This window comes from Halomarina pelagica, assembly GCF_024228315.1.
Lineage (GTDB): Archaea > Halobacteriota > Halobacteria > Halobacteriales > Haloarculaceae > Halomarina > Halomarina pelagica.
In genome coordinates, this window is sequence record NZ_CP100454.1 from 2,539,286 (window position 1) to 2,647,966 (window position 108,681).

Consider the following 108,681-nt stretch of genomic DNA (forward strand, 5'->3'; position numbering starts at 1 on the left):
AACAGGCTGGACGCCATCGACGACCCGGAGGAACGCGCACGTCGCGAGGCGGAACTGCGCGAGGAGTACCGACAGGACATCGACGTCCACCGGATGGCGAGCGAGACGGTCATCGACGAGATAATACCGCCCAGCGCGCTCCGTAAAGAACTGGCTAACCGGTTCGCGTTCTACGAAACGGTCAGGAAGGATCTCCCTGACAAGAAACACGGAACCGTCCTCTAGGCGGCGACGACGGGGCGACGTCGGGTCGCCGTCGGACGGCCCGGCCGCCGTTCGTTCGAACCGCGCTACACAGTTCTTTACGCCGACGCGTTCGGGGGTAGGTCACTGGTAACAATGGCGAAACGGGTGTTCTCCAGAGGTACGATCACGGTGGCGTCCCGGACGCCGCCCCTCTGGCCAAACCACCCCATGTCTTCCATCGAACTCGCCGCGTACGTGCGCCACGGTTGGAACGACCGCTCGCCGCTCTCGGTCGCAGCGCGACACGAGCGTGCGTTCTGGGGGCTCGCCGCGACGGCGATGCTCCTCGACGTCGCCCTGACGCATTACGGTCTCCGACTCGGACTCGTCGAAATGAACCCCATCGCGTCGCAGGTCATCGCCCAGTACGGCCTGCCCGGGATGGTCGGGATGAAGTCGTTCGGGTTCGGGGTCGCCCTGTTCGGTCGGCAGGTCGTCCACCGCCGGTACGCGGCGCTGGTGCCGCTCGCGCTCGCGCTCCCGTGGCTGGTCGCGGTGTGCATCAACGTCGTGATGATCGCGTCGATCGTCTGATCGGCCGCTGCGCTCTCCTCCCGTTATTCACGGCCGCTTCAACGACAGCGCGGTCCGATCGAACGCACAGACCAGGTCGTCGTTCTGATTGAACGCCTCGACGTGCATGGTGACGACGCCGCGCTCGCCGTCGCTCGTCTCTCGCTTGTCGGTCACCGTCGTCCGCGCGCGGAGGGTGTCGCCGTGGAAGACCGGGTGGGGGTGCTCCACGTCGTCGTAGGAGAGGTTGGCGACGATGGTCCCGTCGGTGGTGTCGGGAATCGACAGGCCGACCGCCAGCGACATCGTGTAGAGGCCGTTTACGAGCCGTCTCCCGAACTCCGTCTCCGCGGCGAACTCCCGGTCGAGGTGTAGCGGCTGCTGGTTCATCGTCATGTCGCAGAAGCGCTGGTTGTCGCTCTCGCTCACCGTGCGGCGCTTCTCGTGCTCGATGGTCCGGCCGACCTCGAACTCCTCGTAGTACAGTCCGGGCATGAGCGATGGTCGACCCGGCGGGATAAAAGCGTGGGCGGGTTCGACTCGCTACGCCGATCGATGCCGACCAACGGCGACCGACGGCGATCGACGCCGTAACGCTCGCCCTTCACCCGTCCCGGCGCGCGGGATCGCCCCCGAGCGCCCCCGGGGACGGGCGAGTCGGCCGTGCGCGCGGAACCGCCTCCTCTCTCTTGCTCCACTCGTCCACTCGATCCCGCGTGAAACGTTCACCTACTCGGATAGGTCGGGCCGAGGGGCGGCGGTCGACCGCCTCGATTCAATACCCCTCGGGCACACTCTCTCCCCATGCCGCGACGAACCCTGCTCTTCTCGCCCGGTGACAAGCCAGCGATGATGCGGAAGGCCCCCGGGAGCGGTGCCGACGTCGTCGTCTTCGACCTCGAGGACGCCGTCGCGCCGGAACGCAAGGACGCGGGCCGCGAGGCCGTCCGCGAGGTGCTCACCGATCCCGACTTCGACCCCGACTGCGAGGTGTGCGTGCGGGTCTCCGGTCACGCGACCGGCGACGACCTCGACGAGGTGCTCGCGGGGAGGCCGCGTCTCGACGCCGTGATGCTTCCGAAGGCGGAATCGGCCGACGACGTGGACGCGCTGGCGGCGGAACTGGCCGTTCGTGGGGTCGAACTCCCCGTCTTCGCGCTCTGCGAGACGGCGGCGGGCGTCCTGCACGCCGAGTCGATCGCGAGCGCGGACGCGACGGCGGCCGTCGCCTTCGGCGCGGAGGACCTCTCGGCCGACATCGGCGCGAGCCGCACCGAGGCGGGGACTGAGGTGCTCTACGCCCGCGAGCACGTCGTCCTCGCGGCGAGCGCGGCGGGCGTCGACGCGATCGACACCGTCTTCACCGACATCGAGGGGACGGACCGTCTCGCCGAGGAGAGCGCCTTCGCGCGCGACCTCGGCTACGACGGGAAGATGGCGATCCATCCCGCGCAGGTGCCCGTCATCAACGAGGCGTTCACGCCCAGCGACGAGCAGGTCGCGTGGGCGCGGCGCGTCCTCGCCGCGCGCGACGAGCACGACGGCGAGGGCGTCCTCCGCGTCGACGGGGAGATGATCGACGCCCCGCTCATCGCCCGCGCGGAGACCGTCGTCGAACGGGTCGAGGGCGGTCGGTGACTCGACTGTAAAGCCCGTCTTACGCCGGTAGGTAGGTGTTACTCGGCCGGCGGTGCGGGGGGCGACGTGCCCGCCGAAACCGCCCCCGACACGTTTAACAGCGCCCCTTCCGAGGGTCGGGTATGTCTCACGCGGCGAATCCCTTCGAGAGTTTGCAGGAGCAGATCGACGACGCCGCCGAGTATCTCGACGTTCGCCCGGACCTCCTCGAACGACTCAAGCATCCCGAACGAATCCTGGAGACGAACCTCACCGTCGAACTGGACGGCGGCGACCTCGGCGTCTTCAAGGCGTTCCGGTCGCAGTTCAACGGCGACCGCGGCCCCTACAAGGGCGGCATCCGCTATCACCCGAACGTCACCCGCGACGAGGTGAAGGCGCTCTCGGGGTGGATGGTCTACAAGACCGCCGTCGTCGACATCCCCTACGGCGGCGGGAAGGGCGGGATCGCCATCGATCCCCGCGAGCACTCCGACGAGGAGATGGAGCGGGTCACTCGGTCGTTCGCGAAGGAACTCCGGCCGTTCATCGGCCCGGACAAGGACATCCCCGCCCCCGACGTGAACACGGGACAGCGGGAGATGAACTGGATCAAGGACACCTACGAGACGCTGGAGAACACGACCGCGCCGGGCGTCATCACCGGGAAGGCCCCCGACAGCGGCGGGAGCGCGGGGCGCGTCGAGGCGACCGGTCGATCGGTCATGCTCACCGCGCGCGAGGCGTTCGAGTACCTCGGCAAGGGGATCGAGGACGCGACGGTCGCCGTCCAGGGCTACGGCAACGCCGGGTCGGTCGCCGCGAAGCTCATCGAGTCCGACCTCGGGGGGAAGATCGTCGCGGTCTCCGACTCCAGCGGCGCGGTCTACAACCCGGAGGGCCTCGACGCGCGGGCGGTCAAGGACTTCAAGGACGAGACCGGGTCGGTGGCCGGGTACGAGGGCGCGAGCGAGGAACTCACCAACGAGGAGTTGCTGACGCTCGACGTGGACCTGCTCGTCCCCGCCGCGCTGGAGAACGCGATCGACGCCGACGTCGCGCGGGACGTCGGGGCCGACGTGATCGTCGAGGCGGCCAACGGCCCCGTCACGCCCGACGCGGACGAGATCCTCACCGAGCGCGACGTCGAGGTGCTCCCCGACATCCTCGCCAACGCGGGCGGCGTCACCGTGAGCTACTTCGAGTGGGTGCAGAACCGCCAGCGCTTCTACTGGACCGAGGAGCGCGTCAACGACGAACTCGAGCGGGTCATCACCGAGGCGTTCGACGCGCTCGTCGAGGCCTACGAGGGGAAGGGAACGCCCAACTTCCGGACCGCCGCCTACGTCGTCGCCATCGAGCGGGTCGTGACGGCGTACGAACAGGGCGGCACGTGGCCGTAGGATCCGCTCGAGTGAGTCGTCCGGCTCCGGTCAGCGGGATCGACGCGTCGGTTCGAACGTCTCGGGCGTCCCCCGATCGACGAACTCCCGACTGATTCCCGTCGGGTAAAAGCACTTATACGGTGGCGATAATATCATACTGGAGTGCATGTCTGGCGCGTGACACGGGGATTCGCGCGTCCGACGCCGGGACGGAGGAGGTCGAGCGTGGAGACGGCCGCGGAGTCGCGTCCCGACGCCCGGGATCGACTCACGATTGTCGGGAGGACGTGACGCCGACCTGTCGGTTCGACGGGTGAGCGGGACGGTCGCCGTCTCGGATCCCGTGAACCCGAACAGAATCCCCGGCCGGAACACACCATGACCGAAATCACTGACACGCTGACTGACAAATCCCCGCCGCTGACGCGGGTATCGACCGGGATCGACGGCCTCGACGAGGTTCTCGACGGGGGGTATCTGGCTCGCCGGAACTACCTCGTTCGCGGCAGTCCTGGCGTCGGCAAGACGCTCGTCGGGTTCCACTTTCTCGCGGCCGGCGCGGACGCGGGCGACCAGTCGCTCTTCATCAACCTCGGCGAGGCGGAAGAGGACGTCCGCCGCGACGTCGAACGGTTCGGGTTGGGGAGCGAGTTCGAGTCGGTACCGATCGTCGACCTGAGCCCGTCGTCGGGATACTTCACCGACGCCGGCGACATCTTCCCGCCGGACGAGACCGAGGGCAGGTCCGTCACGCAGGAGATCGTCGACGAGGTTCGGGCGTACGACCCCGACCGCGTCGTCGTCGATCCGCTCTCGCAGTTCCGGTACCTCTCGACCGACGAGGCACACTTCCGCAAACAGGTCCTGTCGTTCCTGAAGTTCCTCAAGGAGTCCGAGGCGACGGTGGTGTTCACCGCCGAGAGCACCGCGGCCACCCCCGACGACGACCTCCAGTTCATGAGCGACGGCGTCGTCACCCTCGACTACCCGTCGCCGTCGCGGACGCTCGAGGTCAGCAAGTTCCGAGGGTCCGAGTTCCAGGGTGGAACTCACGCCGTCCGCATCACCGGGGAGGGGATGACGGTCTTTCCCCAGCTCCTCCCCGGGGAGTATCAGGCCGAGTTCTCACCGGATCCGATCCCCTCCGGCGTCCCGGAGATGGATCGACTCCTGCACGGCGGGCTGGAACGTGGGACCGTCACGCTCATGAGTGGGCCGACTGGCGTCGGGAAGACCACTACCGGGACCCAGTTCATGAAGGAGGCGGCCGGACGGGGTGATCGATCGGTCATCTACCTGTTCGAGGAGTCGAAGGCGACCTTCATGCACCGTCTGGAGGCGATCAACATGCCCGTTCGGGACATGATCGACCGCGGCTCGCTGGCGGTGAAGGAGATCGAGGCGCTCCAGCTCTCGTCGGCGGAGTTCGCCCGCGACGTCCGGCGCGAGGTGGAGGAGGAGAACACCGGGATCGTGATGATCGACGGGATCGACGGGTATCGGCTCTCCATCCGGGGCGACAGCGACCGGGGCATCACCGAACTTCACGCGCTCGGCAGCTACCTCCAGAACGTGGGGGTCACGACGATCCTGATCGGCGAGGTGGAGACCGTCACCGGGGACTTCCGGGTCACGAAAGACGAGATCAGCTACCTGGCCGACAACGTCCTGTTCCTCCGCTATCTGGAACTCGACGGTCAGCTCCGGAAGGCGGTCGGCGTGTTGAAGATGCGGGCGAGCGACTTCGAACGGACGTTGCGGGGGTTCGAGATCACCGAGTACGGAATCGCCGTCGGCGACCCGCTCACCGGACTCCGGGGCGTCCTGCGGGGCGAACCCAGGTGGATCGAAGATCCCAATACGAGCGCCGGATCGGACGGCTGAACGGGTCGCGGTCGAAACCGCGACCTCACGAACCGGGACGCGTCATCGCGCGGACCCGAACCGCTTAAGCGGGTATCGGGCCGCGGGGTTGGTATGAAAGCGACCGCGCGGGCCCACCCGATCCAGGGGCTCGTGAAGTACCACGGGATGCGCGACGCCGACCTGCGCCTGCCGTACCACGACAGCATCAGCGTCTGCACCGCGCCGAGCAACACGACGACGACGGTCGAGTTCGACCCCGACCTCGACGCCGACGACCTCACCATCGACGGGGAGGCGGTGACGGGGCGGGCCGCCGAGCGGGTCGCGCACGTCGTGGACCACGTCCGCTCGCTCGCGGGCATCGACCATCGGGTGCGGTTCGAGAGCGAGTCGTCGTTCCCGACGAACATCGGCTTCGGCTCCTCCTCATCGGGGTTCGCCGCCGCCGCGACGGCGCTCTGTGCGGCGGCCGACCTCGACATGACCCGCCCGGAGATCTCGACGGTCGCCCGCCGCGGGTCGTCCTCGGCCGCCCGCGCCGTCACGGGCGCGTTCTCCCACCTCCGGACGGGGTTGAACGACGAGGACTGCCGCTCCGAGCGCATCGAGACGGACCTGGAGGACGACCTGCGGATCGTCGCCGCCGAGGTGCCCGCCTACAAGGAGACCGAGGAGGCCCACGCCGAGGCCGCCGAGAGCCACATGTTCGAGGCGCGGATGGCCCACATCCACGGCCAGATCGCGGAGATGCGCGACGCGCTCTACCGCGCCGACTTCGACGCCGCCTTCGAACTCGCGGAGCACGACTCGCTCTCGCTCGCCGCGACGACGATGACCGGCCCCGCGGGGTGGGTCTACTGGCAGCCGACGACCCTCCGCGTGTTCGACACGGTCCGGGATCTCCGCGACGACGGCGTCCCCGTCTACTTCTCGACGGACACCGGCGCGAGCGTCTACGTCAACACCACCCGCGAGCACGTAGAGCGCGTCGAGAGGGCGGTGAGCGAGCACGCCCCCACCCGCGTCTGGGAGGTGGGCGGCCCCGCGCGGGTGCTAGAACCGGACGAAGCGCTGTTCTGAGCGGTCGGCTGCTCGACCGACGTACGCGTACTACCGCTCCAGCCCGCACTCGTTGCAGGTCATCTCGAATCCGCCGTCGGCGAGCGCGACGCCGTGGCCCGTCTCCTCCTCGCACTCCGGACAGTAGACGATCGACTCGATCTCGTCCCACTCGTGGCTCGCGCCCGGCGCGCCGATCGCGAGGCCGACGACGCGCTCCTCGCCCCTGTTGATACCCTGCTGGAACTCCCCCGGCTCGAACCGGACGGCCGCGTCGGGACCGACCTCGACCTCCTCGGTCTCGTCGTCGATCTCCCCGCGGACCTCGAACGTGGCCGTCCCCTCCTGCACGTAGAACACCTCCTCCTGGTCGTGGTGGGTGTGGAGCCCGCCGGAGAACGACTCGCCGGTGCCGAGTTCGAAGTAGTTCATCGCGAAGTCGGCGGTGCCGAGCACCTTCGAGACGGGCTTTCTGACCTCGTGGACCTGCAGCGGGTTCGGCTCGTTTCGGATCTCGTCCAGGGCGACCTTCTTCATGGCGTGTACGTGCTGGGAGGCGGAACACATAGCTGTACGGCCTCGGTTCGGGTTGGCTATCGCCGTTCGGCTACCCCATCGCCCGTTCGATCGCCCGCTCCAGGTCCGCCCGGAGGTCCTCGACGTGCTCGACGCCCACGGAGACGCGGATCAGGCCGTCGGTGAGGCCGGCGGCGAGGCGCTCCTCACGCGGGACCGCGGCGTGGGTCATCGCCGCGGGTTGCTCGATCAGGCTCTCGACGCCGCCCAGCGACTCGGCCAGCGCGAACACCTCGGTCCCCGTGACGACGGCGCTCGCCTGCTCCAGCGTGCCGTCGAGTTCGAAGCTCAGCATCCCGCCGAAGTCGTCCATCTGCTCGCGGGCCACCTCGTGCTGGGGGTGCGAGTCGAGGCCGGGGTAGTGGACGGCGGCCACGTCGGGGTGGTCGTCCAGCCACGCGGCCAGCGCGCGGGCGTTCTCGCAGTGGCGGTCCATCCGCACGGGGAGCGTCTTCGTCCCCCGGAGGACGAGGAAGCAGCCGAAGGGATCGGGCGTCGCGCCGACGGCGTTCTGGTAGTAGCCGATGCGCTCGTCGAGGTCGGGGTCGTCCGTGATCAGCGCCCCGCCGACCACGTCCGAGTGGCCGCCGAGGTACTTCGTCAGCGAGTGGGAGACGACGTCCGCGCCGAGATCGAGCGGCCGCTGGAGGTACGGCGTGGCGAAGGTGTTGTCCACGGCGCAGAGCGCGCCGTGCTCGTGTGCGATCGCCGCGACGCGCTCTACGTCCACGACCCGCATCAGGGGGTTCGTCGGCGTCTCGACCCAGACGAGCGCGGTCTCGGGGCGCATCGCCGCCTCGATCGCCGCCGGGTCGGTCGTGTCGACGAAGTCGAACTCGAGGTCGTAGGACTCGTAGACGCCCGTGAACAGGCGGTGGGTCCCGCCGTAGACGTCGTCGCCCGTCACGACGTGATCGCCGGCCTCGAGGAGGTTCATCACGGTGTTGATCGACCCCATCCCGGAGGAGAAGGCGCGGCCGTGCGCGCCCCCCTCCAGGCTCGCGAGGTTCGCCTCCAGGGCGGTCCGAGTCGGGTTGCCCGTCCGGGAGTACTCGTAGCCCCGGTGGTCGCCCGGGCCGTCCTGGGCGTACGTCGAGTTGGCGAAGATGGGCGTCATCAGCGCGCCCGTCTCGGGGTCGGGGTCCTGTCCGGCGTGGATCGCGCGCGTCTCGATGCGGTGGGCGGGATCGTCCATGGGGAGACCAGCGTCGCCTCCGGTGTGTCTCTTGCCCTTCGCGCGAGCGTGTGGTAGCGGTCGGAATCGGGAACGCTCCCGAAGCCCTCGCGTGCTACGCTCGCGCGAACCACACTGCGCTCCTCGTTCGCTTCGCTCACTCCGGTGCTCGTGAGTTCGTGCTTCGCTTACCCCGCTCGCCCTTCGAGTCCACCAGGCGAGCCTGCCCTCTCCCGGGTCGCGCGACGAGACGCGCTCCCGGCCGGGGAACCTGCGGCCGGGCGCGTTCCTGCGCGCCCGACGGATCGGGTGGGACACCGAACACGGCCCGTTCCCCGGCGGACTGAACGGGGAGGGGGTAGCGATCCCGGAGGCCGCACGCACCGCAGGTGAGCGAGTGTAACGAGCGAACCCGAGGACGCGACGCGACCGAGTTGGGCGCACAGCGTGTCTCCGGGAGCGAAGCCCGCGAGGGCTTTCGAGGTCACGTTCACCGCGGAAGACCCACAGAACAGGGTGCGGACGACGTACTACCCCTGCCACTCCTCGAAGCTCCCGTAGATGCCCTTCGAGAGGTAGCGCTCGCTGGAGTCGGGGAAGACGGTGACGACGCTGTCGAAGGGGGCGTCGATCGCCCCCTCGTCGATTCCCTCGGCCACCTGCCGCGCGGCGACGCTCGCCGCGCCCGAACTGGAGGCGACGAGGTGCCCCTCCTCGCGCGCGAGGCGCTTCAGTTCGTCCTGCGCGTCGCGGTCGGGGACCGCGATCACGTCGTCGACCAGATCGGGGTCGAACAGCTCGTTCGTCGCCACGTCGCTCGTCCCGATCCCCTCCGTCTTGTACTCGTGGTGGCGGGGGTGGCGGCCGACCGCGCGACCGTAGACCGACCCCTCGGGCTCGACCGCCGCGACGTGAGTGCTCGGGTGGCGCTCTCGGGCGTAGCGGGCCACCCCCATCAGCGTGCCGGCGGTCCCGACCCCGGCGACGACCGCGCCGACCCGCCCGTCGAGCGCCTCGTAGATCTCCGGGGCGGTCGTGGCGAAGTGGGCCTCGGCGTTGAGCGGGTTCGAGAACTGCTGGGGGACGACGCCGTCGCGCGCCGCGGCCAGTTCGCGGGCGCGCTCGATCGCCCCGGCCATCCCGTCCTCGGTGGGGGTGTTCACGACCTCCGCGCCGAGCGCGCGCATGAGCTGTTGCTTCTCGACGCTGAACCGCTCGGGGACGACGAACACCGCGTCCACGTCGAGCTGGCCCGCCGCGATAGCGAACCCGATGCCCGTGTTGCCCGCCGTCGGCTCGACGACCGTGCCGCCGGGTTCGAGGGTCCCCTCCTCCAGCATCCGTTCGAGCATGTACCGCCCGATGCGGTCCTTCACGCTCGCGCCGGGGTTGAACGACTCCAGCTTGGCGTAGATCGGGACCGACTCGGGACCGGCGTGGACGCGGACGAGCGGCGTCTCGCCGATCGTCTCGAGCACCGACGGGAGGGGGTCGCGGCGTGTCGTCATCTATCGGCAAATCTTGCTCGTCGGCGCATTAATGTAGTGGGTTCGCGTGCGGAGGTCGCCCGTGCGTGGCGGGACGACGCGGCGCGCGGGACGCGGAAGGGTGCGAGGGGCGGAACGCGGACGAGCGCGGCCGCTACCGCCCCGCCGCCTCGACCAGCGCCCGGACGCGCCCCTCGTCCACCGGGTCGGCCGCGTCGCCCGCCTTGAGCGCGCTCCCGACGACGACGCCGTCGGCGACCGCGAGGAGGTCCGCGACGGTGTCGGCGGTCGCCCCGCTCCCGACGAACGCCGGCACGCCGTGCTCCTCTGCGACGGCGGCCACCGTCCGCAGGCGCTCGTCGTCGACGGGTCGGCCGGTTCCGCCGCCCGAGGCGATCACGCCGTCGGCGAGGCCGCGCTCGACGGCGTCGCGGGTCTCCGCCGCGAGGTCCTCCGGGGCGAGCGGGGCGCTGTGTTTCACCGCCACGTCCGCGAGGATCGCGACGTCCCGGTCGAGGCGCTCGCGCAGGCGGAGCGTCTCGTGGGCCCGCCCCTCGACGATCCCCTGATCGGTGAGGCGCGCCCCCGAGTGGACGTTCACCCGGATCGCGTCCGCGCCGGTCGCGGCGGCGACCGACAGCGCCGCCGCGGCGTCGTTGCGGAGGACGTTGACGCAGACGGGGAGGTCGATCGCCCCGCGGACCGCGCCGACGTGGGCCGTCATCTCGGCGACGACGTGTTTCGGCACGTCCGCCGGGTGGAACGGCGCGTCGCCGAAGTTCTCGACCATCACGGCGTCGACGCCGCCCGATTCCAGCGCGCGGGCGTCGGCCAGCGCGCGCTCCCGGACCGCCCGCCGGTCGCCGCCGTACCGCGGCGCGCCGGGGAGCGCCGGCAGGTGAACCATCCCGACGATCGGCCCGTCGTGGAGCCACTCGTGCATGCGTTCGCCGACGGACGGGCGGGTGAAAGCTGTGCCGTCGGGCGTACCGCGTTTCGCGGTGTTCACGGGGTGTCGAGCGTCGGGCGTCGAACGCGGCGTAGCTTTTTCCCCTCCCCCGTCGGTCATCGCGCATGGTCGTACGCAGCTTCGACGGGACGGAACCGACGATCCACGAGACCGCTCGCGTGGACGAGACCGCGGTGGTCATCGGCGAGGTGACGATCGAGGCCGACGCGAGCGTCTGGCCGAACGTCACGCTCCGGGGCGACTCGGGCGGCATCGTCGTGCGGGAGGGTGCGAACGTGCAGGACAACGCCGTCTGCCACGAGGGGACCGAGATCGGCCCGTCCGCGACGATCGGCCACACCGCCATCGTCCACGCCGCGACCGTCGGGGAGCGCGCGATGGTCGGCATGGGCGCGATCGTCCTCGACGGCGCGACGGTCGGCGACCGGGCGCTGGTCGCCGCGGGCGCGGTCGTCACCGAGGACACGGAGGTGCCGCCGGACACGCTCGTCGCGGGGACGCCCGCGGAGGTGATAAAGGAGGTCGAGGACTCCCCGTGGGCGCACGCCGGCGATCACTACGTCGAGCTGGCGACGCGCCACGCCGAGACGAGCGAGCGCCTCGAGTGATCGCGACCGTCGGTTACGGCGATCCGCCGCGGCGAGCGCTCACGACGATCGGCTCCCGCACTCGACGACGGCGGGATCCGTCGCGGCGGCCATCGAGATCGCGTCCGTCTCGGAGACGTCGCTACCGACCGCGACGTTGATCCCGTAGGCCTCCGAGGGGTACGAGTCGGCGGTCAGGTCGAGGGACGTCCACTCGTCGTCGCCCGCGTGCCGCGCGCGGACGACGTGGTGGCCCGCCTCGTTCGACCACGCGCACTCGACGTCCCGCTCCCCCGGCTCGCCCGATTTCCGCGCGGCGGGAACGTCGTACGCCCGCTCGTGTACCACCCCGCCGTCGCGCAGTACCCGCACCTCGATCCGCCGCGCTCGGTCGGTGAAGTTGGAGATCCACACCCGTCCGAGGGCGGGAGCGGCCGGCTCCCCGGTCAGCCCGGGAGACGAACAGCCGCCGAGGGTCGCCAGCGCCGCGAGGCTGCTCGCGCCGCTGACGAGGAACCGGCGGCGGGATCGGGTGCTCATCTCTCGGTGTACTTCTCGCCCGACTGAAAAACCTGTCGTCCGTTCGGTCGCACCGTCCGCCGTGCGTCGTGCGTCTCGACGCCCGTCCCTCGACCCCCGTCTCCGGCCTCGGACGCCCTCGACTCAGGTCGGTTCGGGCGTTCTTTCGAGAGGGCGAAGGCAGAGGCGGCCGTCAGCGTGCACCACGACGCGGTATCCGTCGTAGACGAACGCGACGTGCCCGTCGGTTCGCGGGACGCCGCAGAGCGACTCGAACAGTCGGTCGAGGGCGTCGAAGTCGAGGTGATCGGAGAGGGGGACGATCTCCGTCAGCCCTCGGCCGGTGACCGCGGCGAGCGCCAGCACCACGGAGGTGCTGACGGGATCGTTCGATTTCCAGTCGTGGACGGCGCAGTACCACCCCGTCTCGGGGTCGTATGCGACCGTCTCGCTTCCACCGTGGTGGAATCCGTCGGTAGGTTCGTCGTTCATGGGGACACTGCCGAGGACGGACCGAGCGGTACTCCGCCCGTCCTCGTCCGTCCCAACGACCCTGATGCCGGTGGAACCGGCGGTTCTCGGCAGAAGGGGTTTATAAGTGATTCCTCGGGGGAGCGCCCTATCGGTCGGCCGCCAGCGTGTTCCCGACCAACCGGTACAGCCCGCGCTGGATCCGCTGGGAGACCGCCCGCTGGCTCACTCCGAAGTGGTCGGCCAGTTCCTGCTGCGTAGTTCGGCGGGGGTCGTCGAAGTAGCCCCGTTCGTACGCGGCCACGATCGTCGTGCGTTGTTCCTCGGTCAGGTCGTACCGCTCCCCGGCGCGCATTTGCGTCACGCCGTATAGCCGCCGCAGTCGCAGAGGGATCTCGTTCTCGACGGTGTATCGTCGGAACTCCCGAAGTACGTCGCGGTCCGGAAAGCGAAGTTCGAACCGCCAGCCGTCAGCCGTCCCCCGAGCTTCGAGGATCGACGCCCCCGCCTCGGTAATGCCCGCGACGAGCCCGGCGACGGCGTGATTCCACCGCGCTCGGTACAGGACGCCGGTCCCGACGCGATCGACGGCGGTCAGCGACTCGACGGCTCGCTTCTCCCGCACTCGACGCTCGAACTCGTCGAAGTCACCGCTGTCCCACGCCCAGAAGAACGGCAGCACCCCCTCCTCGGCCGGTACGATGCGCTCCAGTTCGATCCGTATCTCCGACTCGGCCGTGAGCGCGTCACCGAGCGGAAACGCCCCGACCGGAAGCGTGAACTCCGCGATCGTCGCCATACCGACCCCTTGTCGCCCGGCCGTCAAAGGTACCGAGGCCGCTCGAAAGCCGTGTACGTGTCCGGGACGTACCCGTCCGCGTTCGAGGGCGTCCGTAGAGTGAGGTGACTCCGCGCCCTACGACGCGCGATGACTTCGTTCGAGACCGGCGACCTGCTCGGCCGGTTCCCGTACGTCCGGGTCGGGTCCGAATCAGAGCGGCTCGTCGTCTTCCCCGGCGTGGGCGACGCGATGTTCGACGGGGACTATCCGCCGCCGAGCGGATGGGCGCTCAGGACCTACTTCCGTCGGTTCGTCGACGACTACGCCGTCTACGTCGTGAGCCGCCCGCGAGGACTGCCGGCGGGACAGCGCATCGAGGACATGGCGGCCGACTACGCGGACGCCCTGGAGCGGGAACTCGGCCCCGCCGACGTGCTCGGTATCTCGATGGGCGGGATGATCGCCCAGGCGTTCGCCGCCGATCACCCGGATCTCGTCGACGAACTCGTGCTCGTCAACACCGGGTGTCGCGTGGCCGACGGTGCCCGGGACGCCGTCCGTCGGCTTCGGCGGTACGCGCGGACGCACGACTGGGCGCGAATCCGCGCCGAACTCGCGGTCGCGATGTTCACCGACTGGCGGGCGGTATCGTACCCGACGCTCGCGCTGACCGTCGGTCGGTTCGTCATGCCCAGGCCGGCCGTCGCGAGCGACGTCGGCGTCTCGCTCGACGCCGTCCTGTCGTTCGACGGGCGCGACCGACTCGACGACATCGCCGCCCGGACGCTCGTGGTCGGCGGCACCGACGACCCGTACTTCCCAAGGTCGATACTCGAGGAGACGGCCGCCGAGATCCCCGACGCGACGCTCTGTGCGTTCCGCGGGGCGAAGCACGGCGCGTTCCACGAACGGAAACCGGCCTTCGACTCCCGCGTCGAGGCGTTTCTGGGGCAGTAGCGGTCGCGTCGGGCGGCCGTGTCGGGTCCTTCCGTCGGGTGCTCCCGTCGTCCCGGTGCGCGAAACCGAGCGACGAGAGCCCGGTCCGATCGCCGAGTCTGCAAGTGCAACGACTACCGAACCGCGCGACGAAGCCCTCGTATGGCCGACGACACGGTCCTCATTACGGGGTGCGGGTCCGGGATCGGGCGCGAGACGGCGCTCGCGTTCCGCGAGCGGGGATGGAACGTCTGCGCCACTGACCCCGACCCGGACGCGATGGCCGACCTCGCGGAGCGCGGCTGTCTGACTCTCGAACTCGACGTGACCGAGGACGGCGACGCGACGGCTGTCGTCGAGCGCGTCGCTGGCGAGTTCGGCGGGATCGACTGCCTGTTCAACAACGCGGGATACGGGCAGATCGGCCCCCTGGAGGAACTTCCGACCGACCGGCTCCGAGAGCAGTTCGAGGTGAACGTCTTCGGCCAGCACCGCCTCCTGCGCGCGGTCCTGCCGGTGATGCGACGGCGGGACGGCGGGACGGTCGTCAACATGGCGAGCGTCTACGGACGGACCGTCTTCCCCGGCCAGGGGGCCTACTGCGCATCCAAATGGGCGGTCGAGGCGGTGACCGACACGCTCAGGACCGAGGTCGCGGATCACGGTATCGACGTTGTGACGATCGAACCTGGGCCGGTCGAGACGCGGTTCGGGGAGCGGGCGCTCGCGCGGAAGGAGGACCTCGAACCGACGGGGGCGTACGGCTGGTTCTACAGGCTCTACGACCCGGAACTGTACGACCGCCGGTTCATCGATCGCGGAGTCGGGTACGTCCAGCCCCGACGGGTAGCGGCGGTGGTCGTGGACGCCGCGACCGACGACGACCCCGACCGGCGTTACGTCGTCGGTCCGTGGAAGTACCCCCTGCTGCTCGGGGTCGTCGTGCCCGACGCGGCGCGCGACCTGCTCTATGGGCTCCTGAAGCGGTTCGCGTAGCGTCCTCGACGAACCGCGACGTCCCCGAGCAGAAGTCACTCACTCCCAGCCGTCCTACCCTTCACACGGGTGGCGTAGCGCCCGGGCGACGAGCGAGGACCGAGAGAAGCGATCGGGCGATTACTACGTGGTAGCGCCGCGACGAATCGAGTCGGAGTGGCGACCCGGACGGCAGGCGCAACCGTTACCCCCCGACCCCGGGGCGTCAGAGCACCACGCCGTGCATCAGAAATCCGACGGTGAGCCAGCCGCCGACGAGCACCCCGACGGCGACGGCGAGCGCGAGCAATCGGGGCGAGACGCCCGCGGTTCGTCCGTCGGCGTCCGCCGCCGCGCCGCAGCGGACGCACGTCCGGCGAGCGTGCTCCCCCGGCTGATCGATCCAGTCGTGGCCGTCGCGCCGACAGACGACGGGACCGAACAGCGGCGCGGCGGGCGACGGCGGTTCGTCGGTCATGATCGGTGGGTACTGTCCGCCTCGGCGGGATCCCCGATCGGGCGGCGTACAGCGTACGGGCGTTGAGTGCGCCACTGCGCCTAAATACTTGCCGGGTCGGTCGCGTGCGTCGGGCGGACGCCCGGCCACGATCCTCTCTACTCCCGAGTCGACCGATCGTACCGCCGGACGACCGACGCCACCCAGCCGAGTTTCAGCCCCGTCGACAGCGCGATGCCGACCGCCGCCCGGATCGGCTTTCGCGCGTAGGCGGCGTACAGCGCGTACCCGAACAGGGGGACGTTCAGCGCGTTGAGGACGTTCGGCCAGCCGAGACCGAACGCGCCGTTGCCCTCGTCGAGCCACCAGCGCTCCGCGCGCACCGCCCGGGTCATCCAGCCGTCGGCGTCCGGGTCCGGCCGACCGAACGCGATCGGATTGAGGACGGTCGCGAGGACGACCAGCGCGAACAGCCGCCGATCCCGCCGGTAGAGCGCGACCACCAGCAACGGACCCAGCAGCGTGCGCGACCAGCCGCTCTTCGGGTTCGAGTGACGCTCCCAGAACGCGTCTTCGAGTCGACCGCGCGTCGAACGCTCCGCTTCCCGCTCCATGCGTCCGGTACGCCGGTCGTCGACAAAAGCGTAGAGCCGCGCCGATCGAGTCGGAGGATCGCTCTATCCGACCCACCCGACACTCCCCGTCGCCGCTCCGTCCCCGTTCTCGACCGATCTATCAGAATATGGTAATAGTTATCCGCGGGTATCACCTCCCGAACTTCGTGGTTCGAGGGGAACGGCGGAAACTGGCGGTATGTACCGCGTGCGGAAGCTCGCGGGTGGTGCTGATCCAGTTAGACGGGGATCTCCACCCGATGAACCGCGACGGCACGTGTGAATGCGGTTCGGACAAGTTCGAACTGGTGAGCTGGGAGGACGTGGAACGACCGGTAGAGGAGGAGTGAGAGGAGTGGAGCGGTTCTATTCTCCTGGCTGCCTGCCGAAACAGAAAGGTAGACGAGCTTCGACGGACGTAGAACACCGCTCTCGAGGGGGTGGTTGACGTCACTCGCCTGCTTTTACGATGATTATTCCGACGAGTACGAGCGTCAGTTCCGTCTTGCAGTGGGGGAGATTGCGGAGGCCATCCATCCCGCCTGTACAACGTATCGTGAGATAGCTTCCGATCAAGAACACTACCAGTCCGACGAGGATCACGACTTCGGCTTGGCCCCTCGTGTCCGATGACTGGCGGTCGGTCATCGGACTCGTTATCGGAAGAGGCCGAAGCCTCCGCCGAGTGCACTCCCCCCGCGATCGGACTGTTTGGCGTACTTCTGGAACTCCTGTTCCGCGCCTTTGAAGTTTCGGACCTCTATCGTTCTCGTCATCACGTCCATCCCGACCTCGTCTATCATCCCCGTCGGTTCGTATTCGTCCGTGATGACGCGAGCCTTGAGGTCGCCCCGTCGCTTAATCTCGTACACGCCGTTCTGCACCTTTTCGAGGGTCCACTTACCGTCCCTTCGAACAACTGCCATACGTGAATTTCACCTTCTCGTACTTATCTGTTCACTTGGTACTTAAGCTTTGACCGGCTGATGGTTCCACCGTCAGCTTTTCGATGACAGTTCGGACAGAGTACGATCAGGTTGCCCGGGGCGTTGGAGCCTCCTTCCGATCGCGGTTCGATGTGATGGACATCGGGGGAGTCAACGCGCTCGTTACACCACTCACATCGCCGATCAGCACGCTCGAAGTCGAGTTCGTTTTTGAGGCTCTCGGGAGCCGGCGGGGTCTTTTCTGTGTTTGTGCGTGTCCGTTCGGAAGCTCCCGAGACTCCACCTCCGGACCCGCTGAACAGCCAGTTGACGGCTCTGTGAAGCCCCGACCGTTGGCGAACTCCTCTGAACCCCACGATGATATAGAGCAGACCCAACGCCGAGAGACCGACGATGACCCACCGCAGAAAGGCGGTTCGCGCCGAGAATGGTTCGTTTACTAACATGTACCCTCCGAAGATGAGCGAAACGATGAGGATACCGATTGGAGAGGGACTACCACTTCCAATACTATCTTGATCTAATGACATACATAATTCACTACATCAACGGAACATAAATATGTGCACTTCGACACGCGCTCTTTATCGGCGGGCGAGCGTATCGGGCACGAAATCGAATGGCAAAGACGACCCGGACGTAGAGGGGTTCGTTATCGCCCCAGCCAGTCGACCATCGCGTCTTCGTTTTCCACGATGGCGGAGACATGTCCGAGATCGGGGTAGAAGTGCGCCTCCGCAGTGGGAATCGCGTCCCACAGGGACAGTCCCATTTCGATCGGGGTGATCCGATCGGCCCGTCCGTGCCAGATTCCGACGGGCACGTCGATGGTCTCGAGGGGGAACCCCCAGTCGCCCGCGAACAGCCGTAGATCCCTGACGAACGTCGCGTTGCCGTGATGCTGGCTGGCGGCCGGTACTGAAGCGACCAGGAGCTTCCCGACCTCGCTTCTCCAGATCTCCTCGTCCCTCGGCGCGGCGGCTTCGATCCGCCGTTCGAGCGTCCACTCGGGCGCGTACAGCGCCGAGAGTTCCTCCGCTCGCAAGAACGTTCGGATCACCCACGGTACGTACGAAGCGCCGAGAGGGAGGAGCCGGGGTTTGAGACCGACCGATTCGATCGGGCCGAACCCGCAACAGACGGCGACCCGTGGAAATCGTTCGGGGGCTAACGCAGCGCACGCGACGGCGTACGGCCCGCCGGCAGAAATACCGAGCACGGGGGCCGCGTCGACGTCGAGGGCGTCCAACACCCCGGCAGCGTCGGCCGGCCAGTCGGCTATCTCCCGATCGGGGTCCGGGTCGGAGACGCCGACGCCCGGGCGCTCGGGGGCGACGATCCGAACCCCTCGCTCTCGACCGACGCGGTCGAACAGGGCGGCCCCCAGCCTGCCACTGGGCACGCCGTGAACGGCCAGAACCGGATCGCCGTCCGGATCACCCGTCTCTGCATACCCGAGCTTTCGGCCGTCCGGGAGCGTCACCGTATCCGGGTTTTCGAACAGGTCACGCGCGATAGCGAGCACTCCCCCGGCATCCTCCCCGAGGAATGGCGGCGTGGCGTTCCGCCCCCACCAGCGCCGGAACGGGACGTCGACGAGACTATGCATCGTCCGTATACCGGTGGCCGTCTAAGTAAGGGTTGACGTCGACGGGCGCTACCAGCCGCTCTCCACCTCGATGCCGGATTTATTCGAACCCTCTGCGCCGGTTCGCTCGTCACGTCTCGCAGGATCATGAGGGCTGCAGGATTTGAACCACGGTCGTTCCGCTCGCTCACGCTCGCTTCACTCCCTGATTCAAATCCTTCGGAGCCGTTTTCACGGCTCACTTCGTTCGCCGGAAAACGGGCGCTGCAGGATTTGAACCCGCGGCAACTTGGTCCGAAGCCAAGCACTCTGTCCAGACTGAGCTAAGCGCCCTCACTTCCATCGAACAGAGTCTGCGATTTAACTCTGTCCATCGGTTTCGCGGGCTTTATCCCACGCGTCGGAAATCGGGACGTATGCGCGAGGCGCTCCGCGGACTGATCGAACTCACCCGTCCGGTGAACGCGATCGCCGCGGGCGTCCTCACCCTCATCGGCGCGTACGTCGCGGAGGGGATCGCCGGACACCCCGTCGCCGCGGCGGCCGCCGCGACCGCGACCGTCTTCGCCGTGGGGGCCGGGAACGCCATCAACGACTACTTCGACGCGGACATCGATCGCATCAACGCGCCCGGGCGACCCATCCCGCGCGGCGCGGTCGGGGAGCGCGCGGCGCTCGCGTTCGCCGTCGCCCTGTTCGCCGTCGCCGTCGCGCTGGCGCTCACCCTGCCGCTACTCGCCGTCGCGATCGCCGCGTTCAACCTGCTCGCGCTGGTCGCCTACACGGAGTTCTTCAAGGGCCTGCCGGGCGTCGGCAACGCCGTCGTCGCCTACCTCGGCGGGAGCACGTTCCTCTTCGGCGGCGCGGCGGTCGAGGGCGAACTCGCGCCCGTCGTCGCGCTGTTCGCGCTCGCCGCCCTCTCGACGTTCACCCGCGAGGTGATCAAGGACGTGGAAGACCTCGCCGGCGACCGCGAGGAAGGGCTCAACACGCTCCCGATCGCCGTCGGCGAGCGTCGCGCGCTCCTGCTCGGGACCGCCTGCCTGGTCGTCGCGGTGCTCGCGAGTCCGCTTCCGTACCTCACCGGGACCCTCGGGTTCGCCTACCTCGCGCTCGTGATCCCGGCGGACCTCGTCATGCTCGCGGCCGCGGCGGAGAGCTTCTCCGATCCGACCGGGGGCCAGACGCACATCAAGTACGGGATGTTCCTCGCGGCGGCGGCGTTCGTCGTCGGGCGGGCGGTCGCGCTGTGACCGTCGCGTCCGGAGCGATCGGAGGCCCCGAGCGATCTCGAGGCCCCGAACCCCGGAGGCGACCCGAGCGACGAGGGGTCCCGAACGACCCGGAGCGACGCCACGCTTTTGGACGCGGCGGGGGTAGTCGAGGGTATGCCCGTCGAATCAGACGAGGAACTCAGGGACGTCCTGGGACAGGAGACGATCGCCGTGGTCGGGTGCTCGGCGACACCCGGCAAGGACGCCCACGAGATCCCGAAGTACATGCGGGAGCACGGCTACGAGGTCGTCCCGGTCAACCCCTACGCCGACGAGATCTTCGGACGCGAGCCGTACGACTCGCTGACCGAGGTGGAAGAGGAGATCGACGTGGTCGACGTGTTCCGTCCGAGCGAGGAGGTGTCCGGGATCGTAGACCAGGTGCTCTCCCGCGACGACGTGGACACCGTCTGGCTGCAGCTCGGCATCCGCGACGACGAGGCGGGCGAGCGCGTCGAGGAGTCCGGCCGGCGGTTCGTTCAGGACCACTGCCTGAAGGTCGAACACGGCCGACTGATGGGCTGACTCAGTCGTCGAGCGGCGGGTTCGACTCGTCCGACCCCGACCCGTCGCTCGCGCCGCCGTCGGTGGTCGTACTCGCGTCGGCGCTCGCACCCGCGTCGCTGCCCACGTTCGCGCCGGCGTCGTCCGTACGCTCGGCCTCCTCGATCGACGCCTCGGCGAGGACGGCGTCCACGTCGATTCCCTGCTCGTTCGCGATCGCTTCGAGCAGCGCGCGGTTGTCCTCGGCGGTTCTATCGACGCGCTCGACCGTCTCGCGCACCTCGACCAGCTGCTGACGCAGGTCGTTGAGCTTCTCGTAGACGTCCTCTGCCATCGCGGCGACCTTCTGGAGCTTCGATGCGGTTCCTCCGAGTCCCATAGGCGTGTACGTGAGCCGAAGCCACCTGTGCCTTGCGAACCGGTTCGGGGAGACGCGAAGTCTCTCGCTCGGACGTGTCGCGGGTCGTGGCGGTTAAGCCCCTGGCGGTCGCTCCTCCGGTATGGACGACGCCCGCCTCGCCCCCGCAGTCGGAATCACCGCGTGTCTCGCCGTCGTGGTCGTCCTCGCTCTGCCCTACCTCCTCGTCGACAGCGCCCGCGCCGTCGGGGCGTACTACGCCGAGGGCGTGCTCGACCCACAGTTCGCCGGGCTGTTCGCCCTCGTCTGCGTCATCGTCTTCGCCGCGGGCAGGCAGGACCGCTCCGACCCGGCACTCGCGGCGGGTGCGGCGCTCGTCTTCGGTCTGTTCATCCTCCTGTTCTGCCTGCTGTGGGCGCTCACGGTCCCGACCGACCTCGTCCTCTCGCTGACCCGGGACACGACGATCCAGTATCACCGTTACCTGCTCGTCGTCGTCGCGGCGCTCGTCCCGGCGAGCGCGCTCTGGTACGCCCGCACGCTCCGACTGATCTGACCGACGAACTGGACGAACACTGGGCGAACGATGGGGGATCGACGAACCGGTGACGAACTAGTGACGAACCGGCGACGAACCGAACGCGAACGGCGAAATCGACGTACCGAAAGGCGTTTATGCCGCAACCGGCTACGATGTTACTGGACTAGGTCGGGCAGTTAGGCCCTGCTCACAACCCGCACTACGGTCTTCAGCGGGGGCCGAACCCCGGGCGCGTCCGGTCAGACCGGTACGGGCCCCGCAAGCCGACGCAGAAGCCTCGTCCGTCGGGGGCAGCGGTCCACGGCGGAGCGCCTGCAGGGGCGCTTCGTCGTGGTTAACCGTGGACAGCCCGCCAGGCGCGGAAGCGAGCAGCGGACCCGCGGACACCTGTCGCTCGACGGGTCGCGGGGTGGAGAAGGTGCGCGGGATTCCCCGTACCGGAACGCCGGGCAACCCCGGGCGTCCGTCCATTCATCGACACCCACCTTTTACTGCGGTCGCCTCGGGAGCGACCGCGAAGCGTGTCGCTCCGGGTACCCTGGTAAAAGCTGCACTGCGAGACGCGAAGCGTCTCGCAGGCTTCCAGAACCGCCCGCGGGTCTGGGAGGAGCAAAACCCCCCTCACCCTCTCAGTCGCTTCGCTCCTTCGAGGGTTCGTCACCGGAACGCACCGCGTTCCGGTTGGCTCACGAGGGTGTAACTCCCGTGAACGTCGGCCCGCTCGTTCGGGCCTCCCGGCCCTCACTCACGGCCGGTAGAGCCGGTCGTTCGTGTGGGCCGCGGGATTCGGAGCGCCCCGCGCTCCTCGCGGGTGGAGCGCCGGCGTTCGGTCGATCGGTCGGTCGGCTCGGTTTCTCGGCCCGTACCTTTATAACGGAGAGCGGGACCAGCGTCCGTGTGACGTAACGTTCGTCGCGGGGTGCTCGCGGTTGCGCGACGCCACGCCCCGCGAAGTCGTCCCCGCCGCGGCGTCGCCTGTCCGCCACCGGCGTCTACTCCACTCGCTCGTAGTGTCACCGCTCGACGGGTTCGATCGGAGGCGGGGAGAGGTCCGTAGGAGTTGGGAGGGCGTTCACGCTCGGTTCGACTCGAGCCACTCGACCGCGAAGTCCACGAGCGACCGCTGGGGTAAGAGCTTCGCGTCGGCGACACCGACGCCGCCCGTCTCGAAGGCGTCCGGATACGCCCGCTCGTACGCGGCACCGCAATCCGGAAAGTCTCCGTCGTCGAAATCGAGTTCCTCCCATCGCACCCACGCTCGTTCTCCGTCGACAAGCACCGCGCCCGCGCGGGTCTCCGTGCCGAGGTCGAGGTCGGCCCGGTACTCGGCCAGGTGGAGGGAGGTATTTGTGGCATGTGACGTCCCGAGGAACGACACGTCCCCGTCGAGATCGTAGACGCGGGCCAGCGGCGACTCCTCGCCGAACGAGTAGTCGTACGAGTGGTTCTCGACGACGAATCCGGCGTCAGCGCCCCACGCGGCGAACGAATGCTGGGGGTGGGCGCTCCGACGTACGCTCGGACACGAGCGGAAACGCTCGAAATCGCCCGAATTATCCACCGAGGTACGACTCGCGGATGTGCTCGTCGCCGCGGAGGGTGTCGGGCGTCCCCTCGCGGACCACCTCGCCGTTCTCGAGCAGGTAGATCCGGTCGGCGTGTTTCAGCGCGAACGTCACGTTCTGCTCGCAGAGGAGGACCGTGACGCCCTCCTCGCGGATGCGCTCGATGCCGTCGCTGATGTCCTGGAGGATGACGGGGGCGAGCCCGAGCGTCGGTTCGTCGAGCACGAGGAGGTCGGGGTCGCCCATCAGCGCCCGGCCGATGGCGAGCATCTGCTGTTCGCCCCCGCTCATCGTGTTCGCCTCTTGTTCGGTGCGCTCTGCCAGCGCGGGAAAGAGGTCGTAGACGAACGCGAGGCGCTCGTCTGCGTCCTCGCCGTGGCGGTACGCGCCGAGTTCGAGGTTGTCCTCGACGCTCATGAAGCCGAACAGGTCGCGCTTCTCCGTGCAGTGGATGAGGCCGTCCTGCACGAGGTCGCGGGGTCGGCTGTCGCGCACCTCCCGCCCGGCGTAGGCGACCGACCCCTCGTAGGGGAGAAAGCCCGACACCGTGTTGGCGAGCGTGGACTTCCCGGCCCCGTTGGGGCCGATGACCGCGACGAACTCGCCGCGGTCGACCCGGAGGTCGACGTCCCGCAGCGCGCTCACCTTCCCGTAGGAGACCGAGCAGTCGGCCACCGAGAGCAGCGCCTCCCCGGTCCCGACCGGGGGGGACGCGTCGCCCGACGCGTCCCCCGATGCGTCGTCCGTGCCGTCCGCCGCCGAGGCGAGCAGCCCCGGCAGTCGAGTCGGGAACGTCATACCTCACCTCCGAGGTAGGCCCGCTGGACCGTCGGATCGTTCGTGATCTCCTCCGGGGTGCCCTCCGCGAGCTTCGAGCCGAAGCGGATGACGACCGCACGGTCGATGAGCGAGAGCAGCCCGCGCATGTTGTGGTCGACGACCACGAGCGTCAGCCCCTCCTCCCGCAGTTCGCGCAGGAGCCGTGAGATGCTCTCGACCTCCGACCCGGCGAGGCCGGCGAACGGTTCGTCCACCAGCAGGAGGCTGGGGTCGGTCGCGAGCGCCCGGGCGAGTTCCAGCCGGAGGAGTCCGGCGTGCGGGAGTTCGTCCGGCATCTGGTGGAGGCGGTCGCCGAGGCCGACCCGCTCGCACAGCTGCGCGGCTCGCTCGCGGGTCCCGCCGCGCAGCCCCGACAGCGAGAACAGCCGGTCGGGGACGAGCGCGAGCGCGACGTTGTCGACCACCGGACGGTCGTGCAGCGGCCGGAACGACTGGAACGTCCGCGCCAGCCCCCGCTTGACCATCTCGTAGGCCGGCTCGCCGGTCACGTCCTCGCCCCGGTACCAGACGGTGCCGGACGTGGGCGGGAACGTGCCGGTGACGCAGTTGAACGTGGTGGACTTACCCGCCCCGTTCGGCCCGATGAACCCGAGGATCTCCCGCTCCTCGACGGCGAACGAGAACTCGTCGACCGCGGTGAGCCCGCCGAAGCGCTTCGTGAGGTCCCGCACGACGAGGATCCCGTCGTCCGGGCCGTACGTCTCCGGCGGCGATTCGGCCCCTGCGCCCCCGGCGGCTCCGGAATCAGTGCTCATCGTCCTCACCCCGGAGTTCGTCCGCGAACGTTCGGTACGCCCGCCGTTCGGGTGCGTCGATCCCACCGTCCGTGGCGACGGTCTCGTCCCGGTCGGAGCGCCGTCTGAGCACCCGTCGGCCCCACCGGACGCCCGCGCGGACGATGCCGCCCGGGAGCGCGAGCAGGAGGACGAGCGTGATGACGGCGAACAGGAGGAAGTCGATCTGGTGGACGGGGACGGGGAGCGAGAACACGAGCGACAGGTCGGTGAGGGGGATGGGGACGGCGACGGTGTCGCCGATGTTGCTCAGCGCGTCCTGCAACAGGGAGAGGAAGATCCCGCCGACGGCCGCGCCGACGATGGTCCCCATCCCGCCGAGGATGGCGGCGATGATGACCTCGACGTTGATCATGACGCTCATCAGCTCCGAGGGGCGCGGACCGCCGACCGGCGAGTGGACGAACATCGCGCCCGCGAGACCGCCGACGGCGGCGCTCAGCACGAACGCGAAGATCTTGAACTTCGCCGGGTTCAGACCGGCGGCGGCGACGGCATCCTCGTCCTCGCGGATGGCGGTGAACACCTTCCCGGCGTCGGAGCGCGTCACCACGAACAGCACCGCGAAGATGAACACGAACAGCGCGAGCGCGACGTAGTACGGCATCGTCGCGTCGGCACCGCTGAAGCCGAGGAAGTTGTCCTGCCCGATGAGGCCGCGCTCGCCGCCGAAGACGTCGCTCCGCCAGATGAAGATCTGGAGCAGGATGAGCGGCGCGACGAGCGTCACGAGCGAGAGGTACGGCCCGCGCAGGCGCAGCGCCGGGACGCCGATGACGATCCCCGCGATCGCCGACAGCAGGACGCCGACGGGGATCGACAGCAGCGGGTCGATCCCGAACTCGATGTTCAACAGCGCGGACGTGTAGCCGCCGACGGCGAAGAACACGCCGTGACCGAACGAGATCTGTCCGGTGTAGCCGGAGACGGCGTCCCAGCTCATCGCGAACATCCCGAAGTAGAGCGCCGCCATGATCTTGAGCAGGAGCAGGTTGTCGACGACCAGGACGAAGAGACCCGGAACGCCGATCCCGAGTTCCAGTTCGGACAGGAGCGGCAGTACTGCGAGGAAGACGAGCCCGAGCAGCCCGATGACGTAGCGCAGCGAGAGGCCCGACGAGTTGAGCCGCTCGAACAGCCCGCCCGAGACGGTGTCGCCGCTCATCTTCCCCCCTCCGGATCGACGGCGTGTGCGTTCGGGATCACGCTTCCACCAGTTCCCGGCCGAACAGGCCCTCCGGTTTCGCGAGCAGTACCAGCACCAGCACGATCAGCGGCGTCAGCCCGGTGAGGCTCGCGTCGATGAACTCGACGGTCGCCACCTCGAGGAAGCCGATGAGGTACGCCCCGAGCACGCTTCCCTTGATCGACCCGATGCCGCCGAGCACGACGATGGTGAACGACAGCACCAGCGGCGTCTGCCCCATGGTCGGGTAGGCCGTCTGGAACGACCCGAGGAACACGCCCGCGACGCCGGCGATGCCCCCCGCGAGCACCCAGGTCACGAGGTTGATGCGGTCCGCCTCGATGCCGACGAGCGCCGCGCCCTTGTGGGTCATGCTCGTCGCGAGCAGCGCCTTGCCCGGCTTCGTGTAGTTGACGAACGCGAACAGCCCGCCGATGACGAGCCACGACAGGACGAACACGACGACCATGTTCAACTGGACGTTGACGCCGGCGACGCCGACGTTCCCGGCCAGGAGCGACGGGATCGTCTTCGGCTGCGTGCCGAAGACGACGAGGAACACCTGCTCGATGGCGACGGCGGTGACGAGGGTGGTGATCATCACCATGATCGGTTCGTCCTGGATCCGTTTGACCAGCCCGAGGTAGAGGACCGCGCCGAACAGGCTCGCGACGGCGAGCGCCGCGAGGATCCCGAGCCAGATGTCGAGCCCGTAGACGCGGGTCACGTAGTAGGCCGTGTACGCGCCGATCGCGATGCTCGCGCCGTGGGCCAGGTTGAGCACGCCGCCGACGCCGAAGATGAGGGTGAAGCCGATGGCCACCAGCGCGTACAGCGCGCTGATGGTGGTGGCTCCGACCACGACCTCTGCGAGTGCGGACATGGGTCAGATCCACGACGGTTTCTTGTACTCGGCCGTCGCCAGGCCGTCGGGGAAGATGACCTCCTGCTTGCCGTCCTGCCACTGCTGGTAGACGGGATAGACCTTCTCCTCGTCGTAGATCACGTCGTGGGCGAACTCGTTGTCCTTTGGGTAGTACGAGATGGTGCCCGCCGTGCCGAGGTAGGAACTCCCCTCCAGCCCCGAGACGACCGCGTCGGACGCGACGCTGCCGGCCTCCTTGACGACCTGCGCGTACTGCTTGACCGCGTCGAAGGTGATGTAGCCGGTGTAGACCGGGTAGCTCCCGAACGCCTCGTTGTACGCGTTCGAGAACGGGACCGTCTTCTCCGTCACCTCGCTCTGAGGGGTCGCGGAGTTCTGCGTGACGCCGTAGTTGCACGCCCCGCTGACCGCCTCGTAGTAGGAGGGGAGCTGCATCGGGACGTGGATGCCGCCGAACTCGAACGGGCGCTGCTGTTTCGCCCACTGGACGACCGCCGGCGTGCCCGTGTGGGCCATCGCGATGAACGCCGCGTCCGCGCCGGAACTCTCCACGTCGTCGTAGATCGGCGAGAAGTTCTTCGTCCCCGCGGCGTAGCGCTGTTTCATCACGATCTCGACGCCCGTCTCGGCGAGCTTCTTGTCGAGGGCGTCCTGGACGGGACCCGTCCACTCGTAGTCCTCGACCAGCACCGCGACCGACTCCCAGCCCAGGTCGCTCTTCTTCGCCCCGAGGAAGTCGACCATGTTGACGCCCAGCTGGTAGGCGTTGAGCGGACCCGTCCGGAAGTGGTACTTGTAGTTCTCGTAGTCCTCGTGAACTCGCTTGCTCGCCTCGGGCGTCGCCGCGCCGGTCGTCATGTGGACGGTCCCCTGGCTGGCGATGTCGTCGAGGATGGCGAGCAGCACCTCGCTCGTGAACACGCCGGTGGTCACGTGCACGCCCTCCCCCTGCGTCAGCTCGCGGTACTTCGTGCGCCCGGTCCCGGGGTTCTCCTTCGTGTCCTCGACGACGACCTCGAACGTCGTCCCCTCGATGAAGCCCTCCTCGTTCAGCTGCGTCGCCGCCAGCTTCGCCGCGTTGGCGATCGAGCCGCCGATCGGGTTCTTCGCCGGTTCGGGAGCCAGGACGCCGATCTTGATCGTCTCGGGGAGGTCACCGCCGCCGCCACCGCCGGAACCGTTGCCACCGGAACCGTTGCCGCCGCCGTCTCCCCCCTCGTCGCTATCGTTGCTCACGCTCACACAGCCGGCGAAGCCGACCGCGACGGTCCCCGCGCCGGCCGCCCGAAGGAACTGTCGCCTCCCGACTCGACTACCATCGGTCGGTACTGTCAGTGATTTCTTACCATTGTTCGGCGAGTCGCCGGAACGGTTTCCATCCGTAACCATGCGTCATCATGGGTTGCTATACCACGGCCTTAAATCTAGAGGGTCGTTGCCGCGAGTATGGTCCCGGTACCCGACTCAACGGGCCGTCCACCCGCCGTCGACGGCAAGAATTGCCCCGGTGACGTAGCTCGCGGCGTCGCTCGCGAGGAAGACCGCGGGGCCCGCGATCTCCTCGGGGTCGGCGAAGCGGTCGAGCGGCGTGCGCTCGACGATCGACGCGCGCAGGTCCTCGTTCGCCCGCAGTTCGTCCGTGAGGTCGGTCGCGACGTACCCCGGCGCGATGCAGTTGACGCGGACGTCGGGGGCCCAGTCGAGCGCGAGGCTCTTCGTCAGGCCGACGAGTCCGTGCTTCGAGGCGACGTACGGATGCTGGCGGGGGAGCCCGACGAGGCCGCCGACGCTCGCCACGTTGATCACCGACCCGCCCCGCTCGTGCAGGTGCTCGGCGGCCGCGCGGGCGCAGAGGAACGCCCCCCGGAGGTTCACGTCCGTGACGAGGTCGAACCCCTCGGCGTCCACCCGCTCGGGCGTCCCGAGCGCCGCGGCGGGGTTGACGCCCGCGTTGTTCACCACGACGTCCGCGCCGCCGAACGCCTCCCCGACGCGCTCGAACAGCGCGTCGACGCTGTCGGGGTCGGTCACGTCGGTCGAGACGGCGAGGGCGTCCCCGCCCTCGGCTTCGATGCCCTCGACGACCGCGGCGAGGTCGTCCTCGCTGCGCGCGGTCGGGACGACCGTCGCGCCCGCCGACGCCAGTCCCTCCGCGATGGCCCGCCCGATGCCCCTGCTCCCGCCGGTCACGACCGCGGTCCGCCCCGTGAGGTCGAACTGTCCGTGCATGTCCCTGCCTGCCACGTACGCCGGGATAAGTGACGTGGTCCGGTCGCCGTCGCTCGGATCGGGTCCGCGGTACGCGACGCTACCCGCCGCGACGCTGACGTCCGCGAGCCGCGACCCCGACCTATACGGCGGTTCGATCCCTCTCTCGGCACATGTTGCTGCACTGGCACCGGCGCGACCTGCGGGCGACCGACAACGTCGCGCTCGCCCGGGCCGCCGCGGACGCCGTCCTCCCGGTCTTCGTCTTCGACGACGGCGTGCTCGCTCACGCCTCGCCGCCGCGCGTCGCGTTCATGCTCGACGCGCTCGACGAGCTGCGGCGGTGGTATCGCGATCGCGGCGGGGAACTCCTCGTCGCGCGCGGCGATCCGGCGGACGCGCTCGTCGAGATGGCCGAGGCGCACGACGCCGACGGCGTCCACTGGAACCGCGACTACTCGGGGCTCGCACAGCGCCGCGACGAGCGGGTCGCCGGGGCGCTCGACGCGGCGGGCCTAATCCACGACCGGTTTCACGACGCCGTTCTCCACGAACCGGGGAGCATCACGACGAACGACGGCGATCCCTACTCGGTGTACTCCTACTTCTGGAAGAAGTGGCGCGACCGGGAGAAGGAGGCCCCGTACGACGCTCCCGACGGGGACGCGCTCGTCGTCGCTCGCGGCGACCCGTTGCCGTCGCTCGCCGACCTCGGGTTCGACGATCCGGAGGCGGACGTCGAACCCGCCGGGACGGACGCCGCCCGCGAGCGCCTCGACGCGTTCTGCGACGGCCCCATCTACGAGTACGCCGAGCGCCGGGACTACCCCGCCGACGGGTGCACCTCGCGGCTGTCGGCGCACCTGAAGTGGGGGACGATCGGGATCCGCTCGGCGTACGCCGCGACCGAGGACGCGATGGATCGCGCGGAGAGCGACGCGGAGCGCGAGAGCGTCGAGGCGTTCCGGGGACAGCTCGCCTGGCGGGAGTTCTACGCGCACGTCCTCTACTTCGCCCCCGACGTGGTGACCGAGAACTACCGCGACTACGAGAGCGAGATCGAGTGGCGTGACGACGAGGAGGAACGCCGCGCGTGGAAGGACGGTCGGACGGGCTACCCCATCGTCGACGCCGGGATGCGCCAACTGCGCGAGGAGGGGTACGTGCACAACCGCGTTCGGATGATCGTCGCCTCCTTCCTCACGAAGGACCTGCTCGCCGACTGGCGTGAGGGCTACGACTGGTTCCGCGAGCGCCTGGTCGACCACGACACCGCCAACGACAACGGCGGGTGGCAGTGGGCCGCGTCGACCGGCACGGACGCCCAGCCGTACTTCCGGATCTTCAACCCCTGGACGCAGGGGGAGCGCTACGACCCGGACGCCGAGTACGTCCGCGAGTATGTCCCGGAACTGGCGGACGCCGATCCCGAGGAGATCCACTCGTGGGCCGAAATCGACGCCGACGAGCGGGCGTCGATCGCCCCGGACTACCCCGCGCCGATCGTCGACCACGGGGAGCGCCGCGAGCGGGCCCTGGCGATGTTCGAGCGGGCGCGAGGCGAGGACGGGTGACGGGCCGAACCATAAGATTTCGATACCATACCGACCGGCCGACAACGGGCGGGCGTATCAGAACCTGTTAACGTTGCTAAATGTTTAACCCGCCGGGCGTCGACCGGCTAGTGGGGTTACTCATGGCCGTGTACGAACTTCCCGACCTGCCGTACGACTACGACGCGCTCGAACCGAGTATCGACCAGCGGATCATGGAACTGCACCACGACAAGCACCACCAGAGCTACGTCGACGGTGCCAACAGCGCGCTCGAGAAGCTACAGTCGATGCGCGAGAACGACGAGTGGGGCGACGTGAAGGGTGTAAAGCGCAACCTCGCGTTCAACCTCTCCGGGCACGTCAACCACTCCGTGTTCTGGGAGAACATGTCCCCCGACGGCGGCGGCGAACCGGGCGGCGACCTCGCGGACGCCATCGAGGCGGACTTCGGCTCCTTCGACGGGTTCAAGGGCGACTTCTCGGCGACCGCCAAGGGCGTCGAGGGGTCCGGGTGGGGGATGCTGCTCTACGACCACGTCGGCGACCGGATGATCGTCTCGATGGCCGAGAACCACCAGAACCAGACCCCACAGGGGACGACGCCGCTGCTCGTCCTCGACGTCTGGGAACACGCCTACTACCTCCAGTACGAGAACGACCGCGGCGAGTACGTCGACAACTTCTGGGACGTCGTCGACTGGGACGACGTGGCCCAGCGCTACGACGCCGCGTCCTCGATGTAGGCCGTACCCTCGAACATCGCCGTTTTCTTCGCGACGACCCCGTGCGATCCCCGACGATCCCCTGCGACCCGCGCCGTATCGGCACGTGCTAACGTAGGTATCCTCAACGTTTAACAGTCCCGCGACCAATACACTCACGAGGTGGAATCTCATGCCTGAACACTCCAATCCCGAACTGCCGCCGCTCCCGTACGACTACGACGCGCTCGAACCGAGCATCTCCGAGCAGGTGCTCACGTGGCACCACGACACGCACCACCAGGGCTACGTAAACGGCCTCGAGAGCGCGGAGCAGACGCTGGCGGAGAACCGCGAGAGCGGCGACTTCGGCTCCTCCGGGGGCGCGATGCGCTCCGTGACCCACAACGGCTGTGGACACTACCTCCACACGCTGTTCTGGGAGAACATGTCCCCGAACGGCGGCGGCGAGCCGTCCGGCGACCTCGCCGACCGCATCGAGGCGGACTTCGGCTCCTACGAGGGCTGGAAGGGCGAGTTCGAGGCCGCCGCGTCCGCCGCGGGCGGCTGGGCGCTGCTGGTCTACGACCCCGTCGCGAAGCAGCTTCGCAACCTCGTCGTCGACAAGCACGACCAGGGCGCGCTCTGGGGCAGTCACCCGATCCTGGCGCTCGACGTCTGGGAGCACTCGTACTACTACGACTACGGTCCGTCGCGCGGCGACTTCGTCTCCGCGTTCTTCGACGTCGTCGACTGGGACAACGTCGCCGAGAACTACCAGGAAGTCGTCTCGACGTACGAGTGAGCCGACCCGGTCGGTAGACCTTCCTCCGTTTTTCGCGCCGAACAGTGGCGACGCTCGTCGGCCGCACTGTCCGCCGGGCGTCGTCGGAGATGGGACGACTTACGGGTACGGTCCGCGTACCGCCGTCCATGCCGCGACCGAAGGACGACTTCGACCGACTCCGACCGCTCGAGTTTCGGACGCCCGACGAGGTGCTGGACGCGAACGAGATGTACACGATCTACGAGATCGCGCGGCTCCTCCAGGGACTCGACGCCGATCGCGAACTCGACGCGGAGACCGAGGACGTGCTGCTCGACTGGGCCATCCCGTGGGTGATCGTCAACGCCGACGCGTTCGTCTTTGGCGAACCGGAGGCCGACGACGAACCGGGATACTACGGCCTCGCATGAGGCTGCTGGTGGTCGGGGCCGCCGGAGTGGACGCGGGAAAGACCACGTTCTCGACCGGCCTCGCGGCGTCCCTCGACGCGGCGGGGTTCAAGCCCCGCGCGGGCAACGACTACTGGTTCGACCACGACGACTACCGCCGCGCCGTCGCCGAGCGACGCCTCTACGGGAAGGACGCCCGACGGCTCGCGGCCGTCGGCGACGAGATCGAGGAGCGGATCAACCCAGTCCATCGCCTCTGGCGACCCTCGCCGGGGCCGTCGACGGGGTTGCTGGGACGCGAGCGACGGGAGTTCGTCTGCGACCGGGTGACGATCGACGGGACCGACGCGTTCGTCGTCAACGGGACGGCGGACGTTCCGGCGTCTGTCCGCGAATCGCTGCCGCTCGAGGAGGCGACGGTCGTCGAGTCGCTCCCCGCGTTCGACGACGTGATGGCCGACCTGCACCGCCGGGCGCTCGACGCGCTCGCCGAGCGCGTGGCCGCCGCTGACCGGGCGGTCGTCGAGTCGTACGCCGACATCGCGCTCCCCCTCCGGGAGTTCGTCCCGGACGCCGTCGCCGTCGTCGAACCCGGACGGGCGCGGGTCTACGACGGCGATCGGTACGCGAAGGCCTGCGCCGTCGTGAGCGGGAGCGCCTACGAGGGGCGGCTGGAGACCCGCGTCGGGAACGTCGTCGACCTCCTCGATCCGCGGGCGCAGACGTATCTCCCCGCGCTGGCGAGCGAGGCGCGGGGGGATCCTGCGTCGGTGGCGGACGCCTACGAACCTGCGTACGAGGCGCTGATGGCGGCCGCTCGGGAGTGAGGACGATCGCACACTGCGGGACGGTCACGGCCTGCGTTCGGACCGCGTGATGGCGAACAGGCGACGCGCGGGTGATCGCCGACGGGTGCGTCGCGCTCCCGCGAGGCCGTCGGCGGCGGCTCTCAGGTCACGGGAGTGCTGGTCCCGTCTTCCGTGATAAATCTGCGGGCGTCGGCGTTCGGGAGCGACGTTCAGAACCGGGCGGCCTGGCTCGCCAGCTCGAGGTCGTGGGCGGGGGTCGTCGTGACGCTCGGGCCGTGGCCGGTGTGCATCTCGGCGAGGTCGTCGCCGACGGTCTCGCGCAGCCGGTCGATGCTCTCGATGAGCGTCCGCCGGTCGCCCTCCGCGAGGTCGGTGCGCCCGAAGCTACCGTTGGCGAAGACGAGATCCCCCGCGAAGAGGATCCCCGGGTCGCGGGCGTAGAAGCAGAGGTGGTCGTCCTTGTGACCGGGCGTGTGGAGCGCGAGGTAGTCGTGATCGCCCATGCGCACGGTCTCGCCGTCCTCGATCGCGCGGTCGATCCCCGGTTGACTCGCGTCGAACCCCCACGCCTCGACGCCGAACGCCTCCTTCACGGCGTCGAGGTTGCCGACGTGGTCGGGGTGTGTGTGCGTGACGATCACCGCGTCGAGGTCGTCGACGCGCTCGCGGACGGCGGCGACGGCGTCGAAGTCGTTGCCCGGATCGACGACGACGGTCCGGTCACCGTCGATCAAGAAGGCGTTACTCGTGAACACGCGCTGGCCCTGCGCGAGGTTCGTGATCATGGCGCGGGCTACGGCGGCCCGTCGCTTGTGCGTGTCGTTCGGTTCCTTCACGCGCGCGTTCGACGCTATCGGTCCGGCGGCGGCTCAGACGTGCTCGCGGGGGAGGAGTTCGTCGGGTTCGCGCGCCGCGAGCCACTGGCAGAGTTCGATCAGCTGCTCCGTCGCGGCCTCGAACAGACGCCGTCCCTTCTCCGCGGTGGCGTCGGTCTGGTCGCCGAACGCGCCGTTGTCGGCGTTCTCGATACAGTCGTAGAAGGTTCGCGCGCCGTTGACGCAGGCGGCGTCGTACGTGAAGTCCACCCAGCCGCCGTCGCGCGCGGCTTCCAGCCGATCCTCCCGGACGAGGTCGGGGCGGAGGTGCATGATCATCGCCGTCTCCTTCGGCCCCGCGTGCGGGCCGTTGTACGCGAAGAGGTCGCTCACGAGGTCGGGGATGGACTCGTCCCACATCCACTCGAGGCAGTAGGCGTCGCCCGACTCGTGGAGGCGCTGTCCCACCTCGCGGAGGTGCTGGACGTTGCCGCCGTGGGCGTTCACGTAGACGACCCGGTCGATCCCGTGGTAGGCGAGGTTGCGCGTGAACGACGCCACGTAGTCGCGGAAGGCGGGCGGATCGACCCACATCGTGCCGTGGAACTGCCGGTGGTGGGAGCTGACGCCGACGTTCACCGTCGGGGTGCAGAGGTAGCCGGTCCGCTCGGCGGCCTCGCGCGCCAGCGCCTCCGCGATGAGGTGGTCGGTCGCCTCCGGGAGGTGGGGACCGTGCTGCTCGGTGCTGCCGAGGGGAACGAGCGCCAGCGACTCGCGCTCGAAGTAGTCGCCCAGTTCCTCCCACGTGCGGTCGGCGAGGTACATACCGTCGCCTCGGGCGGGCGGCGTGAAAGAACTATGCTGTCGGGAGGTGCTCAGGGAGCGCCGACGAGGACGAGCCGGGCGCGCTCGTCGCCCCGGTTGACGATCTGTCGAGTCTGATCGGGCGACAGCCGAATCGCCTCGTTCCGTCCGAGGGTCACCGTCTCGCCGTCGCAGTCCACGTCGACCGTCCCCTCGACGACGACGTACACCTCCTCGTGGTCGTCGCCCGCGTGATCGTGTTCCTTCCCCTTCCCGCCGGGGGCGAGTTCCAACAGCGTCACGCCGACCGCCTCGCAGCCGAGCGCGTCGCGCAGGAACCACATGCCGCCCCACTCCTCGTCGATGACCGAGTCCACGTCGTCGGTGCTCGCGGTCCGGTAGCTCATCTCACTGGCGACGACGCGCGCGGTGCACATCAGTGCACGGTCTGTCGATCCCCGGAAAGACAGTCCTTATACCGTCCACCCCCTCACCACGGACAGCGATCGCGCCCCATGAGACAGTACCTCGACCTCGTCGAACGGGTCCTCCGAACGGGGACCCACAAGCCGAACCGGACCGGCGTGGACACGATCTCGTCGTTCAGCCAGCACTACCGCGTGGACCTCGGGGAGGGCTTCCCGCTCCTGACGACGAAGAAGCTCGACGGCTTCCGCTGGGACTCGATGGTTCACGAGCTACTCTGGTACCTCTCGGGCGAGGAGCACGTTCGGAATCTCCGCGAGCACACGGGCATCTGGGACGCCTGGGCCGACGAGGAGGGGCGGCTCGACACCGCCTACGGGCGGTTCTGGCGGCGCTACCCGCTCCCCGAGTCGGGCCTCGACGGCGAGTCGTGGCCCGACGACGCCCACCGCTGGGTGAACGAGGACGAGCGCACCTTCGATCAGCTCCGGTACGTCCTCGACACGCTCCGGGAGAACCCCAACTCCCGGCGCATCGTCGTGAACGCGTGGCACCCCGGGAACGCGACCGTGAGCACCCTCCCGCCGTGTCACTACACCTTCGTCTTCAACGTCCAGGGCGACCGGCTGAACCTCCACCTCACCCAGCGCTCGGGCGACGTCGCGCTCGGGATCCCGTTCAACCTCGCCGCCTACTCGCTGCTGGCGCAGGCGATCGCACAGCGGACGGGCTTCGAGGTGGGCGAGTTCGCCCACACGATCGTCGACGCCCACGTCTACTGCGGCGCGGACGCCCGCGGCGAGTGGTACGCCGAGCACCTCGCGGACCTCCGGGCGCGCCTCGGGAGCGTCGAGACGCGCGAGGACTACCTCGACGTGCGCGAGTGGCTGGAGGGAGCCGCCCCCGACGAGGACGGCGGCGAGGAGGGATACGATCACGTGCCGGGGCTACTCGAACAGCTCTCCCGCGAGCCGCGCGACCGGCCGCGCGTCGAGATCGCCGACAAGCCCCTCGACGAACTCACCTACGACGACGTCCGGCTCCGGAACTACGACTCGGCACCGGGCATCCGGTTCGCGGTCGCCGAATGAGCGACCGATCCGACGGAAGCGATCGGGGCGATCGGAGCGACCGGGGCGATCGAGGCGATCGGAGTGATCGGGACGACCGGAGCGGTGGGGAGCGTCGCGAGGACGAGCGCGACCGCGGCGAGGGAACGGATCGAGCGAGCGAGCGCCCCGAGATCGCGCTCGTGGCCGCGGTCGCCGCGAACGGCGTCATCGGCGCGGACGGCGACATGCCGTGGCACTACCCCGAGGACCTGCGCCGGTTCAAGCGGCTCACGACCGGCCACCCCGTCGTGATGGGACGGCGGACCTACGAGAGCATCGCGGCCCGGCTCGGCGGGCCGCTCCCCGATCGGACGAACGTGGTGTTGAGCACGCGCGACCTCGCCCTGCCCGAGGGGGCGGTCCGCGCCGGATCGGTCGAGGAGGCGCTCGACGCGGCGCAGGAGGTCGCCGCCGGCACGGGCGGCGTCGAGGACGGCGGCGGTGGGGACGGTGCGGTCGACGCGGTGTTCGTCGTCGGCGGGGCGACGGTGTACGAGCAGTTCCTCCCGCGCGCGGACCGCATGTACCTCACCGAGATCCGCGCGGCGTACGAGGGCGACACGCGCTATCCCGAGTGGGATCGGGACGCCTGGACCGAGGTCGACCGCGACGACCGGGGCGAGTTCGCGTTCGTCGAGTACGAGCGGCGATCCTGACGGGCCTCCAGGGGGTGTTCGTCGCTCCGGGAACGACGGTACCGTCGCCCACAGGAGTTATACCCCGCGTCGGACTGCTACGGACATGGAGGAGCCGATCGACTACGGCGCGCTCGACGCCGGGCGCGACTGCAACTACTGGGAACTCGACCGGACGCTGCAGCGGGCGGCGGAGCGGGCGTACCCCGACGAGTCGTTCGCGTGGGCGAGCGACCGGCTCCGCGAGTTCGGCGAGGTGGTGGGGACGACCGTCGTGGAGAACTCCGAGGCCGTCGAGGCCCACGGGCCGGAACTGCACACCTACGACCGCCACGGCGAGGTGCAGAACCGCGTGGAGTACCACCCCGCGCTGGAGGAGACCGAGCGCATCGCCTACAGCGACTTCGGCCTCTCCCACGACGCGTTCCACGCGCCGCCGGGCGCGGACGCGCCGATGGGGTTCGTCCACGCGCTGACGCTCCAGACGCTGTTGTCGTACGCCGATCCCGGCTTCGTCTGTCCGGCGTCGATGACCGTCGGGGCGGCGCTCGTGCTCGACCGGTTCGCGGACGACGATCGCCTGGAGGAGTACTTCCAGCGTCTGACGACCCGCGACGCCGAGGACTACATCGAGGGGGCGATGTTCCTCACCGAGAAGCAGGGCGGGAGCGACGTCGGCGCGATCGAGACGACGGCCGTCGAGACCGACGAGGAGGGCGTCTACCGCCTCACCGGCGAGAAGTGGTTCTGCTCGAACGTCGACGCCGAGGGGACGCTCGCGCTCGCCCGCCGCGAGGGCGCGCCCGAGGGGACCGAGGGGCTCTCGCTGTTTCTCGTCCCGCACACGAAGGCCGACGGGGAGCTGAACGACCAGCTCTACCGACGCCTGAAGGACAAGCTCGGAACGATCTCCGTGCCGACCGGGGAGGTGGAGTTCCGCGGCGCGGAGGGGTACCTCGTGGGCGAACCCGAGCGCGGGTTCCGCTACATGACGGAGATGCTCAACTACGAGCGGCTCTCGAACGCCGCCGCCAGCGTCGGCGTCGTGGGGCGCTGTCTCCTCGAGTCGAAGGTCCACGCGGCGAACCGCGAGGCGTTCGGTCGGACCATCGACCAGTACCCGCTCATGCGTCGGGACCTCGTGGAGATGAGCGTCGACTACGAGGCCGCGGTCGCCTTCACCTTCGCTGCCGTGCGGCTGTTCGACCGCTACCACCGCGAGGACGACGAGGAGGCCTACCGCCTGATGCGCCTGCTCGTCCCGGTCGCGAAGTACCGCACGGCGCGGGAGGCCGTCGACGCGGCGTCCTACGCCTGCGAGGTGCTCGGCGGCAACGGCTACGTCTCGGGGTTCACCACCGAGCGGATGCTCCGGGACGCCCAGGTGCTTCCGATCTGGGAGGGGACCTCGAACGTCCTCTCGCTCGACGTGCTCCGCGTCCTCGCGCGCGAGGGGGCCCGTGAGGAGTTCGCCGACGCCGTCCAGGAGCGCCTCGACGCGGTCGAGCACGAGTCGCTGTCGGACGTGCGCGATACGGTCGCGGCGGAGTTCGCCGATCTACGGGCCGCGTTCGCCACGCTCGCGGCCGCCGCCGCCGACTACGCCCAGCTCCAGGCGAAGGAACTCGCGGACTACGTCTACGACGTGTTCGCGGCCGCCGAACTCCTCGCCGTCGCGGGGGAGGAAATCGAGAACGGCGACGGTCGCGCGGCGCTCGTGGCGCGGGAGTTCGCGACCGCCCGCTTCGGCCGACGGACCGCCCGCGGCATCACCGACGGCGACCGTCGGGCGCTCGACGCGTTCGACGCGCTCGTCCGCCACGCCGGCGTCGAACCGACGGTCGCGGAACCCGAAGTGGCCGACGACTGAGTCGCGGCTGACGACCGCCCGTCGGCGAGCGTCCCCGTACCGCGACCGGCCCGCCGCGACCCTTCCGCCGGCCCGTACCATGGTGTCCGTGACCGTCCCCCACTGGCTAGCCGTGGGGATTTTATAGTACGATTGGTTTGGGTACGATAGATGTCGCGTGCGCTAGTAGTCGTTCTCTTCGCCGTGATTCTTGTCGGTTCTTCGACGGCTACTGGCGTCGCCACCGCCGACGTGGCGGCACAAACGCAGGACTTCGACCAGACGGTGTTCAGCGTCGAGGTCTACGAGAACGGATCGGCCCGGTGGACGTTCGTCTACAAGCGAGCGCTCGACACGAACAACGACACCGAGCGTCGACAGTTCGAAACGTTCGCCGAGGAGTTCAACGGGGGCGAGACGCCGCTCTATCGCGACTTCAAGAACCGCTCGAAGCGGTTGACCACGGCCGGTTCGGACGTGACCGGGCGGGAGATGTCGGCTACCGACTTCCGCAAGCGGGCGTACGTCACCCCGCTCGGGAACCAGGGCGTCGTCGAGATGTCGTTCCTCTGGGACGGGTTCGCGTTCGTCGACGGCAAACGCGTCGTCGTCGGGGACGTCTTCGAGGGGGGCCTGTACCTCGGTCCCGACCAGCGGTTCGTCGTCTCCTGGGGCGGCGACCTCTCGCTCGTCTCCGCCGCCCCTCAGCCCAAGCAACAGGACAACGACACCGTCGTCTGGGTCGGCGGCGAGGAGGGGCGACAGTTCCTCGACGGCAACCCGCAGGTCGTGCTCGCACCGCCGGAGAGCGCGAACGGAACTGCCGATCCCGGCGGCGACGGCGAGGCCGGCGAGTTCGGCGCTGGCGTCCCGCTCTGGTCGGCCGGCGTCGTGCTCGCGGTCGCGCTCCTCGCGGTCGGTACCTTCCTCGCCTATCGGTTCGACGTTTTCGACCGCTTCGACGGGTTCGGTGGCGACGGCGCTGCCGACGGCCCGGGAGCCCCGGGACGACCGGGGCCGCCGGGGGCCGCGAACGAGCGGCGGGGCGACCGAACGACGACGACCGAGCCGTCGATCTCGGACGAGGCGCTCCTGACGGACGAGGATCGAGTGATGAACCTCCTCGCCGAGAACGGCGGCCGGATGAAGCAGGTCAACATCGTCGAGGAGACGGACTGGTCGAAGTCCAAGGTGAGCATGCTCCTCTCGGACATGGAGGAGGAGGGGTACATCAGCAAGCTCCGCGTCGGCCGCGAGAACATCATCAGCCGGGCGGGCGACGAGCCGCGGGCGGCGCGCTCGCCGTTCGATGATGACGAGTGACAAAGGACCGCCGAAGCGGAACCGTTAAGCGTCATTCCCCGGTACTCGTGAACGCAGACGCACGACGCGTCGGGCGCTCCGTTAGTGTAGTCCGGCCAATCATATTGCCCTCTCGAGGCAATGACCGGGGTTCAAATCCCCGACGGAGCACTACAGCGAACGAGTTTTTACGAGTGAGCGAAGTGCGGGGGGTTCTTCATCGAGGAATTACTTGAGCAGAACAGACCAAACGAGAGAACCCCGCACCCGATCCGCTGTAGATCGCTCCGCCTCGGTCTCCTGCCACGAATTCGCGTGATCCCGGGATAGCGTTCCGACGCCGTCTCGATGAATTGCCGGAGTTACAACGATATCAGATCTCCTGACGAATTCAACGCTTTCGTGATCGTACTTCAGAGTATCGTATGGCGTACTCATAGCTCGACGACGGGGTACTTCGATCAGACACCTGCGTCGACATTTCTCGATGCCGGGAACCGAGGAGGGTTCGTCCCCGGTCGCTCGCCGCGTCTCGACACTGCCACGTCGCGTACCGCTCGAACGAGGTCGTCTCGTACCCGGGATCGCCGCGACCGTCGGCGACCGGGAGGACGACGGTCTGGTTCGACGCGTGGCACCGCGCGTCCCCGAACGTCGGGGAACCCTGGCCGCGATACGATCGTCGACCGCGCCAGCACCGACGCCGCCCCCGAGCGCCGAGAGGATCTCGGGGTTCCTCGCGAATTCGGCGTCGCTCTCGCCGACCTCACGGACGTGAAAGCACCGACACATTCATTCGCCTGCATCTACCATTCATTCTATCAGGTTATTCACAGAAAACGATATATTTGTGCGCGTACTCGTTCGGCGTACGATCATGCCCCGGTTGTACGAGCGGCGGGCGACGGCCGACGGTGAGCGGTGGGTCGTCCATCCCGACGACGGGCCACCGGACGCGTCCGAGCGAACGGTGCAGGTGACCCCGCGCGGCCAGCGCATCCTCGCTGACGCCGGCTTCGGGGCGGACGACTACCTCGACGGCGGCCTCGTCGCTGCGCTCTCGGCGCTCGACGTCCTCTACACCGTCGACGGGACCGACCCGCTGGAGACGGTCCCCGCGACCGGGGACCGGCGGGCGAGCGAGCGCCACGTCTCCGTCGCCTGCGAACTCCTCGAGTCGTTTCCGCCGAGCGCGTTCGTCGACGACGATCTCGTGGCGTTTCTCCGCTCGCTCGGTGCGCTCGATGCGGACGCCCTCCGCCCGTTCGTCGAGGTCTGTTGCCGGGAGACGCCGTTCGATCCGGGGACGGTGCTCGCGGTCGACGAGGCCGTAGAGCGGTTCGCCCGCGGCGATCCCGACGGCGGGCCGTACGACCCGGCGCTGTTCGCGCTGCTCGTTCATCTCGGCTGGGAGACCGCCTACTCGAAGACGGTCCTCTACCTCGACGTCGCCGCCGGACCGACGACCGCCCGCCTCTGTCGGATCGACGGGTTCGACTACTTCGTCGGCGACGACCGCCTCTGGGAGGACGGTCTCTCCCACCCGCTTCGCGAGGCGTTCCCGGACAGCCCGGTGCTCGCGGCCGCCGCTCGCGCGGCCGACGGGGACGTTCGAACCTTCTTCGGTCGCGAGTTCGCCGCGCTGGCGAAGGCGCAGGCGATCCGGACGCTCGACCGGCTCGGCGACCCGCGCGCCGCGCTGTTCGCCGACGGACTCGTCGCGGCGACCCTCGACGTGGTGGCCCTCCCAGGCCCGACGGGCGCGTCCGGCCCGACGTACGTCTGGACGTCACCCTGACCCGAATCGCACTCGCTCTCCGGGCGACCGACCCGCCACGACGCGGCGACCCCCTGCACGGCAGAGTACGTTCACCGAACTGGTTAATTAGAACAATAATCGATAAGAATGAGAAGAACGTCTCGGTTCGTATGCCCTCCGATCGTGCTCGGGAGTCGTCGACCCGGAGCGAGCGACAGTCGAGCGTCTTCGGAGAGGTCGGCGACCTGGCGATCGTCGCGGTCAGCGCCGTCGTGGTCCTGGCCGGGGTCGCCACGCTCGTCGTCTGGGGCGTCCCGAGCCTGATCGACGCCGGTGCCGACGCGCCGCCCGCGGGAGCGAGCGCCGGAAACGGGACCGACGCCCCCGATCCCCGCACGGAATCGACGGCCGCCGGTGCGCCGACCGGGAACGACTCGGGTGGGACGGGGGCGGGGATGTCGGCTTCGGAGCGAACCGCGACGTCGGATCGGACGCCGACGCCAACGCCGAGTCCGACACCCACTCCGACACCGACGGCCGAGCGGTCGAACGAGACGCCGGCTCCCTCTCCCGGTACCGACGCCAACGCGTCCGGGAAGGTCTGGCACGACCTCCGCCTCGTGGGGGAGAGCGGGCAGATGGAGCCCTACGCGATCACCGTCTCCGGCGAACTCCGACAGACCGGGCCTCCCGATCCGAACGACGACCAGGACGCGATCGGCGCGAGCGGGAGGCGGGTGACCGGCGAAGTCGGCGGGGGGGCCGACACCTACGAGTTCACCGGGTCGGTGACCCGAATCCAGGCGGGCGGGAACACGACCGTCTACGTGGACGGTCGCCCCGTCGCCGGAACCGCCGGCGGTGGAGCGAGTTAGTCGTCGGTGTCGCTCGCGTTCGCACCCGGCGTTGGACGACGCGACGATACGTCCCGGCGACACGTCCCGGCGACACGTCCCGGCGACACGTCCCGGCGACACGTCCCGGCGATACATGCCGGCGACACGTCGCGACGATGTGACGGTACGAGCACCGTAGAGGGGGTGACGGGAGCGGTCGGTACGGATCGAATCGGAGCGGACCGGAGGATGGTTCGGACGCCGGGATCTGATGGCAGCACGGCACGGAGGCCGAACTGATCCCCGCGTCGTCGAGCGTCGGTGTCACGCACTTGGCGACGTCGACAGTCGTTGGTCCGGGTGTACGTGTATGAGTTTTGTGGCCAACGGGCGCTCGATTCGAGTCGATGGGCACACCGTCGAGGGGGAGACGCCAGTGGAAGATAGGAACGCTTTCGCCCTCCCGATCCCGCCTTCGAATCGTGACTCGACGGTATCGGAACGCGGCGCTGTTCGTCGCGCTGGCCGCCATCTGGGGGTCTGCGTTCGTCGTGACCAAGGTCGGACTGCGGCACCTGCCGCCGACGCTCTTCGCGGCGCTACGGTTCGACCTCGCGGCGGTCCTCCTGTTCGGCTACGTCGCCGCGACGAAGGCCGAGTGGCGGCCGCGCACGGGAGACGACTGGCTCTATCCGCTCGCTGGCGGCCTGTTCGCCATCGCCGGCCACCACGCCTTCCTCTTCGCCGGCCAGCAGTACGTCTCGTCGGGCGTCGCCGCGGTCCTCCTCGGACTCGTCCCCATCGTCACGCCCGCGTTCACCCGCGTCTTCTCGACCGGCGAACGGCTCTCGCCGACCGGCGCGGCCGGCCTGGGCCTCGGCTTTCTGGGCGTCGTCGTCATCGCGAGCCCCGACCCCTCCGACCTCCTGTCGTCGGACCTCCTCGGCGTCGCGCTCGTCCTCGTCTCGGCGGTCGTGTTCGCCTTCGGGGCAGTCTTCACCCACAGCCGCGCGCCCGACCTGTCGCTCGTCGCGACCCAGGCGTGGATGATGGCCGTCGGCGCGGTCGCCCTGCACGTCGCGAGCGTCCTCCTGCCGACGGAGTCGGTCGCCGCCGCCGCGTGGACGCCCGAGGCGCTCGGAGCCGTCGCCTACCTCGGCGCGGTCGCGGGGGCGCTCGGCTTCACCCTCTACTTCTCCCTGCTGGACCGCATCGGGCCGATCGAGGCGAGCCTCATCGAGTACGTCATCCCGCTGTTCGCCGCCCTCGCCGGGTGGCTCGCGCTCGGCGAGCGCGTGACGGCGACCACCGTCGCGGGGTTCGTCGTGATCCTCTCCGGGTTCCTCCTGATGAAGCGACGCGCCATCGCGGAGGACGTCCTCGGGCGTCGCGGCCGTCGCGCCGAGCGGCCGAGCGCGGACGACTGACAGTCCTCACGACGAGGAACGACACGCAATCGGGAAATTGTCTGACGTAGACTTATAAGCGAAGCGGCGAGTACGTGGAGGTGATGACTCGCGCCGACAACCTCGAAGCGCGGATCGAGGACCTGCAGGTGCGGTTCGCGGGACTCCTCGACGAGTATCTCGTCGTCCGGGAACGACTCCGGACGCTGGAGGCGGCGACGGGTGACGGACCGCGCGACGACGCGGCGACCGGCGAGGAGGTGAGGACGCGGACGCCGGGGGACGGTCCCGACGAGCGCGTCGCCTGGCCGGAGTGGCGATCGCGGAGCGGTCGGGGCGGCGTCGGTCCGGCGACGCAGGCGGAGGTGGAGGCGGCGATCGAACGCGTCGAGGCGACGATCGAAGACGAGGTGGGGACCGGGGGAGGGTTCGACGGCGGAACCGACGGAACCGGCGGAGCGGGCGGAACCGACGGAACCGACGGAGCGAGCCGCGGCGATCGCGGCGAAGGGAGCGGGACCGGCGGCGACGGCCGCGAGCGTCCCGCCGACGACGTCGTCGTCGGTTGACTCTCACCCCCGCGCGGTCACGTAGATGCCGAGGAGGACGACGCCGCCCCCGAGCGCCGTGAGGGGCCCGGGGACCTCCGCGAGCAGGGCGAGCGCGAGGAGCGTGCTCCCGACGGGTTCCGCGAGCAGCGAGACGCTCACGACGCTCGATTCGACGTGCGCCAGCGCCCAGTTGATCACCGTGTGGCCGAAGATCCCCGGTCCGGCGGCCATCGCGAGGAAGAGCGCCCACTCGCGCGGCGGATACGGCCAGAGCGGGTACCCCCGGGCGGCGACGAACGCGAACAGGGCGATCGCGCACGTCGCGTAGACGACGGTGACGTAGGGGAGGAGCGCGATGCGACGCCGGAGCGACCGCCCGGCGAGCACGTAGACGGCGGTCATGAGCGCCGCGAAGACCGCGAGCGCGTTCCCGTAGAGCGGCCGCGCGCCGACCGACGACCCGCCGAGGAGATCGGCCGACGCCATGAGCGCCATCCCGACCAGCGCGACGAGGATGCCGGCGACGGTCCGCCCCGTCACCCGCTCGTCGAGCAGGAGGAACGCGCCGATCGCGACGAACACCGGCTGGGCCTGGACGAGCGTGACGCTGGCGGCGACGCTCGTCCACTCCAGGCTCTCGAACCACGCGCCGAAGTGGACGGCGAGCGCCGCGCCCGCGACGCCCGCGCCGAGGAGGTCGCGCCGCGAGAGCGCGCCGAAGTCGGCGCGCGCGTCGGCGTGCCAGAGCGCGAACGGCGCGACCATCGCGAGCGTGAACAGCACCCGGTAGAAGGCCTTCACCGCGCTCGGCGCGTCGCTCCAGCGGATCAGGATGGCGCTCGTGCTCACCGCGAGGATGGCGACGCCGAGCGCGAGCGCGGGGGAGACGGGGACGGACGCCGAGTCGCGGGCCACGCCCCCGATCCGCGGACGACCGTCTTACCGGTTTTCGTTTCGATCCGCCGCCTCTCCGTTACTCGAACAGCGTCCGCGTCCGGTGGTGGCGGTAGCGGAACATCGGCCCGAACCCGAGGTCGCCGAACGCGGCGGCGACCGCCCCGAGCCGACCGCACGGCAACTCGTACTCGACGCGGTCGCGGACGATCGTCCCGTCGCCGTCGCGCTCGAACCGGTGAGTGTGCCGCCAGCGGGGGAACGGCCCGCCCTCCATCTCGTCGACGAAGCGCGCCGCGTCCTCGCCCGCCTCGCGCTCGACGATGACCGACACCCACCGCCGACGCGGGCCGACGCCGAAGGGGCGTATCGACGCGTACACGCGGGTCCCCGCCGCGAGCACCTCGGGGTTCCGCTCGTCGTCGGGCCCGACCACGCGCTCGATCTCGAGGTTCAGAAAGCCCGGCGTGAGCGCCTCCAGCCCCTGGATCCGGGAGTGGAAGCGCCAGACGTTCTCGAAGGGGGCGTCGACGCGCGTCTCGCGTTCGAATACGACCATGCGCCGGACTTCGACCGGGACTGCCTAATGGCCACCGACGGCGATCACGTCGCAGTACGTCACTTGAGCCGCTCCTGCAGGAACGAGGGGTGGGCGGCCGTGACGCCGTCGATCGAGAGGATCTCCTCGCTGATGAACTCCCCCAGGGCGTTGCCGTCGGCCCCGCGGATCTCCGCCATGAGCATGTGGTCGCCCGACGAGGAGTAGAGCGCCTCGACCTCGTCTAAGGCCTTCAGCGCGCGCGTGGCTTCGACGTAGCGTTCGCTCGCCACGTCGATGCCGACCATCGCGATCGACTTGCTGGACAGTTTCTTGGGGTCGACGTCGGCGGAGTAACCGACGATGACGCCGTCCGTCTCGAGTTTGTTGATGTACTTCCGAACCGTCGGTTTCGACACCCCCGCTCGCTCCGCGATCTCCGCATAGGAGGCCTGCGCATCCTCTTCCAGCACCGACAGGATGCGGTCCTCGGTGGTGTCAGCACTCATTGACGTTATTTTTGCGTCCAGTAAAAAATACCTTGCGAATGTGTAAACGGTCTGCGGTCGACCGCGGCGGAACTTCGCGGGTCGCTAGCGGTGGCGCTCCATCAGGTCGTAGCTGCGCTCCCACTCGTAGGAGTCGTCGAAGTAGCGCTCGGCCAGCGGCGTCTCGGGCATCTCGCCCGTCGCGCGCTTCTCCTGTCCGTAGGAGGGCCGGTCGCTCTTGAAGAACCGCCCCGTGAGCACCTCGCCCTCGTAGAGGCGCGACTCGGCCTCGTACATCGCCTCGCCGGCCTGCCGGCGGTCCTCGACGTCGAAGTCGAACTCGTCGTCCTGCTGGATGTCCGTGTAGGGGACGTACTGTCGCGCGTCCTTGTTCCACGTCGGACACTGCGTCAGGAAGTCGATGTGGGCGAAGCCGTCGTGTTCGACGGCCTCCTTGATGATCTCCTTGGCCTGGTTCGGGTTCACCGCCGCGGTGCGGGCGATGTAGGACGCACCGGCCGAGAGCGACATCGACAGCGGCCGCACGGGGTCCTTCGCGCTCCCGTGGGGCTGGGTCTTCGACTTGTGGCCCTTCGGGCTGGTCGGGGAGGTCTGTCCCTTGGTCAGCCCGAAGATCTCGTTGTTGAACACGATGTAGACCATGTCGTGGTTCTCCCGGGCGGTGTGCATGAAGTGGTTCCCGCCGATGCCGTAGCCGTCGCCGTCGCCGCCGGCCGCGATCACTTCGAGGTCGGGGTTGGCGAGTTTCGCGGCGCGGGCCACGGGTAGCGACCGCCCGTGGATGGAGTGGAACCCGTAGCTGTTGAAGTACGACGAGAGCTTGCCCGAGCAGCCGATGCCCGTGACGAGCAGCACCTCGTCGGGGTTCTTCCCGAGTTCGGCCATCGCGCCCTTCAGCGCCTTGAGGACGCCGAAGTCGCCACAGCCCGGACACCACGTCGCCTGCGGCTCGATGCCGGGGGTGAACTCGTTCTGGTCGATCTCTCGCTCCTCTCCGATCGCGCTGAATGAACTACTCATGATCAGTCACCTGCCGCGGGGACGTACTTCGTGGTCTCTCCCGGAAGGTCCCCGCCGTTGATGCTCGCTTCGAAGCCCTCGACGATCTCCGCGGGCTCGAAGGGGTTGCCGTTGTACTTCAGCAGGCTCGACAGCTTCTCGCCGAACCGACCGAGTTCCTTCTGCGTCAGCCCGCGGAACTGTGCCGTCGCGTTCATCTCGACGACGAGGCACTCGTCGACCGACTCCAGGAACGCCGTGACCTCGTCCTTCGGGTAGGGCATCAGGTCGCTCACGCCCATCGACTTCACCGAGTGGCCGCCCTCGTTGAGTCGGTCGACGGCCTCCTCGACGGTCCCCTGGTGGCTACCCCAGGTGAGGATACCGTACTCGGCGTCGCCCGAGGGATCGTGGAGGGTCTGGTTGGACTCCTCGGCGTCGTCGAGTTCCGCGCGGATGGACTCGAGCTTCCGCATGCGGCGGTCCATCTGGAAGACGCGGTTCTCGGGGTCCTCGCTGATGTGCCCCTGGGGGTTGTGCTCGTTGCCCGACGCCAGGAAGCGGCCGTCCCGCTGACCGGGGAGCGACCGGGGGCTGACGCCGTTCTCGGGGTCGTAGGTGTAGCGGTTGAACTTCCCCGAGGCGTGGTGGGCCGCCTCCGCGATCTCCTCCTCGGTGAGCGTCGCCCCGAGCGAGGGGTTCGGCTCGCGGTCGAAGAACGACTCGGGGACGTTCCGCAGTTCGCCCGAGAGCTTCTGGTCGTAGACGACGATCGAGGGGATCTGGTAGTCGTAGGCGATCTGGAAGGCCGTCCGCGTCTGCTCGTAGGCCTCCCGCACGTCCCCGGGCGCGAAGACGACGCGGTTGGAGTCGCCCTGGCTCGTGTAGAGGACGTGCTCCAGGTCGCCCTGCTCGGGCTTCGTCGGCATCCCGGTGGAGGGACCGGCGCGCATCGACTCGACGAGCACGACCGGCGTCTCGGTGATCTCGGCGAGGCCGAGCGGTTCGGACATGAGCGCGAACCCGCCGCCCGAGGAGCCGGACATGGCCTTCGCGCCCGCGTGGCTCGCGCCGAGGGCGAGCGCGGCGGCCGCGATCTCGTCCTCGACCTGCTCGGAGATGCCGCCCACGTCGGGCAGGTTCTGGGACATGATCGTGAACACGTCCGTCCACGGCGTCATGGGATAGCCGGCGATGAACCGACAGCCCTCGTCGAGCGCGCCGTAGGCGATCGACGTGCTGCCCGAGACGAGCACCTGCGTCTCGTCGTGCTCGCCCTCGGGGATCCGCAGGTCGTGGGAGTGGTCCATCTCCGCGACCTGCTCGTAGGCCATCTCGAGGATCTCGACGTTCTGCTCCAGGATGTCGCCGCCCATGCGCTCCTCCATGAGCTGTTCGAACGGGCCGGTGTCCATCCCGAGGAGGGCGGCGGTCGCGCCGACGCCCGCCGTGTTGCGCATGACCTCGCGGCCGTGCTCGCGGGCCATGCCGCGGAGGTCGAGCGGGTAGACGTGCCAGTCGTTCTCCTCGGCGCGCTCCTCGAAGTCCTCGATCTCGCTCGCGTCGAGCAGCCCCTCGTCGTAGACGATGATGCCGCCCTCGCGAAGCTCGTCCAGGTTCTCCGACAGCGGCTTCACCTCCTCGTTCCCGTAGTACGCCTCCTGCTGTGGGTTGCGCGCGAAGCTGTCGCCCAGCGCGAGCAGGAAGTTGTACCCGTCGCCGCGGGATTTAACTTCGTCCGCCGCGGCGCGTACCTCGACGTACGTGTGACCGCCGCGGATCCGCGACGGGTAGTGCCGATGCGTAAATACCGAGAGGCCCGAGCGCATCAACGCCTTCGCGAAGTTCTGGCTGGTGGAGTCGATCCCGTCACCAGAACCGCCGGCGATGCGCCAGACCAGTTCGTTGTCAGTCATGTGAAATCAACGGCCCGAAGGTCCGTACCCGGGAAAACGGAGTGTGCGAACTAAAGCGTTTACCATACGTTAGCACACATTGATTATGATAGATTGGTAAATATGAGCACGGTCGTTCGTGAACGACCGACTGTCGGGTCGGTCGACAGGTCGGGAAGTCGACGGGGGAAAATCGCGTGACACGACCGAGTAAAGGTCTATAAGTGGCGGTGGCGTGTGGGTGGACACGGAGGTATGTCACTCACCGAACTGATCGCCGGCGTCGAGGCCCACGAGAAGACCCTCACGGTCTTCAACGCCGACGCGGGCGTGACCGAGGCGTTGCGCGAGCACTTCGCCGACCGCAACGTCGTCGTCGAGCGGGGGGAGGCCGCGGGGGGCCCCCGGGAGTACGTCGTCCTGAGCAAGGACGAGCAGTTCCTTACGGCCGCGAGCGTCGAGGACGTCGTCAACCCGCGCCGCGCGACCGATCCGCACTTCGACCGGAAGGCCCGCAAGCCCATCCTCGATCACCTCGACGAGACGATGTTCACCTCGTACGATACCGGGCAGATGATCGCCGCCTCGCGCGAGATCGAGGACCGGGCCTGGCGCGTCGGGAGCGGCGAACTCCACGCCGGCTTTCAGCGGCTCTCGGTGCTCGAGACCCAGCTCGACGTCTACGAGCAACTGGGCGGTCGGGCGAACCTCGACGTGCACACCTACGCCGTCCCGGACGCCCCCGTCCCGTCGCACGAGTCGTTCACCGTCCACGTCGAGCGCTCGAGGGAGGTCGCCGACTCCTGGTTCGTCGTCTACGACGGCGCGGGCGTCGAGGCGAACAAGTGCGCGCTGCTGGCCGAGGAGCGCGAACCCCGCAGGTTCTACGGCTTCTGGACGTACGACCCCGACACGGTCGACTGGATCGTCGACCACCTGCGGACCGCCTACGGTCTCGTCGAAACGGACGGCGGTGCCCCGGTCGAGTGACGGGGCCGTCCACCGTCGACGTCCGGGGTGACAGGCTCGCCCGCCGTCGCCGTCCGCGGTCATCGGGCGCGTCGCCGCGCCCGAACCCTTTCGAGGCGCTTATCAATCGGCCGGCCTGTCTGTAGGACAATGACAACAGCGGTTGGCTGCGAGCGACGGCGGTGGTCCTGAGTGCGACGCCCCCTCCTGATCGTGACCCTCCTGCTCGTCTCGACTGCGGTCGTCGGTCTCGCGCCGACGGGCGCGTTCGGACAGGAGTCCCCGGAGAACGCGTCGAACGTCTCGAACCGAACCGCTCAGGTCGGGACGGGGAACGCGACGACGCCCGGCGCGGGCGGCGGACCGGCGCAGGGACCCCGGACGGGCACGCCCGCGCAACCGGCGACGCCGTCCGGGCCGCAGGCGGCCCCGGCCGACCTGGAGGTCGTGGACGCGAACACGTCCGCGGGCGTCGGCGGGAGCGGCATGGTCGAGGTCGTCGTCGAGAACACGGGCGAGGAGGACCTCTCAGACGTGGCGATCACGTTCGGGAGTTCGAACGCGGCGCTCACGTTCGGCGGCGCGACCACGGCGCGCACCTACGTCGGCGACCTCGACGCGGGCGAGGAGGCGACGATCGCCACGGAAGCCTCGTTCGCGCCGACCGCCGAGAACCGCTCGTACGCGATCGACCTCACCGTCGACTACACCGACGAGGACGGAAATCGGGGGCGCGTCGGGCCGTACGCCGCGGGCGTGACGCCCGACGCGCGCCAGGCGTTCGCCGTCGAGGACGTGAACGCCTCGCTCCGCGTCGGCACCGACGGCACCCTCGCCGGGACCGTCGTCAACGAGGGGCCGAACGACGTCGAGGACGCCGTGCTCGTCCTCCGCGAGCGCGGCGGGACGATCGCCGCGAGCGAGACCGAGTACGCCCTCGGCGACCTCGCCGCCGGCGACGGCGCGCGCTTCGCGTACGACCTCGCCGTGAGCGACGCCGCGAGCGCCGGCCCCCGGCAGTTCGACTTCGTCGTCCGATACCCGACCGACGACGGGGGCGTGACCGAGAGCGCGCCGCTGTACGTCACCTCGAACGTGAGCGCGGCCAGCGACGTCTTCGCGGTCGAGCCGGTGCGGACGAACGTCACGGCCGGCGGCGGCGGGGAGGTGCGCCTGCGCGTGACGAACGTCGGGGACGAGCGGGTGACCGACGTCTCCGCGAAGCTGTTCGGCGACGAACCCGTGTCGGTGGACGACAGCGAGGCGTACGTCCGGGCGCTCGACCCCGGCGAGTCCGCCACCCTCACGTTCAAGGTGAGCGTCGCCGGGAGCGCGCTGGCGAAGGACTACCCGGTCTCGCTCGACTTCCAGTACGAGGACGCGGACGGCGACACGAAGCTCTCGACCACCTACCGCGTCCCCGTCGAGGTCGGACGGAGCGAGGGCGGCGGCCTGCTCTGGCAGCGGTGGCTCCCCGGCCTGGGCGGCGGCCTCGGCGTGCTCGCGCTCGGCTACCTCCTCGTCGGTCGGCGCTGACCGACGATGGACGCAGCGCGCCTCGTCGACCGGATCGACGCTCTCGTCGTCGGGCGGACGAAGACCGTCGTGCTCGCCTTCCTGCTCGTGACGGGCGTGTTCGCCGTCGGCCTCGGGAACATCTCGACGGAGACCGGCACGGACCAGTTCACGACCGACGTGCCCGCCCAGGCGGCGTTCGAGGACGTGAACCGCGAGTTCACGCCGCCGTTCGCGCCGGGCACCGCGAGCACGTCGCTCATCCAGCGCGAGGGGAACGTCCTCTCGAAGCCCGCGCTGTTGCGGATGCTCGAGACCCAGGAGGCGCTCTCGGAACGGGAGGGCCTCCGGGTCGTCGGGACGAGCAGCGCCGCCCAGGGCGTCGCCCGACAGCTCGATCCGACCGCGACCACGCTCGACGCGCAGATCCGCGCCGTCGAGCGGGCGACGCCCGGCGAGATCGACGCCGCCGTCGAGCGCGCCGCCGAGCGCCCGGGCTTCGCCGCCGCTCTCTCGACGGACTTCAACCCCGAGGCGGCGACCGCCTCCGCGTCGATCGGCTCCGTCTCTCACTCGATCCCCGGCTACTCGGCGACCGCCGGCGGACCGAGCGGCGGTTCCGACCCGCTGACGAGCATCCAGCTCCGGTCGGAGCGGGTCGTCGCGGCGACGGCCCCGAGCATCGAGGTGTTCGGCTCCGGCATCGTCAACGACGAGTTCTCGCGGGTTATCTTCGACTCGCTGATCGTCGTCGTCCCCGCGGCGGCGCTGTTCATCGTCCTCTTCCTCGTCGTCGCCTACCGCGACCCGCTCGACCTCCTGCTGGGGCTGGTCGCGCTCGCCATGACGCTCGTCTGGACGTTCGGCTTCACCGGCCTCGCCGGGATTCCGTTCTCCCAGCTGCTCATCGCGGTGCCGCCGCTGCTGCTCGCGGTCGGCATCGACTTCGGCATCCACGCGATCAACCGCTACCGCGAGGAGCGCCTGACGGAAGCGCGCGGCGAGTCGATGCGCGTCACCCTGAGACAGCTCCTGGTCGCCTTCTTCATCGTCACCGGGACGACCGTCATCGGCTTCGCCGCCAACGGGACGAGTTCGCTCGGCCCGATCCGACAGTTCGGCCTCGTCGCCGCCGTCGGCATCACGTTCACCTTCCTCATCTTCGGCGTGTTCCTCCCCGCGGCGAAGCTCCTGCTCGACCGACTCGCCGCCCGCACTCGTATCCCGCAGTTCAGCCAGCAACCGCTCGGCCGCGAGGGAACCGTCCTCGGGCGCGCCCTCTCGGCGGGCGTCGTCCTCGCGCGCCGCGCACCCGTCGCCGTCCTGCTCGTCGTCGCCGTCCTCACCGTCGCCTCGGGGGGCTACGCGACGGGCGTCGACACGAGCTTCCAGCAGGAGGACTTCCTCCCGCCGGAGGAGGTCCCGGCCTACCTCGACGCGCTCCCCGAGCCGTTCGCGCCGGGGGAGTACACCGTCACGAGCACGCTCAACTACCTCGAGTCGAACTTCGCCTCCGGTAACCAGCAGTCGGTGACCGTGTACGTCGAGGGACCGATGGAGCGCGACACCGCCCTCGAGACCATGTACCGCGCGTCGGCGGATCCCCCCGCCGTCCTGGTCAGCGAGGACCGCCGCGCGCGCTCACAGAGCATCGTCACCGTCATCCGGGCGCAGGCGGCCGCCGATCCCGAGTTCGCCGCGCTCGTCGCCCGGAACGACCTGGACGGCAACGGCGTCCCGGACGACGACCTGGAGGAGGTGTACGCGGCGCTCGAATCGTCGCCCGCGGGCGAGCGGGCGGAGCGATACCTCGCCTCCGACCACCGGAGCGCGCAGGTCGTCTACACCGCGGAGGGCGACGCCGGGCAGGACGCCGTCGCCGACGCGGGTCGACGGATGGCAGACCGCTACCGCGCCGACGCGACCGCCACCGGCCAGACGGTCGTCTTCGCCGCCGTCTCCGGGGTCATCTTCGCCTCCGCGTTCCGCAGCCTGGCGCTCGCGCTCGCGCTCACCGCCGTCTTCCTCGTGATCGTCTACCGCGCCGTCACGGGCTACTGGTCGCTCGGGCTCGCCAACCTCGTCCCGATCCTCGTCACGCTCGGCCTCATCGGCGGGTCGATGCGCGCGCTCGGCATCCCCTTCAACGCCCTCACGGCGACGATCCTCTCGATCACGATCGGCCTCGGCATCGACTACTCGGTCCACGTCGTCCACCGCTTCGCCGACGAGTACGAGGAGCGCGACCTCGGGCCGGCTCTGACCCGGACCGTCCAGGGGACCGGCGGGGCGCTCACGGGGAGCATGCTCACCACGGTCTTCGGCATCGGCGTGCTCGTGCTCGCCATCACGCCCATCCTCGGGCAGTTCGGCGTCCTCACCGGCCTCTCGATCCTCTACGCCTACCTCACCGCGCTGCTCGTCACGCCCGCGGCGCTCGTCGTCTGGGCGCGGCTGGAGGGGCTGGTGAACGGGGTAGCGTAGGAGGGACGAACAGCTGCGAGGACGCACGTCGCCGTTATCGGTTTGAACACCTCACCACCGTAATTTCACGAAGAGAAATCCCAGAGGAAGAGCGAACGAAAAGCCGAGGATCAACGCGATGAGTGGCGTAAGAGATGATTCAAATAGAAACACGAGGCCGATGAAGACACTCGCCGCAACGATGATGAGTGTGACAGTTAGGGGGTCGCGTAAAGCCCGACGTCCCGACGTATCGTCGTTTATCGCGGTTCTATAGGAGATAGCGATCGATGCCACGCCGACCAAAGCGCCCACGATCGAGACTGTGACCAGGATACTCGTTGGATAGCCCTCCAAGCTTCGCTCAGACAGTACGAGAAGCGAATAGATGACCCCCACGATACCGAGAACGCTCTCTCTGAGTACCCAGGTGAACGGGACTTTTCTCTCTTGTCCCACCATCGTAAGCGAAACGTACCTCGAGTGGCAGATATGTTTCGTACGAACCGTCCGTGATGCTCGTGGTCGTAGTCGCCGAACCCGCCGCGAGTATACGGTGAGTTCGCCACCCACGTCCTCACTCTCCGACCTGATTGACGGTCCACGTCCTGCCGGATACTATCGACGCTCCCGACCAGGTTCGGATATTGCTCCGCCGAGATTCTACCGATAGATCATCTACAGCACCGACCGCATCTCCTCGAACCGCTCCGGGTCGTGCCCGAGGACGACGTAGGCGTCGGTCCGGCGCTCGATCTCCCGCGCGCGGGCGAGCGTCTCTCGCCACGCGGCGTTGTTCCAGAGCAGGCTCGTCGCCATCGGCCGCCCCTCCTCGTAGTTCGCCGCCACGTACGCCTCGTCGCCGACGACGAGCACCGGACGGTCGTCCCCCCGGCGGATCAGCGCGCCCAGCAACCCGGGCGTGTGCCCGGGCAGGTGGAGCAGTTCGACGCCCTCGAAGGGCGTCGCGCGCTCCCCGTAGACCACCCGCCAGTTCAGGTCGTGGTCGAAGTCAGAGGCGAGGTAGGCGATCGAGCCCTCCGTCGTCTTGGCGCTGAAGTAGGCGTAGGGCAGCTCCTCGGCGTGGACGTAGATCGGCACGTCCGTCCCGGCGAAGTGTTCGAGGCCACCCGCGTGATCGAGGTGGAGGTGGCTCGTCACCACGGCGTCGACGTCGGCCAGGTCGTAGCCCGCCGCGTCGAGGTCGTCGGGGAGGGGGTGGTCCGCGGCGTCGACGTGCGCGAACGCGTCGTACAGCGGTTCGGGCCAGTAGCCGTCGCCCGCCTCCGGGTGCGACCCGGTGTCCCAGAGCACCGTCGCCTCCGGCGTCTCGATCACCAGGTTCCACACCGCGAACTCGGCGTAGTCGTGTTCGGGCTCCGGGTTCGACGCCGTGGCGACGGCGGAGCCGTCGACGACGAAGTTCGTATCGGCGCGGACGCGCCCCCGGTCGAGCACGGTGAGATCGACGTCTGCCATGTCGCACACGTCGTCCGCTCGACGCATAAAGCCGCGAGTCGAAGCGCCGGGTCCGCCGTCGAACGGCTCGACGGCGTTACTATCATTCAAGACTACTTTATTTCGTACGTCACTGTTGCCACAGGTGCTAAGCCGCGTGAGTGCGAAGCCGTGGCATGGACCCGCCACCGACCGAGGAGTGGCCCGACGCTCCGCTGACGGAGCGCGAGGCGCGCGACCTGCTCGGCGGCGACGTCGTCGCGGTGTGGGTGATGGACCACGACGAGGCCACCCGCGCCGTCCTCGCGGACGACGGCGCGAAGGGGGGCGGCGTCATCGACGTCGTGCTCGAAACCGCCGACGCCTTCCACCCGTACAGTTACACCCGCTACGGCGACGGGACGCGATGGGTCACCTACGGAGCGAAGCGGAAGGGCTCCGACGGAGCGGCGGAGGCGCGGGAGCCTCCCGAGGGCTACCGCCTCCTCGCCGACGACCGAGACCGCTAGGCGACGCCCTCATCCGCGCCCGCGTCCTACCCGTCTCGATGGACGGCGGACGGCGTCGGACGCGCCGGCCTCCATCGGGTGAACCATGATCGACATCACGGCCGAAGTCGAGACCTGGCCCGGCGTCTCGACGGCACCCCACCGCTTCGCTGGACGGGAGTTCAGCGTCGGGGGACGCGAGATCGGCCACCTCCACGGGCAGTGGCAGGTCGACGTACCGCTCACGAGGCGACTCAGGGACGCGCTGGTCGATGAGGGCGTCGCGTCGCCGCACCACATCTACCCCGAGTCGGGGTGGGTGACCTACTACCTCGACAGCGAGGCGGGCGCGAGGGGGGCGGTACGGCTCCTCAGACTGTCGTACCTCAGGCACGTGCGGGCGCTCGGCCGCCGGGACGACGCGCCGCCCGAGATCGGGACGGTCGACGTGGACGCGGAACTCGACCGCCTGGATCCGAGCGACGCCGTCCGCGAGGCGTTCGGCGTCGGCACGGTCGCGTAGCCGCACCGATTCGGAACGCCGTGCGGTAGCGCGTGACGCTCTCGGGGTGCGTTTAAGCCGCCGCGCGCGCACCATCGGGCATGACGGACGCCGAGTACGACTACCGCCCCGTCCCCGACGACGACGTCGAGGCGTTCCGCCGCCTCGTCACCTACGCCTTCCGCCCGACCGAGCGCCCCGATCCGCTCGACGATCCCGACGACCTCCCCGCCCCGGCGCGGATCGGCGCGCGCCGGGGGATCTACGACGGCGACGAGCTGTGCTGCACCGGCCGGCACTACTGGTTCACCCACCGTATCAGGGGGGAGCGACACGCCGTCGGCGGTCTCTCGGCGGTCTCGACGCCGCCGAAGCACCGCCGGCGCGGCCTCGTCCGCCGGCTGCTCGCCGAGTCCCTCGCCGAGTACCGCGAGCGCGAACACCACTTCGCCTCGCTGTGGCCCTTCGAGTACGCTTTCTACCGGCAGTTCGGCTGGGAGACCGCCTCGCGGTACGCCGTCGCGACGTTCGAACCGGACGCGATCGACTTCCTCGACCGCGTCGATCCGCCCGAGTGCGGCCGGTTCGTCGACCTCGACGCCGACCGCTGGGCGGACTGCGAGGCCGTCTACCGCGCCGAAAACGACCGCGCGCTCGCCATGTACCGGACCGAGGAGTGGTGGCGGAAGCGCGTCTTCGCCGGCTGGGACGACGACCCCTACGTCGCGGGCTGGGAGCGCGACGGCGAACTCCGCGGGTACCTCGTCTACGACATCGAGGACGGCGACGATTCGGAGGGCCGCCGGATGAGAGTCTACGAGACGGGAGCCGTCGACTTCGAGGCGCACCTCGAAGTCCTCCGGTTCTGCCGCTATCACGACTCGCAGGTGGCGAAGGTGACGCTGCACGGTCCCGTCGATTCGAGCCTCCACGACCTCGTCGAGGACCCCCGCGCCGTCGAGATCGAGATCGAACCGGGGGCGATGATCCGCGTCGTCGACGTCGAGCGCGCGCTCTCGGGACTGGCCTCCCCCGCCGACGGCGCGACGACGATCGCGGTCGAGGATCCGCTGGTCGAGCGGAACCGCGGGACGTTCCGCCTGGAGGCGAGCGGCGGGCGGGCCACCTGCGAGCGGACCGACGGCGCGGCGGACGCCGAAGTGTCGATCGGGACGCTCTCGCAACTCGCCGTCGGCTACCTCTCGGTCGAGGAGGCGGCGCGGTTCGGTCGCCTCGACGCGAGCGCCGAGGCGCGTGAGACGCTGGCGGCGCTGTTCCCGCCGGATGAGACGTTCCTCCGCGAGGGGTTCTAACCCCTATCGGAGGTAGAGCACGATCCCCACGAGGAGGAGGGCCAGTCCGAGGAGCGTCGTCGCGGGTTCGGGGAACACGACGAGACCGATGCCGGCGAGCAGGAGCAACGTTGCGCGGCGCATACGTCCACGACGGGGTGAGGCGACGAAAACGTTGGGGCCCGATCAGAACGTCGACTGGCTGTAGATGAGGTTGCGCTGGATCTCGTTCGCCCCCTCGTAGATGACCGGGATGCGGACGTCGCGGTAGACCCGCGAGACGCGCCGGTCCCGGAGGATCGAGCGCCCGCCGTGGAGTTGCATCGCGCGCTCGGCGCAGTCGTTCGCCGTCTCGGTCGCCTTCGTCTTCGCCATCGCGGCCCACAGCCCGGCGTTGTCCTGATCCGCGACCCTGTCGGCGGCCCGCCAGGTGAGCGCTCGTGCCGACTCGAACTCCATGCGCATGTCGGCGAGGATGTGCTGGACGGCCTGGAACTCGCTCACGTCGCGGCCGAACGCCTGCCGGCCGTGGACGAACTCCCACGCCTCCTCGATGGCGGCGGCGGCCAGCCCCAGGCCGTGGCCGCCCACGACCACGCGACCGTGGTTGAAGAACTCCGCGAGCATGTAGAAGCCCGCGCCCTCGACGCCGATCAGGTTCTCCTCCGGGATCCGGCAGTCGTCGAGCACGACGTGCCCCTGCTTGGAGGCGCGCATGCCGATCTTCTCGGGGATGTGCTCGGCCTCGTACCCCGGCGCGTCCGTCGGGACGATGAACAGCGAGTAGTTCGAGTAGCGGTCGTCGGAGTCGCCCGTCTTCGCGTAGAGGGTGACCCAGTCGCCCTCGACGGCGTTGCCGATCCAGTACTTCTCGCCGTCGAGCACCCACTCGTCGCCCCGGCGCTCGGCGCTCGTGGTCATCCCGGCGAGGTCGCTGCCCGTCTCCGGTTCGGAGGCGGCGAGCCCCGTGACCACCTCGTTCTCGGCCACCGGGCGCAGGTACTCCTCCTTCTGCTCCTCGCTGCCGAACTCCTCGACGATCTCAGCGCCGAAGGAGGCGAGCATCATCGTCAGGCCGATGCCCGCGTCCGCGCGGAAGAACTCCTCCGCGACGGCGAGCATCTCGTGGAGGTCGAGGCCGCGCCCGCCGTACTCCTCGCCGACGTCCTGGGCGACGAGCCCCGCGTCCATCCCCGCCTCGAGGATCTCCCACGGGTACTCCCCGGAGTTGTGGTACTCCTGAGCCGCGGGGGCGATGTGCTCCGCGGCGAACTCGCGGGCCTCCCGCTTGACGCCCCGCGCGTGCTCCGGAACGACGCCCTCGTCTAACAGTTCCATGGTCACCGGGTACGGTTTCGAGCGTAATGTAGCTCCTGAAACCCGGAACGCCGGAACGACAGTTCAACGGGACGGTTCGAAAACGAGTCGCTTCGAGACTCAGTCGTCGTCGGGGGCCGCCTCCTCGGGAGCCTGCCCCTCGAACATGGACGCGTCGCTGTACTGATCGCGGAGGTCCTTCTTCGAGAACTTCCCGGTGGCGGTCTTCGGGACGTCGTCGATGAACACCACGTCGTCGGGGAGCCACCACTTCGGGTACTCCGCCGCGAGCATGTCCATCACCTCGGACTCGACGGTCGCCTCGTCGGCCCCCTCCGCGGCCACGATGAACGCGATGGGCCGCTCCTGCCACTTCTCGTGGGGGACGCCGATGACGGTCGCCTCGGCCACGCCGTCGTGGGCCATGATGGCGTTCTCCAGTTCGACGCTGGAGATCCACTCGCCGCCGGACTTGATCACGTCCTTCGCGCGGTCGACGATCTTGATGTAGCCCTCCTCGTCGACGGTGACGACGTCGCCGGTCTTCAGCCAGTTGCCCTCGAAGTCCTCCTCGTTCGCGTCGGGGCGCTCGAAGTACTCCGTCGTCACCCACGGACCGCGCACCCAGAGTTCGCCGAAGTCCTCGCCGTTCCACGGCACCTCCTCGCCGTCGTCGTCGACGACGCGGAACTCGAGGCCGGGCACCATGAGGCCCTGCTTGGCGCGCTTGTCCACCTGCGTCTCGTAGTCGGCGTCCGCGAGGTTCGACTTGAGGTGCGAGATGGAGCCGATCGGCGACATCTCGGTCATGCCCCAGGCGTGGAGCACCTCGACGTCCCGGTCGTCGAACCAGCGGATCATGGACTTCGGCGCGGCCGACCCGCCGACGATGACGTGCTCGAGCGACGAGAGGTCCACCTCGTGCTCCTTGCAGTAGTCCATCAGCCCGAGCCACACGGTGGGGACGCCGGCCGTGAAGGTGACTCCCTCCTCCTCGATGAGGCCGGCGAGGTCCTCGGGGGTCGGCGAGGGGCCGGGGTAGACGTGCTTCGCGCCGCCGGCGGTGGTGCTGAACGGCATCCCCCACGCGTTGACGTGGAACATCGGCACGACGGGCATCACCACGTCGTCGGAGGCGATTCCGAGCCCCTGGGGCGTGATCGTCGCCATCGTGTGCGCCCAGAGCATCTTCTGGGTGTACTCGACGCCCTTCGGGTTCCCGGTCGTGCCGGAGGTGTAGCACATCCCCGCCGGCTGGTCCTCGCTCACGTCCGGCCAGTCGTACTCCGTCGGGCGATCGCCGATGAACTCCTCGTAGGAGACGACGGGGTCGAGGGAGGTCTCGGGGACCTCCTCGCCCATCACGACGTACCGCTCCACCGCGTCGAACTCCGGCGACTGGACGGCGGATTCGAGCGCCCCGATCAGCGACGGATCGACGAACAGTACCCGGTCCTCGGCGTTGCCGACGATGTAGCGGACGTGCTCGGCCGGGAGCAGCGGGTTGATCGTGTGTAACTGCGCGCCGACGGAGGGCGTGGCGAAGTACGCCTCGAAGTGCCGGTGGTGGTTCCAGCAGAACGTCGCCACGCGGTCGCCCGCCTCGACGCCGAGGTCGTCGAGGGCGTTCGCGAGCTGGCGGACGCGGTCGCCGTACTCGCGGTAGGTGTAGCGCGTGATGCCCTCCGCCGTCCGGGAGACGATCTCCGTGTCCGGGTAGAGCCGTTCGGCTCGCCACAGAAACGGTCGAAGCGTCATGTCAGTGCCGCCTGGCATGTACGGACGGTGGGACCGTGGACTACTAACTTTTGTCATGGAACTGAGCCTCGTCTGGCGATCAGCGCGTCGCTACCCGGTGCGGTAGCTCACCGCGATCCCCTCCCCGACGGGGATCAGCGCCGTCTCGAACGCCGGGTCGTCGCGGACGGTCGTCAGGTACTCGTGGACGCCGCGGGTGTGCTCGTCGGTCTCGACCGACTCGCCCGCCATCAGCGCGACCAGCGCGTCGAAGTCGATCGGACCGGCGGTGATCGCGTTGTCGGCGACGACCACGCCGCCGGGGGCGACCTTCTCCCGGACGGCGCGGAACGCCTCCGCGTAGCGATGCTTCTCGTTGTCGATCAGCACCGCGTCGAACGGGCCGTCGTAGCGCTCGACGACCTCGATCGCGTCGCCCTCCTCGAAGACGGCGCGGTCGAGGTAGCCGCCGCGCTCCAGGTACGCGCGGGCGCGGTCGAGGTCGTCCGGGTCGCGGTCGGTGAGGACGACCTCGCCGGACCCGGGGAGTGCCCCGGCGAACCAGTACGCCGAGTAACCGAAGCCCGACCCGAACTCGAAGATCCGTTCGGCGTCCACCATCGTCGCGAGCAGGCGCAGCCACCCCCCGACGGCGGGACCGACCGTCGGGAAGCCCCGCTCCTCGGCGTAGGCGTCCATCTCCGCGACGACCTCGTCGGCGGCGGGACCGACGAGGCGGGCGAACCGTTCGACGCGCTCGGGAACGACGTCGTTCATACCATCGGCTCGCGCGGCGAGGGCAAAAGCCTCGGGGCGAACGGGCGACTCCGCGGACGATGCTCGCGAGGCACGGTGTCGCGCTACCGTGAACGAGGCCGGAGGCCGAACGGAGGCTGACCCAGCCGTTCGAACGGACTCGGCGCGGACCGAAGGGAGCACCGAGGTTTTGGTCCAGATTTTGCCAGGGAGCGGCCGGAGGCCGCTCCCGCAGCGAAAGGTGGGCGAACAGGCGACGCGGGGGGCCGGCGGGAGCCGCCCGAGGGTCGGCGGCCGGCCAGGGAGCGTGCGGCGGTGCGTCGCGCAACCGCGGGACGCCACACGGCGACTCTCAGCTCACGGGGTCGCTGGCCTCCCTCTGGTATGTAAACCTTCTCACACTCGGATCGCGTGACGACGCCTTTATCCGGTCGGTCGCCGATCCTCGGGTAATTTGCATGGGTCGCGAGGTGGACGACGTGAGTGAGGACGGATCGCGGAGCGAGGAGGAATCGTCGCTGGTCGAGTACGGCATCGAGGACAGGCCGCCGATGGGGACCTCGGTAGTCCTCGGCGTCCAGCACTACCTCACGATGGTGGGGGCGAACATCGCGGTGCCGCTGATCCTGGCCGGCCTGATGGGGATGCCGGAGGACGTGACGGCGAAGTTCGTCGGGACGTTCTTCGTCGTCTCCGGGGTCGCGACGCTGGCCCAGACGACGATCGGAAACCGGTACCCGATCGTCCAGGGTGCGCCGTTCTCGATGCTCGCGCCGGGCATCGCCATCGTCACGGCGGCCCCGGTCGTCGCCGGGTTGCCCGACTGGCAGTCGAAGCTCCTCTACCTCCAGGGGGCGATCGTCGTCGCGGCGCTGGCGGAGGTCGCCATCGGCTACCTCGGCGTCGTCGGCCGCCTTCGCTCGTACATCTCGCCGGTCGTCGTCGCCCCCGTGGTGGCGCTCATCGGCCTGTCGCTCTTCTCCGCCCCGCAGATCGTCGACGTGAACCCGGGCGTCGCGGGCGCACAGCAGAACTGGTGGCTCGTGCTCCTCACCCTCGGGCTCATCGTCCTGTTCTCCCAGTACCTCGACGGTCGGAACCGGGCGTTCAGCCTCTTCCCCGTCATCCTCGGGATCGCGGGGGCGTGGCTCGTCGCGGCCGTCCTCTCGGTCGCCGGGGTCTACGCGCCGGGGTCGATCGGGTACGTCGACCTGGACTCGGTCGCGTCGGCGGAACCGATCTACGCCATCTACCCGCTCATGTGGGGGGTGCCGAAGGTCCAGGCGTCGTTCGTCGTCGGGATGTTCGCCGGCGTCCTCGCGTCGATCATCGAGAGCTTCGCGGACTACCACGCCGTCGCGCGCCTCTCCGGCGTCGGCGCGCCGAGCCGGAAGCGCATCGACCACGGCATCGGCATGGAGGGGCTGATGAACGTCTTCGCGGGGATGATGGGCACGGGCGGGTCCACCTCGTACTCGGAGAACATCGGCGCGATCGGGCTGACGGGGGTCGCCTCGCGCTACGTGGTCCAGATCGGCGCGGCGGTGATGCTCCTCGTCGGCTTCGTCGGCTACTTCGGGACGCTCATCGCGACCATCCCGGATCCCATCGTCGGGGGGCTCTACCTCGCCATGTTCGGGCAGATCGTCGCCGTCGGGCTGTCGAACCTCAAGTACGTCGACCTCGATTCCTCACGGAACATCTTCACGATCGGCCTCGCGGTCTTCGCGGGGATGGCCGTCCCCTCGTACATGGGCGCGGTGGGCGGCACGGCGGCGTTCCAGCAGGGACTCGCGACGGTGCCCGTCGTCGGGTCGATCCTCGCGACGAGCGCCGTCGGCGGGACGCTCTACATCCTCGGGACGACGAACATGGCCGTCGGCGGCATCGTCGCGTTCGTCCTCGACAACACCGTCGAGGGGACGCCCGAGGAGCGCGGCCTCGCCGACTGGGCCCGCATCGCCGAGAGCGACGAGGACTTCCAGTCGGCCTACGACCGCTTCTTCCGCGACGAGGGAACGACCGCGGAGAGCGCCGACTGACCGGCCGGAGGGGTCGGTCGCCCCGCCCGTCTCAGGCGTTCGGCGTGATGACCGCCCGCCCCTCGATCTCGCCGTGTTCGAGGCGCTCGGCCACGTCGTTGATCTCCTCCAGTCCGTAGCGCGAGGTGCGGAGTTCGACGTCGCCCTGAGCGACGAGGGCCATCAGCTCCTGGAGTTCGGTGTACTTGCCGACGAGCGTGCCGACGTAGGAGAACTCGCCGTTGACGAGCGACTGCGCCGGTTCGTGGACGTGCCCGCCGTACCCGACGACGTGGTGCTCGCCCGTGCCGGCGACGATCTCCGGCGCGAGCGCGAGCGTCGGATCCCGCCCCACGAAGTCGACCACCTGCTTCGCCAGCTGGCCGTCCGTGATGGACTCGATCTCGGCGGGCACGTCGTCGTCCTGCGGGTCGAGCGTGTAGTCCGCGCCGAGTTCCTCGGCCAGGTCGCGGGCCTCCGGCTTCACGTCCAGGGCGACGATCCGCGCGGCGCTCATCGCCTCCAGGCACTGGAGCCCGATGTGGCCGAGCCCGCCCACGCCCACGACGACGGCGTAGTCGCCGGGGACGAGCCGCGAGACGGCCTTCTTCACGGCGTGGTAGGCGGTGATCCCCGCGTCCGCGTGGGGCGCGATGTCGATCGGGTCGACGCCGTCGGGGAGCGCCACCACCGACCGTTCGGAGGTGAGCAGCGCCTCCGCGAACCCCCCGTCGGTCGTGAGCCCCGGGAACGAGAGGTTCACGCAGTGCATGTCCTCGCCGAGGCGACAGGGCCGACACTTCCCGCAGGGGAGGACCGGGTGGCAGATGACCCGGTCGCCCTCCGAGACGGTCGTCACCTCCTCCCCGGTCTCGACGACGGTCCCGGCGTTCTCGTGGCCCAGCGTCAACGGGAGGTCCTGCTCGACGTAGTCGGTCCACATCCCCTCGATGATGTGGTTGTCCGTCTGGCACCAGCCCGCGCCCTCGACCTCCACGACCACGTGGTCAGAGCGCGTCGGTTCGGGTCGGTCCACGTCGTCGATCGAGAGCGCCTCGCTCATCTCGTCGGTGTACTCGTGCAGTCGGGCGGCTCGCATGGTATCCCACCGCACGACCGGCGACGAGTAAAAGGTATGTCCACGGTCTCCTGACTCTCTGGTGTGTGTTAACCAGTCATAAGTAATTTGTTATCATGCCTCGATGTAGGATCGGTATGTACCACCACGAAGGGGAGGACGTGTTCGTCCTCGACTCGCACGTCCACATGTGGGACGCGAGCGAGGAGAACATCGTCCACGAGGGGGGAGAGCAGTTCATCCAGTGCTTCTACGACTACCACACCGGGTTCACGCCCGAGGAGCACCAGTGGGACCTCTCCACGTACCGCAAGTACGGACCCGATCGGCTGCTCCGCGACCTGTTTCGCGACGGCCACGTGGACATGGCGATCTTCCAGCCGACGTACCTCACGGAGTTCTACGAGGAGGGGTTCAACACGACCGAGCAGAACGCCGAACTGGCGGAGGAGCACCCCGAGCGGTTCGTCCTCAACGGGCGGTTCGACCCGCGCGACGGCGAGGAGGGCCTGGAGCAACTCGAACGCGACCACGAGCGGTACGACCTCCAGGGCGTGAAGGTCTACACCGCCGAGTGGAAGGGCGACTCGAAGGGCTGGCGGCTCGACTCGGAGGAGGCCTTCGAGTACCTGGAGAAGTGCGCCGAACTCGGCATCGAGAACGTCCACCCGCACAAGGGACCGACCATCCGGCCGCTCAACCGCGACGCATTCGACGTGGCGGACGTGGACGACGCGGCGACGTCGTTCCCGGAGTTGAATTTCGTCGTCGAGCACGTCGGGCTGCCGCGGCTGGACGACTTCTGCTGGATCGCCGCCCAGGAGCCGAACGTGTACGGCGGGCTGGCCGTCGCCGCCCCGCTCGCGCTGTCGCGCCCGCGGAAGTTCGGCGAGATCCTGGGCGAACTCCTGTTCTGGCTGGGCGAGGACAGGGTGCTGTTCGGCAGTGACTACGCCATCTGGGAACCCGACTGGCTCGTCGAGGCGGTCATGGAGTTCGAACTCGCGCCCGATCAGGAGGCCGAATACGGCGTGGAGTTCGACCTCGACGTGAAGCGGAAGGTGATGGGCGAGAACGCCGCGCGGCTCTACGACATCGACCTCTCGCGGCGGGAGCGCGACCTCCGGGGCGACGAGATCAGCGAGCGGTTCGACCTCGCCGATCAGTACGACCGGGGGCCGGCGACGGCCGACGACTGATGAGCGGACGCACACCCACCCCCACGCGCGCCGCCGTCCTCGACCGGCTGGATCGGGTCACCGACCCGGAACTCGACCGCTCGATCGTCGAACTCGAGTACGTAGAGCGCGTCGAGGTCGACCCCCCGCGCGTCTCCGTCCGGATCGCGCTCCCGACGGCGTGGTGCTCGCCCGCCTTCGCGTGGATGATGGCGAGCGACGCCCGCGAGGAGACCCTCGCGCTCGACGGCGTGGAGGCGGTCCGGGTCGAACTGGTCGATCACATGCACGAACGGGAGATCAACGAGGGGGTCAACGGAGGGCTCGACTTCGAGACCGTCTTCGAGGACGCGACCGAAGGCGTGGAGGCCATCCGGGCCGTCCTCGACGACAAGGCCAGACTGGCCCGCCAGCACGGAGCGGTCGAGGCCCTGCTCGACGCGGGCGTACGCCCCGAACAGATCGCCCGCCTCCGCCGGGGGGACGTGACCCTCGACGCCGAACCCGACCGCGCCGCGATCTCGCTCGACGGGGACGCGCTCGTCGTCTTCGTCCCCCGCGAACCGCTCGCGCGCTACGTCGAGAAGGCGACCGACGTGGGGATCGTCGAGGAGCCGGACGACCGCCTGTTCGCCACCCCCGAGGGCGACCCCCTCACCGCCGAGTCGTTCGACCTGGTCCACCGCCGCGCGCGCCTCGCCCGGACGAACATGACGGGGCAGGGGACGGTCTGCGACGGCCTCCGCCGGGCGCGGTACGGCGGGGCGCGCGAGGCGACGGAGACGTCCGACTGACGGCCCCGCCCGGTGCGGGGAGCGGGAACTGAACGGCGTCGTCGCCGGAGGGGTCCGACGAGTCGGCGACGCGGGTCGCCCCCACTGCTGTCAGGTCGCGGAAACCTTTTCCGTCGCAGGTCGCTATCGACGACCATGGCACGTGGAGGCACGGTAACGGAGGAGGTCCTCGTGGGTTCCGCGACCGGCGAGGTCGGCTTCGGCCTGTCGGGCGGCGAGGAGACGCCCCCCGAGTCCGTCGTCGAGGAGGTCAGGCGGCGGAGCGAGGAGCGGTACGATCTCTCGGCGATGTCGCCCGGGACCGTCCTCGGCTTCGTCGACTACGACGACGAGACCGGCGAGGTGATCGACCTCCGGTGGGAGGAGCCGGCGACCCGGTCGTCGTCGGGGGAGTGACCGACCGTTCGGTCCGACTCGCCGCCCCTCGGTCGGGCGGGGCACCTGCTACCGCTACGGACGCGCCAGCAGTCTACGGGTCGGCGCGTCGGGAGACTGCCGGCACGTCTAGTCAGACGGACGGTCGCCCGCGTCGTTCTCCCGGCACGTCCACTTCCTTCCCTCACTTCGTTCGGCCAGTCGTGGACGTGCCGACGTCACACTCGCTCCCGCTCGCGTGACTCCCGCGGATCTCGCCACGGCGGATCGACGGACGATCGGAAGACGTATGCCCGAACGAACGTCACTCCCGGTGATACATGCCCTCCACCACGCGTCGATCGCTCCTCGGAGCGATCGGAACGGTCACCGTTGGGAGCCTCGCCGGCTGCTCGACGCCGCGACTCGGACGTGACGGACCACCCTCGGGAAGCCTCGGTTTCGCGAATCTGGATCGACTTCCGCACACGCTCGGCGTCCACGTCATCGACGCCCCCGAGACGTACACCGTGGACGGCGACCTCCGAGGGGTCCCGCCCGCCCAGCGGTCACTTCGCTCGTCAGTTTCGCTGAGACCGGACGAGACGCTGCTCGTTCCCGAAGCGTTCACCGAGGCCGTGCAGTACCACGTCGGGTTCACCGTCGACGGGCGGCCTCCCGAACACGCGGAGGAGGTCTCATTCAATCCGTACCGGGACGGCGGGACCTATCTCTATCTCCGGGTGGACGAGGGCGGGGACGCGACGTGGGTCATCAGCGCGGCGGGGACCTCCGGCCCGTTCTGACGGGGATCGGCGTCCGACGATTCAGGCCTCCCTCCACTTGATCGAACAGCCCCGCGAGGGCATGAACTCCAGGTCGACGTCCTCGCCCGCGAGGACGGCGTCGATCGCCTCGCGGACGTAGAACTCCGTGGGGTCCGCGTCCGGGTCGAGCGCGTCGTCGAGGCGGCCGTGGTACGCGAGGCGGAACTCGGCTCGCGGCTCGTCGCCGCTCGCGCTCTCCGAGGCGCGTCGGGCCTCGCTGCCCTCGCGCCGGGCGAACAGGAACGGATCGGGCGTGCAGACCGCGCCGTATGCGCGGGCGACCTCCTGACTCTCGTCGCGGAGGTAGGCGTCGTAGCGGATCGTCCCGTCGTCGACGAGTTCGACCATCCGGTCGAAGGAGTCCTCCGGGTACTCCTCGGCGTCGTTGGGGTTGATCCCGACGACGGCAACCTCGTCGTACTCCTCGGCGAGGTCGTTGAGCAGGTCGAACTTCGCCCGCGCGTAGGGGCAGTGATTGCAGGTGAACACCAGCAGCAGCGCCTCGCGGTCGGCGAAGTCGGCGAGGGAACGCTCCTCGCCGTCCGTGTCGGGGAGCGCGAAGTTCGGTGCGGCGTCGCCGCGTTCGAGCGATCGTTCGGATTCTTCGAGTACCATGGCGGGACGTAGGGACCGGGGGAGAAAGGGCGTTGTCCTCGCGCTGCCGGAATCAGCGAACGGCGAGGGGCGTGGCGACCGCCGCGGGCTCCTCGGTTCCCTGTCTGACCTCGACGCCGCGGGCCCGGAGGCTCTCGGCCATCCGACCCGGGGTCACTCCCGCGTAGCTCGCGGCCTGTTCGAGGGTGATGTCGCCCGTCTCGTAGAGCGCGATCGCCGTCCCGACAGCGTGGGTGCGCATGTGAACAACGATGTGGTTAACCCCTATAAGTATATCGTGAGATAATATATCTATAAGGTTCGTTCCCCCTCCCTTTCAGGCGCGTTCGAATGTGGTGGAGGGCTAGAGGGACCGAACCGCGCGCGGAAGCGGTCGGGCGACCGGCCCGCGTATCCGGCGGCCTGTTCGAGCGGGAGCGCTCCGGCCCGGTACAGCGTAGCGGCGAAGGCAACGGCGTGTCGACGCATGAGTACGCACCACGGTAGTTCGACCGGAGATGTAAACGTATCTCCGGTATCTGCTAGTGGTCCTAGTACTATTCTGGACTATTTCGACACGTCCGAGGAGGAATTTTCGAACTCACTCGTCGTTCTCGATCTTTCGAGGGGTCGAGTCACCGAGCGCCGTGGGCCGAACGGCGTTGCCCGAGGAGAAAGCCTCTTTAGCGCCGTCGCCCCGACACGTGGCATGGACACGCAGCGCGACGTCCTCGACCTGCTGTGCGAGAACGCCCGGTACGACACCGCCGACATCGCGCGCCAGCTGGGCGCGCCGGAGGAGGAGGTAGCGGCGGCCATCGACGCGCTCGAGTCCGACGGGGCGATCCGCGGCTACCAGGCGGTCGTCGACTGGGAGTCCGTCGCCGAGGAGCGCGTGCGCGCCTTCGTCGAGTGCAACGTGACGCTCGACCGCGAGACGGGCTACGACGACATCGCCGCCCGCCTCGTCAAGTTCGACGAGGTGCGCACCCTCCGGCTGGTCAGCGGCGACTACGACTTCGCGCTGACGGTCGAGGCCGACTCGATGAGCGAACTCTCCCGGTTCGTCAGCGAGCAGATCGCGCCCGTCCCCGAGGTCACCCAGACGGTGACGCACTTCATCATGGAGAGCTACAAGGAGGCGGGCATCGAGTTCGGCGACGGCCACGACGACGATCGGCTGTCGGTGACGCCATGAACGAGGGGACCGACCGGGGCGGTCCGATCCAGCTTGCAGAGCGGGTACGGCGGGTGCCACCCTCGGGCATCCGTCGCTTCTTCGAACTCGCGGAGGAGATGGACGACGTCATCTCGCTCGGCGTGGGCGAACCGGACTTCACCGCCCCGTGGCGCGCCCGACAGGCGGCCATCGAGTCGCTCGAACGCGGGCGCACCTCCTACACCGCCAACCGCGGGACCCGCGAACTGCGCGAGGCCGTCGCGGCCGACTGCCGCGAGCGCTACGGCCTCGACTACGACCCCCACGAGGAGGTGCTCGTGACGGCGGGCGCGAGCGAGGGCATCGACCTCGCGTTCCGGGCGCTCGTGGACCCCGGCGACACCGTCGCCGTCGCCCAGCCCTCCTACGTCTCCTACGTGCCGGGGGTCGTCTTCGCGGGCGGGGAGGTGCTCCCCGTCCCGACGCGCGTCGAGGACGACTTCGCGCTCACCCCCGAGGTGCTCGCCGAGGCGGGCGCGGAGGAGGCGGACGCGCTCGTCATGTGCTACCCGAACAACCCCACGGGCGCGACCTTGACGCGCGAACAGGTGGCCGCAGTCGCCGACTTCGCCCGCGAGCACGACCTCGCGGTACTCGCGGACGAGATCTACTCGGAACTCACCTACGAGGGCGAACACGTCTCCGTCGCCACCCTGGAGGGGATGCGCGAGCGCACGATCGTCTTCAACGGCTTCTCGAAGGCCTACGCGATGACCGGCCTGCGCCTCGGCTACGCGCTCGGCCCGGCGGAGGCCATCGGCGCGATGAACCGCGTCCACCAGTACACGATGCTCTCCGCGCCGACGACCGCCCAGCACGCGGCGCTGACCGCCATCGAGGAGTGCGGCGACGAGGTGGTGGAGATGCGCCGGCAGTACGACCGCCGCCGGAAGTTCGTCCTCGCGCGGTTCGAGGAGATGGGGATCGACTGCTTCGAGGCCACCGGGGCGTTCTACGTCTTCCCCGAGTGCCCCTGGGACGACGCGGACGCGTTCGCGGAGGCGCTGCTCGAGGCGGAGTCGGTCGCGATGGTCCCCGGGAAGGCCTTCGGCGCGGGCGGGGAGGGCCACCTCCGGGCCTCCTACGCCACCGGCTTCGACGACCTGCGTGAGGCGATGGACCGCATCGAGCGGTTCGTCGGCTGATACCGCCTTCCGTACCTCCGTCGAGATGTTCGACGCTCAGCGCCGAGATCCCTCAGCGGCGCACGCCGGCAGTACGACGACCCGTACGATCCGCCGGATCGGTCTCCGCCGGCCTGGTCCGCCGGATCGGCCCGCGCCAGACAGGCCCGATTCGGATACATTCACGAAATGGACAAAAAGTTTTTTGACACGTGGGGCGTGGAACCGTCATGGCCAGCAAGGACGCCCGCTCGGGACGCGCGTGGCTCCCGGGGAGTTCGGACGACGGGGAGGTGTCCGACGAGTCTGACGGCTCCGACGACTCCGACGCCCCCGGGGAGTCGCGCGTCGCGGTCGGGGAGTACACGTGGGAGGACTACAAGCGCGAGTACTACTACGACGAGGACGGCGAGCCCCCGCGAACCGGGGACGGCGAGGTGGTCCCGTTCGACGGGAGCGAGGCGCTCGGCTTCGATCCGACGCTGCTCTCGGGGCGGTTGGGTCGGGGCGGGGCGTCGGCGTCGCTCCTCGACGGGATCGTCGAGGCGCGCACGGTCGACGTCGATCCCGACCTCGACGAGGACGACTTCTTCTCGACCGTCGAGGGGCACACGACCGTGGTCAACCGCTACGATCTCGAACGGACCGTGCCGCTCGCGAAGAAGTCTCACTTCCGCGAGGTCGATCGCTACTGGGTGAACGAGCCCTACGCGTTCGTGATCATCTTCCACTCCGAGCGGGAGAACGAGCGGAAGTACTACGTCGTCGAACCGCACCTCACGCCCGTCGAGCGCGACCTGCGGGAGTTCCTCACCGAGAAGCTCCGCACCGCGATCAAGTACTCCGACGACGACGTCATCGTGAAGGGCGGCGAGGGGTCCCGAGCGGGGGTCATCACCCGCGAGACCACGCGCCTGCTCGACCGGTACGACCTCTACGAGGGCGACGTCGCGTCGCTGGGTCACGGACCGGGCGGGAGCGCGGGGCGCGGGGAGGAGGCGGGAGGCGAGGGGAAGGGGAAGAGAGGGGACGAGAGCGGCGGCGAGAGGGAAGGGGCGGAGGAGAGCGCGGACGAGCGGTCGGGGATCGTGGCCCGACTGAAGGGGTTGCTCGGATTCGACGACGAGCCGATCGTTCGCTCGGGGGAGTTGGCGGGGATCGCCGCCCGGCCCGAGCCGGCGCTCCTAGCGGAGGACGCGCCGACGCTCACCGAGTACCAGATCGAGAAGCTCCTCTACGCCCTCCGGCGCGACTTCGTGGGCTACGAGCGCATCGACCCGATCAAGCACGACATCAACGTCGAGGACGTCTCCTGCGACGGTTACAACTCGCCGGTGTTCGTCTACCACACCGACCACGAGCAGATCATCTCGAACGTCTATCACGGCGAGGCGGAACTGGACGACTTCGTCGTCAAGCTCGCCCAGCGCTCGGGCAAGGGCATCTCCAAGCGCCAGCCGCAGGTCGACTGCACCCTCCCGGACGGGTCGCGCGCGCAGCTCACCCTCGGGCGGGAGGTGTCCGACCACGGGACGAACTACACCATCCGGCAGTTCAAGGACGTCCCGTTCACGCCGATCGACCTCATCAACTGGAAGACGTTCTCGCTCGACGAGATGGCCTTCCTCTGGCTCTGCATCGAGAACCACAAGTCGCTCGTCTTCGCGGGCGGGACGGCCTCGGGGAAGACCACCTCGCTCAACGCCGTCTCGCTGTTCATCCCCTCCCAGTCGAAGATCGTCTCGATCGAGGACACCCGCGAGGTGGAACTCCCCCAGCGCAACTGGATCGCGAGCGTGACCCGCCCCTCCTTCTCGGACGACGGGAAGGGCGACGTAGACGAGTTCGACCTGCTCGAGGCCGCGCTCCGCCAGCGCCCCGAGTACATCGTCATGGGCGAGATCCGCGGCGAGGAGGGCCGGACGCTCTTTCAGGTCATGTCCACCGGCCACACCACGCTCACGACCTTCCACGCCGACTCGGTCGGGGAGGTGATAAAGCGGTTCACGACCGAGCCGATCAACGTCTCGAAGACGATGTTCACGGCCCTCGATCTCGTCTCGATCCAGACCTCGACGCGCGTGGCCGGGGACAAGGTCCGGCGGAACAAGTCCATCACCGAGATCAACCGCTACGACGCGGAGAACGACGAGATCAACGTACAGGACGTCTACCAGTGGCAGGCCGAGACCGACGAGTTCCTGGAGATGGGCCAGTCGAACACCCTCCAGGGGATCACCTTCGACCGCGGGTGGTCCACGGAGACGCTCGAGGAGGAACTGTTCAAGCGCCGACTGGTGCTCGCCTACCTCGTCGAGCGGAACCTGAACACCTACACGCAGGTCGCGGCGACCCTGCAGGCGTTCATCAACGACCCCGACACGATCCTCGCGCTCATCGCGAACGACGACCTCGAACGGAGCCTCGAGGACCTCCGGGAGATGGAGTCCGTCGAGATCGACATCGACCCCGAGAAGGAGGAGATGGTCCCCCGACCCGACCCGCGCCCGGAGAACCTGGCGGAGGCGCGCGGGATCCTCAGCGAGGGCGAGTCCCTCCTCGCGGAGTACGAGGGCGAGCGCGTCGACGCGGCCGCCGTCGTCTCCATGGCCGCGACCGACCCCGACGGCTCCGGTGACGTCGGCGACGACGGTAACGACGGCGACGGCGAGGCCAGCGACGATGCCCGGAACGCCGGGGACGACACCGCCGATGGCTCCGCGAACGGCGACTCCACCGACGACTCCGGCGACGGCTTCGGCGGCTTCAGACCCAAGGGAGGGTCGGAATGAGCGTCGAATCGGCGCGCGGTTCGCCCGCCGGGAGCGCCGACGCGATCGGGGACGCCTTCTACCCCCTCTACCGCTGGGCGTTCGGCGAGGACAGCGAGTTCACCGACTCGATCGAGCGGAAGCTCGCCGAGGCGAGGATGGCCGACACCGTGGAGCTGTACCTCGCCCGCGCGCTCGCCGTCGGCCTCCTGGTCGGTCTCCTGCTGTGGGTGCTCGGGACCGTCCTCACCTACACGATCTTCGAGCTGTTCGTCCGGGGGACGCCGAGCATCCTCGGGGTGCCGCTGGATCCGCAGCTGCTCGCGATCGTCCAGGCCGTCAAGGTGCCGGCGCTGATCGTCCTCGGCGGGATCGTCTTCGGCCTCGTCGGGTTCGCGCTGGGCTTCGGGACGCTCGCGGCCGTCCCCTACTTCGTCGCCGGCGAGCGGAAGCGCGAGATCAACGTCCTCCTCTCCGACGCCGTCTCGTTCATGTACGCCCTCTCCGTCGGCGGGCTGAACCAGCTCGAGATCCTGGAGGCGATCGCCACCGCCGACGACACCTACGGCGAGGTGTCGAAGGAGTTCCAGAGCATCGTCCTCGAGACGCGGTACTTCGACACCGACTACCGGACGGCCATCCGAAACCAGGCGCTCCGGACGCCCAGCGACGAGCTGGGGGGGTTTCTCACCGACATGCTCTCGATCGTCAACTCCGGCGGGAACATGACGCGCTTCCTCGAGGACCAGAAGGACAAGCAGATGCGCACCTCACAGCAGGAACAGGAGACGATCCTCGAGACGCTCGAACTGTTCGGCGAGATGTACATGACCCTCTCGCTGTTCCCCCTGCTGCTCATCATCATCCTCGTCATCATGAGCATGATGGGCCAGGCCCAGACGACGCTGCTCTACGGGACGGTCTACGGGCTGATCCCGCTGGTCGGGGTCGGCTTCCTCGTGCTCATCTCGACCGTCGTCCAGGACGAGGTCGGCGACGGCTACCTCCGGGGGGACGACGGTCGGGACGACGACGGCGGCGGCCTGTTCGGTCTCGGCCTCGTCGAGCGGTACAGCGGGCGCTACAGCGTCTTCGACCGCATCGAGAGCCGCGAGGGGACCTACGAGACCCTCGAGATGCTCTCTCGACCGCACCACTTCTTCCGCGATCACCCGCTGACGGTGCTGCTCGTCACGGTGCCGGCGACGCTCGTGCTGCTCGCCTTCTTCGTGGTGTCGGGGTTCGTCCCCCTCTCGATCGACGGGCTGAAGCGCGCGCCAGTCCGGGGGACGTTCTTCCTCCTCTACGTCCCGCTCTACGTCAACCTCGTCCCGCTGACGGCGTTCCACGAGTGGAACGTCAGGACGCGCCGCAGCGTCGTCGGGAAGCTCTCGGAGGACCTCCGGAAGCTGTCGTCGGCGAACGACACGGGGATGACGCTGCTCGAATCCATCCGTGTCGTCTCCGACACCTCGAGCGGGCGGCTCGCCGACGAGTTCGAGACCATCCACGCGAAGGTGAACTACGGGACGGGACTCAAGGAGGCGCTCCGGGAGTTCAACAACGCGTATCGCATCCCGCGGCTCGCCCGGACGGTGAAGCTCATCGCGAAGGCCCAGGAGGCGTCGAGCCAGATCACCGCGGTCCTGACGACCGCCGCCCAGGCGAGCGAGAACCAGGACGACATCGACCGCGACCGAAAGTCCCGCACCCGGATGCAGGTCGTCATCATCATCATGACGTTCATGACGCTGCTCGGGGTGATGGCGATCCTCAAGGTGAAGTTCCTCGACGTGATGGCCGGGCTGGCCTCGCAGGCGTCGGGTGGCGGGGGCGGAGCGGGCGGCGCGGGGGGCACGGGAGGCGGCGGGTTCGGCGGTAACGTCGACACCGACCTGCTGACGCTGCTGTTCTTCCACGCGGTGACGTTCCAGGCCGTCATCTCGGGCGTCATCGCGGGGTACATCCGCGACGTGAGCCTCCTCGCCGGGGCGAAGTTCGTCGTCGTCCTGCCGACGTTCGCGCTCCTGGTGTTCCTGTTCATATGAGGGGGGGATCGACTCACGGTCGACGCGGACGCGGGCAATCGACGCTCGACTTCACGATCGGCGTCAGCGTCTTCCTGATCGCGGTGACGTTCACCTTCGCGTTCGTTCCGGGGCTGACCCAGCCGTTCGCCGACACCGCGCGCGTGACGCCGGCGACGGCCGACCGCGTCGCGGATCGGCTGGCGAGCGACGACCTCGCGCGACCCGATCGCCCCTACCTGCTCGACGCGACGTGCACGGCGGCGTTCTTCGATTCGACGCGGGACGACGCCGGGTGCGCCTTCGACAACGGGCGGCCCATCCCCGACCGACTGGGCCTCCCGAAGCCGACGACGGCGACCAGCCCGAACGTTCGCGTCGGGCTGTACGACAGCGGCGGCGAGCCGCTGTGCTGGGACGACGAGGGGGGGACGGCCGTCCCCGAATCCGACCCGGACTGCGACGGCGACGACCCGACGCTGGTCGGCGGCGGCCCGCTGACCGACTCCGGGGGCGTCGTGGTGGCCCGGCGCGCGGTCGTCGTCGGCGGGACCGACGCGCTCCTCCGGGTGAGCGTATGGTGACCGGGCGGCGCGGCGACCGCGGGCAGGTCCACACGCTCGAGGCCGTCGTCGCGGGCGTCGTGGTCGTCGCCGGGCTGGTCTACGCGCTGCAGGTGACGGCGGTGACGCCGCTGTCGGCGAGCACGTCGAGCCAGCACATCGAGAACCAGCAGACGGCCGTCGTCGAGGGCGTCCTCGCCGCGTCGGTGGCGGACGGCTCGCTCGAGCGGACGCTGCTGGCGTGGGACGACGCGAACGAACGCTTCTACGGGACGGCCGGCGACCGGGCGTACTTCGTCACCGACCTCCCCGACACCGCGTTCGGGGACCGTCTCTACCGGACGTTCGAGGCGCGGGGCGTCGCCGTGAACGTCGTCGTCCGGTATCGGACGCCGAGCGGGAGCGGGACCCAGCGGGTGATCTACCGGGGGAAGCCGAGCGACAACGCCGTGACCGTCGTGCGGCCCCTGACGCTGTTCGACGGGGACGAACTGCGCTTCGAGAACGGGACGGCGACGGGCACGACGGTGAGCGGGGCGACCCCGTTCTACGTCGAGGCGGCCGTCGCCGACGGCTCGTCGGTCGCGTACAAGGTCGTGACCGTGGAGGTGACCGTATGGCGGATGTGAGCGAGCGGGGGCAGATGCTCCTCGTGGCCGGGCTGACGCTCGCCACCGCGTTCGTCGCGCTGGCGCTCGTCCTCAACACCGCCATCTACACCGAGAACCTCTCGACCCGGACGAGCGATCCGGGCGCGAGCGAGGCGATCCGGTTCGCCGAGGCGGTCGAGGTCGATCTCGGGGACGCCGTGACGTACGTGAACGAACGCGAGGCGACCTACCCGGACCGCAGGGCCGCCTTCGAGGACGTCGTCGCGTCCTGGAGCGACGCGACGGCCGACTCGGCGGCGATCGACGGGGTGTTCACCGCCGTCTCGCTGTCGAGCGTCGAGCAGGGAACGAGGGTCGTCGACGGTAACGCGAGCGACGGCCTGACGAACGCCACCGGGGCGGGCGACTGGACGGTCGTCGCGGACGGTCGCGTCCGGGCGTTCGAGATGCGCGTGGATCCGCCGACCGGGCGCTCGCTGGTCGTCGAGTTCGCGAACGCCTCCGCGACCTGGACGACGACCGTCGAGCGAGTCGATTCCTCGACCGTCGAGGTTCGGACGACGCACCCCGACGCGACCGTCGCGACGTGCACCGTCGCCGCGAGCGGCGGGGCGACGATCGACGTCTCGCGGGAGACGGTGGCCGGCGACGGCGACCCGAGGTACTGCCGCGCGCTCGATTACGCCTCCGAGATCCGCGGCGCGTACGACCTCGAACTGCGGGACGCCGACGCCGTGTCGGGCACCTTCGAACTCGTCGCGAATCGGGCGGTCGACGACGGGCCGTCGACCGAGACGGTCCTCTACGGCGCGACCGTCTCCGCGACCTACGACAGCGGTCGGGTCACGGCCCGGTGGGCGGACCTCCGGATCGCGCCCGGGGAGGTGGGGCGATGAGCGGCGACGGGAGCGGCCAGGGGACGGCGCTCGCCCCCGACCGCCGCGGCGTCTCGACCGCCGTCGGGTACGTGCTCAACCTCGGCCTCGCGACGGTGCTCATCACCGGGCTGGTGTTCGCGGCGGGGACGCACGTCGAGCAGGAGCGCGAGACGGTGATCCGCTCCGAGCTGGTGGTCGTCGGCGAGGGGATCGTCGCGGACGTCGGTGCGGCCGATCGGCTCGTTCAGGGCGGCGCGGAGGAGGTGCGGATCCGCCGTACGATCCCCGAACGGGTCGCCGGCGCGCCGTACGCGGTGCGCGTCGAGACCACCGGCGGGGAGGACTACCTCGTCCTCTCGACGCGTGATCCGTCGGTCGAAGTCAGGTTCGAACTGGTCGTCGAGACGCCGGTATCGGGTGTCGCCTCCGGCGGGGGGGTCGTCGTCGAGTACGTCGACACCGGCGACGCGGACGCCGACGGGGACGCGCTGGAGGTGCGCGGTGGCTGAGCGGGCGGTGAGCGAGGTCCTGAGCTTCGTGCTGATCTTCTCGCTCGTCGTGACCGCGGTCGGGATCGTCTACGCGAGCGGACTCGCCGGCCTCGAATCGGCGCGCTCGGCGGAGCAGGTCGACAACGCGGCGCGCGCGTTCGACGTGCTCGCGGACAACATGGCGGACATCCACCGCAGTCGGGCACCGGGTCGGAAGACCGAGATCAAACTCTCCGACGCCAGTCTCGCCTATTCGGGCACCGCGACCGAGATCGACGTCACCGTCGAGGGCGTCGTCAGCGACGGCAACCGTACCCACTTCGACGCGGAGAGCACCCCCATCGTCTACGGCACCGACGGGGAGGCCCGCCTGGTCTACGAGGGGGGAGCCGTCGTCCGACGGGACGGCGACTACGTCAGGATGCTCCGCGAACCGCCGTTTCTCTTCCGCGACGATCGGGTCGTGCTCGCGTACGTCGAGACGGTCGCCCCCGCCCGGAGCGTGAGCGGCTCCGAGACCGTGCTCGTCCGCGGCGAGCGGACGCGGTCGGCCCTCCTGGTGACCGACGAGGCCGGCGACCCGACGCTGAACGGCGACGCGAACGCGGTGACCGTGAACCTGACCGTCACCGCGGCGGACGGGCGCGTCGAGGCGTGGCGCGACTACCTCGTCGGGCAACCGGGCGTGACGTGCGGTTCGCCGTCGGTCGTCGACGAGGATCGGCGGACGGTCGCCTGCCGGTTCGAGACCGAGGAACTCGCGGTGAGCGTCACGAGCATCGAACTCGGGCTCAACTGAGTTCCACCCGCACGTCGTTCTCCGTGACGTGCAGGAACGTGATGACGCGGTCGTCGCCGGCGTAGTAGATCGTCCCCGACGACGTCGTCTCCGACACGCCGGCGGCGTTACCGCTCTGCTGGTCGGACGTCTCGAGCTGGAACGTGGGACCGAACGTACCGAAGTAGTGTCGCGTGAGGTACGCGAGGTCCTCCGCGTCGGGCGTGGTGTAGGTCGTCGCGTTCTCGGCGGTGTCGTCCTCGGGGTGCGCCGCGAAGTCGAGGGAGGTGACGAACTGCGCGTTCTCGCTGTCGAACTTCGAGAGGTCGCTCTTCGGGACGTCGGTGTAGTTCATCCGGTGGCCGCTCCCCGTGAAGTCGAGCGGGAGCGTGGCGACGTACCCGCCGTCGCCGTCGGGGACGCACTCGACCTCGAAGTCCTCGGTGTTCTGCCAGCCGTGGGACTTTCGCACCCCGTCGTCGAGGTAGCTGTAGTACATCGACACCGTCACCGGGTCGTCGATCGTGCCCGCGGCGTCGCACTTGAGGTTGCCCCTGTTCCGGACGGCGATCTCGAAGTGTCTCCCGCCGTCGTCGACGAACATGCTCCAGCGGAGGTTGCTGAACTCGGAGGACTGATCGTCCTTCGGGCGCAGGGTGAACTCGAACTGGCGCAGCGAGTGACCCGACTCGATCCCCCGGATCCCGAACTCGGAGCCCTCCGCGGGGACGCCGAAGTTCCCCTGGGTTCCGAGCGTCAGCAGCTTCACGCGGGCCCGCCGTTCGCCGTGGTCGACGGAGACGACGCCGTCGGTCCGGGTCCGGAAGTACTCGGCCCACCCCTCGTAGAACTCGCTCTCGACCGTGACGGTGACGTACCCCTCCGAGAGCGGATTGGCGAACGCCCTGCCGTTCGCGTAGCTTGCGCTCTCGTTGGGGTACGTCCGTCGGAAGGAGGGGGCGGGCCGCTCGACGGTCACCGTCGTCCGACCGCTCGCTGCGTGGGTACTCCCGCCGCTCACCCGGACGACGGGGAACGTGAGCGTCCCGTCCCGGTAGTGAAACTCCGGCGGCGAGACCAGTCGGGCGGGGCCGTCTCCCGTCTTCCGCCAGACGCCGCCGCCCTGGTAGGCGATCCGCGTGTCGCCGTTCGCGTAGACGAACGAACCGAGTTCGGTCGTTCGGTAGACGATCTGGTCGTCGCCCGCCGGATCGTCCGCGGACGCGTTCCCCCCGGTGTAGTTGTAGTCCACGTGAGTGATCGTGAGCGTCCCCGTCCCCTCCCGCACCTCGAACGTCCCCCCCGACCAGCCGAAGTCGACGGTCTGTCGACTGGACCCGCCGAGCGCGACCTGGGCCGCCCGCGAGTCGAACTGGGTCATCGCCTGTTCGGCCCGCTCCAGGTCCGCCTGCCGGCTCCAGTCGTCTATCGCCTCCGATCCGAGGACGACGACGCCCGTCGTTCCGATCACCGTGATCGCGACGAGGAGGCTCGCCCCGACCGTCGCCGACTGCGCTCGGGTCGCCCGAAGCCCCCGCGTCCGTCGTCCCCACCCGCGACTCATACTCCGTCGTAACGGGTCGATCGGTTAAAAATAATCGCATTAGTGACTGTCTCTAGAAAGGACGTGTCAGCGAGTTTCGGACCGCGTCGATGGGGCGTCGACGCTCCGTAACCGGCCCCCGAGGGTGGCCCCCGAGGAGACGGTCGCGCGCGGTCGACGGCGGCCGGCCGTCGGACAGGAGACCGGCTCCATACTAGGGGCATTATACACTTCAAGTCACCTGGGAGAGTTAGTGTTACTCCCATGAAGGAGTTAAATAGTAGTCCTCTGCTATTGCGTAGCAATGACAGAGAAGCAGACGCTGAAGGACGTCGATCACACGCCGCCGAGCGGCGAGTCCGTGGACAACGTGTGGGAACGAGGGGCGGAGCGGGCGGACTGACCGCACCTGCCACACATTAATACGCACCGTGGCCGTAGGTCCAGCCGTCATGCCCACCGTGGAACTACGCGAGGAGACCATCGAGCGGCTGAACGGCCTGCGCGAGGAGGACGAGTCCTACGACGAACTCGTCACGGAGCTGATCAACATCTACGAGGCGGAGGAGCTGACGCTCTTTCACGGCGGGGACGAACTGTAACTCTCGGCCGGCTACCTGATTCAAGGAGAGAGTCCCGCCGTTTACGGCGGGCGTGAGTCCGACAACTGCGGAACAACCGCTGACACCGCTCAGTCCGGGGTATCCTCCCGGACGCGCTTCTCGCCTTCGAGGAGCAACCCCTTCCACGTCAGGCCACGGTGTTTCTTCAACGCTTTCAACCGCTCGTACTGGTCGTCGTCATCGAACTCGATTCGTATTGCGACCATGAACATCACATGAACGGAACAGTTATGTGCGTTCCGGTAGTACGTAGTAATGATGAAGCGGACCAACACGTTCGACGTGGTTCCTCAGTCCGACGCGGACGAGGAGTTGCTTCGACGCCTGTTGGACGCTTCTGCCGCTCTCTGGAACGAAATCAACTTTGAGCGACGCGAGAACTACGCCGATCCAGACGCCGACGTGTGGGACATCAGCGAGTATCGCGGCCGCTACGGCGGCACGCTCGGCGCGTCAACCGTTCAGCAAATCGAACGGAAGAACCGCGAAGCGTGGCGCTCGTTCTTCGCGCTCAAGAAGAAGGGCGAAGCCAACGGCAAGCCCGGATACTGGGGCAACGAACGCGAAGGCCGCGAACTCCGAACGTATATCCGCAACACCTCGTACTCGGTCAAGTGGGGCGACTACTCCCGACTCGAAATCCTCGTCGGCAAAGACCTGAAAGACCAGTACGGTCTTGGACACCGCGAGAGGCTTCGACTCGAAGTTCGGGGCAAACCCAACTGGGACGAGTACGACAAGCAGGGCCGGTTAGAGTTGGTCTGGGACGAGAACGCACAGACATTCAGGGCCTTTCAGCCAGTCACAATCGACAATTCTCGACTGGCACAACCACTGGCCGACGAAACGGCCGCTCTGGATATTGGTGCGAACAATCTCGTCGCCTGTACGACCACGACCGGCACGCAACTGCTGTACGAAGGGCGCGACCTGTTCGAGCGGTTCCGCGAGGCGACGCGAGAAATCGCCCGTCTCCAATCACTCTTGGACGATGGCCGGTACTCCTCGAATCGGATACGCTCGCTGTACCGTGGGCGGACGAGACGCCGCGACCACGCCCAAGACGCGCTTGCCCGCGACCTCATCGAACGGGTGCACGGCGAAGGCGTTTCGACGGTATACGTCGGGGCGTTGACGGACGTACTCGATGCGCATTGGTCGGTGCGAGCGAACGCGAAAACGCACAACTTCTGGGCGTTCCGTGCGTTCGTCAAGCGCCTCGCGTGTACCGCCGAGGAGTACGGCATGACGGTCGAAGTCCGCTCGGAAGCGTGGACTTCCCAAGAGTGTCCGCAGTGCAGTTCGACCGACCGGACGACGCGCCACCGCGACACGCTGACGTGTCCGTGCGGCTTCGAGGGGCACGCGGACCTCACCGCCAGTGAGACGTTCCTGAGACGTCATCAGAAATCGAAGATTTCTGATTGGCGAACGAGACACGCAGTGTCTCGTCAACGGCAGACAGACGTACCACGGCCGATGGCACGGCCCGTGCGCCTCAAGTGGGACGACCACGAGTGGTCAGAGTCACCACGCTCTTGTCCCAACGAGGAGCGCACGAACCCGCAAGTTGCCTCCGTGGGCCGGTAAGCGATACCCCCCAGCGCGAGGGAACCCCGGCGTCTCGCTGAACGACGTGAAGCGAGGCTCGGGAGACGCAGGCGTCTCCCGGCGTTTACGCCGGGGAGGATGTCATACACCTTCCGATCGCTCGACGCCGCGAGCGTCCGCTCCGAGACGCGAACCGCTTCGGCGAGCAGGCCGCCCGCGAAGTTACCGAGCGCCGGGAGCGCGCCCAGCGCCAGCGCGGTGAGGTAGCCGGATAGTGCCATGCCGAGCAGATGGAATCGTCGTACGGCCGGGCGCGTAATGCGCGTTGTGCCGGCGGTGTGTGCGCCCGGCGAGGAGAGATACGCCGGCGGCAGAAGTGCGCTGGCGGCGTCCGTCACGCCGGCGGAGCGCGTTCCCGCGGGTCGTCCTCGGCCTCGGCTCGGCCCTCAGTCGGCCGGCCGCGCCTCCCCGTGCGGGGAGACGCCGCGCAGGGTCGGCACGGCGAGGTCCGCCCGGCGGAGGAACTGGGCGTTGATCGCGACGATCACCGTCGAGAGGGACATCAGGATCGCGCCGATCGCCGGCGAGAGCAGGATCCCGATCGGCGCGAGCACGCCCGCCGCGAGCGGGATGGCGAACACGTTGTACCCGGCCGCCCAGACGAGGTTCTCCTGCATCTTCCGGTAGCTCTTCCGCGAGAGAGCGACCAGCCGAACCACGTCAAGCGGGTTGTTCTGCACGAGGACGACGTCGGCCGACTCGACCGCCACGTCCGTGCCGGACCCGATCGCGATGCCGACGTCCGCGCGCGTCAGCGCCGGGGCGTCGTTGACGCCGTCGCCGACCATCGCGACGAGTTTACCCTGCCGCTGGAGTTCGACGATCTTCCCGTCCTTGTCCTCCGGCAGCACCTCGGCGAAGTAGGTGTCGATGCCGAGGTCGGCGGCGACGGCGCGGGCCACGTCCTCGGAGTCGCCGGTGAGCATCGCCACCTCCACGCCCATCTCGTGGAGCGCCTCGATCGCCCGCCGGCTCTCCTCGCGGATCACGTCGGCGAGCGCGACCGCCGCGATCGCCTCGCCGTCGCGAACGAGGTAGACGACGGTCCGGGCGTTGGCCCCCGCCTCCGCCGCGAACGCGGCGAGTTCGGGGGCGGGTTCGACGCCGAGCAGGTCGAGGAGGTTCGGCCCGCCGACGTGGACCGTCCGGCCGTCGACGGTCGCGCGGACGCCCCGCCCCTCGATGGCCTCGAACTCGCTCACGGCCGGCACCGCGAGGTCGCGGCCCTCGGCGGCCTCGCGGACGGCCCGGGCGATGATGTGCTCGGAGTCGCCCTCGACCGCGGCCGTGAGCGCGAGCGCCTCGTCCTCGTCCGTCCCGTCGACGGTGGCGACCCCGACCACCCCCTGCTCGCCCCTGGTGAGCGTCCCGGTCTTGTCGAAGACGATCGTGTCGACGTTCCGAGCCTCCTCCATCGCGATCCGGTCGCGGACGAGCATGCCGTTTCGGGCGGCGAGGGAGGTGTTGATCGCGACGACGAGCGGGATCGCCAACCCGAGCGCGTGGGGACAGGCGATGACGAGCACCGTCACCACGCGCTCGACGACCGCGACGTCGAAGCCGACCGCGACGCTCCACGCGACCGCCGTGACGGCCGCCGCGGCGAGCGCGACGTAGAACAGCCAGCCCGCCGCTCGGTCGGCCAGCATCTGCGTCCGGGACCTGCTCCCCTGGGCCTCCTCGACGAGTCGCATGATGCCCGAGAGGGTCGTCTCGTCGCCGGTCGCCGTGATCCGAACGCGGAGGCTCCCGGCCCCGTTGATCGTCCCCCCGATCACCTCGTCGTCGGGTGCCTTCTCGACCGGGCGGGACTCGCCGGTGATCATCGCCTCGTCGACGTCCGAACTCCCCTCCTCGACGACGCCGTCGGCGGGCACGTTCGCCCCCGGGCGGACGAGCACCTGGTCGCCCGGTTCGAGGTCACCGACGGGCACCTCCTCGGTCTCCCCGTCCCCGGTGACGCGCTCTGCGGTGTCGGGGAGGAGCTTCGCGAGTTCGTCGAGCGCGCTCGACGCCTGCCGGACGCTACGCATCTCGATCCAGTGACCGAGCAGCATGATGTCGATCAGCGTCACCAGTTCCCAGAAGAAGTCCATGCCGGGGAGGAAGACCACCGTCGCGAGGCTGTAGACGAAGGCGACGGTGATCGCGAGCGAGATGAGCGTCATCATGCCGGGCTGGCGCGCGCGCAGTTCCGGGACCGCCATCCGGAGGAACGGAACGCCGCCGTAGGCGAAGACGACGACCGAGAAGACGGGCGACGCCCACTCGCTACCGGGGAACGCCGGCGCGGAGAACCCGAGCAGTTCCTGCAACCCCTCGCTGTAGAGCAGGACGGGGATCGACAGGGCCAGCGAGACGAAGAACCGCCGCCGGAACAGCCGTTCGTGCCCGGCGTGCATTCCGCCCCCGTGTCCCTCGTGTCCCTCGTCTCCCCCGTGAGCCCCGTGTGTCCCGTGTGTCTCCCCTCCCTCGCGTCCCCCGCGACGCATCTGCGGGTGCGTCTCGTGCGACGTCGCTTCCTCCTCTACGAGCGACTCCTCCACCCTGGGCTGTGCGTGTGTGCCGTGTCTCGCACGCGACTCCGTCTCGTCCGCTCCGTCGTTCGCGTTCGGAAGGTCGGCGTGCCCGCGCGTCTCGTGGTCGGTTTCGTCGGGTCTCCCTGTCATTATCGTCCCCTCCTGATCGGCCACCGTCCGGCCGCCGCGCCGCGGACCCCACCGGGTCGAACGGCCGACTCCCCCACGCGGTCGAATCGAACCCGTCGGGGGAGGACAACACTCCTCCTAACGCCCCGTCGAGCTTTATCGGTTCTGCCTTCGAAAACGAAGCTCTCGGGCCGATACACCGTCGTAAATGAGGTCTATCGACCGACGAGTCCGCATTACGACACTCTGTCGGGGGTTCGACGGTCGCTCGTTCTCGGCTTCGTCCGGCGCGGACGACGGTCTCGCCGGTCGGTGGGAGCGTCGGTCGAAGAACGGGGGCGGACGATCGGTGATAGTTCCGCCCCCGCTGACGAACTTACTCGAGTGTCGCCGCGGCGTCGATCGGTCTGTGCGCGGCGACGTTTCGCTACGTCGGCCGGGGATGTAATAGTTACTCACAGAGATAGCGAAGCGACGCGACCGACGAGCCATCGGGGGACGTATCTCGCCGCCGTGGCAGTTCACGCGCGTCGATGCGGCGTGACGTGACGTAACGTAACGTGACGTGACGCGACCGCGCGCCGAATCGAGCGATCGCACCGTGACGTCTTCCGTGCGTTACGGCCGTCCTTATCGCGAATGCACGGCGACTAACTATTTCACCGGGCGGTGACGATCCGGTGTCGCCGCGGGTCTACCCGCCCCTCGCGTGCGACCGCACCAACACCGGGACGACCGGCGGTCGGGACTCCGTCCCCCGACCGCCCGTCTCTTCCTTTCGCGTCGATTCGAGGACATCGTGCTGCGTGTACCGACCGGTGGGCGTCGTTGACGCCGTTCGCGTACGGCCGTGGCTCGACGGACACAGGCACAATTATTTTCAGTATCGGATTCTACGGTATTTTGGGGAGGACGATCCGTTCGATCCCGTTACGACTCGATGTAGTACCGTTACTTAATTCCTTTTAGAGCGACTGCCGTATAAAACGTGGAATTCTCAACCCCCTCCGCAGTCGAACGGGGCGGGGAGTCGAGCGCTCTACTTTGGGGTGTCGGCCCCTCCGGCGGTGCTCGGGGCCCGGCAGTTCGTCGGACTCGCCGCGCGAGGGAGCAGCAAGGACGGACGCGACAACCGGACGTCCGCCGCCGCCGCGGATCGCTCGGTCCTCGGAGGACATCGACGAGCGTCACGCGACGATCGGTAGGCCCCGGATTTCGGTTCGGATCCACGAACTATATACTATCAAAGAGCTTATTAGTATTCGAACATACATGTCGTCATGGTTGATGTATCGACACTGTTCGAGTTGTTGACCGCCGACGTCCGGCGGCGCTTGCTCGTAGCACTGTGTGACGTCCGTTCGGTTCAGGTTCCCGAAGGAATCCTCGCACGCGGGCACGCCGCTGCCGTGTCGTCTCCGGACTTCCGCCCCGGACAGCGGCGATCGCTCGACGGGACGTCTCCGCATTCGGACACCTTTCAGCTGTACCACAACCACCTCCCGAAGCTAGCCGACGTGGGTCTCATCGAGTGGGACCGGGAGGCGCAAACCGTCTCACGGGGGCCGAACTTCGAGGAGGTCGAACCCGCCGTCCGTCTGCTGGCCGCGAACGCTCACGAGTTCCCCGGCGAGTTCTACTGATCGGTCCACGTCCCCCGTCTCGCTCCGATGGACGTGCCGGGGGACGACCGAATCGGGTGTTCGCGGCGCTCCGGTGTGCTGGCTGTGCTCCCTCTATCGTGGATTCGCGTCATGGTTCATCGTCCTCGAAGAACTCGCGTCGTAGATCCATCTTCTCGCGCTCTGTCCGTCGGTCGTGTCGATCCAGAATATCGTGAGGGACATTCACGCGGTCGCTCACGACGCGCTCCGGCACACCGTCGCGCAGGAATCGCGTGATAGCTCCGCGACGGATACCGTGCGGCGAACGCGAGCTTGGACACTCGCTTTCGTGGCCGTGGGCCGTCGCTTCGCAGGTCTCCGGTTCGCGGTCGTGCGGACAAGACCCGATCAGACACGGCTGGGTCATCTGATAGACCGTCGCGCGGATCGACGTTTCCGAGAGACGGCCATTCTCGGAACCCCTCTCAACGCTGGATTGGCTACTCGTCCGCGCTCGGGGTCGCTCGCCCGGCCCCAATCGCGACGAGTTCCGCGTTTAGTTCCGCGACGAGCTGGCCTGTCGGGCTTTCGAGATCGTAATGGTATCGCTTCCCCCCGGCCGTCTCCGCGACGATCCCCGCTTCAACGAGTTTATCCAAATGACGCCGGACGCTTTGAGTACTAATCCCGGCGAATTCGGCGAGTTCGGTTTTGGTGAACTCCTTTTTCGGATCGACCTGAAGGAGCGCGTCGATGATGAAGTGGACGCTATCGTGTTGACAGAGGTACAACCATCCCGACGGATATTCGAGCCGCTCCTCTTTCGTCGTGCGCGTATTGGCTGTTCTGCTCATGCCTACTCTATCGTTGGTCCGTCGTATATCAATTGTGGCCCTAACCCTACATCAAAGTAGGCTGGTTTATTATCCCTACATCGTTGTACGGTGTATGAGCGAGACGGAACTTGTTTGCGCGGTACTCCGCGTCCTCGTCACGAACCACGCCTACGGCCGACCACTCCCCCGTGATGTCGTTCTCAATAAGACGGCCTATCCAGCCCACAAGGGCGACGCCGCAAAAGAAGCGTTCGAGACCGTCCGAAGGCAGGAATTCGTCATCGACTACGGCGACCGTGGGATCATGCTCGATAACTCCGAGTTCGGTGCCCTCGTTCAATACCTCTACGGTGACTGCGACTGGGAACGCTTCGAACTTGAGCTACGAATCAAACATTTCGAGGGGTGGGAAAATATTGAGTGGGGAAAATAGATCACGCAAAGCCGAGTTCCGATACGTGGGTTAAATGAATCTGGTCGGCAGGGTCATGTACCCTCCCCCTCGTCGAGCGCGGATCACGGACGATGGTCGTGCGGGATACCGATCCCGCAGTAGGTGCAAATCGGCGCGTGGGGGTCGTACTCCCTCGCGTCATCACCCGAGGGCGTCGGGGGGCGCCGAGATTCTCGATGGTCTCTCTTCCCTGTGGCTACGTCAGATAACCCCGATTCGCCGTTTTTCGAAGGACTGTGGCTGTCTCTGATCGTTCCAAAGTCACCGCTCACGGCAGTTAATTTCGAATGGACTTGCCGGGATTTGAACCCGGGGCCTCTCCCATGCCAAGGGAGTGATCTGCCGCTGATCTACAAGCCCGCAGTACGCATTCCAACGTATTTCTGCTCTCCACTTAACCCCATCGAAGCGTCCGCCATCTGCGGCTGAGCGCTCGCCCGCCCGCACGCGATCGCCCCCCGGCGCGACGGGGAGCGTCGAGGGAGAGAGCCGGGCGTATAGAAACCGTTTTGAGTCCGACGCGACAGTGGTAGGTGGGAACGGCACGGCCGCATATCCGACGTCGCCGCGGGGTTCCGCGGCTTGGGAGTGCGGTAGTGCACGCGCGCCGGTCGCACGGACGCGACCGGCGCGGCGGCGCTGCAAGCGCCACTCGCGGTTCGTGCAGTTCCAATTCACACTATGGCACGAATGCACACCCGCCGTCGCGGGTCGTCCGGTTCGGACCGCCCGACGGCAGACGAACCACCGGAGTGGAGTGACGTGGACGCAGAGCGCATCGAGGAGCGCGTCGTCGAACTCGCAGAACAGGGGCACGACCCGAGCGTCATCGGGATCAAGCTCCGGGACGAGGGCGTCCAGGGCACCCCCGTCCCCGACGTGAAGCTCGCGACGGGCAAGAAGGTCACCGAGATCCTCGACGAGCACGACGCGAGCGAGGACCTCCCCGAGGACCTCCGCCACCTGCTCGAGCGGGCCATCCGCCTGCGCGAGCACATGGACGAGAACCCGGGCGACTACCAGAACAAGCGCGCCCTGCAGAACACCGAGTCGAAGGTCCGCCGCCTGGTGAACTACTACCGCGGCGACGTCCTCGACGAGCAGTTCAAGTACTCCTACGACACGGCCAAGCGCCTGCTCGAATAGGGAATCCATGTCCACCGCCGGTCCCGCCGAGTCCGCCCCCGACGCCAGTGCCATCGCCGCTCGCCTGCGCGAGGCGGCGTTCGTCCGCCTGTTCGCCACGCCGGACGGCGACGCGCTGGCCGCGCTCGGGTTGCTCGCCAGAGCGCTCGCCGAGCGCGACGTCGCCTACCAGGCGAGCGTCACCCGCCGTCCGATCGCGGACGGCGACGACCTGACGGTCGGCGTCGGTCACCCGGACGGTGACCTCGCCATCGCGGGCGGCGCTGCGCTCTCCGTCGTGGCGGCGGCCGTCGCCGCGGAACTCGACGCGACGCCCGACGCCACCCTGGCGCTCGCGGGTGCCGTCGCCGCTGGCGACGGTCCCGGCGCGCACGCCGACCTGCTCGACGCGGCCGAACTCGACCGTCGACCTGGCATCGCGATCCCCACCGACGACCTCGCGGACGGTCTCGCGCACACCACGCTCGCGCACGCTCCCTTCTCCGGTCGCCCCGAGGCGGCCGCGAAGGCGCTCGCGGGCGTCGAGCGCGAGGGCCGGACGATCGCGTCGCTGCTCGCCCTGTCGGTGCTCGAGGGGGCGAGCGACGCTCCGCGGGCGTCCGAGGCGGTCGAGCGTTCCCTCCGACCCTACGTTCCGGGGGGACCGTTCGCCACGCTCGCGGGGTACGCGGACGTGCTCGACGCCGTCGCGCGCGAGCGTCCCGGCGTCGGCGTGGCGCTGGCGCTCGGGTACGACCGCCGCGAGACCGCGCTCGACGCCTGGCGCGAACACGCCCGGACGGCACACGAGGCGGTCCGGGACGCCGCGCTCGAACGGTACGACGGGTACGTCGTCGTTCGGGCGGCCTGCGGGAGCGCGCTCGACACCGTCGCGCGACTCGTCCGGGACTTCCGCTCGCCGGAGCCGATCGCGGTCGCGATCGACGGCGAGGCCGGTTCCGCGGCGGTCGCGGCCGGCCGCGACGTCGCGGCGCTCGTCGCCGAGACCGCCGACGCGGTCGGCGGTCGGGCGACCGGCCGCGGGCGTCGCGCGCACGTCGACCTCGACGAGGGCGAGACGGGACCGGAGGCGTTCCTCGAGACGCTCCGACGGGGGGTGCGCGCATGAAGCGCGCGACGCTCCGCACCCGATTCGACGACGCGGCGACCGTCGCCGCGGCGCTCGAACCCGACAACACCCCCGAGATGCGAACGACGGTCGAGGGGGACGTCGTCGAGACAGTCATCGAGCGCGAGACGACCGGCGGCCTCCGCACGACGGTGGACGACTACGTCACCAACCTCACGGTAGCATCGCAGTTGACCGACACAGACACCAATCATGAGTGAACGATCCGTCTCCCGACGACGACAGGAGAAACGCTGGTACACCGTGCTCGCCCCGGAGCGATTCGACCGGGCCGAGATCGGTGAGACCACGGCCGACGACCCCGAACTGGTCTACGGCCGAACCATCGAAACGACGCTCGGCGCGATCAAGAACGACGCCAGCGAGAACAACACGAAGCTGACGTTCAAGATCGACGACGTCGGCTCGGACGCCGCCTACACGGAGTTCGTCAAGCACGAACTGACGCGCGACTACCTCCGTAGCCTCGTGCGCCGCGGGTCCTCGAAGATCACCGCGTACGTGACGGTCCTCACGTCCGACGACTACCGCGTGCAGGTACAGCCCGTCGCGTTCACGACGAAGAAGGCGGACCACAGCCAGGAGAAGGCCATCCGCGACACGATGGTCGACATCGTCCGCGAGGCGGCGCGCGAGCGCACCTTCGACGACCTCGTCGACAGCGTCGTCGAGGGTCGTCTCTCCTCCGCCATCTACGCGGAGGGCAAGACCATCTACCCGCTCCGCCGCGTCGAGATCCAGAAGCTCACCCTCGAAGCGCGCCCCGAGGAGGTCGCCGAGGAGGAGGAGACGAGCGTCGACGTCGACGAAGAGAACGTCGAGAGCGAAGCGTAGTCGGTCTTCGAGCGGACTTTTAGCCGACCGGCCGATCGGTCGAACCCGTACCTCCCCGACGTTTCGACACCGAACGGGGTCCGTCTCCCGACGCGGCCGCGTTCCGACGCGGGCGAGGACGCGAGCGCTACGTCCACCACTCGCGGCGTCGGTCCTCGTAGCCGGCGTCGACGAAGGCGGGCGGCGTCTCCTCGCCGTCGAGACCGAAGATCGTCGCGAGGTTCGCGCCGACGTGCCAGCCGACCGCCTCCGCGTCGATGCCGACGATCTGGATGCGGAGCCGAGTGTAGTACTCGATCGCCCCGTCGTTGTCCGTGTCGACGCCGTACGTCTGCGCGCACGACCCCGCCTCGTTTTCGCAGTCGAGCGACTCGGGGAACGTGACGACGACGTTCGCCGCGGAGCGGTTCTCGACCAGCCCGAACGTGACGTTCGTCTCGAGTGTCCCCTCGGCCCCCTGCTCGTAGTACGAGAGCGCCCCGCGCGCTTGCTCGGCGAGCGCGTCCCGGTCGGCGGAGTGGTTCGCGGCGTCGACGTAGAGCCTCAGGGCGTCTGGCTTCCACGGACGACGACGGTCGGAGGCGTTCGGCTCGGGGAGACGCGATGCGTCGAAACTCTCGTTCATCACGGGAAACGGCGGTTCGCCGTGCTCGATCCCGAGGAGGTGGCCGAACTCGTGTCGGAGCACCCGGACCGTCGAGGTGTCGTTGTAGCCGCCGGCGATGCGGACGACCTCCGGCGGGGTCGCTCTCGTCCCCTCGTTCAGGACGGGCGCGCATCCGAGGGTCGTTCCGTCGCCGCCGCCGTCGTCCTCGACCCCGCAGTGCGGGATCGACGCGACGAACCGGACCTCCACGTCCGGGTCGGCGGCGGCGGGCTCGAGGACGAACGTCACCTCGTAGTCGCCGTGCTCCGTTCCCTCGCCCGCCCAGTAGTCGAGCGCGCGCCGGACGTGCGGCTCGAAGGACCGCGAGTCGTTGACCGAGTTGTTGATCCCCACGACGACGACCGCCGACCGCCAGGGGTTGTCCGGCGGGACGGACGACGTCCGGTCGGACGGCGGGTCCGTCCCCCCCTTCGCGTCGTCGTCCGCGTTGTCGTCCGTATCGCCGTCCGCGTTGTCGTTCGCCCCCGCGTCCGTCGCGGCGGTTTCGACCGCCGCGGATCCGTCGGCGGCGGTGCGGACGCCCGCGGACGAGTCGTCGGCTCCGAGGACGAACGATCCCGCCGCGCCGACGGACGCCGCCGCCATCAGGAGCGCGGCGAGGGCGAACGCGCGTCGTTGCACGACACGAAGTAAACAGCTTCGAGACAATCAATATTTCGATACAATCAGAAGTGCGTACAATATCGGTGCCGCCGCTCGACGGCGCGTCGACACGTCCGGCGACCGGCGTCTCTCGGAGGAACTGGAGTTACGTTCGCGGGGCGGTCACTCGGTCACGACGATTCGCCCGACCATCCCGGCGCGCTCGTGGGGGACGCAGAAGTACTGGTACTCGCCGGGGACGTCGAACGTGTGCTCGTAGGTCTCGCCGGCGTAGACGACGCCCTCGCCGTTCCAGTAGCCGTCGCGGGCGGCCCGCTCGCTCTCGAATCCCCCGGAGGCGAAGTACTCGGCGGCCTCGGGGATGCCGCCCTCGTAGGCGGTGACCGAGTGCGATCGCGACCCGTTGTTGCCCCAGACGACCGTCTCACCGACGGTCGCCTCGTACGTGGGCGGCTCGAACGCGTTGGCCGCCATGCCGACGTCGTGGTCGCCTGGAGCGCCGCTGCCGAGACAGCCCGCGAGGACGCTCGCGGAGACGCCCGCGGCACCTGCGAGGAACGTTCGCCGTCTCATGCGTGAGAGGAGTCGGCGGCGACGTATAGCCTCCACGATCGGTTCGCGCGAACCGAACGCCCTAAAGCGTCGTCCTCCCAGCATCGGGTATGCGTCCCCGATTCGTCGGCCGGCTCGGCCTCGCCGACTGCGTGACGGTGACGAACGCGGCGCTCGGGTTCGCCGCCGCGGCGTTCGTCCTCGTCGACGTGGCGACGGCCGCCCGGCTCGTCCTCCTCGCCGCGGTCGCAGACGGGCTCGACGGGGTGCTCGCCCGCGCGACCGGGGGAACGCCGATCGGGGAGTACCTCGACTCGCTCGCCGACGTGGCGTCGTTCGGGATGGCCCCCGCGCTGTTCGTCTTCGGGGTCGCCGTCGCGGCGTGGGGGACCGACCCCGGCCCGCGGTTCGCCCTCGCCGTGATCGTCCCCGCGCTGTTCGTCGGGGCGGCGGTCGTCCGCCTCGGCCTCTACACGGCCTACGACGCGGGGGAGTCGGCGACCCGGGGCGTCCAGACGACGCTCGCGGCGACCGTGCTGGCCGTGAGCTACCTCGCCGGCCTGCGCGATCCGTGGGCGCTGCTCGGCGCCACCGCGCTCCTCGCCGCCCTGATGGTGACGCGCGTCCCCTACCCCGACCTCTACGCCCGGGACGCCGTCGCCATGGGCGTCGTGCAGGTGCTCGCCGTCGCCGCCCCGGACGCGCTCTCGCGGCTCTTCCCGAAGGTCCTGCTCGTCGGCGCGCTCGCCTACCTCTCGCTCGCGCCGCGCTTCTACTGGCGCGACGCCGAGTTCGAGTGACCGAACGTCGAAAGGAAACGCTCTTGCCGGGCACTGCCGGACCGTTCTGTATGAGCAACGGGGATGACGAAGCCGACGCGCCCGCCGAGGAGTCGGAGGAGCGCCCGGACGAGGAGCGCGAGGACGCCGAAGCGACCCCGACGGACGAGGCGGGCGAGTCGGAAGAAGCGGATGAGGCGGGTGAGTCGGACGAGTCGGACGAGGAGACGGACGCCGACGCCGCCGAGGCGACGGAGGCGACGCCCGAGTCGTTAGACGAGCGCCTCGACGCGATCGAGGCGGACCTCGACGGGGCGGAGACGGAATCGGACCTCGACGCCGTCGAATCGGACCTCGACGCCGTCGAGTCCGACGTGGAGACGCTCCCGGAGGCCGAGGAGGACGCCGAGGAGGACCCCAGGGGCGACCTCGAAGCCCGCGTCGGGGACGTTCGCAGCGCCATAGAGGACCAGCGCGGACCCTACGCGTCGGACGTCGCGGAGGGGATCCGCGAGTCCGCGGGTCGCATCCGCGACACGCGCTGGACCGAGCGCGGCGACGACGAGGTGGTCGCCGCGGTCGACGCCTTCCTCGACGACGCCGGCGAGATCCTCGGCGAGGACCTCGGCGACGCCGGACGGTCGCCGGAGGCCGCCGCCGACGCGCTCGATTCCGCCGCCGAGACCGTCGAGAACGCCGGGCTCGACCCGGACGAGGACGGGGAGCCCATCGCCGCGCTCCTCGAAGCGGTCGACGGGCTGGAGACGGGGCTCGACGAGGCCCAGGAGTGGGACGACCTCACCGTCGTCCAGAAGCTCGACTACCAGGGGTTCTACGACGTGCTGACGCCCATGAACCGCAAGGACTTCCCGCCGGAACTCTCGGTCGTCCGCATCGCCGAGGCCGAGCGCGACCCCGAACCCATCCTCCTCGCGTTCGAGACGTTCGACTCCGACTTCATGCAGGAGAACTGCATCGACGCGCTCAGACGCCTCGGGGCACCCGAGGCGTACGACGCGATGATGCAGCTCGCGAACCGCCGCGATCAGGACGCCATCCGAGTGCTCGGCAAGATCGGCAACCCGGACGCGCTCGAGACGCTCCTCCCGTACATCGAGGGGGACGCGAACCCGCCGCTCCAGCGCGTCGTGCTGAAGACCGTCGGCGAGATCGGCGACGAGTCCGCCACGCAGACGGTCGCCGACCGCCTCGTCGCCGACGACCCGGAGATCCGAAGCGGAGCCGCCCGCGCGCTCGGCATGATCGGCGACACGCGCGCGATCGAACCGCTCTCCGACGTCCTGGAGGACGACGACAGCGACGCCGTCCGCGCCAGCGCGGCGTGGGCGCTCAACCAGATCGGCACCGAGCGCGCCCTCGAGGCCGCGAGCGAGCACGCCGACGACCGCTCGTACATCGTGCAGGTCGAAGCCGAGCGGGCCGCCGAGGCGCTCGACGAGGGCGGATCGACCGGCGCGGAACCCGAGGCGGCTGCGTAGGCCGACGATCCCCGGCGAACCTTTTTATCCGAGAACGGGACCAAACCCCCCGTGCGCAGGGTCGTCCTGATCTGGCTGGTCCTCGTCCCCGGACTCGTCGCGAGTCCGCCAGCCGCGGCCACCCTCCCCGCCGCCGAGCACCAGCCGGCTCCGCATCGGGATACGCACGCCCTCTCGGATCCACACCGGGAACCGCGCCGTGAGCCGCGACTCGCCGGCGTCTACCCGAACCCCGTCGCGGCGGACGACGCGGGCGAGTTCGTCGTCCTCGACGCGCCCCCCGCGACGCGACTGGGCGCGTATCGACTGGCCGACGAGGAGCTGACCGCCGACCTGCCGGCGACGACCGTCGGCGGTCGGATCGTCCTGACGACCGCGCCCGACCGCGTCCGTCGCCTCCTCGACGAGCGGGTGATCGGCGTCTCCGAACTCCCCGCGCTCTCGAACGCAGGCGAGCGCCTCCGGCTGCTCCGGAACGACGCGCCCGTCGACTCGCTCCGGTATCGGAACGCGCCGGAGGGGGAGCGATACGTCCGCGGGGCGGAGCGTCGCCGTTGGCGACCGCTCGGCGCGACCGACCGCCGCGTCGTCGAGAGCGGCCCGGCGAACGCCACGGCGTTCGTCCTCCCCGATTCCCCCGGAATCCCGGTTCGCGTCCTCGCTGACGCCGAGGAGCGCATCCTGCTCGCCGGGTACACGTTCACCTCCGACCGGGTCGCGACCGAACTCCTCCGGGCGCACCGCCGCGGCGTCCGGGTCGAGGTGCTCGTCGAGGGCGGTCCCGTCGGCGGAATGACGACCGCGCAGGCGAGCGCCCTCGACCGGCTCGCGGCGGCGGGGATCCCGGTTCACGTCGTCGACGGGCCGCGGGCGCGCTACGCCTACCACCACGCGAAATACGCCGTCGCGGACGACCGGGCGCTCGTACTCACGGAGAACTGGAAACCCTCCGGGATAGGGGGGCGCTCGAGCAGGGGATGGGGCGTCGTCGTGAACGACGCGCGGACCGCCGAGGCGCTGGCGGCGACGTTCCGCGCCGATACCGGCTGGCTCGACACGCGCCCCTGGCGCGCGTTCCGCCGGGACGCCTCGTTCGTGAACGCCACGGTCGCGGCGGGCGACTACCCGCGACGGATCGCTCCGGAGCGCCTCCGCGTTGAGCGCGTTCGGGTACTCGCCGCGCCGGACAACGCGGAGCGCGCGCTCCGCGGCGTCGTCGCGAACGCGACGCGCTCGGTGGACGTGGTGCAGGTGTCGCTCGGCGGTCCCGACGGCCCCTTCACCGGCGCGGCGGTCGCGGCGGCGCGACGCGGCGTTCGGGTGCGCGTCCTGCTGAGCGGCGCGTGGTACGTCCGGGAGGAGAACGCCGCGCTCGCAGAGCGGCTGAACGCGCTCGCGACCAGGGAGAACGTCCCGCTGTCGGTGCGCCTCGCCGACCCGCGGGGGCGATTCGAGAAGGTGCACGCGAAGGGCGTCGTCGTCGACGGCGACCTGGCCGTCGTCGGGAGCCTCAACTGGAACGCGCACGCCGCGCGAGAGAACAGGGAGGTGGCGCTCGTGCTGGAGGGCGAGGCGGTCGGGGAGTACTACGGCCGGGCGTTCGAGGCCGACTGGCGCGCGAGTTCGACGCGGACGCGCGTCCCGCTCGGCCTGCTCGGGGCGATCGCCGCGGCCGCGGCGGGGGTGCTGGCGCTCGCCAGGCGGGTGGAGTTCGAGTGACTCGAGGCGAGCCGAGAGAAAGGACTACTCCCGCAGGAGCGTGCTGCGGAGTTCCTCGTCGATCGCGGCGTCGGCCATCTTCTCGACCAGGGCGTCGAGGACCTCCTCGCGTCGACCGGAGACGAACTTGATGCTCCCGACGACGAGGTGGCCGCCGCCGGAGACGCCCGCACCGGGGTGCTCGTCGGTGAGCTGGGTGACCATCTCGGGAATGTCGAGGCGAACGCCGTCGCTGCGGAGGACGGCGAAGTCGGGACCGTAGCCGATGGTGATGACCGGGTCGCCGGCGTGCTCGCGGACCTTGCGGTCGTGGATCGCGCCGGTGGTCTTGCCGGGGGCGGGGTAGGTGAAGCGGTGGGCGTGGTTCTCCACGTCCACGCGGTAGAGGTGCGCGCCGTTGTCGAGCGTCCCGTGCTCGGTGTGCGGGAGCGCCACGTCGAGCTGGCGGTCGCGGTCGCGCTCGGCGCGCGAGGCGAGCAACTCGACCAGCCGCTCGTGACGCTCGCGGACGGCCGGGTCGACGCCGAGGACGTCGTTCACGAGGTTGGTCCCGTCGTTGTAACGGAGCCAGAAGGCGGCGTAGTCGAGCGCCTCGCCGACGTCGTCGAGGTCGTCCTCGTCGTACCCGGCCTCCGCGGCGAGCGCGAGGTAGTCGTCCATCGCGTCGGCGCGCGAGCGGTCGCACAGCCCCGCGACGGCCGGGATGTGACGCACCGAGTCCGTGAGGTCGGGATCGATCATGCGCGCGAGTTCGACGCACATCATCCCGGTCGTGATGCGGTAGTCCTCGCCGTGGAGGTAGGGGTTGACGTGCGCCTCGACGTACGGCTCGACCGCCTCGGGGTCGGGGTGGTGGTGATCGACGACCACGATGGGGATGTCGTACTCGGCGAGCGTCCGGTAGGCCGGCGTGTCCTCCTCCGTCGAGCCGTTGTCGAGCATGAGCAGGAGGGGGAGTTGCTGGCCGTGGCGCTCGCGGTCCTCCAGGGCGAAGTTGAGATCGCGCGTCACGTCCTCCATCTCGTAGAAGGGGGCCTTGCTCGGCAGGCGGCGAAGGAGGTGCCGCGGGGCGTCGGGGTCCTCGTTGACCTCGGCGATGTAGCGTTCGAGCGCGAGCTGGAGCGGGACCGACGCGCACATCCCGTCGCCGTCGGCGTGGTGGCGCATCCGGATCGGACGACCGTCGAGGATGGCCCGGCGGAGGATCTTCGCCACGCCGGCGAGGTCGTCGCGCAGTTGATCGAACGCGGGCCACTCGACGAGCGGTTCGGTGTCGTGCGGTTCGGCCGCCTCGTCGAGCGCGGCGTCGAGGTCGGCGCGGACCGACTCGGGGTCCTCGATCGACTCGACGCGCTCGACTTCGAGCTGGAACGAGCCGTTCCGGCGCTCGACCACGCCGACGAAGCGGACGAGGTCGCCGACGGCGAGGTCGGGGTAGGCGCGAACGCCCGCCTCCTCGAAGCCGGCGCAGGGCACGACGCCCGTCGCGTCGCGGAGCTGGAAGATCGTCGGGCCGCCGGTCTGGCGGATCTGGACGATCTCGCCCTCGAGGTGGACCGTGTCGCCCACCGCGTCGTCGAGGTCCGCGACGGCGACGCCGTGGTCCTGCTCGACGACCTCGGTACGGTAGTCCTCGGGCTGGATCTCGGTGAAGCTCAGGTCGCCGTTGTCCCGGATCTCCTCGAGACGGACGATGAGCGAGTCGCCGACCCGGTAGCTCCCCTGGAGTTCCGACTCGTGGACGAGCCCGGAGACGCTGTCGGAGAGATCGACGAAGACGCCGTACTCGACGACGCCGTTGACCGTAGCGTGGTAGTTCGCCCCGACTTCGACGACGTCGGCGGTGCAGTCCGGTGCGAGGTCGTACACCGTGATAGTAGAGACCGAGCCGGAGTCGTTTCCGGCGTGGAACGGAGACATTTGCCCATGCTCGGTTCCGATCATTTTTAAGTGTTGGCAAGCGTCCCCGCCGACCGCGCGCGAACGCGACGCGGCGGGCCGCCCGTTCCGGAACGCTTAGATGGAAACCGGGTCACCTCTCCTACATGCGGCTGTTCCGCTCGGGCGAAATCCTCGGCATCGCGCGCGCGACGCTCGAGTTCGCCCTCGAGGCGTCCGCCCAGACGCACCCCAACGAGTACATGGGCCTGCTGCGCGGCGAGGACGCCCGAACGCTCGGCCTCGACGAGTCGGGGACGGTCATCACCGACGTGCTCGTCATCCCCGGCACCGAGTCCAATCCCGTGAGCGCGACGGTAAAGACCGGTATGGTCCCGAACGACCTGCGCGCCGCCGGCTCCGTCCACTCCCACCCGAACGGCGTGCTCTACCCGAGCGACGCCGACCTCGCGACCTTCGGCAAGGGCGACGTTCACATCATCATCGGCGCACCCTACGGTGACGACGACTGGCGCGCGTTCGACCGCGACGGCGAGGAGACCGACCTCGCCGTGCTCGACGTGGAGATCCCCGAACCGGAGGAGCGCTTCTTCGACTTCACCCAGGCGGACATCGACGAGGAACTCTCCTACGACGAGGAGTGGAAGACCGGCGATCGAGAGACCGACGACGAGTGGGTCGACGACGAGCGGGCCGACGACGAGGGGTGGCGATGACCCGGACGGTCGTCGCGCAGGGGACGTTCGACATCCTCCACCCCGGTCACCTCCACTACCTCGAACAGGCCGCCGAACTGGGCGAGGTGTACGTCATCATCGCCCGCCGGGAGAACGTCACGCACAAGGCGAAGCCGGTCCTCCCGGACCGCCAGCGCCGGGACATGGTCGCCGCGCTCGCCCCCGTCGACCACGCCGTCCTCGGCCACCGGGAGGACATCTTCGTCCCCATCGAGGAGATCGCCCCGGACGTGATCCTCCTGGGCCACGACCAGCACCACGACCCGGCGGCGATCGCGGCCGCCCTCGACGAGCGGGGCATCGACTGCGAGGTGCGCCGCGCGACCGGCCGGGACCCCCGCTACGAGGGCGAACTGTTCTCGACGGGCGACATCGTCGACGCGATCTGTCGGGAGCGCTGCTAGCCCACCTTTTGCTGCGGTCGCGTGGCGGCGACACGCTTCGCGGTCGCCGCCGGCTCCCTGGCAAAAGCTGGATCAAAACCCTCCTCACCCCCTCAGTCGCTTCGCTCCTTCGGGGGTTCGTCGGTCCGCTCGCTCACTGCGTTCGCTCGCGGGTGCCACGCTGGTGTCGGCGGTGGTGAAACCAGTCTACCGTCGCGTATCTTTATATCTGAGAGCGGGACCAGTGGCCCCGTGCGCTGACTCTCGTCGCAGGGTGCTCGCGGTTGCGCGACGCCACGCCCTGCGAGTCGTCCACGGCGTCGCCTGTCCGCCAGGACGTTTTGCTGCGCACGCCTTCGGCGTGCTAGCAAAACCTCCACTAAAACCGCGCCTCACCCCCTCGCTTCGTTCGGGGATTCGGCGCGTCCGCTCGCTCGCGGTTCGAAACGGAGAGGGGACCGTTTCGTCGGTTCGCGATCAGCCGAGGAACCCGCCGTCGGCGAGGCGGTTCACGCCCTCCCTCAACCGCTCCTCGCTTGCCGCGTAGGAGAGGCGGGCGTAGCCGGGCGTGCCGAACGCGCTCCCGGGGACGGTGGCGACGTGCGCCTCGCTCAGCGCGTCCTCGCACCACCGGGCGTCGTCCTCGCTGACCGGCAGCATCATGTAGAACGCCCCGTCCCCGACCGGCACCTCCACGCCGCGGTCGGCGAAGAGATCCGTGAGGAGGTCGCGGCGCTCGCGGAACGCCTGGGCCATCTGGTTCACCGCGTCGTCGCACTCGCGCAGGGCGGTGATACCCGCGTGCTGGACGAAGTGGGTCGCGGAGGAGACCGAGTGCGACTGCACCTTGCCCGCCTGCCCGATCAGCTCCTCCGGCGCGGCGAGGTAGCCCAGCCGCCAGCCGGTCATCGAGAAGGCCTTCGAGAAGCCGTTGATCGTGACCGTGCGCTCGCGCATGCCGTCGAGAGTGGCGAGGCTGGTCGGCTCGACGTCGTAGGTGATCCGGTCGTAGATCTCGTCGGCGATCACCGTCACGTCGTGGTCCACGGCGAGGTCGCGGACGCCCTCCAGGGCGGCGTCGGAGAACACCGCACCCGAGGGGTTGCTCGGGGAGTTGACGACGAGCAGTTCGGTGTCGTCGGAGACGGTCTCCGCGAGGTCGTCGAGGGCCGGTTCGAGCTGGAACGTGGATTCCGAGAGGTCGACCCGCGAGAGCGACCCGCCCGCCAGCTTCGCCATGGCCTCGTAGGAGACCCACGCCGGATCGAGGAGGACGACCTCGTCCCCGTCGTCGACGAGCGTCTGGAAGGTCTCGAACAGCGCCTGCTTCGCGCCCGGCGTGACGACGATCTCGTCGGCCTCGTAGTCGAGGTTCCGGCGCGCGAGGTCGTCGGCGATGGCCTCCCGGAGGCCGCGGACGCCCCTGGTGGGTGCGTAGCCGGTGTGGCCGGCCTCCATCGCCTCCGTCGCGGCCTCGACGATCGCCTCGGGGGTCGGGAAGTCTGGTTCGCCGACGCTCAGGTCCACCACGTCCACGCCCTCCGATTCGAGTTCGGTGGCGAGGCCGCTGATGGCGAGCGTCGCGCTCGGTTCGACGCGTTCGACGCGGTCTGCGAAGTCGAAGTTCATCTCTCGTGTACCTCCATCGTCACTCTGCTACCTCCAGTTCGTCGACGAGCGCCAGCGCGCTCTCGACGGCGCGCGCCCCGTAGTCGACGCGGGCGCGCGCCTCGTCCATGCTCATCCCGGGGCCGGTGACGCCGAGCGCGACGGGCGTGTCGCGCTTCAGGCTCACGTCGGTCAGCCCCCGCGCGGCGGCGTGCCCGATCACCTGATCGTGGTCGGTGTCGCCGCCGTGGATGGCCCCGACGACGACGACGGCGTCCACGTCGTCGCGCCGGGCGAGGCGGTCGGCCGCGAGCGGCGCGTCGTACGCGCCCGGGACGGAGAGCGTCTCGACGACGTCCGCGCCGGCCTCCGCGGCCGCGTCGCGGGCCGCCTCCTCCATCTGCTCGGTGACCTCGCGGTTGAACCGCGCGACCACGAGCCCTAACGCTACCATACCTGCGCCGTAGCGAGGCCCGTTAAAAGAAGTACCGCTGTGCGGCCGATACTGCCGGAGGGGGCGACGGAGAGCGACCGAGTGAGGATTCCCGTCACGACCGCCTCGAGAATCCCCCACGCGGGCGCGATCCGGTGATCGCTCACCCGACCGCCGGCGGAATCGCGACCACAAGGGTTCTTACGCGCGGGCGACTGTTCCGGGGCAATGGCAGCAGGCGTCCGGAACTGGACCCCGCGACGCGCCTCCCTCGCCGTCGCCGCCGTCGCCCTCCTCGCGCTCGCGGCGCGCCTCCTCCTCCTCGGCGACCGGGTGGCTCACTGGGACGAAGCCCGCGTCGGCTACTGGATCCTCGACTACGCGCGGACGGGGAGCTACGAGTACCGCCCCATCATCCACGGGCCGTTCTACCACCACGTCAACGCGGTCGTGTTCTCCGTCCTCGGCCCGACCGACGCCGCGATGCGCCTCGTCCCCGCGGTCGTCGGCGGGCTCCTCCCACTCTCCGCGCTCCTCCTCCGCGAGCGCCTCCGGGGGGGCGAGCAGGTCGCGCTCGCGCTCTTTCTCGCCGCGAACCCCGTCCTGCTCTACTACACCCGCTTCATGCGCGGAGACCCCCTCGTCGGCGCGTTCATGTTCGTCGCGTTCGGCCTGTTCGTCCGGTACCTCGACACGCGCGCGTACCGGTACGTCCTCGCCGGCGTCGCGTTCGTCGCACTCGGGTTCACGGTCAAGGAGAACGCGCCGGTCTACCTCCTGTGCTGGGTCGGCGCGGCCGCCGTCGTCGCCTACTTCGAGCTGTTCGCCGCCGCCCGTCGCGGCGAATCGGTGAGCGGGGTCGTAGAGCGGTGGCTCGGCCTCGACCGCCGTCGCGCGGTCTGGCGGGCCGCGCTCGATCGGGCGCGGGCGGGAGACGACCAGCGGACGGACGACGATCGACGGACAGACGACGACGCCCCCCGGTCGAACGACGATCCGCGGACGATCGAGGACGGCGGCAGCCCCCGCGGCGCGCGGCGCGCCCTCGCTCCCCTCGCCGTCGCCGCCGCGGCCGTCGCCGAGTTCCTCGCGATCGTCGTGTTCTTCTACGCGCCGCGGTCGGGCGATCCGGACGAACTCGGCCTCGGGAACGCGCTCGGCGACCCCGCGATGTGGGGTCCGGTGGTCGAGGCGGCCACGCTGGGGTCGTGGCGCTCGTTCGTCGAGATCTGGATCGACGGGAGCGCGACCGAACACGGCTACCTCCCCTACCTCGGCGACTACCTCCTGACGCTCGCGTTCGGCGCGGCGATGCTCTGTCTGTTCGCGGTCGTCGGCTTCCTCGCGGAGAGCTTCGCGGAGGAGCGCCCCCGGGGGCTCGTCCTCGGCACCTTCGCGTGGGGGGTCGCCTCGGTGCTCGGCTACCCCGTCATCACCGACATAAAGGCCCCGTGGGCAACGGTGCACGCCGTGCTCCCGCTCGCGGTCCCCGCGGCGGTCGGCGTCGCCCTCGTCTACCGCTGGGGGCGGGCGGCGTTCGCCTCGAACGATCGGCTCGGCGTCGGCGTCGCCGCGACCGTCCTCCTGCTCGTCTCGGCGCAGGTCGGCGCGATGGGTGCCACCGCCGTCTACCTCCACCCGCAGTCGCCCGAGAACGAACTCGTCCAGTACGCCCAGCCCGCCGCCGACCTGCACCCGACGCTCGCCGACGTGGAACGCGCCGCGGCGACCACCGAGGGGACGGACGTGCTCGTCTACGGCGAGCGCTACGTCGACGAGCACCCGTCGCGGTCGAGCGCGTACCGCCCCGCCTGCGTCAAGTGGTTCGAACTCCTCCCGCTCCCGTGGTACTTCGAGCGCGGCGACGTCGCGGTGTCCTGCGCGCGGACGCCGGCCGAACTCGACGCGATGGCCGAGCGCCCGCCGGTCGTCGTCGCCGACGCGGGCGAGCGGACGGAACTGCGCGCGCGCTTCCCGGGCTACGAGGCGCGCACGGGCAAGCTCCGGACGACGGACTCCGAGGTGCTCTTCCTGGTCGACACCTCCCGGCTCCCGCGAGAGGGGGATCGGGGGCCGGAACGGCGTCGGCGCTGACGGCGCGAGCCGACGGTTCCGACCCGCCCGTCGGTCTGCGTCGGTCGCGAGTCGAGATGTCAACGGTTATCCCGACGGACGGGCGAGACGCTCACATGCAACTGTCAACGCCCGGCCCGACCGTCGGCGTGGTCGGCGGCGGACAGCTCGGCCGCATGCTCGGCGAGGCCGCGGGACCGCTCGGCGTCGAGGTCGTCGCGCTCGATCCGACCCCCGACTGCCCGGCCGCCCCCGTCGTCCGCGACCAGCTCGTGGGCGACTTCGACGACGCTGACGGCGTGCGCGAACTCGCGGAGCGCGCGGACGTGCTCACCTACGAGATCGAACTGGCCGACCCGGACCTCCTGGAGCGAGCGAGCGAGGCGACCGGGACGCCCGTCCATCCCTCGCCCGACACGCTCCGGACGATCCAGGACAAGCTCGTCCAGAACGAGTGGCTGGCCGACGCGGGCGTCCCGATCCCGGAGTTCGTCCGGGTGGACGACGCGGACGACCTCCGGGCCGCGGGCGAGGAACTCGGCTGGCCGGTGATGCTCAAGGCCCGCCGGGGCGGCTACGACGGCCGCGGGAACGTCCCCGTGGAGGGTCCGGGGGAGTGCGAGGGGGCGCTCGCCGAGGTGGGCGCGGGCGAGGCCGGCGCGCTCGCCGAGGCGCTCGTCCCCTTCGAGCGCGAACTCTCGGTCATCGGCGCGAAGGGCGCGGACGGGACGGCGACGTTCGCCGTCACGGAGACGATCCACCGCGAGGAGATCCTCCGGGAGTCCGTGACGCCCGCCCGGACGAGCGACGCGGTGCTCGAGCGCGCGCGAGAGGTCGCGGAACGCGTGCTCGACGCCACCGAGGGCCGGGGCGTCTTCGGCATCGAACTGTTCGAGCGGGAGGGGGAGGTGCTCGTCAACGAGATCGCCCCGCGCCCGCACAACTCCGGGCACTGGACCATCGAGGGGGCGCACGCCTCGCAGTTCGACCAGCACCTCCGCGCGGTGCTGGGGTGGCCGCTCGCGGAGACCGCCCTGCGCGACCCGACGGTGACGGCGAACCTGCTCGGTGCGGTCGAGCGGCCGACGGAACCCGCGACGCTCGACGGGGTCGAGGCGATCCTCGCGGAGCCGCGCGCGCACCTCCACTGGTACGGCAAGCGCGAGACGCGCCCCCTGCGGAAGATGGGCCACGTGACGCTCGTCGGCGGAGAGGGAGAGGAAGAGGAGGGACGAGGACCGAGCGACGGGTCGGAGGCGGACACGCTCCTCTCTCGCGCTCGCGACCTGCGCTCTGAGGTGACCGTCCGATGACCGTCCCCGAGGTCCGGTCGCTGATCGACGACCTGGAGGCCGAGGCCGACCGCGACCGGCCGACCGAGGAGACGCCGGAGGTGGGGATCGTCATGGGTTCGGACTCGGATCTCGACGTGATGTACGGTGCCTACGAGGCGCTGACGGAACTCGGCTTCGAGGAGGTGACCGACTACGACGATCCGCCGGGGGCGCGCTTCACGTTCGAGACGTACGTCGTCTCGGCCCACCGGACGCCCGACCTGATGTACGCCTACGCGACGACCGCCCGCGACCGCGGCCTGGACGTGATCGTCGCGGGCGCGGGGGGGAAGTCCGCCGACCTGCCGAACATGACCGCCTCGCTCGCGTACCCGCTGCCGGTCGTCGGCGTCCCCGTCCAGGAGAAGTCCGTCGACTCGGTCATCGGGATGCCGACCGGCGCGCCCATCACCGCCGTCGACGCGGGCAAATCGTTCAACGCGGCGCTGTCGGCCGTCCAGATCCTCGCCCGCCGGCACGGCGAACTGGAGGAGCGACTGGTCGAGTACCACGAGGCCCTCCAGTCCTCGGTCGGGCGCGTCTCCCGGCGGCTCCACGAGTCCGGAACCGAGTCGTTCAGGGGCGGAGACCCCTGAGGCGGTCGCGGCGCGGCCGGCCGTCGAGCGGACGCGACCCGACGCTGGAAAAATCGGCGGTCCCGCCGCCAGACGCGAGAATCAACTCTTATATGCGGGGGATGCTAAGCCGCAATACGATACACGTACTATGAGTAACCCGTGGATAGCGATCGGCGCGTTGGGGGTCGTCGCGATCGGCCTCCCGCTGGTGATGATGGCGATGTCTGCGATGCTTCGCCCCACCGTGCCGGAGCAAGGGAAATCCGCCACCTACGAGAGCGGCGAGGTCCCGACGGGCACCACGCGCATCCGGTTCAACATCCAGTACTACATGGTTGCGCTCCTGTTCGTCATTTTCGACATCGAGACGGTCCTGATCTTTCCGTGGACCGTCATCTACCGAAACGCCGTCTCGGAGGCGGGCCTCGCACAGGCGCTGGTCCCGATGTTGATCTTCATCGGCGTCCTCCTCGTCGGTCTCGTCTGGGCGTGGCGCAACGGTGCGGTCCGCTGGGTGCGTTCGGACCGCACAGACAGACAGCAGGTAGAAACATGAGTAGCCAAAACACAACGACGACCTCGGCACAGACCACGCAGGAGGCTCGGATGGGCGAGGGGGTGGACGCCCGGTTCAACTCCAAGCTCCGCGAGGCGTTCGGCTCCACGCCGTTCATCCTCACCAAGTTCGACAAGTTCATGAACTGGGTCCGGGGCTCCTCCATGTTCATGCTGCAGTTCGGCATCGCCTGCTGCAGCATCGAGATGATGCACACCTACGCGGTCAAACACGACCTCGACCGCTTCGGTGCCGGCGTCCCGCGCGCCTCGCCGCGACAGGCCGACGTGATCATCGTCCCGGGCACCATCGTCTCGAAGTTCGCCCCGCGCATGAAGCGCGTCTACGACCAGATGCCCGAGCCGAAGTTCGTCGTCGGGATGGGCTCCTGTACGATCTCCGGCGGCCCCTTCCAGGAGGGCTACAACGTCATCAAGGGTGCCGAGGAGGTCATCCCGGTGGACATCCACGTCCCCGGGTGCCCCCCGCGCCCCGAGGCGCTCGTCTACGGCGTCGCGAAGCTCCAGGAGCGCGTCGCCAACGGCGAGACCTCCCCGGTGACGGTCAAGCCGTACGAACTCGAGCAGTTCGGCGACCTCGACCGCGACGAACTCGTCCAGCACCTCGCGAGCCAGATCGACGAGGAGGACCTCGTCATGCGCTACAACTGGGCGGAGTCGCCATGAGCCTGGAAGAACCCACTCCCGGATCGGCGACCGAGGTCGGCGTCACCGAGCAGGGACTCGACTACGACGCGATCGAGTCGCTCCTCGGCGACCTCGTCGTCGGCCGCGAGTCGCACGTCAACGCCGAGTCGTTCGTCGTCCGCCCCGACCGGGTGGCGGCCGCGCTCGACCGCCTCAAGAACCGGGCCGGCTTCGATCACCTGTCGTGCGTCACGGCCCAGGAGTACGAGGACCGCTTCGAGAGCATCTACCACCTGAAGAAGTACGCCGACCCGACCCACGAGGTCAACCTCGTCGTACCGACGGGGCGCGAGAACCCCCACAGCCAGTCCGGGAACGCGGTCTTCCGCACCGCGGACTGGCACGAGCGGGAGGCCTACGACCTCGTCGGCATCGAGTACGACGACCACCCCGATCTCCGGCGAATCCTCCTGCCGGAGACCTGGCAGGGTCATCCCCTTCGCCTCGACTACGATCAGGAGCAGCCCCAGGTCGTCGCCTTCCGGGAACACGCGAACCCCCTCCAGCAGGACCAGCGCGACGACGACACGGACACGATGTTCGTCAACATCGGGCCGCACCACCCGGCGACCCACGGGGTGTTGCACCTGAAGACGACGCTCGACGGCGAACAGGTCGCTGACGTCGATCCCGACATCGGTTACCTCCACCGCTGTGAGGAGCAGATGTGCCAGCAGAGCACCTACCGCCACCAGATCATGCCCTACCCCGACCGCTGGGACTACATCTCCGCGGGCATCCTCAACGAGTGGGCGTACGCGCGCGCGGCGGAGGACCTCGCCGACATCGACGTCCCGGAGTACGCACAGATCATCCGCACCATGA

114 protein-coding genes, 3 tRNA genes, 1 other RNA gene and 1 pseudogene (2 of these 119 only partly in view) are annotated in these 108,681 nt (G+C 69.2%); 68 read left to right on the plus strand and 51 right to left on the minus strand.

Annotated elements, in window-relative coordinates; all coding sequences use genetic code 11:
• Together NKI68_RS13175 and NKI68_RS13180 are read left to right on the plus strand one after the other, a co-directional pair.
• Positions 1-225, plus strand: the end of a protein-coding gene (locus tag NKI68_RS13175; protein WP_254543563.1) for an acyl-CoA carboxylase subunit beta. It extends 1,485 nt beyond the left edge of the window; 225 of the gene's 1,710 nt are visible here — the last part of the coding sequence; the start codon falls outside the window, past its left edge; its stop codon occupies positions 223-225.
• 189 nt (positions 226-414) lie between these two features.
• The gene (locus NKI68_RS13180) at positions 415-780 is read left to right on the plus strand and encodes a DUF5658 family protein (RefSeq protein WP_254543564.1); all 366 of its coding nucleotides are present in this window, start codon (positions 415-417) and stop codon (positions 778-780) included.
• Positions 781-807: 27 nt separating this feature from the next.
• Here the strand turns inward: NKI68_RS13180 and NKI68_RS13185 are convergent, their stop codons facing one another.
• Positions 808-1,254 (minus strand): MaoC family dehydratase, encoded by a 447-nt coding sequence (locus NKI68_RS13185; RefSeq protein WP_254543565.1) that lies wholly within the window; start codon positions 1,252-1,254, stop codon positions 808-810.
• 309 nt (positions 1,255-1,563) lie between these two features.
• Between NKI68_RS13185 and NKI68_RS13190 the strand changes: the two genes are divergently transcribed.
• The 4 genes from NKI68_RS13190 to mvaD all read left to right on the plus strand — a co-directional run bounded on the left by NKI68_RS13190 (position 1,564) and on the right by mvaD (position 6,707).
• Positions 1,564-2,397, plus strand: coding sequence for an HpcH/HpaI aldolase/citrate lyase family protein (locus NKI68_RS13190; protein ID WP_254543566.1), 834 nt, complete (start codon positions 1,564-1,566; stop codon positions 2,395-2,397).
• Positions 2,398-2,519: 122 nt separating this feature from the next.
• Entirely contained in the window at positions 2,520-3,779 is a 1,260-nt protein-coding gene (locus tag NKI68_RS13195; protein WP_254543567.1) for a Glu/Leu/Phe/Val family dehydrogenase, read from the plus strand.
• A gap of 360 nt (positions 3,780-4,139) precedes the next feature.
• Entirely contained in the window at positions 4,140-5,645 is a 1,506-nt protein-coding gene (locus tag NKI68_RS13200; protein WP_254543568.1) for an ATPase domain-containing protein, read from the plus strand.
• Between the two features lie 93 nt (positions 5,646-5,738).
• Positions 5,739-6,707 carry a phosphomevalonate decarboxylase MvaD gene (gene mvaD / locus NKI68_RS13205; protein WP_254543569.1) on the plus strand — a complete coding sequence of 323 codons (969 nt, stop codon included), beginning with the start codon at positions 5,739-5,741 and terminating at the stop codon, positions 6,705-6,707.
• A 30-nt stretch (positions 6,708-6,737) separates the two neighbouring features.
• Here mvaD and NKI68_RS13210 read toward each other — a convergent pair whose 3' ends face one another.
• From NKI68_RS13210 to NKI68_RS13225, 4 genes are all read right to left on the minus strand, one after another.
• Complete coding sequence (locus tag NKI68_RS13210) at positions 6,738-7,223, minus strand: cupin domain-containing protein (RefSeq protein WP_254543570.1); 486 nt, start codon at positions 7,221-7,223, stop codon at positions 6,738-6,740.
• 70 nt (positions 7,224-7,293) lie between these two features.
• Positions 7,294-8,457: a cystathionine gamma-synthase gene (locus NKI68_RS13215; protein ID WP_254543571.1), complete on the minus strand. Its 1,164-nt coding sequence runs from the start codon at positions 8,455-8,457 to the stop codon at positions 7,294-7,296.
• A gap of 509 nt (positions 8,458-8,966) precedes the next feature.
• Positions 8,967-9,944, minus strand: a complete 978-nt coding sequence (locus tag NKI68_RS13220; RefSeq protein WP_254543572.1) for a PLP-dependent cysteine synthase family protein — start codon at positions 9,942-9,944, stop codon at positions 8,967-8,969.
• A 133-nt stretch (positions 9,945-10,077) separates the two neighbouring features.
• Positions 10,078-10,866 (minus strand): BtpA/SgcQ family protein, encoded by a 789-nt coding sequence (locus tag NKI68_RS13225; RefSeq protein ID WP_254543573.1) that lies wholly within the window; start codon positions 10,864-10,866, stop codon positions 10,078-10,080.
• A gap of 131 nt (positions 10,867-10,997) precedes the next feature.
• Here NKI68_RS13225 and NKI68_RS13230 point away from each other — a divergent pair, with 131 nt between their 5' ends.
• Positions 10,998-11,501: a gamma carbonic anhydrase family protein gene (locus NKI68_RS13230; protein ID WP_254543574.1), complete on the plus strand. Its 504-nt coding sequence runs from the start codon at positions 10,998-11,000 to the stop codon at positions 11,499-11,501.
• 39 nt (positions 11,502-11,540) lie between these two features.
• On the opposite strand, the gene NKI68_RS13235 is transcribed toward NKI68_RS13230, so the two are convergent.
• The 3 genes from NKI68_RS13235 to NKI68_RS13245 form a co-directional block, all read right to left on the minus strand.
• On the minus strand, positions 11,541-12,020 hold the full coding sequence (locus NKI68_RS13235) for a hypothetical protein (protein ID WP_254543575.1): 480 nt from the start codon (positions 12,018-12,020) through the stop codon (positions 11,541-11,543).
• Between the two features lie 123 nt (positions 12,021-12,143).
• The gene (locus tag NKI68_RS13240; protein WP_254543576.1) at positions 12,144-12,491 is read right to left on the minus strand and encodes a HalOD1 output domain-containing protein; all 348 of its coding nucleotides are present in this window, start codon (positions 12,489-12,491) and stop codon (positions 12,144-12,146) included.
• A gap of 127 nt (positions 12,492-12,618) precedes the next feature.
• Positions 12,619-13,269 carry a helix-turn-helix domain-containing protein gene (locus NKI68_RS13245; protein WP_254543577.1) on the minus strand — a complete coding sequence of 217 codons (651 nt, stop codon included), beginning with the start codon at positions 13,267-13,269 and terminating at the stop codon, positions 12,619-12,621.
• Positions 13,270-13,398: 129 nt separating this feature from the next.
• Between NKI68_RS13245 and NKI68_RS13250 the strand changes: the two genes are divergently transcribed.
• On the plus strand, positions 13,399-14,208 hold the full coding sequence (locus tag NKI68_RS13250; RefSeq protein WP_254543578.1) for an alpha/beta fold hydrolase: 810 nt from the start codon (positions 13,399-13,401) through the stop codon (positions 14,206-14,208).
• A 141-nt stretch (positions 14,209-14,349) separates the two neighbouring features.
• Entirely contained in the window at positions 14,350-15,183 is an 834-nt protein-coding gene (locus NKI68_RS13255) for an SDR family oxidoreductase (RefSeq protein ID WP_254543579.1), read from the plus strand.
• Positions 15,184-15,388: 205 nt separating this feature from the next.
• On the opposite strand, the gene NKI68_RS13260 is transcribed toward NKI68_RS13255, so the two are convergent.
• Positions 15,389-15,640 carry a hypothetical protein gene (locus NKI68_RS13260; RefSeq protein ID WP_254543580.1) on the minus strand — a complete coding sequence of 84 codons (252 nt, stop codon included), beginning with the start codon at positions 15,638-15,640 and terminating at the stop codon, positions 15,389-15,391.
• Positions 15,641-15,777: 137 nt separating this feature from the next.
• A complete protein-coding gene (locus NKI68_RS13265) occupies positions 15,778-16,233 on the minus strand; it encodes a DUF6653 family protein (protein ID WP_254543581.1) in 456 nt (151 codons plus the stop codon).
• A gap of 167 nt (positions 16,234-16,400) precedes the next feature.
• On the opposite strand from NKI68_RS13265, the gene NKI68_RS13270 reads away from it, so the two are divergent.
• Positions 16,401-16,583: a hypothetical protein gene (locus tag NKI68_RS13270; RefSeq protein ID WP_254543582.1), complete on the plus strand. Its 183-nt coding sequence runs from the start codon at positions 16,401-16,403 to the stop codon at positions 16,581-16,583.
• Positions 16,584-16,683: 100 nt separating this feature from the next.
• On the opposite strand, the gene NKI68_RS13275 is transcribed toward NKI68_RS13270, so the two are convergent.
• The 5 genes from NKI68_RS13275 to NKI68_RS13295 form a co-directional block, all read right to left on the minus strand.
• Positions 16,684-16,881 carry a hypothetical protein gene (locus NKI68_RS13275; RefSeq protein WP_254543583.1) on the minus strand — a complete coding sequence of 66 codons (198 nt, stop codon included), beginning with the start codon at positions 16,879-16,881 and terminating at the stop codon, positions 16,684-16,686.
• A gap of 8 nt (positions 16,882-16,889) precedes the next feature.
• Positions 16,890-17,159, minus strand: a complete 270-nt coding sequence (locus tag NKI68_RS13280) for a hypothetical protein (RefSeq protein ID WP_254543584.1) — start codon at positions 17,157-17,159, stop codon at positions 16,890-16,892.
• Positions 17,160-17,182: 23 nt separating this feature from the next.
• Positions 17,183-17,710 (minus strand): HNH endonuclease, encoded by a 528-nt coding sequence (locus NKI68_RS13285; protein ID WP_254543585.1) that lies wholly within the window; start codon positions 17,708-17,710, stop codon positions 17,183-17,185.
• 122 nt (positions 17,711-17,832) lie between these two features.
• The gene (locus NKI68_RS13290; protein WP_254543586.1) at positions 17,833-18,789 is read right to left on the minus strand and encodes an alpha/beta fold hydrolase; all 957 of its coding nucleotides are present in this window, start codon (positions 18,787-18,789) and stop codon (positions 17,833-17,835) included.
• A gap of 237 nt (positions 18,790-19,026) precedes the next feature.
• Positions 19,027-19,101: transfer RNA gene (locus tag NKI68_RS13295), tRNA-Arg, on the minus strand.
• 83 nt (positions 19,102-19,184) lie between these two features.
• On the opposite strand from NKI68_RS13295, the gene NKI68_RS13300 reads away from it, so the two are divergent.
• Together NKI68_RS13300 and NKI68_RS13305 are read left to right on the plus strand one after the other, a co-directional pair.
• Positions 19,185-20,021, plus strand: coding sequence for a geranylgeranylglycerol-phosphate geranylgeranyltransferase (locus NKI68_RS13300; protein WP_254543587.1), 837 nt, complete (start codon positions 19,185-19,187; stop codon positions 20,019-20,021).
• Positions 20,022-20,156: 135 nt separating this feature from the next.
• Entirely contained in the window at positions 20,157-20,567 is a 411-nt protein-coding gene (locus tag NKI68_RS13305) for a CoA-binding protein (protein ID WP_254543588.1), read from the plus strand.
• A gap of 1 nt (position 20,568) precedes the next feature.
• Here the strand turns inward: NKI68_RS13305 and NKI68_RS13310 are convergent, their stop codons facing one another.
• Positions 20,569-20,925 carry a DUF5798 family protein gene (locus NKI68_RS13310; RefSeq protein ID WP_254543589.1) on the minus strand — a complete coding sequence of 119 codons (357 nt, stop codon included), beginning with the start codon at positions 20,923-20,925 and terminating at the stop codon, positions 20,569-20,571.
• A gap of 121 nt (positions 20,926-21,046) precedes the next feature.
• On the opposite strand from NKI68_RS13310, the gene NKI68_RS13315 reads away from it, so the two are divergent.
• Together NKI68_RS13315 and ffs are read left to right on the plus strand one after the other, a co-directional pair.
• Positions 21,047-21,460, plus strand: a complete 414-nt coding sequence (locus NKI68_RS13315) for a DUF7548 family protein (RefSeq protein WP_254543590.1) — start codon at positions 21,047-21,049, stop codon at positions 21,458-21,460.
• Between the two features lie 141 nt (positions 21,461-21,601).
• An RNA gene (gene ffs / locus NKI68_RS13320) (signal recognition particle sRNA) lies at positions 21,602-21,918 on the plus strand.
• A gap of 599 nt (positions 21,919-22,517) precedes the next feature.
• Here the strand turns inward: ffs and NKI68_RS13325 are convergent.
• From NKI68_RS13325 to NKI68_RS13355, 7 genes are all read right to left on the minus strand, one after another.
• Positions 22,518-23,006: an AAC(3) family N-acetyltransferase gene (locus NKI68_RS13325; protein WP_254543591.1), complete on the minus strand. Its 489-nt coding sequence runs from the start codon at positions 23,004-23,006 to the stop codon at positions 22,518-22,520.
• Entirely contained in the window at positions 22,999-23,808 is an 810-nt protein-coding gene (locus NKI68_RS13330; protein ID WP_254543592.1) for an ABC transporter ATP-binding protein, read from the minus strand. Before NKI68_RS13330 ends, NKI68_RS13325 begins: the two co-directional genes overlap by 8 nt.
• Positions 23,805-24,605, minus strand: coding sequence for an ABC transporter ATP-binding protein (locus NKI68_RS13335; RefSeq protein WP_254543593.1), 801 nt, complete (start codon positions 24,603-24,605; stop codon positions 23,805-23,807). The genes NKI68_RS13330 and NKI68_RS13335 overlap by 4 nt, the downstream gene beginning before the upstream one ends.
• Positions 24,595-25,809: a branched-chain amino acid ABC transporter permease gene (locus tag NKI68_RS13340; protein ID WP_254543594.1), complete on the minus strand. Its 1,215-nt coding sequence runs from the start codon at positions 25,807-25,809 to the stop codon at positions 24,595-24,597. Before NKI68_RS13340 ends, NKI68_RS13335 begins: the two co-directional genes overlap by 11 nt.
• A gap of 37 nt (positions 25,810-25,846) precedes the next feature.
• Entirely contained in the window at positions 25,847-26,713 is an 867-nt protein-coding gene (locus NKI68_RS13345) for a branched-chain amino acid ABC transporter permease (RefSeq protein ID WP_254543595.1), read from the minus strand.
• Between the two features lie 3 nt (positions 26,714-26,716).
• Entirely contained in the window at positions 26,717-28,105 is a 1,389-nt protein-coding gene (locus NKI68_RS13350; RefSeq protein WP_438267777.1) for an ABC transporter substrate-binding protein, read from the minus strand.
• Between the two features lie 75 nt (positions 28,106-28,180).
• Positions 28,181-28,945: an SDR family NAD(P)-dependent oxidoreductase gene (locus NKI68_RS13355; protein ID WP_254543597.1), complete on the minus strand. Its 765-nt coding sequence runs from the start codon at positions 28,943-28,945 to the stop codon at positions 28,181-28,183.
• Between the two features lie 152 nt (positions 28,946-29,097).
• On the opposite strand from NKI68_RS13355, the gene NKI68_RS13360 reads away from it, so the two are divergent.
• The 5 genes from NKI68_RS13360 to NKI68_RS13380 all read left to right on the plus strand — a co-directional run bounded on the left by NKI68_RS13360 (position 29,098) and on the right by NKI68_RS13380 (position 33,184).
• A complete protein-coding gene (locus tag NKI68_RS13360) occupies positions 29,098-30,498 on the plus strand; it encodes a cryptochrome/photolyase family protein (protein ID WP_254543598.1) in 1,401 nt (466 codons plus the stop codon).
• 122 nt (positions 30,499-30,620) lie between these two features.
• Positions 30,621-31,223, plus strand: coding sequence for a superoxide dismutase (locus NKI68_RS13365; protein WP_254543599.1), 603 nt, complete (start codon positions 30,621-30,623; stop codon positions 31,221-31,223).
• A 151-nt stretch (positions 31,224-31,374) separates the two neighbouring features.
• Entirely contained in the window at positions 31,375-31,986 is a 612-nt protein-coding gene (gene sod, locus NKI68_RS13370) for a superoxide dismutase [Mn] (RefSeq protein WP_254543600.1), read from the plus strand.
• Positions 31,987-32,114: 128 nt separating this feature from the next.
• Positions 32,115-32,378, plus strand: a complete 264-nt coding sequence (locus NKI68_RS13375) for a DUF5827 family protein (RefSeq protein ID WP_254543601.1) — start codon at positions 32,115-32,117, stop codon at positions 32,376-32,378.
• Positions 32,375-33,184 carry an ATPase gene (locus tag NKI68_RS13380; RefSeq protein ID WP_254543602.1) on the plus strand — a complete coding sequence of 270 codons (810 nt, stop codon included), beginning with the start codon at positions 32,375-32,377 and terminating at the stop codon, positions 33,182-33,184. The genes NKI68_RS13375 and NKI68_RS13380 overlap by 4 nt, the downstream gene beginning before the upstream one ends.
• Before the next feature lie 191 nt (positions 33,185-33,375).
• Here NKI68_RS13380 and NKI68_RS13385 read toward each other — a convergent pair whose 3' ends face one another.
• From NKI68_RS13385 to NKI68_RS13395, 3 genes are all read right to left on the minus strand, one after another.
• On the minus strand, positions 33,376-33,951 hold the full coding sequence (locus NKI68_RS13385; RefSeq protein ID WP_254543603.1) for an MBL fold metallo-hydrolase: 576 nt from the start codon (positions 33,949-33,951) through the stop codon (positions 33,376-33,378).
• Positions 33,952-34,035: 84 nt separating this feature from the next.
• Entirely contained in the window at positions 34,036-34,806 is a 771-nt protein-coding gene (locus NKI68_RS13390) for a creatininase family protein (RefSeq protein ID WP_254543604.1), read from the minus strand.
• 50 nt (positions 34,807-34,856) lie between these two features.
• Complete coding sequence (locus tag NKI68_RS13395) at positions 34,857-35,192, minus strand: cupin domain-containing protein (RefSeq protein ID WP_368410950.1); 336 nt, start codon at positions 35,190-35,192, stop codon at positions 34,857-34,859.
• 108 nt (positions 35,193-35,300) lie between these two features.
• Between NKI68_RS13395 and thyA the strand changes: the two genes are divergently transcribed.
• From thyA to NKI68_RS13440, 9 genes are all read left to right on the plus strand, one after another.
• Positions 35,301-36,302, plus strand: coding sequence for a thymidylate synthase (gene thyA, locus NKI68_RS13400; protein WP_254543606.1), 1,002 nt, complete (start codon positions 35,301-35,303; stop codon positions 36,300-36,302).
• Positions 36,299-36,979: a dihydrofolate reductase gene (locus NKI68_RS13405; protein ID WP_368410835.1), complete on the plus strand. Its 681-nt coding sequence runs from the start codon at positions 36,299-36,301 to the stop codon at positions 36,977-36,979. Before thyA ends, NKI68_RS13405 begins: the two co-directional genes overlap by 4 nt.
• 85 nt (positions 36,980-37,064) lie before the next feature.
• A complete protein-coding gene (locus NKI68_RS13410) occupies positions 37,065-38,828 on the plus strand; it encodes an acyl-CoA dehydrogenase family protein (RefSeq protein WP_254543607.1) in 1,764 nt (587 codons plus the stop codon).
• A 231-nt stretch (positions 38,829-39,059) separates the two neighbouring features.
• Positions 39,060-40,130 carry a helix-turn-helix transcriptional regulator gene (locus NKI68_RS13415; RefSeq protein ID WP_254543608.1) on the plus strand — a complete coding sequence of 357 codons (1,071 nt, stop codon included), beginning with the start codon at positions 39,060-39,062 and terminating at the stop codon, positions 40,128-40,130.
• A 75-nt stretch (positions 40,131-40,205) separates the two neighbouring features.
• Positions 40,206-40,280, plus strand: a tRNA-Glu gene (locus NKI68_RS13420).
• A 706-nt stretch (positions 40,281-40,986) separates the two neighbouring features.
• On the plus strand, positions 40,987-41,907 hold the full coding sequence (locus tag NKI68_RS13425; protein WP_254543609.1) for a hypothetical protein: 921 nt from the start codon (positions 40,987-40,989) through the stop codon (positions 41,905-41,907).
• A gap of 131 nt (positions 41,908-42,038) precedes the next feature.
• Positions 42,039-42,743 carry a hypothetical protein gene (locus tag NKI68_RS13430; RefSeq protein WP_254543610.1) on the plus strand — a complete coding sequence of 235 codons (705 nt, stop codon included), beginning with the start codon at positions 42,039-42,041 and terminating at the stop codon, positions 42,741-42,743.
• Positions 42,744-43,186: 443 nt separating this feature from the next.
• Positions 43,187-44,131: a DMT family transporter gene (locus NKI68_RS13435; RefSeq protein ID WP_254543611.1), complete on the plus strand. Its 945-nt coding sequence runs from the start codon at positions 43,187-43,189 to the stop codon at positions 44,129-44,131.
• 83 nt (positions 44,132-44,214) lie between these two features.
• Positions 44,215-44,679, plus strand: a complete 465-nt coding sequence (locus NKI68_RS13440) for a hypothetical protein (protein WP_254543612.1) — start codon at positions 44,215-44,217, stop codon at positions 44,677-44,679.
• A gap of 3 nt (positions 44,680-44,682) precedes the next feature.
• Here NKI68_RS13440 and NKI68_RS13445 read toward each other — a convergent pair whose 3' ends face one another.
• The 5 genes from NKI68_RS13445 to NKI68_RS13465 form a co-directional block, all read right to left on the minus strand.
• Complete coding sequence (locus NKI68_RS13445) at positions 44,683-45,576, minus strand: DMT family transporter (protein ID WP_254543613.1); 894 nt, start codon at positions 45,574-45,576, stop codon at positions 44,683-44,685.
• A 58-nt stretch (positions 45,577-45,634) separates the two neighbouring features.
• Positions 45,635-46,114, minus strand: coding sequence for an SRPBCC family protein (locus NKI68_RS13450; protein ID WP_254543614.1), 480 nt, complete (start codon positions 46,112-46,114; stop codon positions 45,635-45,637).
• Positions 46,115-46,173: 59 nt separating this feature from the next.
• Positions 46,174-46,602: an HTH-type transcriptional regulator LrpA1 gene (gene lrpA1 / locus NKI68_RS13455; RefSeq protein ID WP_254543615.1), complete on the minus strand. Its 429-nt coding sequence runs from the start codon at positions 46,600-46,602 to the stop codon at positions 46,174-46,176.
• A gap of 84 nt (positions 46,603-46,686) precedes the next feature.
• Positions 46,687-47,622, minus strand: a complete 936-nt coding sequence (locus NKI68_RS13460) for a thiamine pyrophosphate-dependent enzyme (RefSeq protein WP_254543616.1) — start codon at positions 47,620-47,622, stop codon at positions 46,687-46,689.
• Between the two features lie 2 nt (positions 47,623-47,624).
• On the minus strand, positions 47,625-49,517 hold the full coding sequence (locus tag NKI68_RS13465; protein ID WP_254543617.1) for a 2-oxoacid:acceptor oxidoreductase subunit alpha: 1,893 nt from the start codon (positions 49,515-49,517) through the stop codon (positions 47,625-47,627).
• Between the two features lie 234 nt (positions 49,518-49,751).
• Between NKI68_RS13465 and NKI68_RS13470 the strand changes: the two genes are divergently transcribed.
• The 3 genes from NKI68_RS13470 (at position 49,752) to NKI68_RS13480 (ending at position 54,464) form a co-directional block, all read left to right on the plus strand.
• Complete coding sequence (locus NKI68_RS13470; RefSeq protein ID WP_254543618.1) at positions 49,752-50,486, plus strand: DICT sensory domain-containing protein; 735 nt, start codon at positions 49,752-49,754, stop codon at positions 50,484-50,486.
• 171 nt (positions 50,487-50,657) lie between these two features.
• Entirely contained in the window at positions 50,658-52,001 is a 1,344-nt protein-coding gene (locus NKI68_RS13475; RefSeq protein WP_254543619.1) for a COG1361 S-layer family protein, read from the plus strand.
• A gap of 6 nt (positions 52,002-52,007) precedes the next feature.
• Positions 52,008-54,464, plus strand: a complete 2,457-nt coding sequence (locus tag NKI68_RS13480) for an efflux RND transporter permease subunit (RefSeq protein ID WP_254543620.1) — start codon at positions 52,008-52,010, stop codon at positions 54,462-54,464.
• A 51-nt stretch (positions 54,465-54,515) separates the two neighbouring features.
• On the opposite strand, the gene NKI68_RS13485 is transcribed toward NKI68_RS13480, so the two are convergent.
• Together NKI68_RS13485 and NKI68_RS13490 are read right to left on the minus strand one after the other, a co-directional pair.
• Positions 54,516-54,905, minus strand: coding sequence for a hypothetical protein (locus tag NKI68_RS13485; RefSeq protein ID WP_254543621.1), 390 nt, complete (start codon positions 54,903-54,905; stop codon positions 54,516-54,518).
• A gap of 216 nt (positions 54,906-55,121) precedes the next feature.
• On the minus strand, positions 55,122-55,922 hold the full coding sequence (locus NKI68_RS13490) for an N-acyl homoserine lactonase family protein (RefSeq protein WP_254543622.1): 801 nt from the start codon (positions 55,920-55,922) through the stop codon (positions 55,122-55,124).
• Between the two features lie 155 nt (positions 55,923-56,077).
• On the opposite strand from NKI68_RS13490, the gene NKI68_RS13495 reads away from it, so the two are divergent.
• The 3 genes from NKI68_RS13495 to NKI68_RS13505 all read left to right on the plus strand — a co-directional run bounded on the left by NKI68_RS13495 (position 56,078) and on the right by NKI68_RS13505 (position 58,204).
• On the plus strand, positions 56,078-56,410 hold the full coding sequence (locus NKI68_RS13495; protein ID WP_254543623.1) for a hypothetical protein: 333 nt from the start codon (positions 56,078-56,080) through the stop codon (positions 56,408-56,410).
• A gap of 85 nt (positions 56,411-56,495) precedes the next feature.
• Entirely contained in the window at positions 56,496-56,912 is a 417-nt protein-coding gene (locus NKI68_RS13500; RefSeq protein ID WP_254543624.1) for a luciferase domain-containing protein, read from the plus strand.
• Between the two features lie 80 nt (positions 56,913-56,992).
• Positions 56,993-58,204, plus strand: coding sequence for a GNAT family N-acetyltransferase (locus tag NKI68_RS13505; RefSeq protein WP_254543625.1), 1,212 nt, complete (start codon positions 56,993-56,995; stop codon positions 58,202-58,204).
• A gap of 165 nt (positions 58,205-58,369) precedes the next feature.
• Here the strand turns inward: NKI68_RS13505 and NKI68_RS13510 are convergent, their stop codons facing one another.
• The 3 genes from NKI68_RS13510 to NKI68_RS13520 form a co-directional block, all read right to left on the minus strand.
• Complete coding sequence (locus NKI68_RS13510; protein ID WP_254543626.1) at positions 58,370-59,521, minus strand: acyl-CoA dehydrogenase family protein; 1,152 nt, start codon at positions 59,519-59,521, stop codon at positions 58,370-58,372.
• 99 nt (positions 59,522-59,620) lie between these two features.
• Complete coding sequence (locus tag NKI68_RS13515; RefSeq protein WP_254543627.1) at positions 59,621-61,276, minus strand: long-chain fatty acid--CoA ligase; 1,656 nt, start codon at positions 61,274-61,276, stop codon at positions 59,621-59,623.
• A gap of 72 nt (positions 61,277-61,348) precedes the next feature.
• Complete coding sequence (locus NKI68_RS13520; RefSeq protein ID WP_254543628.1) at positions 61,349-62,014, minus strand: O-methyltransferase; 666 nt, start codon at positions 62,012-62,014, stop codon at positions 61,349-61,351.
• A gap of 437 nt (positions 62,015-62,451) precedes the next feature.
• On the opposite strand from NKI68_RS13520, the gene NKI68_RS13525 reads away from it, so the two are divergent.
• Positions 62,452-64,035, plus strand: a complete 1,584-nt coding sequence (locus NKI68_RS13525; protein ID WP_438267778.1) for a uracil-xanthine permease family protein — start codon at positions 62,452-62,454, stop codon at positions 64,033-64,035.
• Positions 64,036-64,066: 31 nt separating this feature from the next.
• Here NKI68_RS13525 and NKI68_RS13530 read toward each other — a convergent pair whose 3' ends face one another.
• The gene (locus tag NKI68_RS13530; protein WP_254543629.1) at positions 64,067-65,113 is read right to left on the minus strand and encodes an NAD(P)-dependent alcohol dehydrogenase; all 1,047 of its coding nucleotides are present in this window, start codon (positions 65,111-65,113) and stop codon (positions 64,067-64,069) included.
• A 116-nt stretch (positions 65,114-65,229) separates the two neighbouring features.
• On the opposite strand from NKI68_RS13530, the gene NKI68_RS13535 reads away from it, so the two are divergent.
• The 4 genes from NKI68_RS13535 to NKI68_RS13550 all read left to right on the plus strand — a co-directional run bounded on the left by NKI68_RS13535 (position 65,230) and on the right by NKI68_RS13550 (position 68,224).
• Entirely contained in the window at positions 65,230-66,291 is a 1,062-nt protein-coding gene (locus NKI68_RS13535; RefSeq protein WP_254543630.1) for an amidohydrolase family protein, read from the plus strand.
• Positions 66,291-67,064 (plus strand): iron-sulfur cluster assembly protein, encoded by a 774-nt coding sequence (locus tag NKI68_RS13540; protein ID WP_254543631.1) that lies wholly within the window; start codon positions 66,291-66,293, stop codon positions 67,062-67,064. Before NKI68_RS13535 ends, NKI68_RS13540 begins: the two co-directional genes overlap by 1 nt.
• A 135-nt stretch (positions 67,065-67,199) precedes the next feature.
• On the plus strand, positions 67,200-67,460 hold the full coding sequence (locus NKI68_RS13545) for a hypothetical protein (protein WP_254543632.1): 261 nt from the start codon (positions 67,200-67,202) through the stop codon (positions 67,458-67,460).
• Positions 67,461-67,759: 299 nt separating this feature from the next.
• Entirely contained in the window at positions 67,760-68,224 is a 465-nt protein-coding gene (locus NKI68_RS13550) for a hypothetical protein (protein WP_254543633.1), read from the plus strand.
• A 21-nt stretch (positions 68,225-68,245) separates the two neighbouring features.
• On the opposite strand, the gene NKI68_RS13555 is transcribed toward NKI68_RS13550, so the two are convergent.
• The 3 genes from NKI68_RS13555 to NKI68_RS24035 are packed head-to-tail and all read right to left on the minus strand — an operon-like array spanning position 68,246 to position 69,328.
• The gene (locus NKI68_RS13555; protein WP_254543634.1) at positions 68,246-68,860 is read right to left on the minus strand and encodes a thioredoxin family protein; all 615 of its coding nucleotides are present in this window, start codon (positions 68,858-68,860) and stop codon (positions 68,246-68,248) included.
• Between the two features lie 52 nt (positions 68,861-68,912).
• On the minus strand, positions 68,913-69,101 hold the full coding sequence (locus NKI68_RS13560; protein WP_254543635.1) for a DUF7317 family protein: 189 nt from the start codon (positions 69,099-69,101) through the stop codon (positions 68,913-68,915).
• Between the two features lie 50 nt (positions 69,102-69,151).
• Positions 69,152-69,328, minus strand: coding sequence for a DUF7317 family protein (locus NKI68_RS24035; RefSeq protein WP_497007288.1), 177 nt, complete (start codon positions 69,326-69,328; stop codon positions 69,152-69,154).
• Positions 69,329-69,548: 220 nt separating this feature from the next.
• Here NKI68_RS24035 and NKI68_RS13565 point away from each other — a divergent pair, with 220 nt between their 5' ends.
• The 9 genes from NKI68_RS13565 to NKI68_RS13605 all read left to right on the plus strand — a co-directional run bounded on the left by NKI68_RS13565 (position 69,549) and on the right by NKI68_RS13605 (position 79,322).
• Positions 69,549-70,037 (plus strand): Lrp/AsnC family transcriptional regulator, encoded by a 489-nt coding sequence (locus tag NKI68_RS13565; RefSeq protein ID WP_254543636.1) that lies wholly within the window; start codon positions 69,549-69,551, stop codon positions 70,035-70,037.
• Positions 70,034-71,203 (plus strand): pyridoxal phosphate-dependent aminotransferase, encoded by a 1,170-nt coding sequence (locus tag NKI68_RS13570; RefSeq protein WP_254543637.1) that lies wholly within the window; start codon positions 70,034-70,036, stop codon positions 71,201-71,203. The genes NKI68_RS13565 and NKI68_RS13570 overlap by 4 nt, the downstream gene beginning before the upstream one ends.
• Before the next feature lie 209 nt (positions 71,204-71,412).
• Positions 71,413-73,974, plus strand: coding sequence for a type II/IV secretion system ATPase subunit (locus tag NKI68_RS13575; RefSeq protein ID WP_254543638.1), 2,562 nt, complete (start codon positions 71,413-71,415; stop codon positions 73,972-73,974).
• A complete protein-coding gene (locus NKI68_RS13580) occupies positions 73,971-76,001 on the plus strand; it encodes a type II secretion system F family protein (protein WP_254543639.1) in 2,031 nt (676 codons plus the stop codon). Before NKI68_RS13575 ends, NKI68_RS13580 begins: the two co-directional genes overlap by 4 nt.
• Positions 75,998-76,564, plus strand: coding sequence for a DUF7287 family protein (locus NKI68_RS13585; protein WP_254543640.1), 567 nt, complete (start codon positions 75,998-76,000; stop codon positions 76,562-76,564). Before NKI68_RS13580 ends, NKI68_RS13585 begins: the two co-directional genes overlap by 4 nt.
• Positions 76,558-77,172, plus strand: a complete 615-nt coding sequence (locus NKI68_RS13590; RefSeq protein WP_254543641.1) for a DUF7288 family protein — start codon at positions 76,558-76,560, stop codon at positions 77,170-77,172. The genes NKI68_RS13585 and NKI68_RS13590 overlap by 7 nt, the downstream gene beginning before the upstream one ends.
• Entirely contained in the window at positions 77,160-78,050 is an 891-nt protein-coding gene (locus NKI68_RS13595) for a DUF7261 family protein (protein ID WP_254543642.1), read from the plus strand. Before NKI68_RS13590 ends, NKI68_RS13595 begins: the two co-directional genes overlap by 13 nt.
• Entirely contained in the window at positions 78,047-78,541 is a 495-nt protein-coding gene (locus tag NKI68_RS13600; RefSeq protein WP_254543643.1) for a DUF7266 family protein, read from the plus strand. The genes NKI68_RS13595 and NKI68_RS13600 overlap by 4 nt, the downstream gene beginning before the upstream one ends.
• A complete protein-coding gene (locus NKI68_RS13605) occupies positions 78,534-79,322 on the plus strand; it encodes a DUF7289 family protein (protein WP_254543644.1) in 789 nt (262 codons plus the stop codon). Before NKI68_RS13600 ends, NKI68_RS13605 begins: the two co-directional genes overlap by 8 nt.
• On the opposite strand, the gene NKI68_RS13610 is transcribed toward NKI68_RS13605, so the two are convergent.
• Positions 79,315-80,865, minus strand: a complete 1,551-nt coding sequence (locus tag NKI68_RS13610) for a DUF7289 family protein (protein ID WP_254543645.1) — start codon at positions 80,863-80,865, stop codon at positions 79,315-79,317. The two genes, NKI68_RS13605 and NKI68_RS13610, sit on opposite strands and share 8 nt — an antisense overlap.
• 283 nt (positions 80,866-81,148) lie before the next feature.
• On the opposite strand from NKI68_RS13610, the gene NKI68_RS24040 reads away from it, so the two are divergent.
• Both NKI68_RS24040 and NKI68_RS13615 read left to right on the plus strand, forming a co-directional pair.
• Positions 81,149-81,247, plus strand: a complete 99-nt coding sequence (locus tag NKI68_RS24040) for a DUF7989 family protein (RefSeq protein WP_497007289.1) — start codon at positions 81,149-81,151, stop codon at positions 81,245-81,247.
• 49 nt (positions 81,248-81,296) lie between these two features.
• Positions 81,297-81,446 (plus strand): DUF7557 family protein, encoded by a 150-nt coding sequence (locus tag NKI68_RS13615; RefSeq protein ID WP_254543646.1) that lies wholly within the window; start codon positions 81,297-81,299, stop codon positions 81,444-81,446.
• An 89-nt stretch (positions 81,447-81,535) separates the two neighbouring features.
• Here NKI68_RS13615 and NKI68_RS13620 read toward each other — a convergent pair whose 3' ends face one another.
• The gene (locus NKI68_RS13620) at positions 81,536-81,673 is read right to left on the minus strand and encodes a hypothetical protein (protein ID WP_254543647.1); all 138 of its coding nucleotides are present in this window, start codon (positions 81,671-81,673) and stop codon (positions 81,536-81,538) included.
• A gap of 52 nt (positions 81,674-81,725) precedes the next feature.
• Between NKI68_RS13620 and NKI68_RS13625 the strand changes: the two genes are divergently transcribed.
• Positions 81,726-83,057: an RNA-guided endonuclease InsQ/TnpB family protein gene (locus NKI68_RS13625; RefSeq protein WP_254543648.1), complete on the plus strand. Its 1,332-nt coding sequence runs from the start codon at positions 81,726-81,728 to the stop codon at positions 83,055-83,057.
• Between the two features lie 407 nt (positions 83,058-83,464).
• On the opposite strand, the gene NKI68_RS13630 is transcribed toward NKI68_RS13625, so the two are convergent.
• Entirely contained in the window at positions 83,465-85,747 is a 2,283-nt protein-coding gene (locus NKI68_RS13630; RefSeq protein WP_438267779.1) for a copper-translocating P-type ATPase, read from the minus strand.
• A 1,259-nt stretch (positions 85,748-87,006) separates the two neighbouring features.
• On the opposite strand from NKI68_RS13630, the gene NKI68_RS13635 reads away from it, so the two are divergent.
• Positions 87,007-87,369 carry a DUF7344 domain-containing protein gene (locus tag NKI68_RS13635; RefSeq protein WP_254543649.1) on the plus strand — a complete coding sequence of 121 codons (363 nt, stop codon included), beginning with the start codon at positions 87,007-87,009 and terminating at the stop codon, positions 87,367-87,369.
• 109 nt (positions 87,370-87,478) lie between these two features.
• Here the strand turns inward: NKI68_RS13635 and NKI68_RS23810 are convergent.
• Both NKI68_RS23810 and NKI68_RS13640 read right to left on the minus strand, forming a co-directional pair.
• Positions 87,479-87,808, minus strand: a pseudogene (locus tag NKI68_RS23810) (site-specific integrase); the annotation flags it as partial.
• 22 nt (positions 87,809-87,830) lie between these two features.
• Positions 87,831-88,184, minus strand: a complete 354-nt coding sequence (locus NKI68_RS13640; RefSeq protein ID WP_254543650.1) for a winged helix-turn-helix domain-containing protein — start codon at positions 88,182-88,184, stop codon at positions 87,831-87,833.
• A 94-nt stretch (positions 88,185-88,278) separates the two neighbouring features.
• Between NKI68_RS13640 and NKI68_RS13645 the strand changes: the two genes are divergently transcribed.
• Entirely contained in the window at positions 88,279-88,599 is a 321-nt protein-coding gene (locus NKI68_RS13645) for a hypothetical protein (protein WP_254543651.1), read from the plus strand.
• 309 nt (positions 88,600-88,908) lie between these two features.
• On the opposite strand, the gene NKI68_RS13650 is transcribed toward NKI68_RS13645, so the two are convergent.
• Positions 88,909-88,980, minus strand: a tRNA-Ala gene (locus NKI68_RS13650).
• Between the two features lie 321 nt (positions 88,981-89,301).
• Here NKI68_RS13650 and NKI68_RS13655 point away from each other — a divergent pair.
• Genes NKI68_RS13655 through NKI68_RS13670 form a run of 4 tightly spaced genes read left to right on the plus strand, consistent with a single transcriptional unit; the run spans position 89,302 to position 91,729 of the window.
• Positions 89,302-89,766: a 30S ribosomal protein S15 gene (locus NKI68_RS13655; protein ID WP_254543652.1), complete on the plus strand. Its 465-nt coding sequence runs from the start codon at positions 89,302-89,304 to the stop codon at positions 89,764-89,766.
• Between the two features lie 7 nt (positions 89,767-89,773).
• The gene (locus tag NKI68_RS13660) at positions 89,774-90,874 is read left to right on the plus strand and encodes a hypothetical protein (RefSeq protein WP_254543653.1); all 1,101 of its coding nucleotides are present in this window, start codon (positions 89,774-89,776) and stop codon (positions 90,872-90,874) included.
• The gene (locus NKI68_RS13665) at positions 90,871-91,095 is read left to right on the plus strand and encodes a KEOPS complex subunit Pcc1 (protein WP_254543654.1); all 225 of its coding nucleotides are present in this window, start codon (positions 90,871-90,873) and stop codon (positions 91,093-91,095) included. Before NKI68_RS13660 ends, NKI68_RS13665 begins: the two co-directional genes overlap by 4 nt.
• Positions 91,088-91,729, plus strand: coding sequence for a 30S ribosomal protein S3ae (locus tag NKI68_RS13670; protein ID WP_254543655.1), 642 nt, complete (start codon positions 91,088-91,090; stop codon positions 91,727-91,729). Before NKI68_RS13665 ends, NKI68_RS13670 begins: the two co-directional genes overlap by 8 nt.
• Before the next feature lie 127 nt (positions 91,730-91,856).
• Here NKI68_RS13670 and NKI68_RS13675 read toward each other — a convergent pair whose 3' ends face one another.
• Together NKI68_RS13675 and NKI68_RS13680 are read right to left on the minus strand one after the other, a co-directional pair.
• Entirely contained in the window at positions 91,857-93,017 is a 1,161-nt protein-coding gene (locus NKI68_RS13675) for a zinc metalloprotease (RefSeq protein WP_254543656.1), read from the minus strand.
• A gap of 144 nt (positions 93,018-93,161) precedes the next feature.
• Positions 93,162-93,572 carry a plastocyanin/azurin family copper-binding protein gene (locus NKI68_RS13680; RefSeq protein WP_254543657.1) on the minus strand — a complete coding sequence of 137 codons (411 nt, stop codon included), beginning with the start codon at positions 93,570-93,572 and terminating at the stop codon, positions 93,162-93,164.
• 89 nt (positions 93,573-93,661) lie between these two features.
• Between NKI68_RS13680 and NKI68_RS13685 the strand changes: the two genes are divergently transcribed.
• From NKI68_RS13685 to NKI68_RS13695, 3 genes are read left to right on the plus strand one after another with little or no spacing between them, the layout of a single operon-like run.
• A complete protein-coding gene (locus tag NKI68_RS13685; protein ID WP_254543658.1) occupies positions 93,662-94,351 on the plus strand; it encodes a protein sorting system archaetidylserine synthase in 690 nt (229 codons plus the stop codon).
• Positions 94,352-94,401: 50 nt separating this feature from the next.
• The gene (locus tag NKI68_RS13690; protein ID WP_254543659.1) at positions 94,402-95,829 is read left to right on the plus strand and encodes a HEAT repeat domain-containing protein; all 1,428 of its coding nucleotides are present in this window, start codon (positions 94,402-94,404) and stop codon (positions 95,827-95,829) included.
• 51 nt (positions 95,830-95,880) lie between these two features.
• Entirely contained in the window at positions 95,881-97,548 is a 1,668-nt protein-coding gene (locus tag NKI68_RS13695) for a phospholipase D-like domain-containing protein (RefSeq protein WP_254543660.1), read from the plus strand.
• A gap of 24 nt (positions 97,549-97,572) precedes the next feature.
• On the opposite strand, the gene han is transcribed toward NKI68_RS13695, so the two are convergent.
• Positions 97,573-99,468: a Hef-associated nuclease gene (gene han, locus NKI68_RS13700; RefSeq protein WP_254543661.1), complete on the minus strand. Its 1,896-nt coding sequence runs from the start codon at positions 99,466-99,468 to the stop codon at positions 97,573-97,575.
• A 125-nt stretch (positions 99,469-99,593) separates the two neighbouring features.
• Between han and NKI68_RS13705 the strand changes: the two genes are divergently transcribed.
• Together NKI68_RS13705 and NKI68_RS13710 are read left to right on the plus strand one after the other, a co-directional pair.
• Complete coding sequence (locus tag NKI68_RS13705) at positions 99,594-100,163, plus strand: Mov34/MPN/PAD-1 family protein (protein ID WP_254543662.1); 570 nt, start codon at positions 99,594-99,596, stop codon at positions 100,161-100,163.
• Complete coding sequence (locus NKI68_RS13710; protein WP_254543663.1) at positions 100,160-100,588, plus strand: FAD synthase family protein; 429 nt, start codon at positions 100,160-100,162, stop codon at positions 100,586-100,588. Before NKI68_RS13705 ends, NKI68_RS13710 begins: the two co-directional genes overlap by 4 nt.
• 456 nt (positions 100,589-101,044) lie before the next feature.
• On the opposite strand, the gene NKI68_RS13715 is transcribed toward NKI68_RS13710, so the two are convergent.
• Together NKI68_RS13715 and ribH are read right to left on the minus strand one after the other, a co-directional pair.
• Positions 101,045-102,196 (minus strand): pyridoxal phosphate-dependent aminotransferase, encoded by a 1,152-nt coding sequence (locus NKI68_RS13715; RefSeq protein WP_254543664.1) that lies wholly within the window; start codon positions 102,194-102,196, stop codon positions 101,045-101,047.
• Positions 102,197-102,215: 19 nt separating this feature from the next.
• A complete protein-coding gene (gene ribH, locus NKI68_RS13720; RefSeq protein ID WP_254543665.1) occupies positions 102,216-102,629 on the minus strand; it encodes a 6,7-dimethyl-8-ribityllumazine synthase in 414 nt (137 codons plus the stop codon).
• Between the two features lie 207 nt (positions 102,630-102,836).
• Between ribH and NKI68_RS13725 the strand changes: the two genes are divergently transcribed.
• From NKI68_RS13725 to NKI68_RS13750, 6 genes are all read left to right on the plus strand, one after another.
• Positions 102,837-104,702, plus strand: coding sequence for a flippase activity-associated protein Agl23 (locus NKI68_RS13725; protein WP_254543666.1), 1,866 nt, complete (start codon positions 102,837-102,839; stop codon positions 104,700-104,702).
• Between the two features lie 95 nt (positions 104,703-104,797).
• On the plus strand, positions 104,798-105,994 hold the full coding sequence (locus tag NKI68_RS13730) for a 5-(carboxyamino)imidazole ribonucleotide synthase (RefSeq protein WP_254543667.1): 1,197 nt from the start codon (positions 104,798-104,800) through the stop codon (positions 105,992-105,994).
• The gene (gene purE / locus NKI68_RS13735) at positions 105,991-106,611 is read left to right on the plus strand and encodes a 5-(carboxyamino)imidazole ribonucleotide mutase (protein ID WP_254543668.1); all 621 of its coding nucleotides are present in this window, start codon (positions 105,991-105,993) and stop codon (positions 106,609-106,611) included. Before NKI68_RS13730 ends, purE begins: the two co-directional genes overlap by 4 nt.
• 130 nt (positions 106,612-106,741) lie before the next feature.
• Positions 106,742-107,149 carry an NADH-quinone oxidoreductase subunit A gene (locus NKI68_RS13740; RefSeq protein ID WP_254543669.1) on the plus strand — a complete coding sequence of 136 codons (408 nt, stop codon included), beginning with the start codon at positions 106,742-106,744 and terminating at the stop codon, positions 107,147-107,149.
• 50 nt (positions 107,150-107,199) lie between these two features.
• On the plus strand, positions 107,200-107,835 hold the full coding sequence (locus tag NKI68_RS13745) for an NADH-quinone oxidoreductase subunit B (RefSeq protein WP_368410951.1): 636 nt from the start codon (positions 107,200-107,202) through the stop codon (positions 107,833-107,835).
• A protein-coding gene (locus tag NKI68_RS13750; protein WP_254543671.1) for an NADH-quinone oxidoreductase subunit D crosses the window boundary here: on the plus strand, positions 107,832-108,681 show its 5' portion. Its footprint extends 830 nt past the window's final position; only the first 850 of its 1,680 coding nucleotides appear in the window; it begins with the start codon at positions 107,832-107,834; the stop codon falls past the right edge of the window. Before NKI68_RS13745 ends, NKI68_RS13750 begins: the two co-directional genes overlap by 4 nt.

Excerpts from the sequence above, each read along its gene's own strand:
- NKI68_RS13180 (WP_254543564.1), top strand. The coding sequence starts at position 415 with ATGTCTTCCATCGAACTCGCCGCGTACGTGCGCCACGGTTGGAACGAC.
- NKI68_RS13185 (WP_254543565.1), bottom strand. The coding sequence starts at position 1,254 with ATGCCCGGACTGTACTACGAGGAGTTCGAGGTCGGCCGGACCATCGAG.
- NKI68_RS13190 (WP_254543566.1), top strand. The coding sequence starts at position 1,564 with ATGCCGCGACGAACCCTGCTCTTCTCGCCCGGTGACAAGCCAGCGATG.
- NKI68_RS13195 (WP_254543567.1), top strand. The coding sequence starts at position 2,520 with ATGTCTCACGCGGCGAATCCCTTCGAGAGTTTGCAGGAGCAGATCGAC.
- NKI68_RS13200 (WP_254543568.1), top strand. The coding sequence starts at position 4,140 with ATGACCGAAATCACTGACACGCTGACTGACAAATCCCCGCCGCTGACG.
- mvaD (WP_254543569.1), top strand. The coding sequence starts at position 5,739 with ATGAAAGCGACCGCGCGGGCCCACCCGATCCAGGGGCTCGTGAAGTAC.
- NKI68_RS13210 (WP_254543570.1), bottom strand. The coding sequence starts at position 7,223 with ATGAAGAAGGTCGCCCTGGACGAGATCCGAAACGAGCCGAACCCGCTG.
- NKI68_RS13215 (WP_254543571.1), bottom strand. The coding sequence starts at position 8,457 with ATGGACGATCCCGCCCACCGCATCGAGACGCGCGCGATCCACGCCGGA.
- NKI68_RS13220 (WP_254543572.1), bottom strand. The coding sequence starts at position 9,944 with ATGACGACACGCCGCGACCCCCTCCCGTCGGTGCTCGAGACGATCGGC.
- NKI68_RS13225 (WP_254543573.1), bottom strand. The coding sequence starts at position 10,866 with ATGCACGAGTGGCTCCACGACGGGCCGATCGTCGGGATGGTTCACCTG.
- NKI68_RS13230 (WP_254543574.1), top strand. The coding sequence starts at position 10,998 with ATGGTCGTACGCAGCTTCGACGGGACGGAACCGACGATCCACGAGACC.
- NKI68_RS13235 (WP_254543575.1), bottom strand. The coding sequence starts at position 12,020 with ATGAGCACCCGATCCCGCCGCCGGTTCCTCGTCAGCGGCGCGAGCAGC.
- NKI68_RS13240 (WP_254543576.1), bottom strand. The coding sequence starts at position 12,491 with ATGAACGACGAACCTACCGACGGATTCCACCACGGTGGAAGCGAGACG.
- NKI68_RS13245 (WP_254543577.1), bottom strand. The coding sequence starts at position 13,269 with ATGGCGACGATCGCGGAGTTCACGCTTCCGGTCGGGGCGTTTCCGCTC.
- NKI68_RS13250 (WP_254543578.1), top strand. The coding sequence starts at position 13,399 with ATGACTTCGTTCGAGACCGGCGACCTGCTCGGCCGGTTCCCGTACGTC.
- NKI68_RS13255 (WP_254543579.1), top strand. The coding sequence starts at position 14,350 with ATGGCCGACGACACGGTCCTCATTACGGGGTGCGGGTCCGGGATCGGG.
- NKI68_RS13260 (WP_254543580.1), bottom strand. The coding sequence starts at position 15,640 with ATGACCGACGAACCGCCGTCGCCCGCCGCGCCGCTGTTCGGTCCCGTC.
- NKI68_RS13265 (WP_254543581.1), bottom strand. The coding sequence starts at position 16,233 with ATGGAGCGGGAAGCGGAGCGTTCGACGCGCGGTCGACTCGAAGACGCG.
- NKI68_RS13275 (WP_254543583.1), bottom strand. The coding sequence starts at position 16,881 with ATGACCGACCGCCAGTCATCGGACACGAGGGGCCAAGCCGAAGTCGTG.
- NKI68_RS13280 (WP_254543584.1), bottom strand. The coding sequence starts at position 17,159 with ATGGCAGTTGTTCGAAGGGACGGTAAGTGGACCCTCGAAAAGGTGCAG.
- NKI68_RS13285 (WP_254543585.1), bottom strand. The coding sequence starts at position 17,710 with ATGTCATTAGATCAAGATAGTATTGGAAGTGGTAGTCCCTCTCCAATC.
- NKI68_RS13290 (WP_254543586.1), bottom strand. The coding sequence starts at position 18,789 with ATGCATAGTCTCGTCGACGTCCCGTTCCGGCGCTGGTGGGGGCGGAAC.
- NKI68_RS13300 (WP_254543587.1), top strand. The coding sequence starts at position 19,185 with ATGCGCGAGGCGCTCCGCGGACTGATCGAACTCACCCGTCCGGTGAAC.
- NKI68_RS13305 (WP_254543588.1), top strand. The coding sequence starts at position 20,157 with ATGCCCGTCGAATCAGACGAGGAACTCAGGGACGTCCTGGGACAGGAG.
- NKI68_RS13310 (WP_254543589.1), bottom strand. The coding sequence starts at position 20,925 with ATGGGACTCGGAGGAACCGCATCGAAGCTCCAGAAGGTCGCCGCGATG.
- NKI68_RS13315 (WP_254543590.1), top strand. The coding sequence starts at position 21,047 with ATGGACGACGCCCGCCTCGCCCCCGCAGTCGGAATCACCGCGTGTCTC.
- NKI68_RS13330 (WP_254543592.1), bottom strand. The coding sequence starts at position 23,808 with ATGACGTTCCCGACTCGACTGCCGGGGCTGCTCGCCTCGGCGGCGGAC.
- NKI68_RS13335 (WP_254543593.1), bottom strand. The coding sequence starts at position 24,605 with ATGAGCACTGATTCCGGAGCCGCCGGGGGCGCAGGGGCCGAATCGCCG.
- NKI68_RS13340 (WP_254543594.1), bottom strand. The coding sequence starts at position 25,809 with ATGAGCGGCGACACCGTCTCGGGCGGGCTGTTCGAGCGGCTCAACTCG.
- NKI68_RS13345 (WP_254543595.1), bottom strand. The coding sequence starts at position 26,713 with ATGTCCGCACTCGCAGAGGTCGTGGTCGGAGCCACCACCATCAGCGCG.
- NKI68_RS13350 (WP_438267777.1), bottom strand. The coding sequence starts at position 28,105 with ATGGTTACGGATGGAAACCGTTCCGGCGACTCGCCGAACAATGGTAAG.
- NKI68_RS13355 (WP_254543597.1), bottom strand. The coding sequence starts at position 28,945 with ATGCACGGACAGTTCGACCTCACGGGGCGGACCGCGGTCGTGACCGGC.
- NKI68_RS13360 (WP_254543598.1), top strand. The coding sequence starts at position 29,098 with ATGTTGCTGCACTGGCACCGGCGCGACCTGCGGGCGACCGACAACGTC.
- NKI68_RS13365 (WP_254543599.1), top strand. The coding sequence starts at position 30,621 with ATGGCCGTGTACGAACTTCCCGACCTGCCGTACGACTACGACGCGCTC.
- sod (WP_254543600.1), top strand. The coding sequence starts at position 31,375 with ATGCCTGAACACTCCAATCCCGAACTGCCGCCGCTCCCGTACGACTAC.
- NKI68_RS13375 (WP_254543601.1), top strand. The coding sequence starts at position 32,115 with ATGCCGCGACCGAAGGACGACTTCGACCGACTCCGACCGCTCGAGTTT.
- NKI68_RS13380 (WP_254543602.1), top strand. The coding sequence starts at position 32,375 with ATGAGGCTGCTGGTGGTCGGGGCCGCCGGAGTGGACGCGGGAAAGACC.
- NKI68_RS13385 (WP_254543603.1), bottom strand. The coding sequence starts at position 33,951 with ATGATCACGAACCTCGCGCAGGGCCAGCGCGTGTTCACGAGTAACGCC.
- NKI68_RS13390 (WP_254543604.1), bottom strand. The coding sequence starts at position 34,806 with ATGTACCTCGCCGACCGCACGTGGGAGGAACTGGGCGACTACTTCGAG.
- NKI68_RS13395 (WP_368410950.1), bottom strand. The coding sequence starts at position 35,192 with ATGAGCTACCGGACCGCGAGCACCGACGACGTGGACTCGGTCATCGAC.
- thyA (WP_254543606.1), top strand. The coding sequence starts at position 35,301 with ATGAGACAGTACCTCGACCTCGTCGAACGGGTCCTCCGAACGGGGACC.
- NKI68_RS13405 (WP_368410835.1), top strand. The coding sequence starts at position 36,299 with ATGAGCGACCGATCCGACGGAAGCGATCGGGGCGATCGGAGCGACCGG.
- NKI68_RS13410 (WP_254543607.1), top strand. The coding sequence starts at position 37,065 with ATGGAGGAGCCGATCGACTACGGCGCGCTCGACGCCGGGCGCGACTGC.
- NKI68_RS13425 (WP_254543609.1), top strand. The coding sequence starts at position 40,987 with ATGCCCCGGTTGTACGAGCGGCGGGCGACGGCCGACGGTGAGCGGTGG.
- NKI68_RS13430 (WP_254543610.1), top strand. The coding sequence starts at position 42,039 with ATGCCCTCCGATCGTGCTCGGGAGTCGTCGACCCGGAGCGAGCGACAG.
- NKI68_RS13440 (WP_254543612.1), top strand. The coding sequence starts at position 44,215 with ATGACTCGCGCCGACAACCTCGAAGCGCGGATCGAGGACCTGCAGGTG.
- NKI68_RS13450 (WP_254543614.1), bottom strand. The coding sequence starts at position 46,114 with ATGGTCGTATTCGAACGCGAGACGCGCGTCGACGCCCCCTTCGAGAAC.
- lrpA1 (WP_254543615.1), bottom strand. The coding sequence starts at position 46,602 with ATGAGTGCTGACACCACCGAGGACCGCATCCTGTCGGTGCTGGAAGAG.
- NKI68_RS13460 (WP_254543616.1), bottom strand. The coding sequence starts at position 47,622 with ATGAGTAGTTCATTCAGCGCGATCGGAGAGGAGCGAGAGATCGACCAG.
- NKI68_RS13465 (WP_254543617.1), bottom strand. The coding sequence starts at position 49,517 with ATGACTGACAACGAACTGGTCTGGCGCATCGCCGGCGGTTCTGGTGAC.
- NKI68_RS13470 (WP_254543618.1), top strand. The coding sequence starts at position 49,752 with ATGTCACTCACCGAACTGATCGCCGGCGTCGAGGCCCACGAGAAGACC.
- NKI68_RS13480 (WP_254543620.1), top strand. The coding sequence starts at position 52,008 with ATGGACGCAGCGCGCCTCGTCGACCGGATCGACGCTCTCGTCGTCGGG.
- NKI68_RS13485 (WP_254543621.1), bottom strand. The coding sequence starts at position 54,905 with ATGGTGGGACAAGAGAGAAAAGTCCCGTTCACCTGGGTACTCAGAGAG.
- NKI68_RS13490 (WP_254543622.1), bottom strand. The coding sequence starts at position 55,922 with ATGGCAGACGTCGATCTCACCGTGCTCGACCGGGGGCGCGTCCGCGCC.
- NKI68_RS13495 (WP_254543623.1), top strand. The coding sequence starts at position 56,078 with ATGGACCCGCCACCGACCGAGGAGTGGCCCGACGCTCCGCTGACGGAG.
- NKI68_RS13500 (WP_254543624.1), top strand. The coding sequence starts at position 56,496 with ATGATCGACATCACGGCCGAAGTCGAGACCTGGCCCGGCGTCTCGACG.
- NKI68_RS13505 (WP_254543625.1), top strand. The coding sequence starts at position 56,993 with ATGACGGACGCCGAGTACGACTACCGCCCCGTCCCCGACGACGACGTC.
- NKI68_RS13510 (WP_254543626.1), bottom strand. The coding sequence starts at position 59,521 with ATGGAACTGTTAGACGAGGGCGTCGTTCCGGAGCACGCGCGGGGCGTC.
- NKI68_RS13515 (WP_254543627.1), bottom strand. The coding sequence starts at position 61,276 with ATGCCAGGCGGCACTGACATGACGCTTCGACCGTTTCTGTGGCGAGCC.
- NKI68_RS13520 (WP_254543628.1), bottom strand. The coding sequence starts at position 62,014 with ATGAACGACGTCGTTCCCGAGCGCGTCGAACGGTTCGCCCGCCTCGTC.
- NKI68_RS13525 (WP_438267778.1), top strand. The coding sequence starts at position 62,452 with ATGGGTCGCGAGGTGGACGACGTGAGTGAGGACGGATCGCGGAGCGAG.
- NKI68_RS13530 (WP_254543629.1), bottom strand. The coding sequence starts at position 65,113 with ATGCGAGCCGCCCGACTGCACGAGTACACCGACGAGATGAGCGAGGCG.
- NKI68_RS13535 (WP_254543630.1), top strand. The coding sequence starts at position 65,230 with ATGTACCACCACGAAGGGGAGGACGTGTTCGTCCTCGACTCGCACGTC.
- NKI68_RS13540 (WP_254543631.1), top strand. The coding sequence starts at position 66,291 with ATGAGCGGACGCACACCCACCCCCACGCGCGCCGCCGTCCTCGACCGG.
- NKI68_RS13545 (WP_254543632.1), top strand. The coding sequence starts at position 67,200 with ATGGCACGTGGAGGCACGGTAACGGAGGAGGTCCTCGTGGGTTCCGCG.
- NKI68_RS13550 (WP_254543633.1), top strand. The coding sequence starts at position 67,760 with ATGCCCTCCACCACGCGTCGATCGCTCCTCGGAGCGATCGGAACGGTC.
- NKI68_RS13555 (WP_254543634.1), bottom strand. The coding sequence starts at position 68,860 with ATGGTACTCGAAGAATCCGAACGATCGCTCGAACGCGGCGACGCCGCA.
- NKI68_RS13560 (WP_254543635.1), bottom strand. The coding sequence starts at position 69,101 with ATGCGCACCCACGCTGTCGGGACGGCGATCGCGCTCTACGAGACGGGC.
- NKI68_RS24035 (WP_497007288.1), bottom strand. The coding sequence starts at position 69,328 with ATGCGTCGACACGCCGTTGCCTTCGCCGCTACGCTGTACCGGGCCGGA.
- NKI68_RS13565 (WP_254543636.1), top strand. The coding sequence starts at position 69,549 with ATGGACACGCAGCGCGACGTCCTCGACCTGCTGTGCGAGAACGCCCGG.
- NKI68_RS13570 (WP_254543637.1), top strand. The coding sequence starts at position 70,034 with ATGAACGAGGGGACCGACCGGGGCGGTCCGATCCAGCTTGCAGAGCGG.
- NKI68_RS13575 (WP_254543638.1), top strand. The coding sequence starts at position 71,413 with ATGGCCAGCAAGGACGCCCGCTCGGGACGCGCGTGGCTCCCGGGGAGT.
- NKI68_RS13580 (WP_254543639.1), top strand. The coding sequence starts at position 73,971 with ATGAGCGTCGAATCGGCGCGCGGTTCGCCCGCCGGGAGCGCCGACGCG.
- NKI68_RS13585 (WP_254543640.1), top strand. The coding sequence starts at position 75,998 with ATGAGGGGGGGATCGACTCACGGTCGACGCGGACGCGGGCAATCGACG.
- NKI68_RS13590 (WP_254543641.1), top strand. The coding sequence starts at position 76,558 with ATGGTGACCGGGCGGCGCGGCGACCGCGGGCAGGTCCACACGCTCGAG.
- NKI68_RS13595 (WP_254543642.1), top strand. The coding sequence starts at position 77,160 with ATGGCGGATGTGAGCGAGCGGGGGCAGATGCTCCTCGTGGCCGGGCTG.
- NKI68_RS13600 (WP_254543643.1), top strand. The coding sequence starts at position 78,047 with ATGAGCGGCGACGGGAGCGGCCAGGGGACGGCGCTCGCCCCCGACCGC.
- NKI68_RS13610 (WP_254543645.1), bottom strand. The coding sequence starts at position 80,865 with ATGAGTCGCGGGTGGGGACGACGGACGCGGGGGCTTCGGGCGACCCGA.
- NKI68_RS24040 (WP_497007289.1), top strand. The coding sequence starts at position 81,149 with ATGACAGAGAAGCAGACGCTGAAGGACGTCGATCACACGCCGCCGAGC.
- NKI68_RS13615 (WP_254543646.1), top strand. The coding sequence starts at position 81,297 with ATGCCCACCGTGGAACTACGCGAGGAGACCATCGAGCGGCTGAACGGC.
- NKI68_RS13620 (WP_254543647.1), bottom strand. The coding sequence starts at position 81,673 with ATGGTCGCAATACGAATCGAGTTCGATGACGACGACCAGTACGAGCGG.
- NKI68_RS13625 (WP_254543648.1), top strand. The coding sequence starts at position 81,726 with ATGAAGCGGACCAACACGTTCGACGTGGTTCCTCAGTCCGACGCGGAC.
- NKI68_RS13630 (WP_438267779.1), bottom strand. The coding sequence starts at position 85,747 with ATGACAGGGAGACCCGACGAAACCGACCACGAGACGCGCGGGCACGCC.
- NKI68_RS13635 (WP_254543649.1), top strand. The coding sequence starts at position 87,007 with ATGGTTGATGTATCGACACTGTTCGAGTTGTTGACCGCCGACGTCCGG.
- NKI68_RS13640 (WP_254543650.1), bottom strand. The coding sequence starts at position 88,184 with ATGAGCAGAACAGCCAATACGCGCACGACGAAAGAGGAGCGGCTCGAA.
- NKI68_RS13645 (WP_254543651.1), top strand. The coding sequence starts at position 88,279 with ATGAGCGAGACGGAACTTGTTTGCGCGGTACTCCGCGTCCTCGTCACG.
- NKI68_RS13655 (WP_254543652.1), top strand. The coding sequence starts at position 89,302 with ATGGCACGAATGCACACCCGCCGTCGCGGGTCGTCCGGTTCGGACCGC.
- NKI68_RS13660 (WP_254543653.1), top strand. The coding sequence starts at position 89,774 with ATGTCCACCGCCGGTCCCGCCGAGTCCGCCCCCGACGCCAGTGCCATC.
- NKI68_RS13665 (WP_254543654.1), top strand. The coding sequence starts at position 90,871 with ATGAAGCGCGCGACGCTCCGCACCCGATTCGACGACGCGGCGACCGTC.
- NKI68_RS13670 (WP_254543655.1), top strand. The coding sequence starts at position 91,088 with ATGAGTGAACGATCCGTCTCCCGACGACGACAGGAGAAACGCTGGTAC.
- NKI68_RS13680 (WP_254543657.1), bottom strand. The coding sequence starts at position 93,572 with ATGAGACGGCGAACGTTCCTCGCAGGTGCCGCGGGCGTCTCCGCGAGC.
- NKI68_RS13685 (WP_254543658.1), top strand. The coding sequence starts at position 93,662 with ATGCGTCCCCGATTCGTCGGCCGGCTCGGCCTCGCCGACTGCGTGACG.
- NKI68_RS13690 (WP_254543659.1), top strand. The coding sequence starts at position 94,402 with ATGAGCAACGGGGATGACGAAGCCGACGCGCCCGCCGAGGAGTCGGAG.
- han (WP_254543661.1), bottom strand. The coding sequence starts at position 99,468 with ATGTCTCCGTTCCACGCCGGAAACGACTCCGGCTCGGTCTCTACTATC.
- NKI68_RS13705 (WP_254543662.1), top strand. The coding sequence starts at position 99,594 with ATGCGGCTGTTCCGCTCGGGCGAAATCCTCGGCATCGCGCGCGCGACG.
- NKI68_RS13710 (WP_254543663.1), top strand. The coding sequence starts at position 100,160 with ATGACCCGGACGGTCGTCGCGCAGGGGACGTTCGACATCCTCCACCCC.
- NKI68_RS13715 (WP_254543664.1), bottom strand. The coding sequence starts at position 102,196 with ATGAACTTCGACTTCGCAGACCGCGTCGAACGCGTCGAACCGAGCGCG.
- ribH (WP_254543665.1), bottom strand. The coding sequence starts at position 102,629 with ATGGTAGCGTTAGGGCTCGTGGTCGCGCGGTTCAACCGCGAGGTCACC.
- NKI68_RS13725 (WP_254543666.1), top strand. The coding sequence starts at position 102,837 with ATGGCAGCAGGCGTCCGGAACTGGACCCCGCGACGCGCCTCCCTCGCC.
- NKI68_RS13730 (WP_254543667.1), top strand. The coding sequence starts at position 104,798 with ATGCAACTGTCAACGCCCGGCCCGACCGTCGGCGTGGTCGGCGGCGGA.
- purE (WP_254543668.1), top strand. The coding sequence starts at position 105,991 with ATGACCGTCCCCGAGGTCCGGTCGCTGATCGACGACCTGGAGGCCGAG.
- NKI68_RS13740 (WP_254543669.1), top strand. The coding sequence starts at position 106,742 with ATGAGTAACCCGTGGATAGCGATCGGCGCGTTGGGGGTCGTCGCGATC.
- NKI68_RS13745 (WP_368410951.1), top strand. The coding sequence starts at position 107,200 with ATGGGCGAGGGGGTGGACGCCCGGTTCAACTCCAAGCTCCGCGAGGCG.